The sequence below is a fragment of the Streptomyces sp. CA-250714 genome (genome assembly GCF_050936705.1).
Lineage (GTDB): Bacteria > Actinomycetota > Actinomycetes > Streptomycetales > Streptomycetaceae > Streptomyces.
The window spans coordinates 1-113,609 of sequence record NZ_JBNJMI010000001.1 but is presented as its reverse complement, the minus strand read 5'-3'; the positions used below and the strand labels follow the sequence as shown (position 1 = coordinate 113,609).

Genomic DNA, 113,609 nt, shown 5'->3' with positions numbered 1-113,609 from the left:
CGGGAACGTCGCGGTCCAGCCGCTCGGCGATCAGGGTGGCCAGCAGGTCCGCGGCGTTGCGGGCGAGTAAGTCGCCGATGTGCGGGGGATGGCTTCCCGCCCGGGTGACGAGCCGTGAGAGGAACTGGATGACCAGCGCCGCGGTTTCGGTATCGGCGTCCAAGGGCACTGCGGTGATGCGCCGCAGATCGGCCTCGCGAACGCCCAGCATCGACCGCGGTATCTGGAAGACGTGCATACGGAAGGGGGCGGGGTAGGTGACCGTGTAGGGGCCGGTGGTGTCGAAGAGGGTCAGGGCCCCGGGCCGGAGCAGTGTCTGGCCTCGTTTCTGGTCGATCACCAGGAGACCGCTCTCCTGCAGTAACACGTTGAGATAGTCCGAGCCCGGCCCGCCGACCACCCGTACGGTCTGGCGGACCCGTAAGGGGGCGGCTTCCGTCATGGCGACGGGCACGGAGCCGAGCAGGTCGGCCGTGATCGTGCCCCCGTAGGGCGCGTCCGTGGGCGTGGAGATGTCCAGCTGGACAGACGCCAGTTGGTCGTACGTCTGACTGATCACCTCGTACCAGTAGTCCAGCCGTTCCTTGGCAGGTATCGGCGCTGTGGACAGCACTGTGGGCGCCATGCCCCTCCCCCTACTTCCCCCGGATTCACGTTCTCCGTCCCCCGGCCGGTCAAGGGCCAATGGGGCGGGGACGCAGTGCGCTCTACGACGCACCTGGTGCACGGACAGGCAAATTCTCTCTGGTGCTTGAACCTAACGTGGCTGTGCGTGGTTCGGAGCTCCGGACCATGCGTTCGTCTGGAAATCGCCGCTGCGCGGCGCGGGGGCCGCTCAGGCTGCGGGTCCTGCTGGAATGCGCAGCGCGACATGAGACCGAGAAAAGGGAATTGAATGCGCAAGATGAACACGATCACCCGGCAAGCCGGTCTGGTCACCGCACTGGCCGCCCTGGCCGGCACCATGGTGGGCATGAGCGCGGGAACCGCGTCGGCCGCGATCCCCTCCTACGACTTACAAGTGTGTAACGCCACCAGCGATTCCGACGTGGAACTCACCCACAGTGACAGCTGGGCGTCGCGTCCCTTCGCTGAAGTCCCCCGAGGGAATCCCTGCACGAAGTTCAAGGTAAAGACAGGGGAGGGCGTCTATGTGAGGATCAATAACGACCCGCATGACGCCAATCCCAACGCCAAAAAAATCACGAAATTCGCCATGCCCAGAAGCAGCTTCAAGGTCTGGGTGGGCGGAAGCTTCGCCGCGCCGCGGTGGGATACGGTCGAGCTCTAGACCAGAAGATTGCTGGAAATGTAGGTTCTGGCCCCGCTCTGGGTGGAGCGGGGCCAGGCTTGTGTTCATGCAGGGGGAATGGGCTGGGGAGAGCGTCGGCGAGGACGTGTGGGAGACGTGCTGGGTGTCCGAGCTGGATGCCGAGACCGGGGAAGCCGAGATAGATGTCAGCGTCCGGGTGCTGAGGGAAAGCCTCTTCCACCGCCCCCGCGAGCTGGTCGGCGGCGGTGCAGGCGGCCTCAAGCTGGATGAGGAGGGCGAGCATCTGCTTGCCGAGCGCGTCCTCGACCAGCTCGGGCTTGTGGGCGTAGTCGCCCCGGAAGGCCTCACGGAGACGCTCGGCCTCGGCCGGGATGCTGCGCTGGCGGCCGGCCCGCTTGAGGGCGGCCTGGAGCTGGGTGCGGGACATCTGGGTGGCGCGGGTGGGGGTGGGGGCGGCCTTGAGCAGTTCGCGGGCCTCGGGGCGGCACAGGCCGTTGGTCCAGGTGGTGAAGGCGTCCAGGGCGGCGGGGTAGTACTCGCGCAACAGCGAACGGAGCTGGTTGGCGGTCTGCTGCCGGTTCCAGATCGCGTCCTGCTGGGCGCGGGCGAGCACGGCGACGGCGCGGGCCAGGTCCGTGTCCGCCGGGAGTGGGCGGTGGGCGTGCATGTCGTCGGTACGCAGGATGTTCGCCAACACGAGCGCGTCCCCGGGGTCGGACTTCTTGCGGCTTACGCTGTGGCGGTCGCGGTAGCGGGCGGCGGCCATCGGGTTGATCGCGAAGACCTTGCGCGCGCCGGTGCGCAGGACGGCCACCAGCAGGCCGCGGGAGGTCTCGATGGCGACCGGGATCGGCTCGGCCTCGGTGCCGCCGTACTCGGCGAGCAGGTCGAGCAGGAGCCGGTAGCCGGCCGCGTCGTCGGTGATGCGCCGCTTGACCAGTAACTGGCCGGTCTCGTCTACCAGGGCGATGTCATGGCTCTTCTCCGCCGAGTCGATACCGCAGTAGATCACGATGTGCACTCTCTTCATGATGGGGTTGTTTGCGTTGGTTACGAGCGCATGCGGCCACGCGAGCGACCTAATCCCAGACCTCGCCTCCGCTGGGCCGGGTCGACACCTCACCAGCCGTTCGTGGCACCAGCGCACCCCACGGGCCTCAGTCTCCGCGGGAGCTCAGGCGGCTCGGGCGTATCAAGAGGTCACCGCGAAGTGGGCTCGCACCACCAGCACCAACGAGTGATCAAGCTGACGGTTGTTGACGATGGTGACGGTCAGGCCAGCACCGAACGCTGCGCGCTCTACTACTAGGCATCCAGGCCCGGTGCGGGACAGGCATGTGCCCGGCGCCCACGCAACCGCCACCATCGTGAGCAGCGGGGCCGCGCGGCGATCTAGCGCGAGGCCTCCAGGGCCCAGCTGCCCCGAGGCGTCAGCCTCGCTACTCGAACAGCCAGCAGAAGCATTGGCCCCTTCGTAGGCGCGCGCCTCCCGCTGTTGCTTGCTCAGGACAGGTAAAGCGGCAGTCTACTCAATGGCTTGATCAATACCTTGCTCATGGCTTGTTCATACGCGCGCAACAGGCCACGAGCCTTGACTGCAAGGGCTCGGCGATGTGACATCCGGCGGCGCCAGAGGCTTGACGCCTACCAGCCAGTAAGTAACCATTCCGCTGCGGTCGACATTGTCGACCCCGGTTCGATTCACGGGCCGGAGCGAGAAAGGTTCACGCCATGCGTCTGCGCACCCGCCTCCAGCTTCTGACCGCTGCCACCGCCGCAGCGTGCCTCGGCCTCATGGGCCTCACCACCACGGCTCACGCCGACGTCACCGATATCCCCCCGGCGGGCGCCAACGACTGGTCGTGCAAGCCGAGCTCGGCGCACCCCGAGCCGGTCATCCTGGTCAACGGCACGTTCAAGACCATGGCCGAGAACTGGGCCACACTGTCACCGAAGCTCGCGGACGACGGCTACTGTGTGTTCGCCTTCAACTACGGGCATGCCGCCACCGACCCCATCCCCGACTCGGCGGCCGAGCTGCGTGACTTCGTGAACGCCGTACTCGGCTCGACGGGTGCGAAGAAGGTGGACCTCGTCGGGCACAGCCAGGGCGGGATGATGTCGCGGTACTACATCAAGTTCCTCGGCGGTACGACCAAGGTGGACGATCTCGTCGGCATCGTGCCGTCCAACCACGGCACCTCGAACCCGCTGGCCCTGGCGGCCGGAGCCACCGTCTGCCCGTCCTGCGCGGACCAGACCACCGGCTCCGACCTGCTCAAGAAGCTCAACGCCGATCCCGAAACACCCACGGGCCCGGAGTACACGCAGCTCGCCACCAAGTACGACGAGGTCGTGGTCCCCTACACGAGTTCGTTCCTGAGCGGCCCTGCGGACCATGTCTCCAACGTCCTCCTGCAGGACAAGTGCCCGCTCGACACCACTGAGCACGACCAGGCCACGAAGGACCCGGTCGTCGCGCAGTGGGTGGAGAACGCCCTGGGCCGAAAGGGCCCGGCCGACCCGCGCTTCCAGCCGCACTGCGTCGGATGAGACATCAGTCTCCAGCCCTCGAACAGCAGCGAAGGGTTGTCAGCGGGCCTCTGGTGCAGTGACTGCTCGGTCCAGATGGTCTTGCCGTCGCATACGTAGCGGGTGCCCCAGCGCTGGGTGAGCTGGGCGATGAGGACGAGTCCGCGGCGGGCCTGCCGGCACAGCTCCACCCGCCCCGGTCCGCGTCCGTCGGTGGGCCCCTTGACGGGTACCACATCACGGCAGCGGACAGCCGCAGCAGCCACGCGCCCGCAGGCGGGTCGCGTCCCGGCATCGAGCGCCAGATGAGCTCAAGCGATCGGCGGCTCGCCGGGTTTCGGGCAGTACCGTCGACGGTCGCTGGTTGGTCGCTGGCTGATCTTGACGGGGTCAGATATGGGCGGGCGGTCGTCCTCGGAATCCGCCGGCATGGGCGCCCATCGACCGCGGTTTCTGGGGCCCCGTCCGAAGTAGCGTCCCGGGGCCGTTGTCGGCCCAGGGCCGTATTCCGCGGCTGGTGGACGCGCCGTCCATCCCGGCGGCGTGCGCGTGGCGGCACACAACGTGCGGCGGCTCCGTGTGAGCCTCAATTCCCCGTAGCCGTAGGTTCGAGTCCTCGGCTCGGCACACCGCAGACGGGAACGAGTCGCAGCGAGGTGCGGAGCCCGCCACCGCAGCCGCCGCGACCAGAAGATCCACTCCGGCCGGACCCGGCGGGTAGGCTTGTCGGATCAGGTCGAACGCGGTGGTGACGTGGCGTGGGCAGGGGCGAGAAGGTGCAGGACGGTGAGGTTGCGCGGCCGACCTCACGGGATGTCGCCCGGCTTGCCGGGGTATCGCACACGGCCGTGTCGTTCGTGTTCAACGGACGTGCCCAGGGCAATCTCTCCGCCGAGACGCAGGAGAAGATCCGCAGGGCCGCCGCCCAGCTCGGCTACCGGCCCAACGCCGTGGCGCGGGGCCTGCGGCGGCGCCGTACGGCCGTGATCGGGCTGGTCACGGACGAGATCGCCACGTCACCGTTCGCCGGCCGGCTGCTGCGCGGCGCCATGGACACCGCGCGGAGCAGCGATCACCTGGTGCTCGCCGTCGACTCCGGGACGGACCCGGCGACGGAGGACGCGGCTGTCGCTGAACTGCTCGACCGTCGGGTCGACGGGATCATCTACGCGGCCATGTCCCTGCGCCGCCTCCGCGTTCCGGCCGGCCTGCATCACACGTTCGCCGTGCTGGCCAACTGCCTTTCCGAGGACGACTCCCTCCCGGCCGTCATCCCCGCCGAGCAGGACGGTGGCCGCTCGGCCGCGCGGCTCCTGCTGGAGGCCGGGCACCGGAGGCTTGCTCTGGTGGGCGGCTTGGACGACATCGCCTCGGCCGAGCGGCTGCGCGGGTTCCGGGACGCGCTGCGCGCGGCGGAGTCGTCCTCGGGCGAGGAGCGGATCGTGCGTACGGGAGGCGAGATCTCCTCCGGGTACGAGGGGGCCATGCGGCTGCTGCGCGGCGTGCCCGCCGACCGGCGGCCCACCGGGATCGTCTGCTACAACGACCGGGTGGCCGCCGGTGTCCTCCACGCCGCCGCCCGGCTCGGGCTCGACGTTCCCGCGGACCTTTCCGTCGTCGGCTACGACGATCAGGAGCACATGGCGGCCTTTCTCAGCCCGCCCCTCACCACTGTCGCCCTTCCGCACCGTGCGATGGGCGAGGCGGCGGCTCGGATGCTGCTGGACGCCATCGAGAGTGGCAGCGTACCGCCGGTCGTCGTACGGAAGTTGGAGTGCCCGGTGGTCAGGCGTGGGTCGGTGGGACCAGCTCCCAGCCTCTGACCTGTGCGTCTCCCTGGGAGACGACGAGTTCGGCCACGTCGTCGGGGCGTCGGTACACCCGCTCGGTTGCCGTTGCCCGGTCCTCGGCGAAGAGTTCGAGCAGTGAGCCGTCGACGAGGACACGTACGGTCAGTTCCGTGCGGGAGGGCGTGCGGAGCAGCAGGGGCCCGCAGCCATCAGGCCGGGAGCGCGGCCAGTTGGAGCGGTCCAGCGTGACCGTGCCGGCTGCCGGGTCCAGCCTGACCGTCAGCTCCGCTCCGGATGCGGACCGGAGCAGCCTCACGGTCGCGACCGAGCGTGCCGTGATCACGAGGTCGTAGGCGTCCGGCAGCGGTCCGGTCCCGAAGGGCTCTGCCGCGCGCAGGAGGTCGAGCTCCGGTGCGGGGGTGACCCGGAGTGTGCCGTCCTCGTGTACGTCCACGACGCGGGGTGCCGTCAGCACGCCCGCCCAGCCTGCCCGGTCCACCTCCTCCTGCGGACGCGTCTCCCAGGACCAGCCCCACAGCAGCGCCCGTCCCGCCTCGGTGTGCTGGAGGGCGGAGGGGGCGTAGAAGTCGCGGCCGTGGTCCAGCGGGCCGCCCGCGCGGGGCGAGAACCGTACGTTCCTTTCCCCGTCCGGTACCAGACGGCCCGTCAGGTATCGCGTGGTCAGCGGGTCGCCGTCCCACAGTGCCACTGCCAGGACCCAGTCACCGTCCGGTGTCTCCCACAGCTGGGGGCACTCCCATCCCCTCGCCGCGGGACCCGGGGGTCCGAACGCCTGGGCCGCCACCGGATCCCGTCCGTCCACCAGTACGCCGGCGAACCGCCAGGCGTACAGGTCTTCGCAGTCGTAGACCAGCACCGACGGCGTACCGTCCGCGTGTCCGGCGCCGACGAGTGCCCAGCGTCGGCCGCCGAAGCGGAAGACGAAGGGGTCGCGGAACATCGTCACGTCCGACCCGGGCGGCGGCCCGGTCAGCACCGGGACCGGCACCTGTTTCCATTCCAGGAGGTCGTCGTCGACGGCGACCGCCAGACAGATGTTGCTCAGCCCGGTGTGGTTCCGGTCGATCCCGGAGTACACGGCGGTCGGTACGCCGTCCTCGTTCACCACACATCCCGACCAGCACCCGGCCTCGTCGGGTCCTCCCGGGGTCGGGGTGAGGGCGACGGGGTGGTGGTCCCAGTGGGCGAGGTCGGGGCTCGAGACGTGGCCCCAGTGCACATTCGTGTGGACGGGCGCTTCGGGGTTGTGCTGGTAGAAGAGGTGATAGCGGCCTTCCCAGCGGAACGGCCCGTTGGGGTCGTTCATCCAGTTGGCCGGCGGGCGGACCCGGAAGCGTGGCGCGTGCGGATCGACCGGACCCGTGGGGGCGGTCGACTGGCGTATGCCGTTCAACGGTTGACTCCTGCGGAGGTGATGCCCTCGCGCAGAGGGCGCTGGCCGACGACGAACACGGCGACGGCGGGGATCATGGAGAGGACCACTCCGGCCAGTACCACGGAGATGGAGCCGGTGCCGAGGTTGCCCTGGAGGGTGACCAGGCCCAGCGGCAGCGTGAGGTTCTCGGTCGAGGTCTCCAGGATCAGCGGCCGGAAGAACTCGTTCCAGTGGTAGTTGAAGGCCAGGACGCCGACGATCGCGAGGCCGGGAGCCGCCAGCGGGGCGTAGACGGAGCGGAAGATCCGCCATGGGCCCGCACCGTCGATCAACGCTGCCTCACCGAGATCCTTGGGCATGCCCAGGAAGTACTGGCGCATCAGAAAAGTACCGAAGGCCGTCGGAAAGGCCGGGATGATCAGCCCCAGCAAGGTGTCGGTCAGACCCATGGCCTTCAGTTCCAGAAACACCGGGATGATCGTGACCTGCAAGGGCACCATCATCGTGGCCAGAACGAGGCCGAACAGCGGCCTCTTGAAGCGGAATTCGAGACGGGCGAAGGCATAGCCCGCAAGGCCAGCAGTGATCATCTGGCCGACCGCGATCAGCGCGGTCACCAGGGTGGAGTTGAGCGCGTACAGCCAGACGTCGATCTGCTCGAAGACGCCCAGGTACGCGTCGAGGCTGGGGTCGGTGGGGACGATCCTCGGCGGCAGGTCGGCGGATTCCGCCGGAGTGCGCAGGGACGTCGACACGGTCCAGATGACCGGGCCGAGCGTCAGCATCGCGCACAGTGCGATGCCACTGATCCGGGCCCAGGGCGTCAGGCCATGGCGCATACGGGACACAACAGGGTTCATGGCGGCGCTGCTCATCTGACTCACCCGGCTCACTGGTAGTGGACATATCGCCGGCTGAGCCGGAACTGGAGGGCGGTGACCACCATGATCAGAACGAAGAGCAGCACGCCGATCGCGGACGCCGCGCCGAAGCGGAGCTGTTCGAAGGCGGTCTCGTAAATGACCATCACGACCGTGCGGGTGGAGTCGCCAGGGCCGCCGGCGGTGAGGACGTACGGCTGCTCGAAGACCTGGAGGGCGTTGATGACACCGACGACCGAGGCAACCAGGAGCGTCGGGGAGAGCAGGGGCAGAGTGAGGGAGAGGTGCTTGCGCAGGCCGGTCGCACCATCCAGCGAGGCCGCCTCGTGCACCTCCTTCGGGATGTTGTTGAGGCCGCCGACGAAGAGCAGGAACGAGAAGCCGAACTGCTGCCAGACATAGGTCAGGATCACGGCCGCCATCGCCCCGTTCTCCGAGGTCAGCCAGGAGACCGGGGCGATACCGACCGTGCCCAGCAGCCAGTTGACAGGCCCGAAGCCCTCATTGAACAGGTACTTCATCACCACCGAGATGGATGCGGCGGACAGCATCAGCGGAAAGAAGAACACCGACCGGAACACCGAGCGCAGCCACGTCGGCATCCGGCCGTTGACCGTGATCGCCAGCACGAGCGCGACCAGCAGCTGCAGCGCGACCGCGAGCACCATGAAGACGAGTGTGTTGCGGAAGGACACCAGGACGGTCGAATCGGTGAAGACCTCTCGGTAGTTGGCCGCCCCCGCCCAGCGCGGGGACTCGATCACGTCCCACTGGAAGAGGCTGAGGACGACCGACCCGAGGATCGGCACGACCGTGAAGACGACGATGCCGACGACGGTCGGGGCGAGGAAGAGCGCGGCGAGGAGGCGGGTGCCCCGGGCCCGGGCGGCGGTGGTGGGCCCGGGGGTCTTCGGAGCACGCGGAGCTGCCGACTGTACGGGTCTGATCTCGGTGTCCGTCATATCTCACGCTCCATGGCCTTCTCCAGGTCCGCCTGCAGCCGGCGCAGCGCGGGGCGCACCCGGCCGGGACGCGCCAGGGCGGTGCCGGTGTGCTTGATCAGGAGTTGCTCGACCTCGTTGACCTGTGGCGGGGCCGGAATCGGGCCCGTGCTGGGGATCGTGTCGAGGGTGTCGTAGAAGACCTGCCAGTGCGCCGGGCCGGTCTTTCGGTAGCGGGCGCCGTTGGCCATGGAGCGGCGGGCCGGGGTGGTCTGGTTTGCCGCGAAGAGCCTGGTCAGGGCGTCCTTGCGGATGGCGTATTTGATGAACTCCCATGCCTCGTCCTGTTTCTTCGACGTACGCAGCAGGGCATAGCCCGCGGCGCCGAACTGGTGGCGCCGGGTGCGCCAACGCGGGAAGTACCGCACGTCGTAATCCGCCGGCTTCATCCCCGCGAGGTGCAGTCCGCCCGCCCAGAAACCACCCGCGGGCGTGGCCCCGACCCGGCCGGAGGAGAACAGGCCGACGAGGTTCCGGCCGTCGCCGCCCTCGGGGCGGGTGCACAGGCCGTCCTGTACCAGGGAGGCGAGGTACTCGTAGACCTCGGCGACGCGGTCGGAGTCGGCTTCCGGTGTGGTCCACCGGAAGCCGCCGCCCCGGCCGCGCCGCTCCACCTCGGGATAGAACGCCCGCCACAGCCAGTCGCCGCCGGGCGCCTTGGACTCCGCGAGGAGGTTGGTGCCGTTCGCGAACAGCCAGGGGACCACCCCTCCCCACAGCCGGTTGGCCCAGAGGTACGGGGTGAACCCCTCGCCGCTGGTGCGCCTCATGTCGCGGAGCAGGGCGGTGAATTCGTCGCGCGTCCAGTCGGCGGCGGGGAAATCGGCTCGCGCCCGCCGGAGGAGCTTCTTGTTGAGGTACATGTCGGCCGCGTTGAACTCGACCGGCAGCTGGTAGAGGCTCCCCTCGTACATCATCGACTCGACAAGCGAGGGGTGGACGTCGGCGAAGTACTCGCGCAGTTCGGCCGCATCCCGCCGCACCCACTTGTCCAGGGGCACACCGAGCCGCCGGGCGAAGAGTTGTACGCCCTCGGTGGCTACGTAGACCACATCGGGTGCCGTGCCCGCCGCGATCTGCGTGAGGATCTTGGAGAAGAACTCCGACCAGTCGTAAGCCTGGACGGCGTTGATGCGGATCCTGATGTCGGGATGGATCTTCCGAAAGCCGTCACGCAGGGCGCGCCGGGCCTCGGGGTCGAAGGCGGACCCGAGGGTGGCGATGACGAGCGAGCCGTCGTCACGCCCGGGGATGTCGGCCGCTGTGAGGCGGTCCCAGCCGGCCGCGACACCGGCGAGGGCCGCGGCTCCGGCGCCGTACGCGCTGTACCGCACGAGATCGCGGCGGGAGAGTAGAGGGTCGATCATCGGCGCGCCTAACTCGTATTAGCCGAAGTTGGTTCCCCGATGATGAGAACCCCGTTACATCGCTGTCAAGACACGCGAAGGCTTGACCTTTAACGAGTTAGGTCCCACAGTTCCGAACCACATGAGCCGCAGTCCTGACGGCGTGTCAGTGAAGGGAGCGCACCATGTGTGCCACATCGGGTACGTCCGGCAGTCCCGGAATCTCCAGGAGGTCGCTGTTCGCCGCCTCGGCAGTGGGCGTCGTCGGCGCTGTGCTGCCTGTCGTGGCGCGACCGGCGGCGGCGCGGTCCAGGGCTGCGGCGTGCACCGGCAGTTACCGCGCCGAGTACCACTTCACCGTCCCCGACCAGTGGAAGAACGACCCGCAGCGGCCGGTCTGGATCGACGGCGAGTACCACTACTACTACCTGTACAACCCCGACTACCTGACGGGCGGCACGACCGCGGGCACCAGTTGGCGGCTGGCCACCAGCACCGACCTGGTGAGCTTCACCGACCGCGGGATCGCCGTGCCGAAGGACACCACTCCCAACGGGGACGTCTGGTCCGGCTCGGCGGTGGTCGACACGGACAACACAGCCGGCTTCGGGGCCGGGGCCGTGATCGTCCTGGCCACGATGTCGCCGGACGACAACGCCAACACCCAGGCGCAGTACCTGTACTACTCGACGGACGGCGGACGTACGTTCACGAACCACGGCACCGATCCCGTTCTGCCCAACCCCGGCGTACGGGACTTCCGCGACCCCAAGGTGATCCGCGACCAGGAACGCGGCCGATGGGTCATGACGCTCGCCGAGAACGACAAGGTCGGCTTCTACCACTCACGGGACCTGAAGTCGTGGACCTACGTCAGCGGCTTCATCAGGGACGGAATCGGCGTCTTCGAGTGTCCGGACCTGTTCCGCATCAGGGCGCAGGACGGAACCTGGAAGTGGGTGCTGGGCGTGAGCGTCAACGGCAAAGGCGCCGGGCTGCCCACCACGTACGCGTACTGGCCGGGCTCCTTCGACGGGACCTCGTTCACCGCCGACGCCGAGGAGCCGGAATGGCTCGACCACGGCTGGGACTGGTACGCGGCCGTCACCTTCGAGAAACGGGATCCGGACGGCACGGTCGACCCCACCGCGCGCTACGCCATCGGCTGGCTCAACCACTGGGACTACGCCAACAACACCCCAACGATCGACTGCGACGGCTTCAACGGCACCGACTCGATCGTCCGCGAGGTCACGCTGAAGCGCACCTCAGGCGGCAGCTACTACCTCGCGTCCACGCCGGTCCCCGGCCTGGACGCCTACGTCTCCCGCACCGTGGACCTGGGCGACCTGGACGTGGACGGCACGCGGGTGCTGGACTACGAGGGCACCGCCTACGAGTTGAGCACCAGGGTCGAGTGGGACCAACTCACGGGCGCCGGAGTGCAGCTGCGCCGCTCCGGCGACGGCAGCCGGCACGTGGACGCGGGCGTCCACGGCGACTACAGCTTCGTCAACCGCGGCCAGACCGAGAACCCCGACACCTCCGGCAACTGGCAGGAGAGCCACGCCCCCTTCGACCCCGCCGCCCATACGGTCCGCCTGCGCATCCTCGTCGACCGCACCTCGGTGGAGATGTTCGTCGACGACGGCCGTTACACCCACTCCCACGAGGCATTCCCCGATCTCGCGGACACCGGTCTGGCGCTGTTCACCCTCGGTGGCAAGGCAGTCTTCAAGAACACGGTCATCAGAGAGTTCGCAGTCTGAGCCCCTGTGTTCCGGCGCCGACCCTCCTCAACTCGATTCGCCACCGTCCCCGAGAGAACCACGGGCAGCGTGACCTGAAGGGACGTACCGAGGGGGAAACCCGCACTGTGCCGGGCCATCCTGCCCTGACTCGCACCCTCCGCCAGCGCATCGAGAACGAACAACTGTCATAAGCCCCCGGCGACCGCGGTTTCCGCGTCCCGCTCTCCGGACCCGAGCAGGTAGGCGCCGACATCGCGGATGCGGTACGTGGGCGACAAGCCGGCGCACGTCCACGTCGCCGACACCTGGCGTCGTCCGGCGAGCGCTACATCCTCAATCCGCCGGGCACGCCGACGCGTATCCATCAGCACCCTCGACATCGGCCAGGGCGAGGTCGACTGGAACAGCTTCTTCGGTGCCCTGCGCGAGCTCAGCTTCGACGGGGTCCACCGCCTGTGTCTTCGCCTGGGAGGAGCGGGCAGGTGAGCCCTCGGCGCTGATGCTGGACCGCATCACCAAGGAGCCGGCCCCTTGAGAGGTTTGCGCTCCGGGAGGTAGCGCGGATGCCGACGGGAGGTAGAGGGCTGCGGGTGCCGCCCCTTACCTCCCGGGTTCACCCTTTACCTCCCGAGGCGGTGCGCCCCCTTATCTTCGGAAAGGTCTGTCGAATACTCCTGACGGCCTGGTGAGGAAGGCGCTGTCGGACCGAGCCTCTGAGCACAGAAGTAACTTCTATCCCTACAGTCACAGTTGCCTCAGGTGAGCACTGCCTGGAGGATGTGGCTGTGTCAACTTATGCCTCAAGAACTGCGCTTGGTGATCCCTGGCCGTATGTCCGTACGGCCTGGCCAGCACGTAGTGCCCCCCTCTACGGGCAGGATTTCGCCCGCGACCCGTTCTCGTACTACCAAAGTCTGCGCAAAACCTTCGGTCCTGTGGCGCCTGTCACACTGGAGGAGACCGGCGCCTTCCGCGGGTACCTCGTCCTGGACCACGCCTACCAGTTGGAGATTCTCCAGAACCGCGGCCATGTGTGGACGCGGGACTCCCGCTGGTACCGCGACTTCGCCGAAGGTGCGCTACCCGACCACCCGCTGATTCCCCAGATCGCCTACCGGCGCAGCCGCCTCTACGCCGAGGGCATGGAGCACTCACGCCTCTCCAGCCCGGGTAACAAGGCGCTGGCCAAGATCGACCTGCTGCGTACCCGCACCCTCATCGAAGACCTCGCGGAGCAGCTCATCGCCTCGTTCTTCCCCGCAGAAGGGCCCGGGGAATGGAACGAGGCCGACATCCTCGACCAGTACGCGCTCCAGCTGCCGCTGCTGGTCATGATGCGGCTGATGGGTATGGACGAGGCCAGCGCGCTGGCCACCGGCACCGCCATTCACGAGATGCTCAGCGGCGGTCCCGGGGCCCACCGTGCCGCCGCGGATCTCGATGTCCGGATGCGGGCCCTGGTTGAGGAGAAGCAGAGGGCCCCGGGGCCCGACCTCGTCTCCTGGATGCACCACTACAACCGGCAGATGGAGCAGCCGCTGGATGCTCACGAGCTGAGCGAGGACGTATGGCTGCAGATTGTCTGCGGGCGCGGCGGCAGCAACACCTGGATCTGCAACACCGTGTTGGAGTTGCTGACCAACCCCGAGCTCAACTCCGACGTCATCGCCGGGCGCTGTCAGATGGAAGAGGCGATGAACCGCGTCATGTGGGTCAACGCGCCCGTCCAGAACCTCATCGGCCGCTGGGCCACCCAGGACACCACGCTGGGCAGCTATCCGATCAACTGCGGGGACATGGCGATCATCTGCCTCGCTGCGACCGGAGGTGACCCGATGATGATGTCGACCAGCTTTGATGTCTCCCGCACCAACAGGTCGCATCTGGCCTGGGGCGCCGGTTCCCACGGCTGCCCGGTACCGGACCTGGCCACGCTCATCGTCCGTACGGGGCTCGAAGTACTGTGGAACAGGCTGCCGGGCATGCGGCTGGCCGTTCCCAAGGAGAGTCTCGCCTGGGACCTTCCGTATATGGCCAGGTCACCCACTGCGCTTCCCGTGATATTCCCTTATCCGCCGACTTCTCCAATGAACGGACAGCAGTGGACCGCACAGCACCGCTTTCTCTCGAACCCGCCCCGGCCGATCTCCACGGAACGGAAGGAGCAGCCCTCCGAGCCGCAGGGCCGGTTGCCACTGTGGCGCTCCCTGGTGGCGTGGTGGCCAAAGCGGTGACGACCCGGGAGGCGGGTGCCCTGGTGATGGGCGACCCCCGCTTTTCCAAGGACATCCAGCACTGGGGCGCGCACGCACGCGGGGAGATACCCGTGGACTGGCCGCTGCTGTTCATCGTGGAGGGCAAGGGCCTGCTCACCACCGACGGCGAGACCCACCGTCGGCTGCGGCTCCCCATCCAGCGCGCCATCTCGCCCCGCCGCGTAGAGGCGCTGCGTCCCGAGATCGAGGCGCTTACCGACCGCCTGCTGGCGGGGCTGGCCGCCGTTCCCGCCGGGGAGGAGACGGATCTGCTCGCCGGGTTCGCGCTGCCGCTGCCGCTGGATGTCATCTGCTCACTGCTCGGCGTACCTGAAGACGGCATGCTGCGCAAGGAGTTGCACGAGCTGTCGGCGGCGGCGTTGAACTCCGAGGCCGGCGCGGAAGAGGTGCAGCAGACGGTCTCCCACCGCTTCCCCGAGACGCTGCTTGCACTGATCGAGCAGAAGCGCGCCCGCGGCGACCGGGACGACCTCACCATGGACCTGGTCACCGCCATGGACGAGGGGGAGCTGAGCGAGGCGGAGGTCATCGGAAACCTCGTGTCCACCGTAATCGGCGGCCACGAGACGACGGCCACTCTGATCTGCCACGCCGTCAAAGGGCTGCTGACGCACCCCAAGACGCTCCAGGCCGCGAGAGCCCGGCAGGACGCGGGGGAGGACCCGTGGCCCGGCATCGTGGAAGAGGCGCTGCGCTGGGAGTCTCCCATTCGTCATTTGATGTTCCGTTACGCACTCGACGACGTGGACGTCGAGGGGGACATGATCCGCAAGGGGGAGGCCGTGCTGGTGCCGCTGTCGGCCATTCAGCGCTGCCCGCACGCCTTCCCGGACGGTGATCCGGAGGTCTTCGCTCCCGGCCGCGCCGACGCCTCCCGGCATCTCGCCTTCGGCTACGGCCCGCACCGTTGCCCCGGTGCATCGCTGGCCCGGCTGGAGGCCGAGATCGCCCTGCAGCGGCTCTTCGCTGCCTTCCCGGGACTGGCTCTCACGGGGCGGCCCGCCTCCCGGGTGCCGTCCCTGGGCATCAACGGCTACCAGGAACTGCCGGTCCAGCTGCGCTGAGACCGGCACTGCCGGTGGTCGGCCCTTCCCGTTGCTCCCGGGGGCTCCGCCCCGAAGGCCCCGGTCCTGCCGGACGGGCTGACTTCAGCCCGTCCGGCGTGGCAGGGACTTCACCTCAGCGCACCCCGCATCTCGCGCGTGCCGGAACCTGGCCTTCGGCCTGGTCACTGTCGGCGGCCCCATCACCCCTGCCGGCCCGCAGGGCCGGTATGGCACCGGCAACAGCGGCGGCAACCAGCGCAACGCCGCAGCCGATCAACAGACCGATGCGGAACCCGTCCTCCGAAGCAAGCCGGTGGCCCCCCAGGGTGACCGTCAGCTGCGCGAGCACCACCGCGGCCGATACCTACAGCGACGATGACCCCGAGTCCGCCAAGGCCACCGACCGGGCGAAGTCAGCCGGCGCGAAACGCGTCTCTGTCGCTGTCGGATCCAGGTCCGCCCTACTACTTCGCGACTGTGGACGACCTGTTGGTCGCCGCCCTGACCAGCGTCACGGATGAGTACACCCACCCGCATCCGTCAACTCATCACATCCGACGACAACCCACTCGACGGTCTCGCTCAACTCATCGCGGAATCCGGTGGCCCGGGCCGGGAGCGTGCACTCGCCGAACGGGAGCTGTCGACCCTGGCGGCTAGCAGACCCGCCCTACGACCAGTAGCACGACGCCGGCGCGACAACGTCGCGGAACTTGCCCGAACACAGACCGACGACCCCGATGCGGTTGAAGCCTTCGTCGCACTGTCCGACGGCCTGTGCGCAGCCATCCTCCTCGACGACGAGGCCGACCCGGACCACATCCGCGCTGTCTTCAGCGCCGGCTGTCCTCCCCGGAAGCCACGGCAGGATTACCGAGGCAGGGCCGGCGGACGTCTTGTTCTGCGCGATTGCCCGAATCGATCGGGGAGTTGGAGTGGTGGCTTCGAGCGTAGGTTCTTCGGAGGGTGCCGTCGGATGAGGGATGGTCTGGGCGGTCAGTTCCTGGGTCTCCGCCACCTGCTTGTCGATCATCTCGGTGACTTCGGTCGGAAGGCGCAGTCCGGTGGACCCGGCGAGCTCAGCACACCGGTCCAGGACCTCCGTGACGCCGGGCCGGTCATCCGGGCCTTTGGCAAGGCCCGCGGAGACCAGCGCGGCGAGCTCTGCGGGGAGGCCGGAGAGGTCGGGTTCGTCGTGGACGACGCAGTAGATGACGGCTTCGGTCGGGCCGTCTCCGAAGGGGCCTCGCCCGGTGGCGGCGTAGGCCAGGACCGCGGCGAGGCAGAAGGTGTCGCTGGCCGGCCCGATCTCCCGACCTCGGATCTGCTCGGGAGACATGAAGCCCGGAGTGCCTATCACTCCCGTCTGCGTGAGGTGCGAGCCGCCATCGAGCGCACCGGCGATTCCGAAGTCGATTATGCGGGGCCCGTCCCCGGCGAGGATCACGTTCCCGGGCTTCAGATCACGGTGCACCACATCGCAGGCGTGAATCGCCTTCAGCCCCTCGGCGAGGCCCGCTCCCAGTGCCGCGACGACATCGGGGCGCAGCGGGCCGCATTTTACGATCGCTTCACGCAGCGTCGGACCAGAAATATAGGAGGTGACCAGCCACGGAGGGATGGCTTCGGTGTCCGCGTCCACCACCTGCGCAGTGTAGAAACCCCCGACGCGTCGAGCGGCTTGTACCTCCCGGGCAAACCGTTGGCGGAACTGCACATGCTCCGCGAGTTCCGGTCGCACCAGCTTCACTGCGACAACCCGTCCACCACGAGAACGCCCCAGGAACACTTGGCCTATCCCTCCACCACCCAGGCGGGCCAGCAGACGGTACGGCCCAACCATGCGTGGGTCGGCAGGCAGGAGCTCTCTCATCAGATCGCAGGGAAGCGGAATGCCCTGCCACTGCCCGTACAGATAGCGACCCTCCATGGGGTCGAGTCGACTCGTACCGTGGTGGCATGGGCAGGGATGGGTCGCCCCGGCTGCGGCTGGCCGTGATCACGGATGACAGTTCCCACGGCTTCGCCCGCGCCACCCCGCACTTCCGAATCAATGCGTCTCGGAGTGATCCAACCACCTCGGAGATCATTTCGTTAGGAGTTCTTAGAGCGCGTCATACATGGCCGGTTGGCCGTTGTGCTGGTCGTGGGGGGTGGACGGTGGGGGTGGGTCTTCCGGATGGCTTGTGGGAGTTGGCGAGGCCGTTGCTGCCGCCTGCGCGGGTGCGACCGCAGGGCAGCGGGGTCGCGAACATTGACGATGAGGCGGAGTTCGCCGCTGTCATCGACGTGCTGGTCAACCGCTTGTCCGGGACTACCTGTCTCCCTCACGCTCGTGGCGCCCCGTCCTGTGGTGTGTCCTTCCCCGGTCCCAGCGGGAGGCAGCTGGTGTTTCCGCGTTCCGGGTGCCCGGGACCTCGGCGGCGGGGTCGCCATCCGGTGGCCACAGGCGGAGGACCTCTACACGCTCCAGTGTGAGGCGGGTCAGGTGATGACGGTTTGGGGGTTGCTGCCGTAGACGCCGACCGATTCCCGGTAGCGGAGATCTGCGGTCTCTCCGTCGGCCACCGGCCGCTGTAGGCGGGGTCCTCGGGCTGGAAGCGGCAGGTAGGGCGGTAGACGTCCCCAGCTGCCGAGGTGTCCTGACCAGGCGCACCTGACCAGGAGCTCGTCTCCGGCTGCGCGTCCTACTCGACACTCTCTCGCCGACTGCCTGAACGGTCCAGAAGCTGTTGCATGCCCGCGGCGTCATCGGTGATCCGGGCTCTGGCCAGCAATGTTCCCTCGTGGTCGACCAGGGCAACATCGTGGTGGTCGCTGGCCCAGTCGCTCCCGCAGCTTACGGTCATCGTGTCGCTGTCGTCCTCTCGGTCAGGGTGTGTTGCTGCTGGTCGCAGCTGTGCGGGGCACGCGTCTCGCTAATGGAAGGGCTCGATGGCCCAGCATCCGATTAGCCGTTCGTGACCCCAGCGACCCGTGGGGCCCTCGGTCTGCTCGGGAGCTCGGCTGGCTCCAGGCTTGATGAGAGGTGATCCCCGCGAGCGGCTCGGACCACGGACTTCAACGATCGATCGTCGGACTGGATGCGGTAGCTGCGTTCGGCCTCGTGGTGGTGAACGGTGCCGGGGCCGGTGCTTGTCAAACGGCTCAAGGGCCCGGGCGTACTCTGCGGCTTTCCCGGCACCGACCGCCACCACGAGGAACGGTGCTTGCTGAAGCGGGGCCCGCAGTCTCTTTCAGGGCCTCGACGGGCCGGGGTGGGCCTGGCGGTGCCCCGCTTCATGGGACGACCGGACGGGTCTGGAAGAACAACTCGCTGGCCCTGACCTTTACTGGGTCTCGATCGCCCCGTCAGTGCAGGGCCCGCAGGCCCTCGTGGCTGATGACGTACCCCCTGGGCGACCAGGAAGTCGGCCAGCTTGGCCAGGCTCCAAGTCGAGAACGGAAGGCCGTGCTCGGCCGGCTTGGACTTGGCGATCTTCTTGATCTCCCGGCGCTCGGGCAGGGTGAAGGTCCTCGGCCGCCCGCCCGCGTACTTCGGATGGAGCGAGTCGCAGCCGTCAGCGTTGAAGTTGTGGATCACATCCCGGCGGTCCGCGCGTCACCTCGAGGATCTTCGCCACGGGCATGCTCTGCGCGGATAACAGCACCATCTGCGCCCGGCACCAGGTCACCACCGACCCGGTGCCCCTGCGGATGATCCGCAGCAGCCGCCTGCCCTCGTCGTCATCGATCTCACGGACCCGCACGCGCTCTGCCACACCGGCACAGCTTGCCGGACGCGCGCCGCCGACGTGGAATCCGGACGGCGAGTCACCTCACCACAGCACATGGGCCGCTGATGCGGCGCTAGCCGAGATTCAGAACCTCATCGTCCGCGTGCGTGCCGAACTCGGCGACGCGCACCTCCGCGATGTGCTCGTACCGGCTGATCCGGTCGGTCCACTCCGCGTCGACGCCGAACGCCACCTGCGCGAAGCCCACCTGCCTGACGGCCTCGGCCAGGCCCGAATCGCCAGCGGCCAGCAGCCGCACTGGCGCGTCAAGCGCCACGGTGTGCGGCGGCACGAAGTACTCGTCCGGCAAAACGGTGTGCGCATGGACGAGCGCGCCGACAGCGACAACCGAGCCGGCCCCCAACCGTGCGCATTGCAGGACCGTCGCCGAGGTCGCCACATAGACGCACCTGCCGACCTCGCAGCCCAGCAGCGTGGCATGCGGCCCCACGAAGACGTGATCGTCGACAAGCACCGGCTGATCGCCGGCGACCGCAGACCCGCGCAACACCGCGTTCTCGCAGATCACTGCCGCCTCCCCGACTTCGATCCGAGACCCCTCGGCATCGAGCACCGCACCGTACATCACCCGCGCCCTCGGCCCCACGCGGACATCACCAACGAGCGTGGCCGTCGGGGCAACGTAGGCGGTGGGATGGACCTGCGGTTCATACCCGCGGTGCCGGATGCGGATTCCCTGCGCTTCAGCGATCATGAGCGGATTCTCGCCCGACCGACCGCGAGCATGCTCGCGGATTTCAGACGTCGCGTTCGCCGAGACATGTGCCATCCGCGAGCTGAGGCACTACAGGGCGAACGTGGGCTGATTCGGCACTAGTGTCCTGAGTCGGAGATTCGTCGGCAGTATGCGGCGACCTTGCCGAGGATCTCGTCGGCGGTCTTGGTCCAGATGAACGGTCGTGGGTGTGCGTTCCAGTCGGCGAGCCAGTTGCGGATGTCGCGTTCGAGGGCCTGGACGGAGCGGTGGACGCCACGGCGGAGCTTCTTCGTGGTGAGCTCGGCGAACCACCGCTCCACCAGGTTGAGCCAGGACGATCCGGCTACCGGCACCTCTGGGTGTCCACAGCGCACGATCAAGGCCGGGCGAACATTGCCTGTTGTGGCACTAGATCGGCGAGGTAGGTGACGGTCTCCTCCCATACGGGCACGTGGACGTCGATGGCGGTTGCGCAGGTGGTGCTGTGCAGGCGGTCGAGCGGGTCCAGGGACAGGCCGGTGAACTCGCCTACCTGCACCTGCCGCGGGGAGAGCGCGTTCAGGGCGCCGCGCACCGGGGGTCACGCCAGTCATCCGGCTCCTGCTGTGAGAGCGCCCAATCCCAGCAGTGTGCCCCCCCGGGCCTCCTCCGCGTCACCGAAGTGGAGTGCGGGCTCGCCCTCCGGCTCTGCCCGGCTGGGGATGGAGTCTCCAGCTTGTGCAGCCGTTTGATGACCGCATCCCGCGAGATGCCCGGCTCCCGGCCGGCAGCTGCCACGGCGCCGTGCTTGTCGACGCCACCGTGGGCGTTCACCAGCTCGGCCAGAGAATCCAGTTAGACCTCCATCCAGCTTCGGCCGGCCTCCTTGCGTGCCTCGGAGGCGGCACGAAGCCGCCGTGCCGGATCGGTGATGGCCCGCACCTGGCCTCGGTCTCGGACATATGTACCCCTTCATAAAGCGGCAGCAGGGGTAAGGACGGGCACAGACAGGGAGCCCGGCACTCGCACTGCCGGGCTCGAACCCCGCTACGCCCGGGCTCCCGCGAGGTCCCAGCCCTGGCAGTAGGCGGCGATCTCCTCGGCGGTGGGCTCGGGGGCAGGGAAGTCCGCGGCGGTGACATGGATTATGTCCACCGTTTCAGGCCGAGGCGCCACGCTCAGCATGCTCCCGCCCGTGCGGTCGGCATAACCCCAATGCGGCACAAGCGGACGATTTCGTTGTGATGGCCAATGGCCGCGAAAAAGCGACGCGGAGAACCTGAGGACATCGCCGAAGTGATCAGACCGCTCGGCTTATGCTGTCACCGGTCAAGACCCGCGTGGTTCACATGGTGGACGGCTCCGACTTGGGGTTCCACATCTAGTGGCGCCGCAAGCGTGGAAAAAGCACATGGCACGTCCACACCTTCATCGCTGACCGGACCGTTCGGCAGTTGAAGGAGCGTATCCGGACCCTGACGGACAAAATTCGCAGCAGAAAGCCCTGGAGCATTTCGTATGGCGCAGGGGTCGTCAAATGGTGGCGCACGTTGCACCGCTGGAGTGGGACGGAGGTCCGAAAACGACGACTTCCCCGAGTACTGGACCCACCACCTCGCCCGCGAACACGAACGCCTCAACCCCGCCCCCGACCAGGCCGAATACGACCTGACCACCTGAATTCGACCGTCACTCGGGAGAGCCGCACACATCGCGCAAGGACGCACCGGTGCCGGTGCTACGGTCCCAGTATGTCCAAGGCCGAGATCGACGGCGTCGCCGCCGAGTTCTTCAGTGCGTTCGACAACAGGGGCGGCAAGGCCGCAGATGTGGATCGGGTCCGCCGACTGGTAGTGCCTGGGGGCGTCCTCATCAAGGCAGGGCCGGAGTTCACGGTGTACACCGTGGAGGAATTCATCGAGCCACGCCAACAACTGCTGGCCGAGGGCCGACTGGTGAACTTCAACGAGTGGGAGACTGCAGAGCGCACCGAGACCGTCGGCGCCATCGCATCGCGGTTCAGCGAGTACCGGAAATCCGGGATCCTCGACGGCGTGCCCTTCGAAGGCGACGGGACGAAGACGATGCAGTTCGTACTCACCCCCGATGGCTGGCGGATCGCTGCGGTCTCCTGGTGCGACCGGCCCTGAGGTCAAAAGCCGCACCGCCGCACGATCTGGAGTACCCCTTCAGGGTCAGCCCGAAGGTGGCAGCCGCAGTTGCATCCAGACCGAGCTGATGTAACCGCCGTTCTTCGTGGCGTACTCCTCGAAGGTGCCCACGTCGGTGAAGCCGAACTTACGGTGCAGAGCCACCGAAGCATCATTGGGAAGTGCGATCCCCGCCAGCGCGACATGGACCGGCTGCGAGCGCAGCGTTTCGATGAGGGCGCGGTACAGTGCCGAACCAATCCCAGCGGCCCGCGCATCGGGATCCACGTAGACGCCCAGTTCAACCGTTTGATCGAAGGCCGGATGCGTCCGGTAGGGACTACTTGAGGCGCACCCGAGTACCCGATCGCCGGTAGTGGCCACAAACAGCTGGTGCGGGCCCGTGTCGGAGAATCTTTCGAACCACTGCAAGCGGCTCTCTACCGTGACCGGTTGGGTATCGAAAGTGATGATCGAGTGGGTGACGTAGTGGTTGTAGATCCGCACCAGCTCAGGAAGATCATCCTTGCGTCCGGTGCGTACTACCAGCCCGTCGACGGCACGACGCCCGGCCTCGCGGTCTCTTCCTACCATTGGGCCGCATCATGCCATGGTCGTTCTCCCAGATCAGCCCGTCCCTGCAGACGAGCTACACCCATTGACGATGTTGGGATTGGGGGCTGCATAGGGCCTTGCGGAAGATGCGCCGGGACTTCAGTGCGGCGATCTTCTCAACCGCGGCCTGGCGCACGGCCTCGCGTAGCGGTTCTGCGTCGTCCCCGGTGTTGCGGCCGGCTCGGCGTCTCGCTCGAAGAATGTCCGCTGGAGCTTGATCAGGTGCGCGTGCTCAGGTCTTTCGGGGTCAATGGCGCCGGGTCATCTCCATCACCCATGTGACGAGGCTTGAAGGGGGGACCTCCTACGGTTCGACGATGTGCCGCAGATAGGTGTGCGGGTCGGCGAGGTAGCGGCGCCAGTGATCCACGACGCCGAGCTCCCGCCAGGCGACCCTCCGCATACCGTGCTCACCGACCTCGATGATGTCCGCGCCCGGCAGTGCGGTCAGCATCGGGGAGTGCGTGGCACAGATGACCTGGCCGCCCTCCTTGGCCAATCGGTCGATGTGCCCGATCAGCTCGAGGCACGAAGAGAAGGAGAGCGCTGCCTCCGGCTCGTCGAGGACATAGAGCCCGGCGTGAAGGAACTTCCCGCGGAACGCCGCGAGAAAGCCCTCACCATGGCTGACATAGTCCGGCGAGAACCCCTCCCTGCCCAGGGCGTCCAGCGCGGTCTCGGCACGTAGGAAGAAGCCCTTGCGGGCTGACCAGCTGGTGACCATACGGCGCCCACGCCCCGAGGCGGCGTCGAATTTCATACGCTCGCCGAGGGGCGACTTGCCGCGCGGGGAAGCGTAGCGCCAGTCGTGGGAGCCGCCGTAGGAGTCCAGTCCGAACCCCTCCGCCAGCGCCTCGACCAGGGTCGACTTCCCCGAGCCGTTCTCACCGACCAGAAAGGTCACTGGGGCGGTGAACCGCAGTCCTTCGCTGAGCAGCTGTCGGACGCAGGGCACCGTCCAAGGCCAGGCTTCCTCGTCGTACGAGGGGAGATGGACATACGCGCGTTCGATAATCACGCAACCAGTGTCTCCTGGACTCGGAAAGCGTATGTGCGCATAACCTGCGTCACTCCTGCCGACGACGAAGAGCCACAACCTTCTGACCAGGGCAGTCCGGCACCTCCACCGCCCCTGGCCGGAGCCTGCCTCACCCTGGGGAAGCGACCGACAAAGCCGCGGCGGGCTGTGACCGGTCGCCCTTCATGCCGGCTGGTAGGCGTCATGCTCGGCGTAGTGAGTCACCGCCTCGCACCGCTCCTGCGCACTGGGGGAGGCGCCATCGCGCCATGCCGACCAGACCTCCAGTACGTCGCGGGCGGGCTCCACTTCCAGGAGATATGCCAGCCCGCCGGGCGGCGCGTCCCAGCTCGCGACCACCACCGTGGAATCTGCCCTCCAGGGTGTGGCCGCGTAGATGACAGAGCCGGTGGGCTGCTCCTCGAGGGCCATCAGCACCTCGTTCAACGACGGCATGGGGGCCGGTCTTGAGAGGCGGATGAGCCCCGGCAGTCTTCAGTTCCGCAGCACGCGCTGATCTTTCGTACGGCACCGGTACCGGTCATCGGGCCAGGGAGTGGGCGCGCCCGGGCCGACGGGGTGGATCTCGAGCCCGCTATCAGCGTTGAGGACAGGGTGGCAGTCCGGAATGTGCGTTGTGCGGTGTCCAGGTCGCGGGCGTCGAAGTCGCCGGTGAAGACGAGAACACCATGGAGGAGCCCATCTTCTGGGTGCCGGTCGGCCAGCGGCGCAGCATCGATTCCGGAGTCATCGGCTCGGTTGCCGGTGGCATGTCCGGTCCGGTCACCAGCACCCCTTACGACTCGCAAGCAGGGCCTTCGACGGATGAGCATGCGCGACGAAGGGGCGGCCGGGCCCGGCTGCGGCTGCACAGGGCCCGGCCGCCGGGCGGTGTGCGCGGTCACGTGTCCACGCATGCGGCGTGGAGCCGGTCAGGCAGTGGCCGGCTGGGGCATCTTGAGGGCGTCGGCCATCTTGCGCGCCATCGCGGCCCGCGAGCGCGCACCGCCGCGCGCTGCGAGCACACCGGCATGGCGCCTCGAACGATCAACGTCTTCGAGAACTTCCGCGTCGTGGCCACGAGATACGACCGGCACCCTCATCCTCGCCGCCATCCGCCTCTGGCTCCGGTCGTGAGCTGACCCAGTAGAGGGGTGCGACGGGAGCCTCCCGCAATGAGGCTCCCGTCACCGGGTCGTGCCGACCATGAACGGAGAGTACGGCCAGGCGCGATGGAAACCCCCCCGGAATGAGGCTCCCATTCAGACCGTGTCCACGATGAAAGGAAACACGGCCATGACTCATGCTCGCCCGATCACGAGCGATTTCTGTGGTGGCGCAGCAGCCCCGGCGAAGCCATTGCCCGACCAGCTGAACCATCGCCGCCACGACCCCACACAACAAGATCCGCCGGACAGGCACTAGTGATGTGATCGCAGAACCTCGCGGGTTGGAGCGGTCGGCAGGGCGGTGACGTTCGTTCCGGCCGTGCTCGCCGCGCCTGTGCGGGTGCACAGGCTGACGAGTCAGGAAGGGGCTCGTCAGGAAGGGTGAAGTTGTGACGACGCGTGCAGACAGGCCGCTATGACCGGTGTGGGTCCGACTGGAACTCGCCCTCGTGCGTGAGGCCGTTCTCAGCAATCACTAACGTGCTTCTGCAATTGCTCGAACACACGCGAGGCGCGCTGCTTCTCGCCGAGGTCCCTAAGAGCCCCAGCGAACTTGAAGCCGATGTTGTCGGCCTGCGGATCGTCGAGGCAACTCTGCACCCAGGACAGTGTGAACTGCGTGGCCCCGCCCTCGCGAACGGCGAGCACCGCGCGCAGGTCCATGCCCTCACCGTCGATGACGCACCGAACGCCTTGACAGGTGTCGGCCAGTAGCTCAGCGAGATAGACCGAGTACGCCAAACACTTGACCGCCCGCAGTGACGCCCCTTCTTCGGTGTCCTGCGACATCGATTCGAGGACTCCTTGAACAAACCAGACACTCTCGTCAGTGCCGTCGAGATGCGCGCCATGTTCTCGTGCCCAGTCCAGGAACCGATGTGCTTCGGCAAAGAGTTGATCACTCATCGGCTCAGGGTAGCCCCTTGGCAGAGCATCGCCGCTTCCGGTTGTGCCGGAAGACCCAGGCCGAAGCGGTCATCGACAAGATCCGCGTAGCAGGCCCCGGGCCGGGACGACCCCGCATCCGCCCCGAGCGAGCGGTCGCCGACATCTTCGCGCTGAGCCAGATCGCGGCGTACACGGCGCCGGAGGGCTCCGGCTTTCGGTGAGGGCACCTCGCACGGTGTGCTCTACCGCATCGTGCATGCCGAGCCTGAGCTGGAGGGGATTCCGGACGAGCTGCGGGAGTTGGTCACCCACTGTCCGGTCAAGGCGTCGGAGGACCGGCCCGGGCTCGACGGCATCCTGTGGATGTGCCGGACGGCCTCCGGTGACACCCAACTGCGTCGGCCGGGGGACTGGCTGCCGTGCGCCGTGTCCGCGGACATCTCCCACCGCCGCGGCAGCGCCCGCCCCGTCACAGACCCCGCCGCCCACCCAGGTTGACACCGCACAGAATCCGACCCGGACGCTCGGCCCCGGCCACCCGGCCACCCGGCCCCGGCCCCGGGTCCAGTCGCCGGTTCGGGCACGGCCCCCCCGCAGACCCAGGCGCCGCCCTGGCCAGCCGGGCCGCAGACCCCGCCTCCGGCTCCGCCGCTCGCCGCGCGCCCACCATGGCTGCCCGGCCGGTGGCCCCCAGCCGTGACGCCGGATGGGATAGCGACGACTTCGAGCGGGAGCAGTGAGACGTGATCCCGATCCGCCGCACTGCTTAAAGGGCGGCGCTCCCATGCTCGGAGCCACACCCCCAGAGCTCAGCAAGACTGCTGGAGAGGCAGGCCACGATCGTGAGCAGGCGCGCCCGTCCGAGGCCATTGCACCAGTCATCCCGCGCGGTTGTGCGTATCGGCCGTCCACCGGTGGGCGCAGGTTTCTGGTGCGGAAGGCACCGGGGGAGGATGACGAGGGGCAACCCGGGCCCCGGCACTGCCCGCGTTCGAGTATACGCGTACAGATACGATGTTCGATCATGACTGCACCCCCGCCCCCGCCTCCGCAGCAGCCGCCAGGTGTTCCGCCCATACCGCCTCACGGCGGTGGTCCCTACAGCCCACCCGCACCCCAGTCCCCGCATACGGGATACCCGGCCCACCCCTCCTATCCCGGGCGGCCGGGCGGTGGATGGGGCGCGCCTCCGCCGCCTCCGCCGAGCCGGGGTGGCTGGAAGGCTGTCGGCATCGTGGTGGCCCTCCTCGTCGTCGGCTCGGTCTACGCGGGCCTTGGCCAGCAGCGGACGTCGAAAGCCCGCTCAGGGGGGAGCGCGGATGGGGGGAGCGGTGGACGCAGTTACCACATCTCGCTGCCCAAGACCGTGGACGGCGGGCGGCTGGCGCTCGATGAGGATCTGAGTGACAAGCGCGAGTACCAGAACCCCGACCTTCGCCCGGGCGATACTCAGTACGTGGCCTGGTACGCCTCGGACTCCGCCGACGAGCGCTACCTCTACATCGGCTTCAACTCCGGCGCCGCCGAAGACGGCAGCTCCGCGGACCAGATGCTCGACGGTCAGGTGGATGCTTCCGACACCTCCAGCCCGCCCAAGCGGCACCACATCACCCCAGCCGGGGCTGAAGAACCCCTGACCTGCGTAGTCGTACCGGACTCAGGCTCGGGCCGTCGTGTAGTCACTGCTACGTGTGCCTGGGATGACACCGGCTCGGCCGCCTCCGTCAGCGACCCGGGCGATACCGCCTCAGCGGTCAAAAGCCCGAAGGACTACGACATCGAGGCTTTCGCACAGAAGGTCGACCGCATCCGACAGGACGTACGCAAGCCAGCCCGATGACCCCCCGCACCAGGCGATGCGGGCGCCGGGCAGCGGAGAAGGGAAGCGCGGGAGTGCGTGTCCCGTGCCGGCGCAGTGGCTCTCGAAGCCGGGCGGAAGCCATCTTGACTGAGGAGCCGGAGAGTGACGGGTGAAGTCTCTGCATGTGAGGACAGCCGCCTGGTTCACTGCCTTCGGACGAGGGGCGTCGCGAAGTGCCCAGAACGCAGGGGAGGTTGCCGATGGCGTCGCCGGAGCCCGGAGTGATACCGGAATGGTGGAGGGGGAAACCGGAGTGGCTGAGGAAGCTGGTCTCGCGGGCCGCGCTGTGGAGCATCCCGGCAGCGTTCCTTATCGGCGCGGTCGCCGCAGTGCTGACCGGTATCCACGTGGAGGATTCAACGATCCTCCCGCCGGAGGCGTGCGGCTCCGTCATCTCCCCCGAAGATGCAGGCCGCGACGATCTGGTGTGTGAGTCCGCACGGAGCGCCCGGCTCGGCTGGGCCGTGATGCTCCTGGTGGGGGGAATCGGCACTGCCGTCCCCGCCACGATCACCCAGGTACGCCGAGGTGCAGAGTCTGACGAAAGCTGGTAGGGGGCCCCTCCAGTGAAGCGCAGTGGCTCCTCCACCAATCACGCCACGACCTCACACCGGAGCGGCCCTGCGCTGTCCGGTGGAGCCACGGCCCGACAAACCGGCGCCGACCTGCCGGTCAAGGCTCCACACCTCCCACCGGAGGACCGTCGTGCCACGGTGTACGCGGGCGAGAGGCAAGTGGGGGGAGGCAACGTGTCAGTACAAGGTCGACGGGCGAAGACTGCTCTGCGCGCGTTCGGAGAGTTGGAGTGGCTCAGGTTCGCGCCTCCCACCCATTCTCTGTACGGGTATTGGCAGGTGCCCCTGATGGGCTGGCGGTTCGCGAATCCCACGGACGACCTGCCGGCGCTGTTTCGCCGTATCGCCGCGGTCGCACCAGAGCATCTCGAGTGGGTCTTCGACTGCTCCCGAAGGAACTGGCTTCTCATCCCCGCACGCCTCTCCCGCCAGCAGCTGGAAACTTCCGGCGTGGACTTCCCGGAGATGCGCGACGTCCTTCGGAGAACGGATCAGGAGTACTGCCGTACCGCGAACACCGACATGGAACGGATCGTCGACTGCCTGGAGGGGCACGACTTGGTTTCCGCGATGTTCAGGCGTCTGGCTCGTCGACGGTGACCAGTATGAGCGGATGGGCCACCTCAGGATCTACACCATCTCCTGACCGCGGAAGGAGATGGCTGGGCAGCGGCTGCCGGTCGCCCCGGCTGGAGAAGGGATGGCCGGGCGGCTGTGGCTGCACGTGGCCCGGCCACCAGCCAGTGTGCCCGGTCCCATCTGCTCACGTATGCGCGGCGTGGAGCCGAGCTAAGTCAATGTACCCCGTCGCGGTGGTCCTTCCCTCCAAGGCCCTTGTGAGGCAGCCTGCTGCAAAGCTACCTCTGATCACTCCAGCTCCAGCGGGCGGAGACCGGTGGAGCAGCGCCTGGTCCGCAGCCGTGTCGCGGGTCTCCTCCCCGCGCCCGCGCGTCCCCCTGGGGCGTAGACCATCTCCCAGGTTTAGTTGGCCCGTGTCACGGCCGTGCTGAGCTCCCGCACGCCCATGGTGTGCGGGTGTCCCTCGGCGAGTTCGTGGACGATGCTGCGGATTGTGGGCCGGTCGCGGACTTCTCGGGGGCTGGCGGGGTAGGCGTCCAGCAGGGCGCGGGCGGTCTGCTCGGGCCGGTTCCAGGCGCTTTTGTCGAACAAGGCGCGGGCGGTGGCCGGGCGGGCATCCAGCGGGCCGGTGCCGGTAGGGGCCGGGGGTATCGGCCAGGGCGTCGTCCAGTCCGGTCAACAGGGCGGCCGGTCCCGGCACTGAGACGGTCCTTCGGCTGCGGATTTTCTCAGTTCAGGAGCTGGCCTACCTGCACCACGGTGGCATCCTGCCGTACGGGTCGTGCGCCGCACCTTCGCCTCCTGAGCTTGCCGATGGGTCGTGTGGTGACCGGTCCGGCTGCCACGGAGCCCGCGCCGTGGCCGGTCAGGAAGGGGCATCGGCCATGGCCGATGCCACCAGATCATGGCCCAGGTCGAAGCGGATTCCGTCCGGGTTGGTCAGCCCCTGGTCGGCGTACCAGGTGGCGTCGGCTTCCGGGTGAGGCCCGACGACGGCGACCTGTCCCTGTCCGAAGGGCGCAAGAAGCGCGGCCGGTAGACCGTTGTCGTACGTGGCGATCACCGAAGCTGCGGCCTTGTCGGCCAACCGGAAGTACGGCCCGTCCTGGAAGTACATGTGCCGCCGTCGGCCACGCCAGCGGATGGGGACGACCGTGTCGGCCGAGGTGTGTACCGAGGCCCCCCGGGAGGCGATGTACGCGTCGGTGTCACCGGGCAGCAGCCCGAAGCCGGGACTGCGGCCGGCCAAGTAGCCGCCCATACAGAAGCCGAGGTAGCGGCCTCCACCCCGCACCCAGTGGCGGAGCGGGCCGGCGAAGGGGCGCACCTCCCGCCAGGCGGCCTTCACGTCGTCACCACCGCCCGGTTGGGCATAGACATCTGCCTCCGCCAGTGCCGACGCCGTGAGCGGCACATCTTCGCCAGGACCGCAGTACTGCACACGCGGCCGTGACCGCGCTGTGCGCAGCAGCGCCGCCACCGCTTCCGAGCAGCCCTCGCAAGCCGCCGGACCCCGGTAGACGAGGGCGCGCGGCCGCGCTTGAGGACGCGGACGACCGCACGCGGCCTGAACGGCCGTCAAGCCAACCGCCGGGAGAGCGAGCGAAAGCAGCCGGCGTCGGTCCATGCCGCGAACCTGACGGTGAGCGACGCGGTTGTCAAACTCCCGGTTGCGAAACGGAAGGTGAAGACCACTTCTGAGGGGGTTCCTGCTCCGGACGGACGGGTGCCCGGCAGGTACCGCCCGGCGGAGCAGTCCCCTGTCATACACGGGTCTCAGCGGGCAAGGACGACCGCAGCTTCCCGGTGACACGGTGATCCGCCTGGGCGAGCTGCGCCGGTTCGGCCGTCTTCCCCACTTCCGTCTCGGCGATCAGCAGCCGGGCCATGGGGCGAGCGGCCAGAGGGGAGACGGATGCTGAGCGGGCAGGCGAGCAGCAGTACGGCGATGAGGACGAGAGGGCCGAGCCGGACCATGGTGTCCACCGGCAGGGTGGAGGCGCCGACGGTCCGTACGGCGCATTCGCCCAGCGCCACGCGCCAGATGGGGGAGAAGCGCTTCTCGGCGCGGGTGAAGGCTGCTGCGGAAGATGCTGTCCGGAGGCCAGTTGCTCCCAAGCGTCATAACCGGCCGGGGTTGTTCGTTGACGAGGAAGGACGGACGGCTTGAGACCTGGGGTCATCATTGGCCTCCTGCCACCGAGAGCAGCACGCCGATGCCGATCACGCTGCTGGTATCGCTGTCCTTCGCGAGCGTCAGCCGCGGATCACCGGAGCCGGTCGATGGTGGCATCGTGTCCGGGACCCGGGCCTTCTCCAGGCGAGGCGACGACCCGGGTCAGGCCCAGCCCTCGGCCTGCCTGCTGCACGCCGCTCCGGCCAACACCTGCCTCATGCCGAGCGAAGCGAGCAACCAGGCCACGGGCGGGCCTTCGCTCCGTCATCTCCCGCTGCGGGTCCGCTCGGGGCGGCTCATCGAAGTTTTCGCCGCTGGAACGGCTTCCACCCCCCCGGAAGGCTCCTGCCAGGCCGGGCCGGGCCGGGCCAGGCCACTGGCGACGGCCTGTGTGACGAAGTCGTCTCCCAACTCGACTACAGAGGACACCGTTGTCGCCATGTCGTCGGCCCACAGACCTGCCAGCAGGCCGTGGAGACCGAACCGGTCCTCGCTGGGTGAATTGCCTTGGTTGTGACCGTCGATGGCCTGTTGTGCCTTGCCCGGTTCCTTCCAGGGCACCGCCTCTACTGCGATGTACCGCTCTCTATTTGCAGCACAGCATTCACCGGGGGCCTCGGGCCCGTACGCGGAGGCGTAGAGAGCCAGGTCCGAACGGAGCTGCGCGTCACTGACCTCGTGGCCGCGGTACTTCCTGTCCCAGGAACGCCATGTGTCGGGTGCGCGCGGTTCTGTGGCTGCCCAAAGACGGTAGAAAGCCCGCTGCTGGACGCTCTTCACACAGAGCGAGCAGCGGCTGCGATTCTGGTCGCACGGGCCGTACCCGCCGAGCGCGGCTTCTTTGCCTTCTGCCTGCCCATCTCAGTGCCCGTCCGTCCTGATCACGCCCAGTTCAACGATGGGTCTGAGAGCCGGCAATCGACTGATTGGGATGGCATGCGGCCAGCGGCCTACCTTGCCCGAGACGCCTGAACCGCACACACGGACGTGGGGTCGGTCGGTAACCCGAGGTCAGAGTCGCTTCAGTCGCTGACGGCCCGCCATGTGTGCTCATGAACTTCACGCCGGCCGAACGCCCCCACCCGGCGGGCCCGGAACTGATCGGTCACCTGACCGGCTGAGTACGCCGACGGGGTCAGTCGACGAAGAAGTTCCAGAACGCGCCGACCTCCGTGTCCGAGACCGCCAGGATGCCGAAGTCCGTGATGAGACCGTCCCGCTGCGCGTCCACTCCCGCGAAGCAGGAGAGCGAGAAGCCGTCGCGGTACCAGTGGGGGTCTGTGCCACCGCTGAGGTCCTCGGCGTTGGTGGCGTACTCCGCGTCGGGGCCGAACCGGGCCAGGAGGGTGCGGGCTGCCGACCACAGTTGGCGCCGCCGCACCGGGTCGGACGCGCCGGGCGGCTCGGCGCCGCCGTAGGGTGTGGCGGCCCAGTGCAGCGCGGTCAGTTCCACCACCGCCTCGTGGGTCAGCAGTTCCAGATGGTGGTCGAGGTGATGCGGCTCCAGCCGGTCGAAGGGGTAGTACGGGGAGTGCCTGGTGCGCTCCGCCCAATTGGTAAGGGCGTCCGGCAGCCAGCCGCGCGGATCGCGGGTGCGGAACTGGAGCACCGCCGCGGCGTCCACCAGCCAGTCGTCGTGCCGTCGGGGCCCCACAGCGGCCAACTGGCAGCCCAAGGTGACCAGCGCCTGCTGCCATTCCTGCCGCTCGGCGGCGGGGGACGACCCGGGACAGTGCGGAAGCATGACGGCACCCTAACGGCGTGCCGGCAGCCCCGGTTCGAGGGCTGGCGGGGACTTCGCCCCGGAAGGCCGCCGGGGCACTCAGCCCTGCCACTGGCCCGTGCGGCTGCCGACCGGGAACGAGTGGGGGGCTGCGGCCCTGCGGGGCGAGCACGTCCACGATCTCGGCGAGGCTGCCGGCGCGCCGACTCTGCCCCGCCCCGCACAGTCACCGGAGTGACCAGCGGCTACCGCTGGATCCCGTTCCAATACTCCATCTGCCGTGTCGCGATGGACACCGGGACACCGATGGAAGCTCGACAGGAAACTCTCCTTGCGGCGCTTACTGTGAGCGAATGGGACCCTTGGAAGCGCTGACTGCTGTCGGAACCCTTGCGCTGGCCATCACCGCCGCGGGCATCGCACTTTGGCAACACATCGCCCAGGAGTCCGTCAGACGGGGAGAGCGGGAAGAGAAGGCCACTCTGGTGGCGATCATTGATCGCACCAAAGATTCTGTGACCATCCACAACCTGGGCTCGACGCCGATCAGCCGGGTCGTGGTCGGGGCAACGTGCACTGTGGTCCACAGGGCTGCGGCCGGGGGCGTTACTGAGGTTGAACTCGTGGTGTCGCGGGGGCTGACGGCTGGCCGTCGGCCGCGGTATCACCGGAGGCACGCGGTATCCACCATGGGGCGGGCTGACCGCCGAACGTCAGCAGGTCTTGATCCCCAGATCGGCGGCAACCGACCTGATCGTTGCCCTGAGCCGCGACTGGTACAGCGACTCTCCGCCCTGCCCGAACACCGAAAATCGCGTCGGCCGCCCGACAACAGTTCCCCCTCAACGACTCCTCTTCGCCCCAACCAAGGCAGCGAGGTCAGATCGCTGATGAGGCGTCTGGCCGACTGCGCCTAGGGGTGCGTGTCCGTGATCGCGATGACCTTGTCGAGGTGGTCCAGGGTGGCCTGCAGGTCGTCGATCTTGGCCTGGATGCGTTCGCGCTCGGCGCGCAGCATGGCTCGTTGCTCGGCGTCGGTGTGCCCGGCGTCCCAGCACGGCATGAGTTCGGTGATCCTTCGGCTGGTGAGTCCGGCGGCGTACATCTGCTGGAAGAAGCGGACCCGGGCGATGGCGTCCTGCCGGTACAGGCGCTGGCCGGACGGGCTGCGCTCCGCGATGAGCAGCCCTTGCTGCTCGTAGTAGCGCACGGCGCGCACTGAGACGCCGGCACCTCGTGCCACCTCGCCGATGCGGATCAATCGCTCGGCTGCGGCCCCTGTGACAGTCACGGTGATTCCTCTCACCCTTGGCCCTGACGATCAGCACTTGCCTCTGACGCTAGCGTCAGGTTTTAGCGTACCGGCCATGGATATCAACAACTCCGTCGCTCTTGTCACCGGAGCCAACCGCGGCCTGGGCCGCGCCTTCGCCCAGCGCCTGCTCGAACGGGGCGCCCGCAAGGTCTACGCGACGGCCCGCCGACCGGAGACCGTGGACCTGCCCGGGGTCGAGGTGCTGCCCCTCGACATCACCGATCCCGCCTCCGTGAGGGCCGCCGTCGAGGCCGCCCCGGACGTCTCGCTCCTCATCAACAACGCGGGAATCAGCACGGGGACCGACCTGGTGACCGGTTCACTGGACACGGTGCGGCACGAGCTGGAGACCAACATGTTCGGCCACCTGGGAATGATCCGGGAGTTCGCGCCGGCGCTCGCCAGCAACGGCGGGGGCGCGATCGTCAACATCCTCTCCGCCATGTCGTGGTTCGGGGGCAAGGGCGCCAGTGCCTACCACCTGACCAAGGCCGCCGCCTGGGCCATGACCAACGGCGTCCGCCTGGAACTCGCCGAGCAGGGCACGCTCGTCACAGCGGTACACCTCGGCCTGGCCGACACCGACATGGCGGCGGGCTGGCCAGTGGACAAGATCGCTCCGCCGGACCTGGCCGACGCGGCGCTCGACGGTGTCGAGGCGGGCTCCGCCGAGGTTCTCGCCGACCAGTGGAGCCGGGACGTCAAGTCCCGACTGCCGCTGACGCCGGAGGAGTTCAACGCCGCGATGGACCGCGCCCTGGCGGCGCTGATGGCGGCCTGAGGGCCCCTCGGGCCGCACGGTCTTCGGCCGGCTGCTTCTCCATCGGCCTCTCGAACTCCTCTACTTGAGGTTGAACTCGTGGTGTCGTGTCGCTGATCAGGTGGGTCCGATGGTCAGGCCGGTCTCGGCGAGGCAGCCGTCCATGAGGTGACTGCGGTAATGGATGAGGCGTAAGCGCGTCGGATGCGCTCGTCGAGGTGTTCGGGGGTACTGAAGACGATGCTGGAGAGCCATCCGCGTCGCAGGAGAGACCAGATGCCTTCGACGAGGTTGAGGTCGGGTGCGTAGGGCGGCAGGTAGGAGATGGTCAGCCACTCCCGGCTGCCGCCCCGCTGCCGCAGGTCGGCGGCTTTGTGGACGTTGAGGTTGTCCCAGACCAGGACATGTTGAGCATCTTCCTCAACGGCGCTCACCTGGCCCGGTGGCGCGGCAACGTGCTGGCTCTGCTGGGCCGCCGAGCTGCTGGTGGGCGGCGATCAGCACGTCCCGGTAGTCGCGCCAGGAGAAGCTTTGCGCCCGTCGCGTCGGCCGGCGTCTCTGCGTGGCCGGTAGATCAGCCTTGAGCGGTGGCCGGGGGTGTAGCAGGTCAGTGCGGCAATGGAGATCCGTCTGCGGGAACGGCCGCGGACCCGCACCACCGGTGTGTGTCCGCGTTGTGACCAGGTGTTCGCCCGCGGCGGCGTCATGGAGAATCCGGCTTCGTCCTCGAAGACGAGCCAGGCTCCACGAGCCGCCGCGAGTCTTCCGCGCAGTGCCACCCCTCCTTGACCCACCGGCGACCGCGTCATCGTCCCGCTCGACAGCGCGTCGGGTGGGAACCTGGCAAGACCAGCCGTTGCGGACCAGGAGTTTCCGCACGCCCTGGATCGTGTAGGTCAGGTGGAAGCGCTGGCCGATCACCGTTTTGACCCGGGCCAGCGTCCACCGCTGATCCTCCCAGCCATGCGCGGCCGTACCCTTGGCCGGCTCCGCTTCCAACTGCGCGAACTGCTTTTCGCTCAGCCTCGGAAACGATGTCGGCCCCTGCGACCGCAGCGCCCGTGGACCGTCCTCGTCCAACGTCCGCCGACACCGCTGCACCGAACGGACGCTCACCCGCAGGTCCTCGGCGATCACCGAGCTCGCCTCACCCCGAGCGAACCGCTCCGCCGCCTGGAGCCGTAACTCCTCACGAAACTACTGCCGTTCGACGGTCGGCCCGCTTCCTTGGCGCTGCAATACGGCAGCGCCCGAGGCGCGGGTGCACCGTTGGCCAGCGGGGGAGGTCGCGCCACCGAGCGCGACGGTTACCCGTGATCACGCGGAATCGCTCGGAACGGTGCCCATGAGCCCGCGGGAATGCCCGTGAAACAGGGGAACCTAGGCCTGGGCGGGTGTGGCATGCGTGCCTTCCTGGAGGTCGTGGGGTTCCTCGAAGAGGCCGTAGCAGTGGCGCAGTTCATCGTGGGTCCCGGTCTGAACGATGCGGCCGTGGTCCAGGACGAGGATGCGGTTGGTGATGGATCCGTTGGCGAGACGGTGGGTGGAACAAGCGGTGCTGTCTCGAACCCCGTGCTGACGCGCAAGCCGGCACCGGACGCCAACGAGTGGCACCACGTGCTCTGGGAGCGCGCGGTGTGCGGCGGTCTGGTCACTGAGGTTGATGAATGTCGAGGTCGGGCCTGACCTCAGCAGACGGCGTCTTGGCTGTCCGGTGCGGTTGTCGGCCGGCAGGTCGCGGAGGTGCGGTACAGCTCACGGGCGGTATCCGAGGTAGTCGACGCTGTGTGGGTACGGGTCTGCCAGTGCGGCGATGCGCTCTTGGTAGTCGCGGCTGAGGGTAGTGAGGGTGCGGGTCTTGACCAACGAGACCCATTCCAGCCCGAGTTGGTTGTCGTCTTCGTTGAGGCCGCCGGTCGGCGCTGGGCTTCCGGTCAGTGTGCACAAGAACGTGATCTCGACCCTGTGGATCGGTTCTCCGTCTTCGTGGCCGTCGGGCCGACTCCCGTACCCACAGCAGGCGGTCGGCGACCACGGTCAGGCCGGTCTCTTCGAAGACTTCCCGCTGTGCTGCGGTGGGCAGGCGCTCGCGGAATCCGTCGAATGACGGGCCCAGTTGGTGGAGCGTGGAGCCAAGTTGGGCGGCGGTGAGGGTGGTGCGGGGAGAGGGGAGGAGAGGAGACGTGGAGGGCGTCGAGAAAGAGGGCGAGGGGGCGGCGCCAGTCGTCGGGAGCGGCGGCGGTCAGCGAGGGAACGGCGCGGCCGCGGGCGCCCCCGGACCCCGCCGGACCGAGTGCGGGCCGACAAGGCGTACTCGTCCCGAGCGATCCGCGCCCACGCACGGCGACGGGGCATCGCGGCCACGATCCCCGAACCGGCCGACCAAGCTGACCATCGGCTCCGGCGCGGCGCCCGCGGCGGATGACCACCGGGCTTTGACGCGGCCGATTACCGCCAGCTCCACGCCGTCGAGTGCGGGATCAACCGGCTCAAACGCCATCGGGCACTCGCCAGCAGGTTCGGCAAGCTCGCCGTCCGCTACGAGGCCACCGTCTACATCGCCGCCATCAACGAATGGCTTTGATCAACTTTGAAAAGGCCCTAGAAGGGTCCCTTTTGTGCTTTCTGTAGTTTCATGCGGAGCCAGTCCGGAATGTTCTTCTCGTCACGAGGAAATCGCTTCAGGTCCTCGACGAAGCTCGCGGGAGTAATCCCGATAGGGAAGTTCGGTTCGGATTCATAGTCGAAATGCGTCTCGCACTTCAGGGAACTGTGAACCGTGAAGGTTGCTGTGAACCGCGTTCCCGCGCCTTCTCGATACATGCCACGGCGCAGTCTCATCAACGCACGCACACTGGTCAGCGGGACATCGTGCACCTGCGTGCTCGTGTCATCCACCATCGTGACGCCGAGCTCGTAACTGCTCGTGCCACCGGCCGCCACATACGTGAACTCGGCTTTGGACCAACTTCCTGGGAGCCGCTGCACAATTCCTTGCGTGACTTCGTTCACGTACTTTGACTGCTCGTCGATTCCTATCTGGGGGCCTGCCACTGCCAGCCTTCTTACCGAGGATTCGCCAGGACCCGTCGGAGCCTAACAGCGCGGGGACCCGTGACTGCCGGTCAGCGCCGAGCCACATTCCTTCAGGTCCAACAGCGACCAGGCACTTCCCGTCAGACCAGCCAGGTGTGCAGCTTTCGGGGATCCCGTTGAACACCAAGTGACCACCACACCCCGCAGATGACCTGGATCTCCTGGTCTCCGCTGCGCAAGGCCTTCTTGATCGATGAACCTCTACCCAAGACCTCGCCACTTCCTGATCAAGACACGCCGCTCAGCTCACTGTGAGACACGCCCTAGGTGTTTCGTTTCGGATCAGCCCGGGTCCGCGACGCCCGGCACGAGAGCACGCTGGCACCTCCGAGTGCAGACGGGTCTTTCGTCCGCTACAGGTGCCGGAATCCGGCCGGGTGTGACACTCCACCTGAAGGTTCTTATGATTTGCCCGCCAAGGTCCAGGTGACGGCCCTGTCCAGATGGTTCGCCGGCACCGGCCGGGCCCTGTCCAGGATCGGTTTCGACATCCTCGGACGCCTCGCCCTCGACGAGTGCGAGATCCGGGTGGAGACCATCCGGCCCGGCCGCACCATCGAACTGGTCGAAGTCATCGCCCTCTTCGCCGACCGCCCCGCCGTACGAGCCCGCGCCTGGCTCCTCGCCGTCGGCGACACCAGAGCCGTCGCCGTCGGCGGCGACCAGCTGCCCCTCCCGAGACGCTTGCCTCCTGGCCACTGACCTCCGTGTGGCCCGGGGATCGATCGCCTCACTGGACGTCCGCCCTCTCGCACCCCCGCAACCGGGCCGTACGACCGCCTGGTCTCCACCGACCTCGACCTCGTGGCCGGGCAGGCCACCAGCCTCCTCGGGTCCTACACCGCGCTCGTCGACACTGCCAACTGCATCGCCGTACGCCAGCCGCCCACCGCGTGGATGTTCTTCCACGTCGGCCTCACCCTCCACCTCCACCGCCGGCCTCGAGGCCACTGGACCGGCTGGACACCACGGTGACCTTCGGGCTCACCGGCCAGGGCGTCTCCAGCATCGTCCTGCACGACGTCACCGGCCCAGTCGGACACGCACAGCAGATCCTCACCGTCCGCCCCTTGCCGACCGCCGACAGCCCGTGACACAGCGCGGAAGATGATCACCTCAGCACCGGGGCCGCCACGACGACCAGGACTACTGCCTTGCCGTAGCCCCGTGGCCTCCTCCCCGCCGGCGCGGGGTCGATACCGAGGGCACGGCGCCCGACCGGCCGGCCGCGGGGTTGTGCCATCCTGCCCGTTGTGACTACCGCTGAGTACGCCGAGCTTGAGCCGCTGGCCGAGGTCCACAGCTCCGACGGGGAGCGCTTCCCGCTGCACGGGCTGCGCTTCGGCGGAGAGTCGGAGCGGCCCGTCGTGCTGATCGCCTCCGCCATGGGCACGCCGGGTGGCTTCTACCGTCGGCTCATACGGGAGTTGCACGGCGCCGGGGTGACCGCCGCCGTGTATGACTTCCGATGGCAGGGGGAACGGGCGCCGGACGGGCGGTCGTGCGGGTACCGGGAACTGGTGGACGACCTGCGGGCCGCGCTCGCCGCTGTACGGAAGGAGTTCCCCACCTCGCCTGTCGTCGTGCTCGGGCACAGCCTGGGCGGGCAACTCGCGTTGCTCCAGGCCGCGGAGTCGGCAGCGGCCGGGGATCGGGGGCCGGACGCTGTCGCGCTGGTCGCGTCCGCGTCCGTGTATCACCGCGCGTTCGGGCTCCGCTCGCCCGGCATGCTGGCGTTCGGGACCTTCATGGTGGCGTACGCGACGGTACGGGGGCGCTGGCCCGGATTCATGTTCGGCGGGGTCCAGCCGCCGGGCGTCATCAGGGACTGGGCATTCCAGTCGCGGACCGGCCGCTACCGCCTGCCCCCGCACGGGGAAAGCGTCGAGGAGCGGCTGCGTGAGCTGCGGCTGCCGGTGCTCTCGGTGAGCGTGGAGGGCGACTCCTTCGCCCCGCCCCGCGCCCAGGCACACCTGTGCGCCAAGGTGCCGGGAGCCGAGCTGGAGCACTGGCACTACACCGCCGAGCTCGCGGGCACCGACCGGCTCGACCATTTCCGCTGGGCCCGGCACGGCGGGGCGCTGGCCCGGCGGGTGACGGAGTGGGCGGGACGGGTGACGGCCGCTTGAAGCACGAGTTCGGAAGCCTGGGACGGGTGCGCACGAACGGGGACGGCGGATGAGTTGACGGAGATGCTCGTTGAACTCCGACGTCGACGGCCGGACGCTTCTCGAGCAGCCATGGGACGTCGTGATCGTCGCAACCGGCGGCACCCCTGCGCCACCCCGCATTCCCGGGGCCGGCCTGGTCCATGACACCTGGGACGTACTCGCCGGGGCGCGACGGCTCCAGGGGCGTGTGATGGTCTACGACGACCACGGCGGCAACCAGGCACTCGACGCGGTGGAGGCCCTCGTCCGGGGAGGCTCCACCGTCGAAGTCGTCACGCCTGAGCGAATGCTCTCACCCGATGCCGGCTCACTCACGGCGTCCGGCTACTTCAGCTCCTTCGCGGAGAATGGTGTCGCGGTCACCGTCCTTCGTCGGATGCGTGCCGTTGCCAGGACCCCCGAGGGCCTGGAAGTGGAACCCGGCGTGGACGGCTCCGGGTTCCGGGAGCACCGCGCATTCGATGCCGTCGTCGCCGAGATGGGCACCGATCCGGTCCAGGAGCTCTACGACGAAGTGCGCGATTCCTCGACCAACCTGGGCGCCGTCGACTTCGCGGAACTGCTGTCGCGCAAGCCCAGTCGGTGATGCGCAACGAAAACAGTTCGTTCCAGCTGTTCCGCGTAGGAGACGCGGTGGCAAGCAGGAACGTCCATGCCGCAATTCTGGATGCAGCCCGCCTCTGCCGCACGATCTGAAACTCACCGTGGAGCCGTGAGCAGGCGTTGCATCCGCACTGCCTCCCTGGTCCTCACTGTCGAGGTTCGGCCGTCGGGGACCACGGAGTCCAGGACAGCGCCTCGCGCCATCCCGGCCGGTCGCGGGCCCAGTCCTTCAGTACGACGGCCACGGTCCCGTGCCCGGACATCTCGAACGGGCCCGGCACCAAGGCCTGGAAGTGCTGGTCCGGGCCGCCCTCGCGGTACTCGACCTGGCAGCTCATGTCGTCGTTGAGGTAGACCTGCATGTAGTGCTGGCCGGCCGGCTCCTTGTCGAGGCGCTCCACGATCACGAACCGGTGCCTCAGGTTCATCTCGCTCAGCAGATCGAAGAGGTCATCCTCCAAGGGGTTCTCGAAGGTGTCCCCGCTCCAGGTCTTCGCTCGCAGCACAGGTTCCACCACGCGCCGACCCTACCGAAGACCGACCATCCGGCTCCCGGAGCCGCCGTCAATGTCGGTGGAGCAGGGCGGCATGGGCGGCAGCGAGGCGCTGGCGTCCGGGACGTTCGCAGGTGTCGCCGCAGACCTCGTCGGCCCATGCGGGCAGGCCGCGCAGCTGGGGATCGGCCGCGGCCGTGGTGATGCGTGGGCCGCCGAGGATGACGTAGCCGCCGGTTCCGTCGATGGTGATGAGCGCTCCCTCGCCTGTCGTGCGCCCACCGGCTCATACGGAGGCGTCGGCGACGGTGAGGCCCTGGAGACCCGCGACGGCTGGCTTGCCCATCGCTGGTGCGACGACTGCCCCGTGGTCGGCTCGGCCCGGGCGGTGACGACTCCGGCGGCGGCAGGATGCCGTGCATGTCGAGCGGCGAGGTTTCCGGGCGTACCAGGATGACCGGTCCTGCCGGTTCGACCCCGTGGATCGGAGCCGGAGCGGCAGCCACAACGCCGCCGCCATCGCCGATCAGGGCCATGTCCGGCGTCATGACCTCCATCAGCTCCTGCAACTGCCCGGTTCGCAACGCGACGAGGTCGGCTGCCGGCTGACAACTCGGGTTGCCCATATCAACCAGCCCGTCGCGTTTCCATCCGCCAACCTGAATGGAGTACAGCGCCGAGGAGCCGTCTCACGACGAAAGGCACCAGAGGGCTTCAAAAACCCCCGGCAACCGATGCACTTCAGCGGCTTTTCGCCTGGGCTTTCTCAATCGCTTGAATACAGGTCATCCCCCTCGCCGCGGCCTGCGGTTCCGGGGGCGGCGACACAGAGCCGGAAGAGACCCGGACCTCGAAGAAAGCGAGAAGCCGAAGGGTCCGAATCGCCTTCCGGCGCCGACACCGTCACCTTCAAGGTGTGGGGGAGACGTGCCGTCCGGCGTTGACATCACTTACGGCAGCGACACCGACAACCGCAGTGGGGAAGGGCTGCCGATGGAGAGTGCTGCAACTGATCAGTCCGGTCCAGGTTGCGGAGCCCGGCTGCAGTGGGACGCTGAGTTGAGCGATCGACATGCCCGATCCAAGGGGCTCTTTTGGGAGGCTTCATGTACAGCAAGGCCACGGTCGCCGGTCACCCCGTTCATCCCATGCTGGTCGGCTTCCCGGTCGCTTGCTACACCGGAACTCTCGTGGGGTTTGCCGTGTATGCGGCCAGCGGGGATCAGTTCTGGCTCAATCTGGCAATCGCGCTGAACGTCGCGGGCGTGGGCAGCGCACTGCTCGCCGCGCTCCCCGGATTCGTCGACTGGGCCTTCGGAATTCCGCGCAGCTCGGCGGCCAAAACCGTCGGCCTGGCTCACGCCTCCCTCAACGTCATCGCTCTCGCGCTGTTCGCCGTCAGCCTGGGGACCTACGTCACTCACTGGAACGGCCCGGCCACCGGGGTCACTCTCGGCCTGGCGTTCACGTCGGCCGGTGTCGCCTGCACTCTCGCCGCTGGATTCCTCGGCTGGATGCTGGTTCAGGACTATCACGTCGGCGTCCGTCTCACCCCCACGCAGGAACGCGACGAACTCGCGGTGCAGAACGTGCATCGGATCGGTGACCACCGCCGGCACGCGGCTTGATCCGCTGGGCGCCGGCAGGGCTTTTCGGTGAGCCTCTCTGAGTACGTAAAGGGAGGCGAGGCCGCAGTCGCTGAGCGAGGTGACCCTGGGGGTGATGCTCGGCCTCCGCTTGCCGGGTCTGCCTTCACTCGGTACCGCACGGGCCGGGGGGAGTATCCAGGCGGGGCTTCGCGGGCCCGTCCTGGACCGGTCTGTGCCGCTCCCCCCACCCGCAAGGAGCCGTTTGACCGCCGCGCCACCGCCGACGCATTCCTCCGGACGGCAGCGACGCGGCCCGTACGCGGGTGGAGATCTTGGACGGTCGCGACGCAGGAGCTTCGGCGGCAGGGAGCAGCTCTTCACGGCGGTGCTGGAACGGGCCTGCGCGGTCATCGGGCAGCAGGGAAAGGTGCTCGGCATCGGGCACCTGGCCCCGGGGACCCGGTGCCGCGAAGACCAGGGCCCTGCCCGGCGGATCAGACCTTGGTCCGCCGGGCAGGGCCTGGCTGCGGAACCGGCCCGGGCCCGCCGGGGAGCCGCTATTTCGCCGCTGCTCCTCGCCCGAACACCTCGAACAGCCGAGTCAGGCTGTCCTCCTCGTAGCCCTCGGCCGCTCCACGCCGGAATGTCTCCAGCACCGCGGCGGGCAGTGTCGGGTCCACGCCGGAGTCCCGCGTCGTATGCACGACGTGGTCCAGGCTCGCCACGGCCATCGAGATCCGTTCGACGTCTCCGGAGTGCTGCCCTGCTTCGATACGCGGCGTGTAGAAGTCGAGGAACTGGCTCATCCCGCCCAGTGTCTCGGCCGCGTACGGCTTGATCTCCGAGACGCTGATGCCGTTCGCGTTCGCCAGCGCGAGCGTGTGCAGCCAGGCGGTCAGTGTGGTCCAGAAGAGGTCCATCTGGAGCTGGTAGTAGAGCGCGGCCAGACCTGGGTCCTCGCCCCGGTAGTCCGTGTCGGTGATCACCTTCAGGAAGTCCTGATACTTGTCGAAGAGGTCTCGGGGTCCGCTGTAGAAGGTGCTGAACTCCCTCGAGCCGATGCCGGACGGCGGCGTCTGCACTCCGCCGGTGAGGTGGCGCGCCCCGTGCTCTGCCGCCCAGGCGGCACCCTCGCGGGCCTTCTCGGGGGTGTCCGAGCTGAGGTTGACCAGGACGCGGCCCGCGAGCGCCGAGGCGGCGGGCCCGAGGATGCTGTACATCGCGGCGTAGTCGGTGAGGCTCAGCACGACCACCTCGTTGGCCGCCAGTGCCTCCTCGACGGTGGCGGCGCGCACCGCGCCTCTGGTCACCAGGTCGTCGGCGCGGCTTGCGGTGCGGTTCCAGACGGTGACCTCATAGCCGGCGTCCAGGTAGGCACCGGCCATCGCGTGGCCCATGGGGCCGAGGCCGATGACCGTCACGGACGCGGTGTTCACAGCAGACGTGCTCACAGAAATCTCCCCGAGAATGACTAGAACGAACGCTCTATCCAGCGAGGAACTTAGCACAGCTCTAGAACGAACGCTCTAGTTCGGTAGTGTGGCGGTGTGAAGACCAAGGCCCCGCATGACCCTGAGACCGCCGGTACCCGTGAGCGGATCGTCCGTACGACCTCACGCCTGATGCAGCGCCAGGGCTACGAAGGCACCGGCATCAAGCAGATCTCCCGCGAGGCCGGGGCGACGCTCGGCTCCGTGTACCACTTCTTCCCCGGCGGCAAGCAGGAACTCGGCACGGCCGCCGTGCGGCTCGGCGACGAGGAGTTCACCGAGTTGCTGCGCGAGGCGCTCGACGCGGAGCCGGAGCCCGAAAAGGCCCTCGTCACCCTCACCGCGTCCCTCGCCCAGGGGCTGCGCGACTCCGACTGGCTCGACGGCTGCCCGGTCACCTCCACCGTCGTGGGTACGGCCACCGGTGCCCCCGGCATCCAGCAAGCGGCGGCCGAGGCATTCGCGCACTGGCGGGCGGTGGTCACCCAGAAGCTGGGCGACGCGGGGTTCTCCGAGGACGACGCCGAGGAGCTGGCGCACACGGTGATCGCCACGCTGGAGGGCGCCGAACTGGCGGCCCAGGTCACCCGCAGCGAGGTGCCGCTGGAGGTCGCGGGACGGCATCTGGCGCGCCTTGTCGCCTCGTACAGATGACTCCCGTGTGGAAGTGGAAGACGTAGGCGCGTGTCCACCGGTCGGCCGCTTCCGAGCTGCGAAGCCGGGGCTTGGTCCAGCCGAGGGTCTGCTTGAACAGGCGGAATGTGTGCTCGATGTCGAAGCGGCGGAGGAAGGAATGCCAGCAACGGTCGACGCCCGCCTCGGTGGCACCGGTGCGCGACCACCACAGCCAGACCGGCTTATTGACTCCGCCGCTGGGCAGCTTCTCCACGACCAGGCGGATGACGGTGCCCTCGATGATGGGCAGCGGCCCGTCGTGGTCGAGCCATGCGGCCCGATGGGTCAGCCGCAGGTGCAGCCGGTACCACGCCTGCACGGTCGCCTTTCCCGTAGAGCCGGGTCTCCGTGACCGTCATGGCCTGCTCGGTGCCCCAGGTTGTTGGGTCGCCGAAGACAAACTCACCGCCGTGCTTGGGCGGTCGGCCGCCCTTGGGGTTGGCCAGATGGAACTCTTCTCGGGAGGGTTTCGGACGCCGCATCACCCGATCGGAACGGAGCCGGCCAAGGACCTCGACGGGCAAGTCACCCAGCAGGTGGGCGATGCGCGGGGCGTCGTATCCGGCGTCCAGCACGACCAGGACCTCCGGGTCACCCGGCCGCCACTGGCCGGCGGCGACCAGCCGCTCGACAACCTCACGGATCTGCACGGTGGTCACCGCGGCGACATCGGCGCCGGGCTCCAGGCGAACCGCGTCCAGCACCCGCCGTCCAGGACGTGCGGCCGGTCTCCAGCGCGGCCACCATCGAGTACGGCCAGCTGGGTACCATCTGATGCTTGCCCTCACCCTGCCCGAAGGTGTGGCAAAAAGCCCGGTCAGCATATGTGTCGGCGTCCGGCCGCAGCCACGGCGAGACATCCACCGCCGGCACGAGTCGACCGTCCGCCGTCCGCGGCAACGGCACCCCGGCCAGGGCACGACGCAGCCGGGCGACGTCGATCCTGCCCTGGTTGAGCCCGCCGTGCAGAGCTCCGTGACCACGGCGGTGTCCGGGCGCGAGCGCGAGATCGACCAACGTCCGCACCGGCCCGGCCGTACCCAGCAGCGCGTCGCATAACTCGAACAAGGCGTCGCCCCGCACGGTCAGACACGCGTACAGCTCCGACCGGAAGTGTGACACTTCCTCGAACGCATCCTGCGGCACATCCTGATGTACCAAACTCACGACCACGGCCTTCGCGCTGATCCACTCTGTGACGAAGCACAGGAGCAGACGAAGGCCGCCTTCACGTCCGCCGAACTGCGAAAACGCTGATCAAGTCCGAGCCGCGTTCGACGCCGGTCGTTAAATGACAAGCTCAACGTGCCTGCACGCCTGTGGCGGTGGCCACCCGTAGGCGTCCGTGCAGGACGCGGAGCACTCCGTCCAGGAGATGGCCCGGAGAGGGGTGGAGGGGGAGGGAGACCGGGCGGTGGGTCAGGGAAGCGCCGCGGTGTTCCACGGTGTTCATCACCTGGTGCTGGAAGATCAGGCCGGGACGGTACAGCAGCTGGCACTCCGGGCTCTGGGAGGCGAGTGCCTTCTCCGCTTCTGCCAGGGCAGTGCGGGCCTTGCGGCAGGCGTGAGCGAGCAGGGCCCGCACCGCGGGGGTGTCGCATCCGGACTCCAGGTCGGTGCGGGTGACGCCGAAGTGGGCCAGGTCCGTCAGGGGCAGGGTGAGTTTGCCGCTGTGCCGCAGGTCTTTGGCGAGGTCGGCGAGGTCGTCCGTGCGCTGGATGGCTTCGGCATGTGCCCGGGCGGCAAAGGCGGGTGGCTGGGGGATTCCGGGCAGGACGGCTCCGTGGATGAGGCGGGTGAACGGCATGTTGATGCGTTCGATGTAGTTGCCGTAGTCCCCTTCGGTCGGGTACTCGGTGTACGCCAACTGTTGGGCCTGGCCGACCAGGAGGACGTGCACGTCGGAGTGGGACAGCCCGCGTGCGGCAACGGTGTGCAGGAAGGCACGCAGGAACGGCTGGTCAGCCTGGCCGGTGCGCAGCCCCTGCCGGATCTGCTCGTTCCAGGCGTGCAACGGTGCGGGGTCACGCTGGTGGGCCGGTGCGTCGGCCAGGCTGTCGCCGTGGAGCCCGAAGGCGATGACGGCGAGCAGGTACGGCTGCGACGCAGCGGGCATGAACAGCCGGGCGGGCACGTACCACAGGGGAAACCGGCGGAACGCCATACCGGCCGCCTCCGTGTAGTCGGCCCGGAGCCGGGCGCCGCGCAGGCCGGCGGAGTTCAGCGCGTGGCCCCAGGGAGTGAGTCCTTGGGGTGGGGTGATCCAGGACAGCGGGTTCCAGGGCGGTGGCATGGCAGGGCTTCCTCCCGACGCCGCGCGTCACACACGCGAGTGTCTCTCCAGAACGGGTGGAGCACGCACCACCCGGGCTGTGTCACTTTATAGAGTCAATCAACTACTTTCTGTGCGCCAGGAGGATGGATGCCCACAAAGGCCCCTCGGCATGTGGCCTGCATCATGGACGGCAACGGCCGCTGGGCCCAGCAGCGCGGACTGGAACGCCCACACGGAGACGTGGCCTCCGGGAATGCCTTCAGGGCGATGGTGAAAACCGCCGGCGAGGAGGACGTCGAGTGGCTGACGCTCTTGGCCTTCACCGAGAACCGGTGCCCTGAGGAGGCCGGCTTCCCGGTGCACTTCGTCGCACAGCATTTGCTGGGCCGCGACCTGGAGCGCCTGCACGGTGAGGGCGTACGGGTCCGCCTGCTGGCGACCACCGACCCTCCCCTCCCTGAGAAGGCTCTGCACCGCCTGCGGGAGGCGGAGGACGTCACCCGCGACAACACCCGGCGAAACCTGACAATCGCCTTCGATCACGGTGGCCGGCGGGACGTCCTGGACGCGGCACGCGAGCTGATCACCCGCCATGTCCCGGCCGACAGGGTGACGGAGGCTGCGTTCCCCCAGTACATGCGGTGCCCCGAGCTGCCCGACGTCGACCTGCTCATCCGCACCGGGGGCGAGCACCGGATCTCGGACTTCCTGCTGTGGCACTGCGCTTACGCCGAACTCGTATTCCTCGAAATCCTCTGGCCGGACTTCCGCGCTGAACACCTGCGGTACGCCCTGGACCTCTACCGGCAACGCCAACGCCGCTTCGGCCACACCCCGGCCGACTCCGCTCCCCCCAAGACCCCCGTCATTCCCACCCCCCGCTCCGACCTCGCCGTCCCGGCCACCCCCGGTCGCCCCGCCGGTGCAGGCCTACTGCCCAGGCTGCTCCGGCTGCCCAGCGCCCTCGCCACCCACCTGGGCCTCATCCTTGTGGACGGACTCCAGGAGACCGCCAGCTACGCCAACTCCCAGCCGAAAGGACAGTCTCCCAGCCCCAACGGCGGACCGCCCACTCCCCTCACTCCGCCCCGCCCCTGAGGGCCAGCCGCCAGCAGACCCTCACAGGCCACGCCGCCGCACCGGCGGCGGGACGGTACCAGCCCCCAACAAATGGCGACTGCCCCATGCCAGCCGTGAAATCCCGCACCAACAACATCGGTGCCGTTCAACTCGGTCTCTCCTGTGCGGAGGTGGCCGGAATGACGGTGGGCCGGGTAGCCCGAACCCGCCGGTCACGCCCTCCCTACGCAACCCGGGGGAACTGGCCGCGAGTATTCCGAGCGCCCGCCGGTAATGTCGCAGCGCCTACGTGAGGATCACCGGCACGATGCGACGCTTCCTCAGTTTTCGTCGACTGGGGCTGGGGCCTCGCTCTCAGCCGATGGCGCGCATGGTCCCATGAGTCAGCCCCCGGCAGGACGTCTGATCAGGTCACGCTATTTGGTGCCGTCGAAGGGGAAGTAGAGGAATCCATTCCAGCGGAAAAACGAGTTCGGCTTGGGGTTTGTGTATGTGACGGTGCGCACCGTATCGTTGCCGTTGTGCAAGCGGATGTCGACCTGGATCTTCCTGAGTTCCCAAGTGAAATCCCTTCTCGGATTATTCCAGTCCACCAGGAAGTGCGTGGCTTTCGCGGCGTCGGAGCACTTGAAGTTTCCTACTTTTGAATATTTCTGGTGAGCGCTGAAATTGTCCCTGGGTGTCTTGGAAGATCGCAGGCCATCATTCGTCGCGTGGTAGTTGACGAGTGCGGCCTGCAGCGCGCCCGTAGGTGCGACCCTCTCTGATGTGAACTCCCAGTCGGCGTAGCACTTGGCGTCGTCGGCGACCGCTGAAGCGGCCGGCAGTGCGGCTGCCATCACGATCGCGGCCATGGCGGCGGGTACGGTCCTCTGAATGGACATGTACATGTGGGCCCTCCTTTGGGGTGTGCCGATCCGTGTGTGCAGTGCGCCCGTCTCGGTTGCTCCGAGGTGGCCGGGTGCCCGGGATGGCACGGCAGTCGGCTGCGAATTCATGTGCATGTCCTGCCGCCGCGCCATTGGTGCTCTTTCTCGACCGAGGTGAAAGCGTCGCGATAAACCCTGCCCGGCAGTGATCACATTCTTAGCAGCGATCCGAAAGATTCACCGAGTAGTGACTGTTCTTCGGTCTGAACGAGCGACACCGCCCTGCCAATCGAGGGACAGCAGCGTCACGGCTGTTTCTTCCCTGCGCGAAATTTTGCTGCGCGCCGGCCCGGGGGCCCGGCCTGCCCTGGAGCGGAGCACATGGCTAGCACCATCGCGGTTCTCAGCTTGTTTTTTAAGCAGTGCGTCGTGGTTTGGTGCCCTTCTTGTGGTGGGTGGGGCGGCTGTAAGCCTGGCCGGTGGTGAGGGTTCGCCCCACGACATGACGCTGGGCTGGACGCTGGTTTCTCGAACCAGGTGGACGGCCGGGGCCGGGGCGGGTTGGTTTCGGTGCACTGGCTGGGGAGCCTGCTTTCGTGCGCAGGTTCCGGAACCCGCGCCTGACCCTGGCGGGGGTCAGCTTTTTCGGCGGGGACGGCTTCTCCCACGGTCGGCGAAGGTCAGTTGCCAGGGGCCGCGCGAGTCTCAGCTGGGTGTGGGCGGCGATCACCGGCCAGGTCCAGCGGTCGGCCGCAGCCGAGCTACGAAGCCGCGGACGGGTCCAGCCCAACGTTTGCTTGAGCATGCGAAAGGTGTGCTCCAGGTCGAACCGTCGCAGGAAGGACTGCCAGCAGCGGTCGACGTCCTCCGTCGTAGCGCCGGTGGCGGACCACCACAGCCAGACCGGCTTGTTCACCCCGCCGGACGGCAGCTTCTCGACGGCCAGGCGGATGACAGTCCCTTCGATGATGGGCAGCGGCCCGTCGTGGTCGAGCCAGGCGGCCCGGTGGGTCAGCCGCGGGTGCAGCCGGTCCCAGGCTTGCGCTGTCGCCTTCCCGTAGAGACGGGTGTCGGTGGTGGTGACGGCCTGTTCGAGACCCCAGGTTGCCGAGTCACCGAAGACGAACTCGCCGCCGTGCTTGGGTGGCCGGCCGCCCTTCGGGTCATAGACCCGCGGCGGTGCCGGCCGCCGCATCACGCGGTCGGAACGGAGCCGTCCGAGAACCTGAACCGGCAGGCCGGACAAGAGGTGGGCGATGCGGGGTGCGTCGTAGCCAGAATCCAGGACGAACAGGATCTCGGGGTCGCCCTCACGCCACTGACCAGCCGCGATCAGCCGCTCGACCACATCGCGGACCTGAGCGGTGGTGACGGCGGCAAGATCGGCGCCGGGTTGAAGGCGAACAGCGTCGAGAACCGCCGTCCACGAGGTGCGGCCCGCCTCCAGCGCCGCGACGATCGAGTACGGCCAGCCGGGCATCATCTGGTGCTTTGCATCGCCACGGCCGTAGGTGTGGCAGAACGACCGGTCGGGCACGGTTCCGGCATCAGGCCGCAGCCAGGGCGAGACGTCCACGGCCAGCACCAGCCGTCCGTCTGCCGCCCGCGGCAGCGGCACCTCGGCAAGAGCCCTGCGGAGTCGACTCACATCGATCCGACCGCAGTTGAGCCCGCCGTAGAGGGCCCCGTGACCGCGGCGGTGTTCGGGCGCGAGCGAGAGGCCGACCAAAGACCGCACCGGCCCATCAGTGCACAGCATCGCGTCGGCCAGCTCGAACAATGCGTCAGCCCGCGCGGTCAGCGACGCGTACAACTCCGTCCGGAAGCGTGACACTTCCGCGAACGCATACCGCAGGACACCCTGATGCACCAGACTCACGACCACGGCCTTCGCGCTGATCCTCTACCTCTGTGACGGAGCACAGGATCGAGCGAAGGCCGTCTCCGCGTCCGATGAACTGCGGAAACCGTGATCAAGTTCGAACTGCGTTCGACGTCCGACCTTAAAGAACAAGCTGAGTAGCTGTGCCATATCCCTTGATCGGTGACGTCCTGTGAGGTCGGCTGCCTGTGGGAAGGATGCCCGGGGGAGGCTGGCGGGGCGCGACGAGGACCCGGCCTGCCCGCGACTTCAGCGGAGAGACGGAGGTACGGCAATGAGCTGGCAGGACATGGCGGCGACCACGCTGGAGAACGAGTACGTCCGGCTGCGGCCCATCGCCCGGGACGACCATGCGTCATTGCACGCCGTCGCGATGGACCCCGAGATCTGGCGCTACACCGTCTACCAGATCGAGACCGACACCGACTTCGACGTCTTCTTCAACGGCGTACTCTCCGAACACCTGGCGGGACGGCGCGCGGTCTTCCACGTCACAGACAAGCGCAGCGGCCGTGCCGCGGGCAGCAGGAGCTTCTGCAACATGACCGAGGCCGAGGGCCGTCTGGAGATCGGCAAGGCCTGGCTCGGCCGCGAATTCCAGGGGCGAGGCGTCAACCGCTGGGTGGACTACCTCATGATGGAGCACGCCTTCGAGCGCATGGAGGCCGAGCGCGTGGAGTTCAAGACGCATGTGCTGAACCAGCAGGCCCGCCGCGCCCTGCGCAACATCGGCGCCACCGAGGAGGGCATCCTGCGCAGCTACGACCCCATGCCCGACGGCGGCCGCCGCGACGTCGTCTTCTTCAGCGTCCTGCGGACCGAGTGGCCCATGGTGAAGCAGCAGCTTGCGCGCGGCTCTGGGCGATCGGGTACCTGAGCAGCTGTCCCGGGCCGAAGCGCCGGCACCTTGCCGAACAAGGGGGCTCCTGCCCGTGAAGCGCAGACTCCGCCGCATCCCCCATGGTCACCAGAGCCGACCGAAAGCTCTCCCATCCACGCACGGAACATCTCACCCGTGCCCGGACCCAACCCCGCCCTGACCCCAAAGCGATTGAACCTGCCCAGTCGTCACAGGACGTCACCGGTCACAGGGGTCTGGCACAGCTACTTACCTTTCTAAAGGGTGGCATGTTCTTTGAGGCTCGCGGCGCTGGGGAAGGCTCAACGCGCCGGGCGCATCTATGAGTTGGGGCGTGTGGCTGGGGGCGGGGGCGGGGGCGGGGGCGGGGGGCTGTTTCCGTTTCCGTGGGTGCATCGGTATCGACTGGGAGAAGGAGCGTTCTCATGCCGAATATCATTGCCGCCGGCAGCACGACGCCTGGGCAGGGCTGGCAGCCGTGTTGACCGCAGGTCGATCTGCATCGGCGTGGACACCAGCTCCGCCCGGTTCCTTGCCGCGTTCGATACCCCTATTTACACCAGCGCCCTGACCGGCAGCAATAGGATGTTCCAGGCGCTCGGCGCCGCCGCCATCTACCAGCCTTCCACCACCGGCTTCCGGGCCTACCTGTACATGGCCGATGAGGCTCTGTCCGTCGCTGACGCGCAGAGCCGCGACTGGGCCATCAACTGGCACGGCGTTCAGAACTTCTGAGCAGCCGGCAGCCTGACTACAGGCTGACGAACTCAGCATCCCCCGGGCGCGACGGCGGCCTGGTCGGCTATGCCACCCTCATCCGCGACGCCAAACCCTCCCGCGTCTCCGGCACCTGGCTACGCCGCGTCTTCTGGCTCGCCCCCCACGACCGCGACCAGGACCCCGACGGCCTCTACGCCACCGGCGCCCCTTCCGAAGCCGTCGACCCCCGCACCCTGGCCCCCACCGCCAAGGGCTACAAGACCGAACGCTCCGAAGGCGGCCCCGCCTCCGTCGCCATGCGCGAGATGGGCATAGCATAGAGCTCCCCAAAGTCTGATCAGTTGCGGCAACCCCGATCCCGAAGGCGAGTCGCTCAGTCGCTCTGCGGTGGGCTCCGCCTCCGCGCGAGGAACGGACATGCCGGTAACAACGGCGCTATCCGATCCCACGCCGCATCCGTCAACTCACCACGACCAACCACCAGATCAATTATCAGACACGGCCTAGTACTGCAACGGTGCTTGCCGTGTCGGATGGACGGGTCGGTCGTTGGTGTGCTTGTGGGTGGGGGCCTTGCTGGTGTCAGGTTGTGGGCGCGTGAACTGGATGCGGTGCATGGGCGGTTCGTGCACTGTTTCAGCAGGTCGGAGTCGCGTGAGTCGGCCCTTGCTTATATGCGGGGCCTGATTGCTCCGCTGCGACGGAAGAACGGCTGGACGCTGGCGGAGGAAGCGGGCCATGCGGGCCCGGGCCGTATCCACCGGATGCTGAACCGGATCGGGTGGGTCGCCGATGAGGTACTCGACGACGTGCGTCAGTACGTGGTCGACCACCTCGGCGACCCCGACGCCGTCCTGGTCGTGGACGACACGGGCTTTCTGAAGAAGGGGACGCGGTCGGCCGGGGTGCAGCGGCAGTACTCCGGCACTGCCGGGCGACGGAGAACTGCCAGGTCGGCGTCTTCCTCGCCTATGCCACCGACCGCGGGCGGACACTCATCGACCGGCGTCTGTATCTGCCCACGTCCTGGACCGACGACCGCGGATGGTGCCGCCGGGCCGGCATCGAGGACGAGGTCGCCTTCGAGACCAAGGTGGCCATGGCCAAGGCGATGGTCCGCCGCGCCATCACGGACAAGATCCCGTTTCGCTGGGTGACCGCGGATGCCGCCTACGGGTTCAGCAAAGGCTGGCGGTCGGAGTTGGAGCGGGCGGACGTTTTCCACGTCATGGCCACCCACCACCCGGCACGACACCGTGGTCACCCGCTGGGCGGTCGACCATCCCGTCCACGACCTGTTCGACGGTCTCGCCCGGCAGAAATGGAAGCGCCGTTCCTGCGGCACCGGGGCTCATGGCCTGCGGATCTACGACTGGGCACGTGTCGAAGTGCGGCCCTGGCACCGGCCCGACCGCCGCCACTGGGTGCTGGCCCGCCGCAGCCTCAGCCGCCCCGAGGAGATCTCCTACTACATCGCCTACTGCCCCGTCGACACCACCCTGGACGAACTGCTCCGCGTCGCCGGCAGCCGGTGGGCGATCGAGGAATGCTTCCAGAGCGCGAAGCGGGAATGCGGCCTGGACGACTACCAGGTCCGCCGCTACCCCGGCTGGCACCGCCACATGACCCTGGCCATGGCCGCCCACGCCTGCCTGACCGTCCTGCGGGCCAGACAGCGGGATGCGGAGAAAGAAGAAACGGATCCTCCCAGCTCATCCACTACAGCCTCGCGGAGATCAGACGCATGATCACTCGCCTCACCGACCGCCGGCCCGCACCCGTCGACCACATCGTGCACTGGTCGACCTGGCGCCGACGACGACAACACCAAGCCCGCCTCGGTCACTGCAAACGGCGCGGACACAGCCCCTGACCCGGCCATCCGTCACGGCAAGCACCGTTGCAGTATTAGGCCCCCGCCAGCGCGCTCCAGGAACGTGCTGCGCAGGCCGAGGAAGAACGGGACGGCGCGTACCGCGAACGCGCCCAGCTCCTCGCGTGGCGCGCCACCCTAGTCCCCGCCGTCATCGCCCCTGCCGTCGACGTGAGCGGCCCAGACTGGCAGCTCCTCTACCTCGCCAGCCCGGCCGGGCAACTGTCGTGGCACATCCACCCGCGCGACGCCGAGCTGTTCAACCCACGTCGAGCACGTGCCGGCCGACGACCCGCGCCGGGCCGCGTGATTGCCGGCTCCTCGGGCCACCCACAATCAGCCCGTGCTCGACACCGCATAACGAGTGATCCGGGCAACGCCGCGCGGGTGAACGTCCGACGATCCGGGTGAGTCCGCCGAGTGCCATGGGGCGTCCAGGCGGAACATCCGCTTACCATCCGGCCCAAGTGGCGAGTCGTCAGGAGATGTGATGAACACTTTCACGAAGAGTCTCAGATGTCTGGCGGGAGTGGGTGCGGTAAGTGCCACCCTGCTGTTCGGCGGCGCTGGCCACGCTTCCGCTGATGGGCCAGCAGCCGCGACGATGACGGCTATCGCGTTGGCCGAAAGCGCCGGTCGGCCTGTCGGGACCCTCATTCCTCGGGCTGGCAAAATCTTCCGGACTCCGACCGTCCCAGCCGCGACGATGACAGCGATCGCATTGGCGGAAAGCGGCGGTCGGCCTGCTTGAACTCTGAGTGATCCCAACGTGCGATGAAGCCCCGCCGACCGGCGGGGGCTTCATCGCTCGGATCAGTTCGGGGTGCGGTCGACCTCCGTCACGCGGACGTTCTTGATGTCCGTCATCGTGCCGTTCTCGATCTCTTCCTTCACCGGCGCCGTGTCCGCAGTCCTTGACTTCCCGGGGCCGAGCTTGTCCGCCGTCACCCCGGTCGAGCCGAGCACGTCACCGTACTTGTCCAGGAACTCGAACTGGGCGAAGTAGTCGGCCGGCCCGTCGCCGTTGTTGGTGATCATGTAGCGCACCACGTAGGCGTTCGGCTTCCACACGTCGTGGTTCTCCACCCCGGACTTGGTTATCTTCACGTCTGTCGGCGTACTAGTCGAAGTGCATAGCCGCGTACGTTTGAACGGGCTCTGTCGCTGATCTTGTGATGCGGGCATGGGCTGATCGTTTTGCTCAGGTGTGCAGTTCAGGTGGTTTGCAGCGGCTGCTGCCGCATCTGTCGGAGGTCGTGGTCGAGTCTGTGCAGCGGTGTACGGATGCGATCGTGCCACTTCGGCCTCGCCCACGGCATCAACGGCGGCGGCAGCGACCTCTACCTGCCCAAGATCGGGGCCGCGATCGTGCTCGACAACTTCTTCCCTCACCTGACCACGAAGAAGGACACCCGGGTCGGTGACTGGGCCGTGGCCAACAACATCGGGTTCGCCTGCACGCCGACCAACAGTTCATGGCTGAACCGCATCGAGGCTCAGTTCACCGCCCTGCGTTACTTCGCACTGGACGGCACCGACCATCCCAGCTGCAAGGAACAAGGCAGCATGATCCGCCGCTACATCATCTGGCGGAACAAGCACGCCGCCGAGGAACGGCTACGCGCAGTGGTCAACAGGGCGAACGTTGCCTGATACGGCACTAGATCTCGTGTGCGCTTTCCGTTGGTCTGACCTCGATGTAGGCCACTGCGCGGCGCTCGGACGCGCCGAGTGGGTCAAGGAACTGCTCAACCGCTCGTGCCCGCTTCAGAGCCCCAACCAGGAACGGCTCCACCAGATAGCGCATACCGGCACGGTACGGCCAACTCGGTCCCGCTCGAGGGCGTTGTGGTGTACCACCGCCCGGCTCACCGGTGGGCCGCATCCCTGCTTACGCGCCCCTCAACGACGTCGCTACTTCGGCCCTGGTGGAACGCCACCCACCTGCGAGGCCTTCGGTGGGTGAGTGGCCGAGGATTGCGTCGCTGGCGTCGCGGGTCAGGTGCAGGGTGGTTTGGGCGGCTGTCGGGAAGGGGCGTGCGCCGGGCGTAGTCGCAGGCGCAGCCACGTGGCGTGGGCCGGTATCGGCGGGTCGGGGGGTACCGGCGTGCGCTTACACCATTGGGTCATTGCGGACATACTTCAACAAGGTTGTGGAAGTACCTATTTGAGCCGAGCCGGTCACGAGGTTGGTCGGGGTACGTCAGCCTGGCATCGCCCGGGAGCGGTTCATTCCCCTCGGGGGCGCTCTGGCTGCGGGTCGCGGTACACGGACTTCTGCTGCAAGGGACCGTCGTCATGCCTGCTAAGGATCACCGGACTTGGCTCAACGGCTGTGCAGAAGCCTTCAGCGGTGAAGCGGGAGCGGTGCGCAGGCGGTGCGGGTGGGCTGTGTGCGAAGGGGCACCGGAGGTGGGGGGGACGAGGATGGGGCACAGGATCCGTTTGCGGCGGGACCCTCTCGCCTACATCGAGGAGCTCAGCCGCGGCAGCACGGCGAAGGTGATGCGGCTTCCCTGGGGTGGCTGGTGTGTCCGCGATACTGAGCTGGCGCAGAAACTGCTGCGGGATCCGGAGTACCACAGGGGCGGGTCGGTCTTCTTCGGCGAGCTGCTGCCCGCTCGCGGTGCGCAGGCGGAGCTGGGGCGCGCGGTCCGCAGCCTTCTGCGAGCCGGCGTGCCTCGCTACCGTGCCGCGTTGCCCGAGGCGGTGGCTGCTCTGCCAACGGCCAGCCGGTGGCCTGACACGGGCACGCGGCTGGTCTACCGCTGCCTGGCGGACGTGCTGCTGCACCCCGGCACACCGGGCGGCGGCCGTGAGCTGATGCGCCAGGCCGCCCACGAGGGCGTGGCGGTGCGCTCGCCGCACGTGTGGCAGCGGGCCCGGGCGGAGCTGGTGCGGGCCAGGCTGGTGACCGCCGTGACCGAGGAGGCGCACCGCCGCCGCCGGCAGCCTGCCGACGAACCGCAGGACATGCTGGACGCGGTGCTCACGGTGTGCCCGGAAGCGGAGATGCCTGACCGGACAGTAGCCGACCTGCACCTGATGATGTTCCGGGCGATCATGGCCCCCGTCAGCGCCTCGCTGGCATGGTCGGTACTGCTGGCCTGCCTGCACCACACCAGGGCCACACCGTGGCCCTGGCCGGTCGAACACGTCGTGCGTGAGGCGCTGAGGCACCGCCCGGCACCCTGGATGCTCGGGCGCACCCTCCCGCGCGCTGTGGACCTCGGCGGCACCGTTCTCCCGGCCGGTGAGCTGCTTTCCGTCTGCCCGTACCTGCTGCACCATGACGAACGCCACTGGGATTCCCCTGACGCCTTCCAGCCTGAACGCTGGGCCGACAGCAGCGGGCACGGCCCCTACATCCCCTTCGGTACGGGGCCTTTCGGCTGCGCCGGCGCGGCCGTGGCACACACGCTGCTTACCGAGTCGCTGACCGCCCTCACCGACCACGCCTGCCTGGCTGTCACCGACGGTGATACACGCGCCGTCATGTCGGAGGGCAACGTTCCGCGACCGTTCATTCTGCACCGCACCCCAGACCACCCGCCCGACACGACACGAGAAGGAGGTGATCAGCCATGGCCGCCACGATGCGACGCGTCTTCACCAACAAGCCAGCCCGACGCTGGTACTGGTACTGACGACTAGGGCACCACCGGCCCGGACGCCTCCGGCGTCCGGGCCTTCTCCTCCAGGGCCCGAGGCGGGGCCGGTCACGCTGGCCAACCCGCCGTGACCAGCCCACCTCGTTCACCGGCCGCGACCACCCGCCAGGCGCTTTCCGCCTTCACCTTCACCACGGCCGCCGTCCGGCAACGCCGCCGGTGTTCCGCTGGCAGCGCCGCCATTCACCGAACCCCCTCGGAGAAGTGGATGCTGGTCATCTTCCGGGTAGCTGGCCGTGTGTGCGGCCTCCACGGTCCCCGGCTCCGGCGAGGTCCTGGCAGGCTACACGCCCATGGCGCTGCGGGCCTCCGCCAGCGTCCTCGTGGCCGAGGTGCATGCAGGATCCGAGGCGAGCTGTCGGCGCGTGCGTTGATCCAGTCTCGCTTGTCTCAACGCCCGGGGCGGTACCCGGGTGGGATCCAGTCCCTTGACCAGTCCTGCGTCGCCGATCCGTGGCAGCGGGTCACCGACCGGGTTGGATCCCGGCGTCTGCGGATCCGCCGCTGGGACCAGATCGTGGATATCTGGGCGGCCGGGGACGCCGAAGCCCTGGCCGACGCGTGGGATGACCAGGTTATCGACCTCGGTAGCCAGGGGGGCCAGTACGAGTACGCAATCTCGGTCGGTTTCTCAGCCTGAGCGACGGACCCTCAGTACTTGTGTCCGATCCTCCCACGGAGAACCGACAGGCCATGGCGGTGAGGCAATGAGTGTGGTGCATCGGGCTCGTGGCTGGGGGCAGCGTGAGGGGTGGCCGGACGATGTCCAGGACGTCTGGCAGACTGCGCGGCATGGACTTGAACGGAGCGCTGCGCTGTCTCGCAGAGGCGGAGGGGGACCGGCGTCGGCCCGAGTTGTGCGGAGGCCGCTACCTTGCGGGCATACGGAGAGGGTCTCGAACTGGACGTCTCGCACCTCCGCGCCCGAGGGGTTGAGGAGTTTGCGGCCATTGGTAGCGCCGCGTCACTCTACGAAGCGCTGGATCTGCTGGTCGACGACTTCTTGGCGGCGACCGGCGACACTGCGGGGGAGCTGCTTGACCGGCTGGACGATGCCGGGCCGGTGAAAGACGACTGGCCGCTGCTCGCCGCCATCTTATCGCCGCGACGCCGCCTCCTCGCGTTGATTCTGCTTGGCTTCGGCGGTCCCATGGATGTCGTCACCGACCGGTTCGAGGAGGAGTTCTACCTTGGCGGTGCCCTGGCCGACCTCCCCGGCGCTCGCTTTGTCCTTCTCGCGAGCGCGGATCCGCCGAACCAGGACTTCACTCTCAGCGTGCTGGAACTCGGGGTCCGCGGGGCCCACTGACCGTCAACGCATGCGTGACCAGAGACCATCAGCACGTGGCAGACACGTTGGACCGTGACATCCCAGTACCAATGCCTTTGATGGCAGCACCGACCGCGCCTGAGCCGCACGGAGCAGCATGCCTGCCCGAGCTACCTCGCCGCCCCTACTCCTTGGCTCAGGGCGCTGATGGTGCGGCAGCGGTAGGCTGGGCCTGGTCGGAGGGCCGGTCCAGTTGCTGCTGACGGCGGCGCTGGGGGATCCCCGCACGCGCGGGGTGGTCCCAGCTGCACTGAGTAGGTGCTTCGAACCCGAGGTGACTGGGTGATCCCGAGTTCTTTTGAGCCCACGGTGCTGGGTTCGGACACCGGGGCCGCGGTGGCGAGGCCGAGGCGGACGCGCACTGCGGCGCGACGCTGATGAGGATCTCCGAAACTGCACCGCGGCTCGGTTGATCCACCAGACTTGCACTTGTTTCCCAACGGTGAAGGGACGGCAAGCGTGGCGAACAGCGCACTTCTGGTGATGGACGTCCAACGGGACGTCGTGGCCATCGCCGACGACGGTTCCGGATATCTGCCGCGCTTGCGCAGGGCGATCGACGGTGCCAGGGCTGCCGGAATCCCCGTGATCTACGTGGTGATGGGGCTACGGCCGAACGATCCGGAAGTCAGCCCTCGCAACAAGGTGATGACAAATGTGATGCGGGCCGGCCTGTTCACCGAGGGTGCCCATGGCACCGAGATTCATGACGACGTCGCGCCCCAGCAGGGCGACGTGGTGGTTACCAAGCGACGGGGGAGCGTTCTCGGGCAGCGACCTCGACTTGGTACTCAGAGCGCGCGATATCGACAGCCTTGTTCTCACCGGCATCGCCACCAGCGCTGTAGTGCTGTCCACCCTGTGGCACGCCATCGACTTGGACTTCGGCCTCACCGTCCTGACGGATGCCTGACTCGACACCGACCCCGAGGTGCACCGGATACTCACCGAAAAGCTGTTCCCGCAGTGGGCAGATGTCGTCGCCGTCGAGGACTGGCTCAAAGCCATCGGACCGCAATAGCGCCGCTGTGGCGCCATCGGCGAGGTCGACGCCTTGCTTGTGCAGCCAGCGGGCCAGGCGCATCCACTCGCGGCCGTTCTCGAGCATTTCGGTGGCCGAGCTGCGGGTCGGTGCGGAGACACCACGACGTTTGAGGAAGGTGGGCCGTAGCTGTCCATTGGCCATGTCCAGGTGGGCAGTTTCAGCGTGCGAGCAAGGGTGCGGGACAGTTCTGCCAATGGAGGGCTTCCATCTCCTTGGAGGGATTTGTCGATGAGCGGTGCCAGGAGCCAGACGAGGTCTCGGTATCGGGCCTGGGGTGCGTGTTGTCGGGCCTGATCCACTCAGGCAGCACCACGAGCGTGTCTGTGCTGGAGCAGCGGCAGCACGTACGAATCGTTCTCGGCCGGGGCGGTGGTCACCGGGCGAGCTCTCCGTTTAGCTGCGCGGCCCCTTGAGGCGGCACGCCTAGGCGCTGTCCCGCAATTGATCTCTGGCTCGCGACGGGCAGGTTCGGCCGGAGGCGGTCGAGTGCACCTACCCAGCGAGGGTGAGGTTGTGGAGGCGTGCGATGCCGTGCACGGCGTGGTGGACGCCGTCGCCTTTCAGGCGGCAGTCGCGAAGGATCTTCCAGGTCTTCATGCGGGCGAAGGTGTGCTCGACGCGGGCCCGGACCTGCTTGTGGGACTTGTTGTGCGCCTGCTTCCAGGCGGGCAGCTCCTCGTCCTTGGAGCGGCGGCGGTACGGGATGACCAGGCCGGTGCCGCGATAGCCGCCGTCGGCGATCGTGGTCGTGGAGCCGACGGCGTCCTGTGTGCCGGATTCGCTCCAGGCCCGGCAGTCGTTGCGGTTGCCCGGCAGCGGCCGACCGACGACCACGACCAGCCGGGTGTCGGCGTCGATGACGACCTGGTGGTTGGTGGAGTAACGGTAGTTCTTCGACTGTTCGGCAACCCTGTGGTCGCAGGTGGGGACAAGGGTGCCGTCGACGATGAGCACGGCGTCCTTTCGAAACCGCTTGCGCGGCTGGAGTGCCAGAAGCGGGCCCAGATGAGCGATGATCCGGTCCGCCGCCGACTTCGACACCCCGAAAAGTGGGGCGAGTTGGCGCAGCGTCAGGTTAGTGCCGCCAGTAGGTCACGACCAGCATTACCCGGTCCTCCAGCGGCAGGCTCCACGGCCGTCTGGCCAGGGCGTCTGTCAGAGGCCCCGCCAAGGCGACTTCAACTGGCCCCAGCAGGAGGGGCATTCGGGGGCACTGAGGGGTGGTGGCGAGGCGAAGTGGCCCCACCCTGGCTCATGCGGTGGAACGGTGGATGTGGTCCGCCGAGGGGGGTGGGTGCTGTGGATGTCCTTGTCCAAGCAGGAGTTGTTCGACCGGATCCGCCGGGACAGCTGGCAACAGCAGCTGTCGATCCGGGCCTTGTCGCGGAAGGACGGCGTGCACCGGCGTTTGGTGCGGGAGGCTCTGGCCTCGCCGGTGCCCAAGCCCCGCAAGCAGCCGGCGCGGGTCTCGCCGCGGATGGAGCCGTACAAGAAGACGGTCGACGAGTGGCTGAGGGCAGACCTGGAGGCGCCGCGCAAGCAGCGGCACACCGCGAAGCGGATCGGTACGCGGCTGGAGGAGGAGTTCGGGGTCACGCTCCCCTACACCACGGTGCGCGACTTCGTCACCGCCCGCCGCCGAGCGATCGCCGAAGAGGGCGGGGTGCCGGCTGAGGGCTTTCTGATCCGGCACAACGCTCCCGGGGCGGACGCCGAGGTGGACTTCGGAGAGGTGTGGGTCGACCTGGCCGGGCAGCGGGTGAAGTGCTATCTGTTCGCGTTCCGTCTGGCCTATTCGGGCCGGGCGGTGCACCGGATCTCCCGCTCGTGTGGGCAGCAGGCGTTCTTCGAAGGGCACGTGCACGCCCTGTCCGTGCTGGGCGGGGTGCCGGCCGGGCAGGTCCGCTACGACAACCTCACCCCGGCCGTTGGCAAGGTCATCTTCCGCAGCCGGCTGCGGGAGGAGAACCCGAAGTGGACCGCACTGCGCGAGTTCTACGGGTTCAGTCCGTTCTATTGCGAGCCGGGACTGCGCGACGCCCACGAGAAGGGCGGGGTTGAGGGCCAGGTCGGCTACTTCCGGCGCAACTACCTCACCCCGGTCCCGCGAGTGGCGACGCTGGAGGATCTCAACCAGCAGATCACCGTGTTCGAGGAACGCGAGCTGAACCGCCGGATCGGCTCGCGGATCCGCACGATCGGCCAGGACTTCGCCCGGGAGGCGCCGCACCTGCTGCGGCTGCCGCCGGAGCCGTTCGAGACGGCGATGACCTTCCAGCCGAGGGTCGATCGCTACAGCCGGATCACCGTCAAGATGTGCTCGTATTCCGTCCCTGTCCGCTTCATCGACCGCAAGGTCACCGTCCACTTGACCGGCGACACGCTCGTCGTGGTTTGAGGGCCGCCGGGAGATCGCCCGGCATGCCCGGCTCGCTGGCCGCGGTCTGGAACACCTGGTCCTGGACCACTATCTGGAGGTGCTGCTGCGCAAACCTGGCGCTCTGGACCGCTCCGAGGTGCTGCATCAGGCCCGCGCCGAGGGCACCTTCACCGTCGAGCACGAGGCGTTCTGGGCCATGGCCCAGCAGCAGCTCGGTGAGACCGAAGGAACGAAAGCCCTGGTCAGGATCCTGCTCCTGCATCGCCACCAGCAGCACGCCGACGTGCTAGCGGGCCTGCGGGCCGCCGTCGAGCTGGGCACCTGCAGCGACGACGTGGTCGCCCTGGAGGCCCGCAAAGCCGCCCAGATGGCCGGCCGGGCCCCCACCGTCACCGCCACACCGGCGCCGCCCGATCAGCCGGGGCCGCTTGACCCGCAGCTGCCGCAGGTCAGCCACCTCACTCCGCGCCGCCTGGCCAGGCCCCTGCCCGAAGACGCCCGCCCGCTGCCCCGCCTGGAGCAGTGGGACGAACTGCTCCAGCTTCGCCGGAAGGATTCGCCATGACTGCCGTCCATCACGCGCTGACCGCCCAGGCGTCCGACGCCGCGATCGACACCGCCTGCCGGATGCTGCGGCTGCCCACCATGCGGGCGCAGGCCGCCGACACCATCGCCCGCGCCGAACGCGAAGGGCTCTCCTACGCGGGCTTCCTTGCCGAACTGCTGATGGCCGAGTGTGAGGACCGCGACCGGCGCCGCGCCGAACGCCGCATCCGGGCCGCCCACTTCCCCCGCGAGAAGTCCCTGCGGGAGTTCGACTACGCCGCCAACCCCAACGTCGACCCGGCCGTCATCCACAACCTCGCCACCTGCGACTGGATCACCAAAGGCTACCCGCTGTGTCTGATCGGCGACTCCGGCACCGGCAAGTCTCACCTACTGATCGCGCTGGTGCACCGCGGCCGCCATGGCCGGCCACCGTGTCCGCTACACCACCACCGCGGCCCTGGTGAACGAGCTCGTCGAGGCGGCCGACGACAAGCAGCTCGGCAAGACCATCGCCCGCTACGGACGCGTCGACCTGCTGGAAATCGACGAGTTCGGCTACCTCGAACTCGACCGCCGCGGAGCCGAGATGCTCTTCCAGGTCCTCACCGAACGTGAGGAGAAGAACAGCATCGCGATCGCCTCCAACGAGGCGTTCACCGGCTGGAGCAAGACCTTTACCGATCCGCGGCTCTGCGCGGCGATCGTGGACCGGCTCACCTTTAACGCCACCCTCATCGAGACCGGCACCGAGTCTTACCGCCTCGCCCGTACCAAAGCCCGCCGGGGCAAGCCAGGCACCCACCCGTCACATTGATGAGGCTCTCGGCAATAAACCGGGACAGCCCGGGGGATCACCCCGGCTAGGCTACGTGCCGTGCATTCCCACCGGATCATCTGCCCGCCGCCCCGCTCCTGAGCGGGGTGCTGCCCGGGTCCGGCCGATACCTGCGGCCGCGGCCCCAGTTTGGCGCGGTCTGATCCGCCGGTGATCCACTGACGCCCCGCTCCGACGTTGCCCTTCAACCACGTCGAAGCCGGAGCCCTTCCATGCCCACAAGCTCATCACTCGCCGCTGCCCGCGTCCCGCGGTCCGGCACCGCCCTGCTGATCCTCGCCGGACTCCTTTGGGGCACCGGCGGCCTCGCCGGCTCACTCCTCGCCTCCCGCGCCGGGCTTCAGCCAGTCGCCGTCGCCGCCTACCGACTGCTCGTCGGCGGCGCACTCATCACCGCCTACGCCGCGGCCGCAGGCCGGCTCAAGGCCGTGCCGCGCACGCGCGCGGCGGCGGCCCGGGTAGCTGCCTCCGGCCTGCTGCTGGCCGTATTCCAGGCCGCCTACTTCGCGGCGGTGGCGGCCACGTCGGTCGGCTTGGCGACTCTGACCACGATGGTCGCCATCCCCGTCCTGGTCACCATCGGCTCGGCCGCCCTCGACCGACGCCCGCCCACACGCCATGCGGCCGGATCGGTCGTGATCGCTGTCGGTGGGCTGGTGCTGTTGCTCGGTTCCCCGACCAGCACGGGTGGCGACCGTGCTGCGGGCGCGGGCTTGGCGCTGATCGCCGCTCTGGGATTCGCCGTGCTTACTCTGGACCGCCGGGCGCCGCTGCCCGGCCTGGAGCGAACCGCCGCGACCGGGCTGGGATTCCTGGCGGGGGGCGTGCTGCTGTTGCCCGTCGGCCTGGTGGCCGGGATGGAACTGCCGGCGCGGGTGGACGTGGCTGGCGCCTTGGTATTCCTCGGGCTGGTGCCCACGGCCGTCGCCTACACCAGCTACTTCGCGGGCTTGCACCGCGCCGGTGCAGCCGCCGGGGTCGTCGCAGTCCTCTTGGAACCTCTCACCGCCACGCTGCTCGCGGTGCTCCTTGGCCATGAGCGCCTGGACGGGGCCCAGATCTTCGGCGCCTTCCTCGTCTTGGCCTCGATCGGGATCCAGCAGGTTCCGGCCAGGACGACCTCCGCATCGTGAACACCGCCGGTTTGTCTGCGGTTGCCTCTCCTGCGAGGCGCTGAGTGGGGTGCTCGGGCGAGCCTGGCCTGTCCGTCGCCCGAGCACCCTGCGGTGAGGAATTCAACGAGCCCTATCAACGGAGCGGTCCCCATTCAAGCCGCCCCCCAGAGCCATCACAGCACGCCCGATCTTCACTAATCGTCCACGAAATGGGGCCAGTTGGAGTCGCCTCCATGGGGCCACTGGACGTCGCCCTAGCCACTGTGGGGCGCCGTCGCGGCGGCACACCAGCGCGTCAGGGTCCCAGAACGGTGCCTGGAGGCTGTACCCGTCGGGGCAGGAAGGGCCTGGCTCGCCGCGCTCGCCTCGGGGGCCAGCGGCCCCGGGCGGTCCCTGGGCGCCGTCCTGCCCGTCCTTGCCCGGCTCGCCGGGCGGTCCAGTGACCGTGGCTCCAGGCTCCCCCTTCTCTCCTTTCTCGCCGTCGGCGCCGTCCTGCCCTGCCCTTCCCGGCTGCCCGTCGTCGCCAGGACTGCCGGGCTTCCCCGAGGACCCAGGCCGGCCGGGCTTCCCCGGCTCGCCGTCGGGTCCGGGGATCGGTACGGGAACCTCGGCGCGATCCGGCAGACCTTTCACAGCCTTGCCCGGATCGGGAGCCTTCGGCTTGCCGCCCTTCGCCTGAATCTGCGCGCGCAGCACCCGCACGTCGCTCGCGAGGGTGGTGACCGCGTCGCCTCGGCGGTCCGCTTCGGCGGCCAGCTGCTCGGCGCGGCCTGCCTCGCGGTCGATGCGGGCCCAGATGACGACCACAGCGCCGGAGAGCGCGACGAGGATGCACGCCAGCAGCACGGGCCGCCAGCGGCGGGCGAGTACGCGCTGGGTGCGGGTCACGACGGGTCCCCTCCAAGCGTGGTGATGATGCCGCGCAGGCGGAGAGGACGGCCGGACAGTGGCCACTGCGTGCAGCGGTGACGGACCACCTCCGCGCGGGCGAAGAGAACTTCGACAGGGACACAGCGGTCCGCGCCACGTCCGGACCACCTCCGCGCGGGCGGAGACGACCCGGTACCACGGCGGCGCCCCGCGCGGGGTGGCGGACCAACCTCCGCGCGGGCGGGGAGAACTGTCGCCCCGTACCCGCACACTGCGCACCGATCGGACCACCGCGGAGAGAACTGCCTGCGCCAAGGGCTCACGCTTGCCAGGGACGGATCACCTCCGCGCGGCGGAGACAACGTGCGCGGCCTTCTGCTTTCCGTGCTGACCACCGGACACCTCCGCGCAAGCGGAGAGGACACGATGAAGTGTTCGACCAGGCCGCTGGGTTCCGGACCACCTCCACGCGGGCGGAGAGGACGAGAGACCCATCATGACCGAACCCCTTTCGACCGGACCACCTCCGCGCAGGCGGAGAGGACGACACGGGGGTCCCGCTGCAGCCCACCCCGGACGGACCACCTCCGCGCGGGCGGAGAGGACCACGAGCTGCCGAACGCCGACGGGTCGGGCCACGGACCACCTCCGCGCGAGCGGAGAGAACTGGACGTGCATGTAGTCGCCTGGGGCGTAGAACGGACCACCTCCGCGCAGGCGGAGAGAACCCCGGTCTTGGTGGTGTCGACCGACCCGCAGGCGGACCACATCCGCGCAGGCGGAGGGAGTAACGCAGCCGTCCTCCTGTGCGACCTCGACGGCGGATCACCTCCGCGGACGGAGAGAACGGAAGCCGCTCTCGCGCCGCTGCCTGACCCGCCGGACCACCTCCGCGCAGGCGGAGAGAACCCGGGCTCCCGGGGGCGCGGTCCGCCGATAGCCGGACCACCTCCGCGCGGGCGGAGAGAACGAAGTTGAGTGTCCTGTCCGGCATTCCCTCATCGGACCACCTCCGCGCGGGCGGAGAGAACGGCTCCGAGGTGTACGCCGACGCAGACGGCATCGGACCACCTCCGCGCGGGCGGAGAGAACGGCACGATCCTCGTCCTCAGCGCGTTGCACGGCGGACCACCTCCGCGCGGGCGGAGAGAACACCTTCACCGCCGAGTTCTCCTACACCGGCACCGGACCACCTCCGCGCGGGCGGAGAGAACTGACGCGCCGTAAGAGTCGCGTCCTCGTTCATCGGACCACCTCCGCGCGGGCGGAGAGAACCCGCCCGGAGTGACGGAGTCGGGCGAGGTGTCCGGACCACCTCCGCGCGGGCGGAGAGAACAGGGCCCCATGCGCGAGCAAGCGGCCCGCGACCGGACCACCTCCGCGCGGGCGGAGAGAACAAAGCCGCCTCCAGCGCCTTGCCCCGCATCCACGGACCACCTCCGCGCGGGCGGAGAGAACTCGCCGACCTCGCGTTCCGTGGCGGCTTCGACCGGACCACCTCCGCGCGGGCGGAGAGAACATCGTGGCAACGGCGACCTGCCGGGACTCTGCCGGACCACCTCCGCGCGGGCGGAGAGAACGTGAGGTGCGGGATCGAATCCCGCCCGGGGCGCGGACCACCTCCGCGCGGGCGGAGAGAACCCCTCCACTGCGGTCTCGTCGCAGCGCCAGCACGGACCACCTCCGCGCGGGCGGAGAGAACGCCCGGCCGGGACTGGCGAGGCCCTGGCGCAGCGGACCACCTCCGCGCGGGCGGAGAGAACGCCGGGCCCCTGGCTCTGGGAGGCACCGCAGTCTGGACCACCTCCGCGCGGGCGGAGAGAACCACTTCCACGCCCAGGGCTACCGGCTCCACGGCGGACCACCTCCGCGCGGGCGGAGAGAACGGGTCTGGGGATGTCTCTCAGCCCGCAGGGTTCGGACCACCTCCGCGCGGGCGGAGAGAACTGTCGGGCTTCCGGCGGGGGCCCGCCCGGTCGCGGACCACCTCCGCGCGGGCGGAGAGAACACTTCCTGACCTGCAGCTTACTGGGAGCTTTGCCGGTTGTTGACTGTTGGGTTGGTCGGCTGTCGGGAGGTAGGGCGAGTCCTCAGCACTGTCATCTGTGCCCTCGTTGTCAGTGGGTCCTGTTTAGGTAGTGGTAGGGGAGTTGACGCTACAGGGGAGGGCTTGTGTTGGGGTGTGGTGGTCCGGGGGATCGGTCGCCGTGGGGGAAGGCGTTGGAGCGGCGTGGTGTGGTGTATCCGCTGTTTTTCCATCTGCTGGACAGTGCGGCGATTGCTGCTGGGCTGTGGGATCGGTTCCTGTCTTCGAATCAGCGGGTGTGGATTGCCCGGGGGCTGGGTGTTCCGCAGGGGGTGGCTAGGGGGTTGGTGGCTTTTTGGGCTGGGTTGCATGACCTGGGGAAGTTGACGCCTGGTTTTCAGCAGTGTGCCCCGGGCGCGTTTAGGACGGTGAGTCCTGCGCTGCGTGCGGATGTGGGGGATGTCGAGCGGGTGGGGCATGCGCGGGCGTCCATGTTCACGGCGTTCGGGCCGTTGGTGGAGTTGGGGTACGGAGCCGATGAGCTTGAGGGGGTGGCGGCGGGTGTCGCGGGGATCCTCGGCGGTCATCATGGGCGTTTCCAGCAGGCGGACCCGTTGGTCCTTGCGTCGGCCGACTGTGTGGCGGGGCTGGGTGGCGCCAGCTGGGATCGTCTTCGGCGGGAGTATGTCGCCTTCGTGCACGAGCAGGTGGGCGGACCGAGGGTGCCGGCGCAGGTGCCTGCTGCGGTGGGGGTGCTGGTGACGGGGCTGGTGATCCTTGCGGACTGGTTGGCGAGTCAGGAGGACTACTGGCTGGCCAAGGACGTGTCCGAGAAGGCCACGGCCGGGTCGCATTTCCGGGAGGCGGTGCGCAGTGCGGGAGAGGTGATCGAGCAGGCGGGTCTGGCCAGGGCGGATCTGGAGCGGCTGCCGTTTGCGGAGCTGCACCAGGTCCAGGAGCCCAATCCGCTTCAGCGCTCGGTGATGGAGGAGTTGCCAGCTGCGGTGCAGGGCGCGGGCATTCTGGTGGTGACCGCTGCTCCGGGGGACGGTAAGACCGAGACGGCGCTGGAGGCGGAGCGGGTCCTGTCCCAGGCGGCGGGGACGCGTGGTCTGTGTTTTGTGCTGCCGACGATGGCGACGAGCGATGAGATGTACAAGCGGGTTGCCACGGCGGTCGCCCGCCAGTCTGCGGGGGGCGTCTCGGCGGTCACGTTGACGCACAGCATGGCGTGGCTGAACGAGGCGTACGGGGATGCGGAACTGGCCTCTGGCAGTCGGGTGGTCAGCCATGAGGAGCCGGAAGGCGCCTCGGCGGCTGCGGAGTGGGAGCGGGCCAGGCCGGGGGCGTGGCTGCGCGGGTCGAAGAGGGCGCTGCTGGCGCAGTATGCGGTGGGGACGTTCGACCAGGCGCTGTTGTCTGTCCTTCCGGTGCGGCACAACAGTCTGCGGCTGTTGGGGCTGACGGGGAAGACGTTTGTGGTTGATGAGGCTCATGCGTATGAGCCCTACGAGCGGGAGCTGTTGCAGCGGCTGTTGTCGTGGCTGGGGCGGTTCGGCTGCCCGGTGGTGTTGTTGTCGGCGACACTGCCCAGCACGGCGGGGGACCAGTTGGTGCGCGCCTATCTGCGAGGCGCGGGCTGGAAGAAGCGGCAGTTGAAGGGCCGGTCGTTTCAGTCGGCTTACCCCGGGTGGCTGTTCGTGGGTGCGCAGACGGCCGAAGCGACGCCGATGTCGTCCGGGCGCCAAGAGCAGCACCAGGAGCATCGGGCCGCCCGTCTCTCGGTGTGTGTGGAGCCGGTCAGCCACCGTTTGCCCCAGGATGCGGGGCGCCTGGCAGCGATCGGGCGGGAGTTGGCTCCTTTGGCAGAGGGCCAGGGGTCTGCTGCGGTGGTGTGCTCCACGGTGGCGGACGCGCAGGCTACCTACCTGCACCTGCGGGACCATGCGGATTTGCAGCCGGGTGATGAGCTCATCTTGCTGCACGCGCAGTTGCCCGGCGAGGTGCGGGAGGCGCGGGCGCGGCAGATCACCTCGCGGCTGGGCCGGAGGGGGCGTGTTCCGGGCCGGACGGTGGTGGTGGCGACCCAGGTGATCGAGCAGTCACTCGATCTGGATGTCGATCTGCTCATCAGCGATCTGGCACCCCTGTCGCAGCTGTTGCAGCGCGCGGGACGCTGCTGGCGGCATGAGGACTTCTGGCAGCGCTCCGGCTGCCCCGACCGCTACCGGACCCGGCCGGAGTGGGCGGGCGGGCCCAGGCTGGTCGTGCTCAACTCCCTGGATGGGGAGCAGGAGCCGCCCAAGCACTGGGGCAGCGTCTATCCCGCCTACCTGCTCTCGGCCACTGTCGAGGCCCTGGAGGAGCAGCCCGGTGGGTGGGTCGATATCCCCGGTGAGGTTCAGCGTCTGGTCGAACGGGTGCATGTGAAGGTGCCGGCCGGGGTGGAGGAGAAGCGCTACGAGCAGTATCTGCGCCTCCAGGGCGATCTCATGGCGCAGGAGCATGTGGGGCGGTGTGCGGCGGTGCCCGGCCCCAGGGCGCTGCAGGGGCTGCACGAGATGCACCGGGAGGCGCTGGATGAGGTGCAGGCGGCGACCCGGCTGGGAGCCGACTCGGTTCGCGTCCTGTGCTGCTTCCGCCAGGAAGACGGGTGCATCACGCTCGACCGGGCCGGCGAGCAGCCGCTTCCTGACCCCGGGAGAGGCGGGCGCCTGGCACCTGCGGACGTTCGCACAGTGATGCGGCGCACCATCCCCGTACGCGCAAGCTACCTCGCACAGCGCGGTGACCAGCAGTCGCCGCCGCAAGCGTGGGAGGAGCAGCCTCTTTTGAGTGATCTGGTGCTGCTGGTGAACGAGGAGCCGGGAGCTGTCGATGCGGCGGTGCACGTGGGGTCGGTGCGTTTCCGCTTGGACGACGAGCTGGGTCTCGTACGTCAATAAACCAGTTCGTCCTACTGAATCAGGAAAGACCCCCTAGTATGCAGGGCTCGGGCGTCGGCTGGGGGGCGGCGGTGGGCCGGTCTGCTCCGCACTGGAAGCAGGCGCGGCGTCGCGCCGTGCGTTGTTGCGGGTGTGGGTGCGGCGCTTCGGTTCTGCCTGGCCAGGGGAGGAGTAGCGAGTGGTGGACAGCCCGTTTTGGGATGTGCGCGAGGAGCCGTGGGTCCTGGTGCGCACGGCTGACGGGACGCAGATGGTGGGGCTGCGGGAGTTGTTCGTGCGGGCCCACGAGATCGTGGAGCTCGCCATCCCGGTTCCGCCTGCCGCTTCGGGTCTGTTGCGGATCCTGGTGGTGATGGCGGCGCGGATTGCGGGCCTGGCCGATCCGGAGGAGGACCGCGAGGCGGTCGAGTGGCTCAAGGACCGCAACGCTGCCCTGGCAGCGGAAGCCTTCGATCAGGAGGCGGTCAACGGCTACTTCGAACGCGAGGATCTGGCTGACCGGTTCTTCGTCTTCGGCGGACAGCGGCCTTTTCTGCAGGACGCGTTGCTGGCGCAGCAGTGCGCGAAGACGTCGGGGACCAACAAGATCGTTTTCGGGCGTGCGGCGGGCAACAACCCGGTGTGGTGGGGCCCGTCCTCTGATGTGGCGTCTTCTGCGCTGTCGGTGCCGGAGGCGTTGTGGCATGTGATCGCCCAGCACTACTACGGGCCGTCGGGGCGGTGCACGGCGCGCACCGTAGCGGGCAAGTCGGACGCGAACACGACGGCGGGCCCACTGCGGAAGACGGTCTCGTTCCATCCGGTGGGGCGGAACCTGTTCGAGACGCTGCTGCTGGGCATCCCCAGACCGCGCGATACCGATGAGGAAGTGCCGGATGCGGCCCCATGGGAGGAGGCCCAGGCGCCGGATCCGCAGCGCGGGCTGCCGCCGGTGACGTGGCCGGGGCGGCTGCTGGCGGGCCGTTCGCGGCACGCGATGCTGCTGGTGCCCTCCGAGGACGGGCAGGGCGTGCGGGACGCGTATCAGACGTGGGCGAGCCGGCAGGCGCCGCTGGAGACAGTCGACCCTTACGTGATCACGGATACCTCGCAGCAGGGGAGCCGGTACGCGCGGGAGGCGAGGGCGGATAGGGCGCTGTGGCGGGATCTGGATGCGCTGCTGCTCAAGAGCGACCGTACGGCGGGGACATCGCGTCCGCTGATCTGTGACGACCTGGCTGTCGTCCCGGCCAGGCTGCGGCCTCATGTGCGGGTGCGCGCCTACGGGTTCGTGCAGGACGGGCAGCAGGTGGACAGAGCCTGGTTCTCCGCCACCAGCCCGCCGCTGCTGGACTGGCTGGAAGAGCAGGACCTCTCCAAGGCTCGCCGGATCGCTGCCTGCAGGGAATGTGTGGAGAGGCACAGCAGGCTGCTGGAGTTCGCCGCCATGCTGGCCTGGGCCGAGTCGGTCTCTCCGCCGCCGGAGGAGGGCAAGCAGGTCAAGATCGACCGGAAGAACCCGGGCCCGTGGCGGCAGCTTGCACTGACCGAGTACTGGCCGCGGGCCGAGACGGCGTTCTGGGATCTGCTGCGGACCGAGAAGGACCCGCGAGGCGTCTTCGTGCAGGTGGCGGCCGAGGCGCTGCGCGCTGCGGTGGGCGGTGCCGAACGCGGCTGGAAGCAGGCCCGGGCCATCAGCCACGCCCTGGCCGTCCTGCACAAGCAGAGCAAGGAGACCCTGTGACATCCCCTTCCCTCACGCGGCCGAGTGAGAAGCGGTGGCAGCGCTTGGACCAGTTCGTCGCAGACATGGACGCCTTGTGCCGCTCGGACACCGGTGCCAGGGCGGCCTTGAGGAGCGGCGTGCGGCAGCCGGTCACCAAGTGCGGGCGCATGCACCGCTACCTGGCCCGCCATGTCTCCGAGAAATGGTCTTATGCGCGGCAGCAGCCCTACTACACCGTCGCCGCGCTGATCGCCGACAGCTCGCGGCAGCCCACCGCTGCTGACGAGGACCCCGTGGCCGACGAAGAGGACACCAGCCCGGATTCGGAAGCCGAAGCCGCCGACGCCACATCCACCGGACAAGGCCGGGAATCCGCAGCCGCACCGGATGGTGACCAGGTCTGGTGGGACAGGTGCCGGAAGGCGAATCTGGGCGCAGCGCTGGCACGCGGCGTGCGGCTGCCGGGCAAGCAGGCCCTCAATCAGGACACCACCGAGAAGCGCCTGCACCTTCTGACCCGCTCCAGCAGCTACACCCTCCACACTCGCCTGCCGGAGCTGACCCGCTACCTGCGCAGCCGCGGTATCGCGGTGGACTGGGCGGTGCTCCTGGATGACCTGGCCGCATGGGAGTGGTCGCGGGATGAGGTCGCCACGCGCTGGCTGCAGACCTTCTACCGCACTCTGCATCCCTCTGCCGACGAAGCCTGATCTGCCGCCGCGCTACACCCCTCTTCCTCTTCCGAGAATGAAAGTGAGCTCTTCTGATGGCCCGTTACCTGGATCTGCACGTGCTGCAGTCCATTCCGTTCGCCAACCTCAACCGTGACGAGCTGGGCATCCCCAAGACCGTGCGTTATGGAGATGCCGACCGCACCCGGGCGTCCAGCCAGGCGTGGAAGCGGGAGATCCGCCACGAGGTCGAGGAGCAGCTGGGGGAGTACGCCAAGCGCACCCGTCTGGTGCCGGCGAAGGTCACCGAGGCCCTGACCGCGGAAGGCTGGCCACAGGAGCTGGCGGCCTTCGCCGGTGAGCAGGTGGCCCGCTCGGCGGGCAAGGAAGGGCTGAAGGTGGAGGACGGGCAGACGGCTGTCCTGCTCTACGTGCCGCAGGCCGCGATCGGCGAGCTGGCGGCCGTCTGCCGTGAGCACCGCGAGGCTCTGGAGACGGCTCTCGAAGCAGCAGGGAAGGCCAAGCAGGGCAAGAAGAAGCCTGATGCGGTGCTGCCCACCGCGCGTATCGCGGAGCTGCTCAAGGGCCGCACGGCGAGCATCGACTTGTTCGGCCGGATGCTGGCGGAGCTGCCCGGCGGGAGGGTGGACGGGGCGGTGCAGGTCGCCCACGCGTTCACCACCAGCGGCACCGACCCGCAGCCGGACTTCTTCACCGCCGTCGACGACTGGCTGCCCGAAGAGCAGACCGGCAGCGGCCATATGCAGACCGCCGAGTACAGCGCGGGCACCTTCTACCGGTTCGCCACCGTCAACGTCGAAGACCTCCTGACCAACCTCGACGGGGATCTGGAGCGCGGCAGGCACCTGCTGGGCCTGTTCGTTGAGGCGTTTGTGATGTCGCTGCCGCAGGCGAAGAAGAACAGCACCGCCCCGCACACCATCCCCGACCTCCTCTACGGCGCGGTCCGCTCCCGCCGGCCGATCTCCCTGGCCCCCGCGTTCGAGAAGCCCGTCCGCGGCGGCGCCCAGGGCCTGGGTGCCCCCTCCCGTCAGGCGCTGTCCGCCTACGCCGGAGACGTCGAGCGCCTGACCGCAGGCAAGCGGCGGCTCGCGCACGGCCACGCCGGCGTGGATACCGAGGAACTCGCCAACCTGGGGCCGCGTCATGACAGCTTCCCGGACCTCATCGATGCCCTGGTGACCGCTGCGCTCACGCCGAAGGGTGCGGCGTGACCAGCATGCTCCTGCGCCTGGCCGGGCCCTTGCAGTCCTGGGGGGAACGCTCGGTCTTCGGCAACCGCGACACCCTGCCCTTCCCCACCCGCTCCGGACTGATCGGCATGTTCGCCGCCGCCCAAGGACGGCGCCGCGACGAGAACCTGGACCCCTACGGTCCGTTGGGGTTCACGGTCCGCATCGACCGTCCCGGCCGCCTGATCGAGGACTTCCACACCGTGGGAGGCGGACTGCCCGCCTCCCACGGTCTGCCCACCAGCGAGGGCAAACGCCGCGACACCGCCCTCGTCTCACGCCGGCACTACCTCTCCGACGCCGTCTTCGTCGTCGCCGTCACCGGCCCCGACCGGCTCATCGCCCAGATCACCGACGCGCTGGAGACCCCGGTATGGGCCCCCGGCCTCGGCCGCCGCGCCTGCGTGCCCGACGAACCCCTGCTGCTACGCACCGATGTCGAGGATCCCGTCCGCGAGCTGACCGAGCGAGTTCCGCTCAGTTCGAGCCACCAGCCCGCACCGGGACGCAAAACCGTGCCGGTCGACTTCATCTGGGACACCCCGCCCGAAGGCATGGCCACCGCGCAGCGATACGAGACCACCGACGTACCGCTCAGCTTCACCCCAGGCGACCGCCGCTTCAGCAGCCGCCCCCTGTGGCGCACCACCGAAGAGCTCCCCGCCACCTTGTACGCGCCCCGTCCCTCTTCCCGGGCGCTGATCGACTACGCCCTGGCAGCCTGCGCGAAGGAGGAACCGGCGTGACGCCCACCGCCTACCTCACCCGCATCCACCTCAACCCCCGCAACGGCCGGGTGCGACGCGACCTCGCCGACGCCGGCCAGCTCCACAAGACCCTCATGCGGCTGATGCCCGACCACCTGGGGGACAGCGCCCGCGCCGACAGCGGGCTCCTCTTCCGCCTGGATGAGACCGACACCGGACCCGTCGTGCTGGCCCAGTCCCGCACCACCCCCGACCCAGGTCGCCTCCCCGACGGCTACGGACAGGCCCAGGTCCGCGACCTGACCCCGATGTTCCACGCGTTGAGCGAGGGCATGCAGGTGCGCTACCGCATCGCCGCCAACACCTGCAAACGGCTGCGCCCCACACCCGAAGAAGCCGCCAAAGGACGCACACGCGGCAAACTCAAAGCACTCAGCGGACAGGAGGCAGCCGACTGGTGGCACCGCCGCGCCGAAACCGCCGGGCTGAACCTGCTGACCATCCAGCCCACCCACCTGTCCACCCTCCGCAGCCGTGCCGAGCCCGGCATGGCACACGCCGTCAACCGCTTCGACGGACAAGCCACCGTCACCGACCTGCAAGCGGTGATCACCGCAGTCCTCGCCGGCATCGGCAAAGGCCGCTCCTACGGCGCCGGACTCCTCAGCCTCGCCCCCGCACCACGCTCATGACGCCCGCCCCGTCCTCCTCCGCGAACGGGGCGGCGCGGCTGGCACGGCCGACCCTCACCATGCTGCCCGCCGTCGCCGACTCCCTGTCCTTCCTCTACGTGGACATCGCCCGCATCGTCCAGGACGACACCGGCGTGTGCGCCCAGATCGACACCACCCGCGGCACCGACACCGTCTACATCCCCACCGCCTCCCTCTCCTGCCTCCTGCTGGGACCCGGCACCTCCATCACCGCCCGGGCACTGGCCACCCTGGCCCGGCACGGCACCACCGTCGTCATCAGCGGAGCCGGAGCCGTCCGCGCCTACGCCGGCATCCTGCCCGACTCCCTGACCACCACCTGGCTCGAACACCAAACCCGCGCCTGGGCCAACGAACAACGCCGCCTGGAAGTGGCCACACGCATGTACCAGATGCGCTTCGGCCAGGACGTCCCACCAGGCACCACCCTCCAGCAGCTACGCGGCCTGGAAGGCCAGCGCATGAAAGCGCTCTACAAAATCTTCGCCGACCAGCACCGCATCGGCCGCTTCCGCCGCAACTACGACCCCCGCAACTGGCACGACCAAGACCCCGTCAACCAGGCCCTCTCCGCCGCCAACACCAGCCTCTACGGCGTCGTCCACGCCGCCGTCCTCGCCATGGGCTGCTCACCAGCCCTCGGCTTCGTCCACACCGGCAAACAGCACTCCTTCGTCTACGACATCGCCGACCTCTACAAAGCCCGCACCACCATCCCCCTCGCCTTCTCCCTCCACGCCAGCACCAACCCCGAAAGCGACGCCCGCAGACAACTGCGCGATCAGATGCGGCTGATCAAACTCCTGCCGAACATCGTCAAAGACGTCCAAGCCCTTCTCGACCCCGAGTCCGAATGGGACGAGGAGGGCACTGAACGCACCGACGTACCGCTCGTCGACCTGTGGGACCCCAAGACGGGCACCGTGCCCGCCGGAACCAACTACGCAGGAGCGGACTGACATGCCCGCCATGACCGTCCTGGCCACCACCGCAGTCCCCGACTCCCTCCGCGGCGCCCTCAGCCGCTGGACCATCGAAGTCGTCCCTGGCATCTTCGTCGGCACCGTCTCCGCCCGCGTACGCGACCAACTATGGGAAGCAGCCTCCGCCGTCGTCGGCGACGGCGCAGCCGTCCTCATCCACCCCGCACCCAACGAACAAGGCTTCACCCTCCGCACCGCAGGCCAACGCCGCCGCATCCCACAAGACTTCGACGGCCTTACCCTCATCCGCATGCAAGCCACCAACCCACCAAGCCCGGCGGTAAAGAACCAGCAAACCGCCCCCCTGAACCCCAGGTCGGGAAGCGTGCTCTCCGCCCGCGCGGAGGTGATCCGACGCCTACCGGCTCGCCCTTGCCGCCGAGCGCGTGCTCTCCGCCCGCGCGGAGGTGATCCGCCACGGGACACTGCCCCGCACGGCGGAGAACCGTGCTCTCCGCCCGCGCGGAGGTGATCCGCGGACCTGCCCCGGCTGTTGAAGTTCCGGGCAGTGCTCTCCGCCCGCGAGGAGGTGATCCGTGCAGCAACGCCAGCTCGGCCCCCTGCTCGTGGTGCTCTCCGCCCGCGCGGAGGTGATCCGGTCCTTCGGGGCCCGCGCACCCTGTCGGTATGGTGCTCTCCGCCCGCGCGGAGGTGATCCGACGATGCCCACGTTCCTACGCGGGCGGCGAACACCTCACCTTCGTCTACAGCCCGCTGGACAGATCCGTCCGCCTGCAGTGGACCAACAGCACAGGAGCGACAGTCCTCGACCTGTTCCGCGAGAGCGCCACCGAACTGATCATCCGGGCCGCCCCGGAGAGAAAGTGCCTGGTCACCCGTTTTGGCATGGGTGAATGCAGCGGAGAACTGCGCGTACAGACCCACCCCACAGTCACGGTCACCGATCGCCTGTTGTTCTGACACCGCAACCGGGCACCCCGCACAGCTCGGGCCCCCGGGGCCTACAGCGGGTCGGGGCCGCAGATGGCACAGCGCCTGGTGCGGCAGCCCTTCGGCCGCAGCTCCTCCGCGGTGTACAGCTCCGGCAGCCGCGGATGGAAGATGAACCGCCCCAGATCGCGTACCTCCGACAACCCAGCGGTGCAACCGGGTCCCGCTTCGGCCCTTGGCATAGGTGGCACCGGCCTCCCGCTGTGCCTTCCAGCGGGCCACGTCCTGGCGACAGGCGCGCCTCAGCACGGTCAGCCTCATCGCACGGCTGGCACCGGCCGGGCATGTACTGGCACGAGCACTCGATGCACCCCTCACACGGCACACGGGGGTGGGGAGGGCGAATGACAAGGTCGTGAGGGACGGAAGCCGTCACGGGTCTCTGTGTTTCGGGCAGCCCCGAAACACCTTCCGGTGGCGCGTGAGGGCGAGGAGCATCACCCCCGGCAGCATTGCAGGGCTCCGCAGCACCGAGCTATGCGTACTCCCGCTGCCCGGACGGGACGACAGCGGACGGGGGATTTCGATGGGAAAGAACCGCGCGGCCACAATCGGCTTCGCCTCGCTGCTTCTAGCGGCAGGCGTACTGGCCGCAACCGGCGGCTCCGCTACCGGGCAGCCTGCGGCGCCCGAGCCGCGAAATAGCTGCGATGACGAAGGCTTCGACTGGGGCAGCGACAAGCTCTATCCCGATGAGAAGAAGTACAACCCGGAAGTCGAGGACTCCAAGCTGCAGATGTGGCAGCAGCACTACCTGCGGGAGGACACCTACGGCGTCCTGACCGCCGGTGGACCCCATGTGAAGTTCTACATCGAGGACAAGAAGAGCGGCCAGAAGTGCTGGGGTAAGAAGGAATCCGAAGAGTGGGGCGAGGAGATCGAGACCGGGGTCCTGGACAACCGCAACACCTCCATCCGGGGCTGCATCGTGGACCCCGACGAACGGAAGTGCGGGGCGTGGCTCCGCGAGGACGCCGGCGGCCACCGGCAGAACGGTACCGGCCTGGGCAAGATCGACAACTACCCTGACCTCCACCTCAAAGCCAAGGCCAGTTACGACGACCACGAATACCCCGGCGCCGGACCCGATGTCCCCGGAACCACCGTCAAGGTCGGCAACCACACCAAGGCGGTCATGCGCATCCGCATAGACGAAGGCGAGGCCATCAAGACCTTCGGATTCGTCCGCACCTCCCGCAAGGACACGGAAATCGCGCTGGTCAGCGACAAGTACGGGTTCGCCGACTGGATGAAGGTCTACGCGACGTCGGACGGCGACTACGCGGCACGCACCGGCATCCTCTACAACAAGCACGACCAACTCATGGTCTGCGTCCGCCGGATCTCCAACCCCTCGCCCACGCACTGCGGGAACTGGAACCGCGCCTGACCTTGCGCAACCAACGACTTGTGCTGTGCCTCGCGGTGGCGCTGCTTCGCACCGTCATTGATCTTCACGAAGCGGTCCCAGTTCGGGCCGTCATGCTGGGGCCGACTGACGGCTCTGGCTCAACTTCCGTGAAGCGCACACGCTGAGTGACGGCTTATGCCCGCGACAGCCTCCGAGAAGTAGGCCCCGACAGGTGATGACGTCGGGGCCGGGCCGAGGCTCTATTGAGGGGTTCGGCAGGTCTGCAGATATGCGGTGGTCATTGTCACGATCTGGTTGGTCAGGTGGGCGGTGTCGAGGTGGTGGCTGCGGCTGGTGAAGCGGTGGGTCAGTGACTCGACGGTGGCCAGCACCATGCGGGCGGCCAGCTCTGGCCGGTCGAGGTGCACCTCGGGGTCGGAGCGCAGCAGCGCGGCGGCGGCTTCCACTGCGTCCTGCTCCACCTGCCGGAAGCGGGCCAGCAGTTGGGGCGGCCGAGGGGCTTCCTCGAACAGCACTTGGTGCAGCCGTGGGTTCTCGGCATGCAGCCGGACCACTGCAGAGGTCAGTTCCGGCAGCCACTCCTGCGCCGGCCGGGGTTGGCTCAGGCTCGCTCGTACCGCCTCGGCGGTCTGCTCAAGGTGCGCCTGGGCGAGCACCACGAGGATGGCGTCCTTGTTGGGGAAGTACTGGTAGAGCGATCCGACCGACAGCCCGGCCACCGCGGCGATCCGGTCCGTGGTTCCGGCGGCGTAGCCGTGCTCGGCGAAAACGCGAGCCGCACCGGCCAGGATCCGCTCCCTGGTGCGCCAGGCACGCTGCTGGACCGGTGTCTTCCTGGGCCGATACCCAGATGACGAGCGGGACATCGGGGCCTCCGAAGGCGAGTACCGAAAGCGAGGGATCCCTCATATTCTAGCGGACACCCGAGAACCCCCCGGAGGTATCTACGTGGCCACCCCGCTCACCCGCCCCGCAGCCGACCTGCGCCCCACGCCTTGGCTAGCCGCTGCGCCGTTCCTGCTGCCCTACCTGGTCTACGTACTGCACACCCTTGAGGAGCTACAGGGGTTCGCTGCATGGGCTTCGGAGCACTTCGGTCCGGAGACCACCGGCATGTTCGCCGCGTACCACATCCCGCTGATGCTGCTGGTGCTCATCGTCTCCTGGCGGGCCGCGCTGGCCGGCCGGCACGGCGCCTGGGTGGTGCTGGCCGCCGCCTTCCAGTGGCAGTTCGCCGTCAACGCCCTCTTCCACCTGGCCGCCTGGATCGCGCTGGGCGACTACTCTCCCGGGGCAGTCACCGGCGCAGTGGTGTCGATCCCGGCCGCGGTGTTCTTCTTCTTCTGGATACGGCGCCAGCGTCGGGCCACCGCGTCCGAGCTCACTCTCGCGGCGGTCATCGGCACGCTCATCGCCGCCCTCGCCATCGGATTCTTGTTCCTCTAGCGCAACGCGGACAGGGGCGCCGAACGGGACGGCAACGCGGGCGACGTCTGCAGATTCCCCATGCGGCGGACTGGTCCGTACGCGGTGGCGGCCGGGCTGGTTGGTTCGAACTCCTTCGGAAACGAGTCCTCGTGCCGTGACGGAAGGTGACGGCATCACGGAAGTTGAGCCAGAACCCCTTCTCGCGTACAGAGCCCCAGCGGCTTCAGAGCTGTCTGCGCTACGCGTGCAGGCAGGAAGTGCGTTGCCTGGATGTTGCCAGTTTCCCGGCAACGGTTTTGCTGTTACTTGCGCTGTTGGCCGGTCTCGCCGCCGCGGTACTGACGGTCTGGGCGGGGAGCGGTGCGCCGCAGAGCGTGCTGTGCGGCTTCGGCAGCGCGGGGCTGGGGCGGCTTCTTCAACCGGCTCGTCGCCCCTGAACAGCCCCCTTCGGCGTCTGGGAACGGCCCGGAAGGCAGTGCCCCTGGGTGACCTCAAGCCCATATCCAACCAGTTGCCGCGAGAGACCCGGGAACTGGCGGAAGCGCTGCGGGAACTCTTCGACGGTCTGGCCGTCTCCGTCCGCCGCTGCGCCGCCCGCCGCGCGAGGGACGCCGGTACCTTCTCCCGCTATCTGAATAGCACCCGCGTACCGCCCTGGGAGGTCATCAACGACCTGTTCACCGACCGCGGCGCTGCCGCCACGACCCGAGACCATGGAACTGCTGCGCACACTCCACCACCGAGCCGTCCGCGCAACCCCCTCACCGAAACATGGGGTGGCGGTGCTGGAGAGCCAGCTGGCCAGGCCGACCGCGAATCCCGCGTCTCAAGAAGCCACAAGAATGTCCTGGGTGAGGCCCATGCTGGGCCGTCAGCACCGCACGCCGACCTGGAGGTACGCCTCAACCAGCTCGAAGCCGACTGGGGAGCCGAACGCGCACGCGCCAACGCCCTGGGCGAAGCCGCGCCCGACCTCGAGGGTCTCCTGCGCGAACGTGACGAACTGCGGGAGGAAGTCCGCAGACTCCAATCGGAGGTACGCGAGACCGAGCTGCGTCGCGCGCAGGCCGAGGAGCGGTGCGGGCTGCTGGAGCGGCAGCTGCGCAGCCTGGAGGAGTCACGGAAGCCGAAGAACAAGGAGGGGAGGGGGGCGGGGGAGGGGCTCTTCCCGTCTGTTGTCGGCCCAGGGCATGAGGCCAGACGGATGCCGCGGGTACTGCTCGTGGACAACGACGAGAACAACCGTATGGCGATGAAGGCGTTCCTCGACTCCCTCGACCAGGAGATCGTGGCGGTCTCCTCCGGACGGGAGGCGCTCAAGGCGCTGCTGGACCACGACGACTTCGCCGTGATCCTGCTGGATGTGCAGATGCCCGGCATGGACGGCTACGAGATCGCCGCCCACATCAAACGCCGCAGCCGTACCCGTGACATCCCCATCATCTTCCTGACCGCTATGGGCACCGGCGACTTCGCACGCGGCTACGCGGCCGGCGCCGTGGACTACCTCGCCAAGCCCTTCGACCCCTGGGTCCTGCGCGCAAAGGTCGCCGTCTTCACCGGCATCCACCTCGAACGACACGAACGCAGTCGCTGATGTGCGCTCCGAGCCGCTCTTCGCCGGTACGCAATGGCCGACCGCCTGTGTCCATCCGGTCGACATCGCCGTTGTACGCGGTAGCGCGGCAGGTGGCCGCGCCACCGCTGCGGCGACCTGCCGCGCGGTCGAACCGGTCGGCGGCCGGCTCGGACACCCCGGACAGCTATGGCACAGGGTCAGGTTCGTCCGCCAGTAGGCGGCAACCAGAAGCACGCGGACTTCCAGCGGCAGGCTCCCTGGCTGCACTCTCGCGTCGCAGCGCGGTGACCAGCTTGCCGAAGTGACGCGGTCTCAGCTCGGTAAACGGGGACGCCCAAGAGAGCTCCGACGCCGTGATCAACCCGTACGGCACCTTCCGTCTCGGCATGAGCAAGCGGCTCGACCTGCTGATTCCGACCGTGCCCGGATCGAGACGCTCGCCCTGGATCACCGTTCGTCGTCCCGATGTGCACAGCGGGGCCCGGGATCACCGGAGCGGGTAGACCGGTGGTGCAGCGAAAGCCGTCTGCTGGCGTGGCTCGTTCATATGTCGATTGTCAACTGTCTCGTGCGGCTATGGCTATTGCCACGCCAGATTTGGATCTTGCCTGGTCAACCACAGTGCGAGCGTGGCAATCAATGCGCAGCCGGTCATGCCGAGGAAGAGCGGCATGACGGTGTGGCCGCCCGCGATGCCCATCAGGGGAGCGACGGCCGCGCCCAGGACGCTTTGCAGTGTGCCGAGCACTGCCGAACCGGTACCGGCCGCGTGCGGCACGCGTTCGAGGGCGAGTGCGGTGGCGGTGGCGAAGACCTGCCCGAGGCCGAGGAAGCCGATGCCGACCAAGCCCAGGGCCCACACCCGACTGAGATTTCCGGTGGCGGTGACGAGCAGGGCGACGGCGCTCGACACCAGCAGCACGGCCAGTCCGATGTTCAGCAGGAGCCGAGAGCCGTAGCGGCTCACGAGACGGGTCGCGGCGGCGCTGGAGGCGGTGGCGGTGAGGGCGCCGACGGTAAAGGCCATGGATGCCTCGCCGACGCTGAGGTCCAGAACGTTTTGCAGCAGGAAGGGGGAAGCGGCGATGTAGCAGAACAGGGTGGCACTGGCGAAGCAGAAGGCAAGTGTGTAGCCGAGGTAAAAGCGGTCGGTCAGGACCGAGACGGCGACCTTGAGCGTTGCGCCGATGCCGCCGGCGTGTCGGCGTTCGGCAGGCAGACTCTCCGGAACGAGGAGCAACGCGGCCAGGAACATGAGCGCGGACGCGCCAGCCAGTACCCAGAAGACCGTGCGCCATCCGCCGGAGCCGTTCACTATTGCCCCGCCGGCCAGCGGCGCCACGATGGGGGCGATGCCGCCCAGGGCCATCAGCATGCCGAAGATCCTCGCGGCGGCCGTGCCGGACGCGACGTCTGAGACCACGGCCCGGCCGACGACTACACCTGCAGCCCCGCTGAATCCCATAAGGAACCGCAGGCCGGTCAGGAGCTCGAGCGAGGGGGCGACGGCGCACAGCACCGTGACCAATGTGCAGATACCGGTTCCTACGAGGATCGGCTTCCGACGTCCGTACCGGTCGGAGAGGGGACCGAGTACTAGCTGGCCGGCGGCGAGCCCGAAGAGGAAGGCGGTGAGGGTGAGTTGGACGCCAGAGGCGTCCGTGGACAGGTCCCGGGCCATGGCCGGAAAACCGGGAAGGTACATGTCGGTGGACAGTGGGATCACGAAGGACAGCAGAGCGAGGGCCGCGGTGAGGCGGCCCGGCGGGGACGGGGGTGCTGGCTTCGGCACCGACCGGCCGACGTGGGCAGGGGCATGGGAGGTCATGGTCGCTCCGGGGAATGAAGGGACAGCAGGCGGATTGACTATAGCTATATAGCTATAGCAAAAGCTAGAATGGGAAGGTGACAAAGCGCGATGCCGAACTCGACGAACAGGCGCTGCTGCGCGAAGCCAGGCAGCTGACCCCCGCGATCTATGCCCTCGCGCGAGTCCTGCGGCTGCGAGGGGTCGATGAGGCGGGACTGCTTCCGCTACCGCCGTCGGACCTGGAGGTCCTGCGCTATGTGTTGGATTCCCCGGGCACAGGAACGGGCGCCCTTGCGCGCGAACTCGGGCTGCATGGGAGCAATGCCAGTACAACCGTGCGAGGCCTGGTCGCCCAGGGCTTGATCCGCCGCGAGACCGACCCGGAGGACCGCCGGGCCGTGCGGCTGTACCCGACGCTGGATGCCCAGCATGGAATGGCGCGGATTGAAAATGCCTGGGCCGCCCTGTTCGCCGACGCCCTGGCCACACTGCCCGCCGACGACCGTGCCGCACTCGCCTCCGCGACGCCGGCGCTGCGTGCACTGGGCTCCGCTTTGCGGGACCTCCGCAACCCCGTGCGCGATTGACAGTGCTCTGGGCGCCCAGTGTCGGCAAACGACGCCGAGCTCAAGCGGTCAGCGCTTGATCAATCCGCAGGTGGGCACTGTCGACGACGACATCACCATTGCGGCGACGTCGCTGACGAACGCGTCCTCGGCCAACGACCAGCAGGCGGTAGGGGCTGCGCGAAGCTACGACCACCACCCGCCCGACATCACCCTCCCAACCCTGCGCTACGCCCGCGCCAACGGCCCGACCTTCTCCGACAGGAAGACTCCGAGCGTGCTCCTTCCGTGTCGTCCTCTCTAGTGCCACGTCAGAGAACCTTTGCCCTGTAGTTGGAGTGACGCGCCCCCGCAGTCAACAACGTTGAGCTCGCCTACACGCCGACCAACAGTTCCTGGCCGAACCGCACCGAGGCGCAGTTCATCGTCCCGCGCTACTTCGCGCAGGACGGCACCGACCACGCCCGCATTTCATGCGGTTTCCCTCCGTTCCTGGTGGACCGCGACTCCGGTGATGACCAGGGCGATGCCGACGGCTTCGAGCCAGGAGGGGATCTGAGCGAGAACGATGATGCCGATGATCGCCGCGGTGGCGGGGAGCAGGGACAGCATGAGTGCGAAGGCCGCCCGGGAGATGCGGGCCATGGCGAGCTGATCGCAGACGTAGGGGATGACCGACGAGCAGATCCCCACGCCGAACGCGGCCGCCAGGAGGACCGGTGTGGTGACGGTGACGGCGGCGTCGGTGATCCCGACGGGGGCGACCACGATCATCGCGATCAGCATCGAGGCGCCGAGACGGTCGATGCCCGACGCACCGCCGTTCTCGGCGAGACGGTGGCCGAGGATCACGTAGAACGTGAAGAGCACACAGTTGCCGAAGGCGAGTGCCAGGCCGAGCGGTTCATCGACGAGGTGCACATCGGTGAGCAGATAGACCCCGGTGACCGCCAGGAGTAGCGCGAGCACGTTGCGGCGGGAGCGGACGCCGACGGCCGCCAGGAGAACGGGGCCGAGGAACTCGATGGCTCCGACCGTGCCGAGCGGCAGCCGATCCAAAGCGAGGTAGAACACACTGTTCATCACCCCGAGTACGGTGCCAAGGGCCAGCAGCAGCCGACGCTGCCGCCAGGTAGAGGAGCCCCACACTCGCCACGGGCGCCGCCAGGCGGCGAAGACGACCGCAGCCGATGCTATTCGCAGCCAGGCCACGCCCAGCACGTCGATACGGGCGAAGAGGAGGACCGCGCAGGCGGGGCCGAGGTAATGGAAGACCGCGCTCGTCACGAAGAACGCCGACGACGGGACGCGATCGGCAGCAGCGGTCAAGCGTGACGGTGAGGTACCGGGACGGAAGTGCGAGAGCGAGTTGACCACAGGGAAGATGATCGCAAGCAAGCACCATCGGGACCATCCCGAAGCAGCAAGCAGATCAGTCAAATACTTTACGATTGATGGTGCAAGTCGGCTCTCGATAGTGCGAAGGTGAAGATGTGGATGCCGTGGACCGAGCCATCCTGGCCGAGCTCGACGCAGACCCCCGGCTGGCCACAGCGGAGCTGGCCCGTCGTGTCGAGGTCTCGGTGCCCACCGCCCGGGACCGGGTACGGCGGCTGCGTGAGACCCAGGTGATCCGTGGCTACCGCCTCGACGTGGACCCGGCGGCGCTGGGCTATCCCGTGGCCGCCTTCGTCCGGGTCCGCCCCGGCCCGGGGCAGTTGCCGAAGATTGCCGAGCTTGCGCGAAGCCTGCCGCAGGTTAGTGAGTGTCATCGCATCACCGGTGAAGACTGCTTCCTGATCAAGGTCCATGCAACCGACCTCAACACGTTCGAGGAGGTCCTCGACCGGTTCCTCCTCCACGGGCAGACCACTACCTCCATCATCCAGTCCACCCCCGTGCCACCGCGTACGCCGGGGTTGTGACGTGGATGGTCTGGGAACTGTCCGCGAGCCGGGTGGCGTCGGGGACGTCCGGTCACGCCGCTTGGCGGCTGTTCTGGCCCGTCAGCCGAGGGCGGCCGCCGGTTCCGGCGGTACCGACGACGAAGCCGCCGCCCACGGGCCGGATGCCCGGCCGACCGTTTCGGCTCGGCCGTCGAATCGGAGCAACACTGGGCATAGGCCCGGTCGTACCCGCCCGCGCGGGCCCCGAGTAAGCGATCTGCTCCGTCACAAGGGCATCGTCACCACTGTCCATGACCCGGCTCCTGATGGCGCATCAGGCAACGTTCGCCCTGTCCACCACGGCTTGTAGGCGTTGATCGTCGGCGTGGCGGTTTCGCCAGATGATGTAGCGGCGGATCATGCTGCCCTGCTCTTTGTGGCTGGCATGGTCGGTGCCATCGAGGGTGAAGTAGCGCAGGGCGGTGAACTGGGCTTCTATGCGGTTCAGCCAGGAGCTGTTGGTCGGGGTGTAGGCGATCTCGACGTTGTTTGACGCCGCCCAGGCGTCAACGCGCTGGCACTTCTTCGTCGTCAGGTGCGGGGAGAAGTTGTCACAGGTGATCGCGATACAGACCTCGGGCGGGTAGAGGCTGCGCAGATATCGGCAGAACTCCAGGAACTGGGTGCGTTTCTTGATCGGCTTGATGTGGCCGTAGAGCTTGTCCTTGGCCAGGTCCAAGGCGGCGAACAGGTGTCGGACCCCGTGCGGGCGGGTGTAGGTCGCCCGTCGCCGCGGACGGGGCCCGCGATCGGGATCCTTGTGCTTGCCGCCGCGTTCGGCCCACTGCCGGCCCGGGTTCGGCTGGAGGTTTAGCGGGCTGAACTCATCCAGGCAGAAAACCACGTCCGGCTCGCCTTCCTCGGGGATGACCTCGCCGTCGGCGATCGCGTACAAGTGTTCCACCCGCGCCTTCTTGGCTGCGTAGTCCGGATCGCGGGAGCTCTTCCAGGTCTTTATGCGTTGAAAGGAGACGCCTTCCTCGCGCAGGACGCGCAACGGCACCTGATGGTGATCTTCATCGTGAACCCGTGCCGACCAGGCGCTTCATGCAACGCTCAGTGCCGGGCTCTGGAAGCCCAGATCAACGTCCTGCTGGAGGCTCACCCTCTTCGCCCGGTCCTGACGCCGATACCCGGCGTCGGCGTCAGGACCGCTGCGTCCTGCTGGTCACCGTCGGCGACGGTGACCAGCCTCCCACCGCCGCCCAGCTCGCCTCCTACGCTGGCCTCGCCCCGACCAAGAGGTCGTCGGGGCCTCCATCCACGGCGAACACGGACCCCGAGGCTGCAACCGGCAGCTCAAACAGGCGATGTTCCTTTCCATCTTCACCTGTATGAACACCAATCCGGCCTTCCGCGCCTACTACGACAAGCAACGCGCCCGCCTAAACCCACATCCAGGCCCTCCTCCGCCTCGCCCGCCAACGCATCAGCGGCCTGTTCGCCATGCTCCGAGCACCCCCCGGGCTGAGCGGGGGGAGGGAGGACGTACGAACTCCGGCTCCCTCAGAGTTTGCCTTCCATGAGAACCGTGCGATGCCCCCCGAGCGCGCGGGAGAGACCTTCGATGAACCCGGGGCTGAAGTCGGGCCAGTCCCAGAACTCGAAACCGAGATACCCGAAGGCGAAGTAGTCATCCGACCAGGTCCACGCAGTCAGGTCACCAGGGCGCCGACAATGCGGGCAGGCGACTGCCGCGCTGCCTGTGTCGCTCCAGACGCTGATGGCCTCACCGAAGGGTTCCCACGCACCCTCGATCTCCTCCAGCCGGTCGGTGTAGAAATCCGCCCGCCCGGCACAATGGGGGCACACCGCGAACCTGGGTTCGCCCTGACCGCAGTTGAATACGGTGCGGCTGGTCTCGATCCTGAGTCCGTCGCTGGGCTCCCAGTCCTCCTGACCGACCGCCTTGGCCCAGGAGGGACCGGGCGGATGCCCCAACGGCGCCCCGAGAACACAGTCGGTGAGCTCGGCCCGAACGATCCCCTCCCTGACCAGCCAGTCGAGTCCGCTGTCTGCCAGGGTGCGGGCGTCCGCATACGTGGCGTCGAGGTCGACGACGGTCTGAAAATAGTTCCCCATGAGGCAACAGTAGAAGCAGCCACCGACAGCGCGGCACTGAGCCCCTTGCCAACCTCAGCTTGAGGCTGCCAGGTAGAGGGTGAGGATGGCTTTGACCAGGTCGGTGATTCGGGTGGTGCTGCACCGCAGCTTCCGCAGCAGCCGCCAGGACTTGAGGGTGGCGACGGCCTGTTCGCCGAGTGCTCGTATCCGTGCGTGGGAGCGGTTGTGGGCTTGCTGGCCGGTGGAAAGCGTCCCCCACCGACCTCGGTAGGGGACGCGGATCGTCCCGCCGGCGCCCTGATATGCCTTGTCCGCCCAGCACGGGATGTCCTCGGTGGTCAGGGCATCGATGATGCCGTGGGTGCGGGCGGCTTTGATGTCGTGGACCGCGCCGGGCAGTGCGGGTGAGGCCCACAGCAGTCGGCCCAGGGGATCGGCGATGACCTGTACGTTCATGCCGTGACGGTGGTGCTTGCCGGAGTAGTACGGCCGGTCGGCGGCGATCCGGTCGATGAGTAGGAGCGTCCCGTCGAGGATGACGAACGCCTTCCACTTCGCCGCGTGGGATGCCGCCGTGAGATCCGGGGCGAGGGCGGCCAGGATCTCAACGGCTTCGACGATGTAACGGTAGACGGTGGTGGTGCCAACTCCGAAGCCCGCCGCGAGCTGCGTGTAGGTGTGACCGCACCGCAGGTGGGCCAGGACCAGCAGCGCCTGCCGGCCAACCGGGAGCCTGCGCCACCGGGTCCCTACCTCCACGCGGCGGACGGCCAGCAGACCGGCCAGGTGTCGCAGGGCTGAGCTGGACAGATCGATCCCGGATGGGTCGACAAGCACGACGAAGCTCCTGGTACAGCGAGTGATCTTGGTCGTGAACTCGTCTACCAGAAGCTTCATCACGTCGCGCGACCGGGGCACTCACCAACCAACACTGCTCGTCCGCAGGTTGGAAAGGGCTCACTGGCTCCCGGGCACCCGAGGCGAGTGCTCCCCGCACCCGCACAGCACCGCCGATGCCTGCGCGTCCTCGTCCCCGAAGCACCTGAGCCCGAGCCCCAGGCCCCATCGGAAGAGGTGTCCGACTCGCCGTGGCCGCGAGGGCACAGGTTCGCCGAGCACACCCGCACCACGCACGCCACCGTCCAGGCGCTGCTGCAGGCAGGCCACAGCCGCCGTGCGATCCAGCGGCAGCTCCGGATGGCCCACCACACCGTCAAGAAGTATGCCGACGCCGCCAGGCCGGAAGACCTCTTCACCGGCCAGTGGCAGAACCGGGGCTCCGTCCTGGACGAGTACAAGACCTACCTCGATGACCGCTGGAACGAAGGCTGCACCAACGCCTGGAAGCTCTGGGGAGAGATCGTCCCGCTCGGCTACAAGGGCAGCTACCAGCGCGTTCGCGACTACTTGCGTAATAAGCGCACCTCACCGCGACCCGTGACCGCACGGCCTCCCTCGCCCCGGGGCGTCGCCGGGTGGATCCTCCGCCGCCCGGAAACCCTCGGCGAAACCGAACAGCTCCAGCTGAAGACCGTCCGGGCCCATTGCCCCGAACTGGACGCCCTCACCCGGCACGTCCGCTCCTTCGCGACCATGCTCACCGAGCCCCAGGGCGAAGCGCCTGCCGGACTGGCTCACCGCCGTTCGGCAGGACGACCTGCCCAGCCTCCACACATTCGCCGCCGGCATCGACCGTGACCGCGACGCCGTCACCGCCGGCCTCACCCTGCCCTGGAGCTCAGGTGTAGTTCGAAGGACATGTCAACCCGGATCAAGATGTTCAAGCGCCAGATGTTCGGCCGCGCAGGATTCGTTCTCCTGCGCAAGCGCGTACTCCTGGTATGACCCAACGGCTCACGAAGGCCTGGCAACAGGGGCTGATCCCGAGCCTATCGCGTGGGCTTCTCAGCCGTCTGTGGCCAGGCCGCTTTCCCAGGCCCAGGCTGCGATCTCCACGCGGTTTCGGGTCTTCAGCTTGGCCTTGATGCTGGCCAAGTGGGTCCTGAGCGCCGCAGTGGAGATTGACAGCTTGTGAGCGATCTCCGCGTCAGGGCTCCCGGCAGCAAGCGCTCGAACAACCTTCTGCTCGTCCTCAGTGAGCGGCTCAGAGGGCTCGCGCACGGAGCCGGCAGATTTGGGCGCCCTCTCGCGCAGCAACCGCACAGTCATCGTCGGCGAGACCAGGGAGTCGCCGACGGCAGCGGAACGCACCCCTTCCACGAGCAATGTAGGGCTGGCGTCCTTGAGGAGAAAGCCGTCAGCGCCGCTGAGCAGCGCGGCATGCACGTATTCATCCAGATCGAAGGTGGTGACCATGACGATGTGCGGCTTGTGGTCGTACACGGGGTGGGCGGCGGCACGCTCGGCCAAGCGGCGGGTCACCTCCAGCCCATCTAGTTTGGGCATCCGGATGTCCAGGAGCAGGACGTCGGGGCGAAGACGCTCGACGGCATCAAGCGCGGCAGCGCCGTCAACGACATCGTCAAGCACTTCGACGTCACTCTGGCCCTCCAGGACCATCCGGAACCCCGGCCGGACCATTTCCTGTTCATCTGCGATGACCACGCTGATCGTCACGTGTGAGCGTTCCTCTTTCCTTGACATGCAGCTCTCCCACCCCTGGCCCGAGCGTCCTGCAGTCCCTGGGCGTTCAGGTCATACCACGCGATTCGCTGGCGCAGGAGCCAAAGTGGCCCCGACGCATAACCAGACACCTCAATGGATGCACCCCGGATGTGTCACACAGTTACCTTCCACACAAGCTGAGCCAGAGCCCGAGTTGGTCAGCTTCTGTGATGCAGCCATGCTGAGTGACCGGGTCGGCTCGGGAGTGACCAATCCCGGTGGCGAGAACGAACCGCTCGCCTTGGCGCTCGGTGAGTGTGGTCGCGAATGTCTGGGTGTGCTTGGTGAGTGCATCGGTCTCGGGGTAGTTGGCCCGGACGTTCTTCAGGTGGAGGTGTTCGGTTTCGGTGAGGGTTTCCGGGCGGCGAAGGATCCATCTGGCGACGACCCGGGGCGAGGGCGGCCGCGCCATCACGGGCCGCAGCGAGGTGCGCTTCTGGCGGAGGTAGGCGCGAACGCGCTGGTAGCTGCCCTGATAGCCGAGCGGGACGATCTCTTCCCACAGTTTCCAGGCATTCGTGCCACCCTCATTCCAGCGGTCATCGAGGGAGGTCTTGTACTCGTCGAGGACCGAGGCTCGGGCCTGCCGCTGACCGGTGAAGAGGTCTTCCGGCTTGGCGGCGTCCGCGTAGCGTTTGACTGTTCGGCTCGTCACTCCAGAAGAGCCGCACCCAACTCCTTTCCTTCCGCACCTTGCTCATTGGCGATCCAACCCGCGCGCAGTTCGTGGGCCACACGGTCGCCGGGTACCGGCGAAAGGCGGGAGCACGTGATCCGGCAGGATGGCCGCATGCCCCACACCCCGATACGCCCCGCACAGCCCTTCGACGAGAAGTGGATCACCCAGGCCCTCAACGGTTTCATCGAAGGTGCCGGACACTGGATGCCCGGCACGCTCGCCGCGTTCACCGAGGTCGGCCGCTACTTGACTGGGAGCGGCGAGGAGGCGCCCGCGCGGTACCGGGGTTGGAACTGGTACCGGTTCATCGGCCGGTGCGGCGCCGTGGCCCTGCGGGCGAGCTCCTTCCACGTGCAGGACCATCTGCGCGCGGTCCAGCTGGCGATGCTGGACGTATGGGCAGAAACTCCCTTTGCCGACCCGGAGGTTCGCGCCCGGATGCGTACGGGCGTCCTCGAACTCGCCGACAAGGACACGCATGCCGCTCGGACCCACGACGGTGCGGTGGTCGCTCTGCACGGGATCGGCGCCGGCCGGGACGGGCAGCGTTTCGTCGAGTTGCGCACCGGCTCCGCGCAGCCGCCAGCACCCGGTCGGATCACGGCCACCGAGCCGGTGCCTGCAGCCGGTTGGGACACACCTGACCGGCTGCGGCGCCTGGTGCACCTCGTACGAGAGAAGGGGCCCGCGCCCTGGGACCGCGTGGCGGCCGCGGTGCTCGCCGAGCGGACCGGGCTGAGCCGGGCCGGTGCCGCGCTGCTGCTCGCCGGAATGCCCGGTGTGAAGTACGGGTACCGGGGCCTCAATGCCGAGGCGCGCAAGGTGATGGGGCTCAAGCAGTCCGAAGCCGAGGCCGGTGAGCGGGAGTTGGGGAGCCTGCGGGTGGCCGAGCGCCTCGATCTGCTGGCCGACGTGCTGCCCGCGGACCCCGGGCGGCTGTGGCAGGAGGGCGGGCAGCTGGCGCTCGCCGAGCGGGTCGCCGAAGCCTGGCGCAGGCAGCAGGGCGTACGCCCCGCCGTGCCGGAGTCGACGCTCGCCGTCGCCGCCGAGCACATCGATGTGCGGATGGCCCCGGCAGCCGTGTGCGCCGTGTTCGCCGATCCCGCGCGCGAGCCGCGGCTGACCCGCGACCCGGACACCCGGCTGCGGGTGAACAGCATCAGCGGCGGCGGCTGGGAGGGCGACGAGGGTTTCCTTTTCAGGGAGCTGCTCGCCGTGGTCTGCGACGCCGTCGACTGGGTGTACGCCGAGCTTCCCGAAGGAGATCCCGTACGCCAAGGTGTCCCCGAGACCGTACGGCTGCTGCGGGAACGCCTGGCCCACCCGGGGTTGCTGCTCTCCGCCCGCGGCCGCAGCCTGCGCGGCCGCACCGTGGCGGAACTGCTGCCGGACTTCCCCGGCGCCCTGCCCTACTTGGGTGCCGCAGAGCCGCTTGACCATCCCACACTCGACGACGGCCTGGTCGTCGTGTCCGAGGCAGGGTTCGACCGGCGCGGTGAGCGCGAGGCGCCCCGTGTGTACTTCCGGCCCGGCCGCTACGGGGCCGACGAGCGCTCGCGGCGGTTGGAGGCCGTGGTCGACGAGGAGGACTCGCATCTGGCGCTGGTCCGCCGACTGCGCGGTCCCGAGTTCGATCGGATCGTGCAGCGCATCACCGAGGGGTCGCTGCCGCCGGGCGGCTACGAGACCGATCCGCGGCTGTCCCGCACCAAAGGTGCTCGAGGAGGCGGTCGCCGCCACTGGTCTGGATACGGACGCCGCCACGTTGTATCTGCAGCTGCTGGCCCTGCCCGTGCCCACCGACCGCCGTATCCGCCGCTTCAACCAGTGGACTCTCGGGCACCACAAGGCCGTTGCGGCCGGACTCGTCGAGGCCGGTCTGGTGGTCGCCGACCGCAGGCCCCGGGCCGGGCGGGGGGTGTTCCTGCCCGGCGACTGGGCGGGCGGGGACAAGTTCTACCCTCCGATGGAGACCTGGAAGGCCGGGCTGCTCGGGGTCCGGGTCATCGGGCGCAAGGTCTACTCCCGGCCCGTCGCCGGGCCCCTTCCCGAACTCTTCGCCCGGGCCTGGCGGACACGTCCCCACTGAGCGTGGCGGCACGTTCCGCAGGTTGCGCCGGGTTCTGGATCAGTTTCTGTGGTCGATCACGCTCTGTGCTCGCATCACGCCAGAAGCACGCGTTTCCGGAGGAGCGCGAAACCAGCTCGCCCGTACATCTGACGCTTGATCATTTTAAACGTTACGTGGGATCTGCCGGGGTGAGCATGTCTCCCTGGTGTAGCTACGAACTTGGGAGATGGCTTGAGCGGCACGACGGTGCTCACGGAGAAGTGGCCGGTGCTCGGCCGGCACGAGCAGGCGGCGTCCTGGCTGACGGTCTGGACGGATCTCGGACGTGAGCCACGCACGATCGATGCCTACGGCAGGGGACTGGGCCGAGTACCTGCTGATGTGCGAGGGGGAGAGCGTCGACCCGGTCGCCGCGAACCGCGCCGATATCGCCGTCTACGTAAGGGAGTTGAGCTCGCTCGTCTGCGTCCGCTTCTCACAGTGCCCAGGGGTGGTCGACGATGTGGTAGGTGGTGAAGTCCGGGTCGATGGCGTCACACGGTCCGGCGGCGGCGGGAATGTGACTTGGGGTGCCGGGGACGCGCATGGCGTCCACGAGCCGGGACGAGATCCGGTTGACCTCGTCCTCTGCCTGGCGCACTGGGCGCACCTCGGGTGTGTATCCGAGGGTCTTGCGTACCTTCGACCCTTCGACGGCTTGGCGACGCGTCCGGGGCCAGTGTTGGACATGATCGAGCATCCCCTTAGCGGAATCAGGGTCAGCAGGGTGGCTGCGACGACCGTCGTGCTGGATGCCGCCCTGGGCTTAGAGCTTGTCTGATGGGTCGAGGGTGTTGAGGGTTTCTGCTGCGCCTGGTGGTGTCAGATGCCGCGTTCGATCATGTCGATGACGTGCTGGCCTGCTTCGTGGGCCTGGGTGGGGTGGAGGCCGCGGAGGGGGCCGTCAATGAGTAGGGCGGCGAGTCCGTGAACGGCGGACCAGGCGAGGAACTCGGCCCCGGGGCGGCGGTCTTCGGGCAGCAGGCCATGCTCCATGAGGCCGTCGAGGGCTTCGCCGAGCAGCTCGAAGGGGTCTTGCCGGTGCCGCCTGCGGCGGTGTCGGCGGCGGCGTGGGTCATGTCGCCGGGGATGTGGAAGGCCGTGCGGAACAGGCCGGGTTCCTCCTGGGCGAAGCGGAGGTAGCCGGTGCCGACGGCACGGAAGCGGGCCCGGGCGGCGGCCATCGGGTCTCCGGCGGGCGGCAGGGCGTCCTGTTCGGCCTCCATGGTGCGGGCGACCTGGGCCATGGCCGCCTGGGAGACGGCGTGCAGCAGCGCGTCGCGGTCGGCGAAGTGGCGGTAGGCGGCGTTGGGGACGACCCCGGCCTGCCGGGTGGCGGCGCGCAGTACGACGGCCTCCGGGCCGCCCTGGCGGGCGAGTTCGAGGGCGGCCTCGATCAGTGCGTTGCGCAGGTCGCCGTGGCGGTAGGTGTCCCGCTTGGGCTTTGCGTTCCTGGTTGCCGCCATGGCCGCCGCCTCCAATGTGGACAGCATCCACTTAGGTCGTCTAGGCTCTCGCATATCACTCGGGGGTGCGGATCACCGCACCCTCCGGATGTGGACATCGTACACAAGGGCGGTCGACGGCCGTCCCGGCACCTGTCGCCAAGGGGGACCCGCTACTCATGGGCAAGATCACGCACTTCGTGCACCAGTCGCTGGACGGCTTCATCGAGGGCCCGAACGGCGAGTTCGACTGGCCCCGCATGGACGGCGAACTGTCCGCCTACTCGCAGGCCCTCACCGACAGCGCCGACATCTTCCTGTACGGCCGCGTGGTGTGGGACATGATGTCCGGGTTCTGGCCCCGCGCCGAGGAGTTCTCCACACACGAGCATGACCTCGCGTTCGCACCCGTCTGGCGCAAGGCTTCCAAGGTGGTCGTCTCCTCGACGCTGACCGAGGCGGACTGGAACACCCGCGTCATCAACACCAACGTCGTCGAGCAGCTGACCGCCCTCAAGGACAGCGGAGCGCACCTGCTGCTGTTCGGCGGTTCCACGCTGGCCGGCTTCCTGACCGAGCACCAGCTGATCGACGAGTATCAGATCTTCGTCCACCCCGTCGTGCTCGGCGGCGGCAAGCCCGTCTTCACCACCCCGCAGCAGCGCATGGACCTGACCCTGGCCGAGACCAGGACCTTCGACTCCCGGGTCGTCCTGCTCCGTCACGAACGGACCAGCTAGGCCGGTTCACGCAAGCAGCCCGGCGGGCGGCGACCGATGATTTCCCCCGCGCTCAGCAGTCAGAGAACACAGTTGGTGCACCGCAGAACCGAGCATGACCGAAGCGGGCACCGACTCGACCCCTTCGTACCCAGGCACGAGATACCGAGGAACCTCAAGATGCGTACCCTCATCAGCACCGCGTTCATCTCACTCGACGGCGTCGTGGAGAGCCCCGGCGGCGAGCCCGGATACCGCAACTCCGGCTGGACCTTCAAGGACGTCGAGTTCCTCCCCGAGGCGTTCGACATCAAGAGCCGGGAACAGCAGGAAGCTACCGCCATGCTGCTGGGCCGGACCAGCTACCAGGCGTTCAGCCCGGTGTGGCCGGACATGGCGGACTTCGCCGACTACAAGGTGATGCCGAAGTACGTCGTCTCCACCACCCTCACCGAGGACGCCCTGGTGTCCAACTGGGGCGAGACCACCATCCTGCGCTCGCTCGACGAGGTCGCCGCGCTGAAGGAGACCGAGGGCGGCCCGATCATCGTCCACGGCAGCGCCTCCCTCAACCAGGCCCTCTCGGACGCCGACCTGATCGACCGCTACCACCTGCTCGTCTTCCCGCTCCTTCTCGGCGCCGGCAAGCGCCTGTTCAGCGCCACGGACAAGGACACCCAGAAGCTGAAGCTGGTCGAGCACGAGGTCTACGCCAACGGCCTGCAGAAGAACGTCTTCGACGTCGTCCGCTGACAAGGCTCCCGCACTTGAAGTACGTCACCGGCAGCACACTGACAGAAGGACAGAACCCCGACATGACCACCGCAGTCAAAGGTCCTGCCAGCTACTTCCCCTCCATCGAGAAGAAGTACGGCCGCCCGATCGCCGAATGGAAGGACCTCATCCGCACCTCGCCCCTGACCAAGCACATGGAGCTGGTGGGCTGGCTCAAGACGGAACACGGCCTGGGCCACGGCCACGCCAACGCCCTGGTCGCCCACACCCTCGCCGAGGCAAGCGGCAAGTGAACCTCCCCCGCTGAACCCGGAAAGAAGCCCGCGGTGGTCAGCTCCGGAGCCGGAGCCGGAGCCGGAGCCGGAGCCGGAGCCGGAGCCGGATCACGGCGACGGTGACCGTGCCGTGAAAGACATACGCCCGCTTTCTCATATCGGGCGACCACGGCCCGGAGCTCCTTGAGCGCCAAGATCGTCGTACGCTCAACTTCGTTCCTGCGACGGTAGGCTGGCCGGTCAAACCCGCAGGGCCGGCCACCCGCGCTGCCGCGGCGCAGACGGTTGGCCCGCTGGTTCTTCGGCTCGGGGTTGGTGTGCTTGATCTGCCGCCGGCGCAGGTAGCGGCGGTTACGGCGTGAGCTGTAGGCCCGGTCCACGCACACGCGGTCCGGCCGAGTACGCGGACGGCCACCGCCCGGGCGAGGAACGCAGATACGCTCCACGACCTCGACCATCTGCGGGGCATCACCCCACTGCCCAGGAGTGAGGACGAGCGCCAGGGGACGCCGCTCGTCCTCGCTCACCAGGTGAAGCTTGCGGGAGAAGCAGCCCCTTGGAGCGCCCCAGCGCCTCGTCCGGGCGGTGCTGATCCGGTGGGCGGCGTCCGGCCGGGGAAGCGTGGGGCACACTTGCGGGCCCCAGCCGCATGCTGATGAGCCCGGCACACGGTGGAGTCCACGCTCACCAGGGACCAGTCGATCCGTCCCTCCGCGTCCGCGACGGCCTGGACGGCGCGCAAGATCTTCTCCCAGGTGCCGTCCGCCGCCCACCTGCGATGGCGGGAGTTGACCGTCTGCCATTTCCCGAACCGAGTTGGCAGATCCCGCCACGGGACACCGGTCCGCAAACGGAACAGAATCCCGTTGATCACGCGGCGGTGACACTTCCACCGCCCGCCCCGGCCCACGTTCTTGGGCAAGTGCGTCTCCAGCCGAGCCCACTCATCGTCTCTCAGGTCACCCCGCGTCACATTTCCCAGAACGGCCTACTCTCCCTGACCATCGCTGACCCATCAGACAGGGTCTGGACAACACGACGCCTGGCAGCCCGGTCCAGGTGCCCTCGCCCCCTGCTGATGGCGGCCGCGGGTGTCACCGACGCCGGACTGGAGCTCCTGGCCGCATCGGACGATTCCGGCCGGCTCGAACTGCTGGAACAGGTCCGCAAGGACGGGAACCACGACCCGAACGAAGTCCTCGACGATGCACTCGCCACCATCCTGGCCGGCGCCTGCCCCACCCTCCGAGAAGCGACCGACACCCCGGATCCCAGCCAGGCGGCAGAACACTGTCCAACAGCCTCCCGGCGCTTCGCCCAGACCGTGCCCTCGCAGGCATCGGCACCGGCCCTGAGCCCGCCTGACGCGGACTGTCGCACCTGAGGTGGGCCGCCGGCGACTTCGCGGGGCGCACAAGGAACCGGCCGGCGGGTCACGCGTGGCTGAGGATCTCCATCAGGGCCGCGCACTCCGCGAGGACCTGGGTGGCGAGCGCCGCCTGCCGCACCCGTGGGACGGGCGCGGCCAGGGCGATGAGACAGGCAACAGCGCCGAGGCCGAGGCCCCAGGTGAACAGCCAAGCGGGCAGCCCCGGCGCGCACTGCTCCCCGTATGTCAGGCAGCGCGACGCTCGCTCGGAAGCCAGGGTCAGCACACCGGCCGCCACGGCCGCCGGCGCGAAGAGGGCGGCGCACAGAACGGACCAGAAACGGGAGCGGTCCCTGCGCGCAGCCACCCGGGCCGGGGGTGCTGGAGAGCGGGCTGTTGCGTTCATGCCTCGATCCAACGCCGCCCAGCCGGCCCGGCACACTGCACCGGGTACTCAACCGCGGGTGCGCACGGTACTCAGACGGCGCCCCTGGACGCCGTCACGAGCCTGGATGTGGCTGCGGGCTTTCCGCACCGAGCCGGCGGCAGAGCGGCCCTCCTTGCCCCGCCGAGCTGAAGCCGTACGGGCGGCGACGATTGCCACGACGGGAGTGCCGGCCAGGGCTCGTCCGGCGGATCATGGGCCGGGCCAGGGCCGGACCGAGGCGAGGGCCGGCCAGTGTCCTGATCGTGTTGACCGCCCCGGCAGGCAGTGCTGGAGTCGGCACGTGAACAGCATCTCCGCCAACCGGCGCCTCTGGAACCGGATCAGCCGCGCCTACCAGCACGAGCACGACCCGCAAATCGGCGCCACACCCCGGCTGTGGGGCATGTACTCCATCCCCGACGCGCGCCTGCACGCCCTGGGCGACGTCACCGGCAAGCGCGTCCTCGAACTCGGCTGCGGCGCCGGCCAGTGGTCCAGGGCGCTCGCCGCCGAGGGTGCCACCGTGGTGGGGCTCGACCTGTCCGAAGCCCAGCTCGCCGCAGCGGCCCGCGCGATGGGAGCGGCCCGCTACCCGCTGGTGCAAGGCGCCGCCGAACAACTCCCCTTCGCCGCCGACAGCTTCGACCTGGTGTTCTGCGACTTCGGTGGGCTCAGCTGGGCGCCCCCGCACCTGGCCGTCCCGCAGGCCGTACGCGTCTTGGACCGAGGCGGGCGCCTGGTGTTCAACGTCGCCAGCCCATGGTTCGAAGCGTGCTACGACGAAGCCGCCAGCCGCGTGACCACGACGCTGCAGCAGGACTACTTCGGGCTGAACACCATCGCCGAAGACGACGGCGCGACCAGCTATCAGCTCACCTACGGCGACTGGGTCAAGGTCCTGCGCGGCGCGGGTCTCGTCATCGACGACCTCATTGAGCCGCGGCCCGAACCCGGAACACCCAACGGCTACAACGAAACCGACCCACCCGAGTGGGCACACCGCTGGCCGGCGGAACTGCTCTGGGTAACCCACAAACCGTAAGTTCCGCCGCACCGAGACGTGCCGGCATCCCCGCGCCGGACAGACCCCGCAGGTCCAGATACTTCAACTCCTGCTCGGCCTCCGCGTCCAGAGCCCACCGGCCGTGCCGCACGCACGCCCGCTCCCGCCGCTGCGCGTACCGCACCACCCGGGCCGGTCCGCCCGCACGCCGCGCAGTGCACAGCCGGCACCCGAACGCCACGGGCCCCACCACTGCACCCCCGACCCGCCACAGCCCCGCCCCCGGCCGTCCTCTGCCTGGTCGAGCTCGGGGCCTCCCGCCCCAGGACGGCGCGGTGGGGGTGAGCGTCGTGACGGTGGTGGCGAGGTGTCTGTGTGAGGGTGGCCGACGCCCCAAAGCCGGTGGCGATCAACCTCGCCGGACCCCAGGGCCTCGACTTGTCCGGGCCTACGGCGCGTCTTTTCTGCGCGCTGCCGTCATGACCCGGGCGGGTGAGAGTGGTCTACAGGCCCCTCTCACCCGCACGACTCGCGTCTGCGCTCTGCGTCGCTGCCCAGTTGCGGATCGCGGCGATGAACTCCTCGGGCGCGTCGGACTCCACGTAGGTGCCGGCGCCCTCGACGATCACGGTCTCGTGGTCGGTGAAGGTCGCCTCCAGGCGTTCGCGCTCCTGGGGACGGAAGGCGATGTCGGCGTCGCCCCACACGATCAGTGTCGGCAGGTGGACGAGGCCGGCGAGGCCGGCCTCGACCTCGGCGAAGAAGGCCCGGCTGGCGAGAACCCGGCCGGGGAGCACGGCGGAGGCCTGGCGCCGCTCGGGGGTGTCCAGCGCCCGGCGGTAGTGGGTCATCTCGGCTGCGGTCGGCTTCCGCCTTCGGTGGGCTGTGGGGATGAACGCGTTGACGAGGAGGTTGAGCCGCCGGACCAGGAAGCGGATCGGGGGTCCGCCAACCGGGAAACTCACCCGGTCCCTCAACCACACCGGCGGGGCGCCGGGGTGACGGAGTGTTTCGGTGGGCCGGACCGGCCCACCAAAACGCTCACACACGATCGGCTCCGTCAGCTACGGAAGAGCGTGTCCAGGTGGTGCTGGAAGGTGGCGCGGGCTTCGTCCGGAGTGCGCTGGCCGACCATGACGGTGGTGCCGAGGCCGTGGTTGAGTGCGATCAGAACGTCTGCCTGGCGCACTGGGTCGAGGTCGGCGGGGAGGCTCCCGTCGGCCTGGCCTTGCCGGAGGGCGTCTTCGAGGTGCTTTCCGAGGTGGTTGAGTCCGGCCACGAAGGGCTGATCGGCCAGTTCGGGGTCGGTCATGGCAAGGACCGCGTAGGAGGCGCCGACGAGGTGGAAGGTGCGGCTGACCTCGTCAGTGGGCAGCGCTTCTTCGAAAAACGCTTCCCAGGTATGCCCGCGCGGAGACGGGTTGGGGAAGCGCAGCCAAGCGTGCCGCCCAGCGTTGATTGCTCTGCTCCTCCAGGTGTTGCAGTCCGGCGTGGACGAGTTCGGTCTTGGTGCCGAAGTAGTACTGCACCAGGCTCAGTGAGAACCCGGTCTCGGCGGCCACGGCGCGCATCGTGACCGCGTGCAGCCCCTGCCGGCCTGCGAGCCGCACCGCGGCGTCGGCCATCTGCGTGCGGCGCATTCCGTGATCCACGGTTTTCGGCATCGCCCGACTCCTTTACTGTACAGACGTACACCATACAGTCGTACAGTAAAGGTGGGGGCTATGGCACACGGAGGCGCCGTAGGTGCGCGGACACGGGCGCCCGGTCGGCCGCCGGGGATGGAACGCGCGGTCCTGGCGCTGGCGTGTGCGGTGCAGTTGATGGTGGTGCTGGACGTTTCCGTGATCAACGTGGCGCTGCCGTCGATCCGCTCTGCGCTGGGCTTCAGCGACTCGGGGCTGTCGTGGGTCTCGAATGCCTATCTGCTGGCCTTCGGTGGTTTCCTGCTGCTGGGCGGGCGGCTGGCCGATGCTTACGGCCGTCGGCGGGTCTTCCTTGCCGGGCTGGCGCTGTTCACCGCGGCCAGCCTGCTGGGCGGCGCGGCCACCAGCCCGGGACTGCTGGTGGCCGCCCCGTGCGGGGCAGGGGCTGGGGGCCGCGGTGCTGGCGCCGGCCACCCTGACGCTGGTGACCACCACGTTCACCGAAGGGCCGCGCCGCACCCGGGCGTTGGCGAGCTGGACGGCGGTGAGCGTGGCCGGGGCGGCGGTGGGCAACCTGGTCGGAGGCGTTCTCACGCAGGGCCTCTCCTGGCGCTGGACCCTGCTGATCAACGTGCCCATCGGGGCGCTCACCCTGCTCGCCGCCACCCGCATCCTGCCCGCAGATCCTGCGGCGCGACGGGAGGGGAAGCGGCTGGATGTGCCGGGCGCGGTGCTGGCGACCGTCGGGCTGGCGGCGCTGCTGTATGGGATCACCGGGGGGCAGGAGAACGGTCTCGCCGCCCCTGCCACCTTCGGGCCGCTGCTGGCCGGTGTTCTGGCCCTGGTGGCGTTCGCGCTGGTGGAGACCCGCCTCGCACCGGCTCCGCTGGTGCCGCCGGGGCTGTTCCGACTGCGGGCGATCGTCGCGGGCAATGCGGTGATGCTGCTGGCGGGTGCCTGTTTCCAGGCGCCGATGTGGTACTTCCTGACCTTCTTCATGCAGCGCGAGCTGCACTACACCCCGCTCCAGACCGGGCTGGGCTTCCTCCCCCACACCCTGATCACCATCGCGGTCGGGTGGCGGCTGACTCCGCTGCTGATGCGCCGCATCCCCGCCCGCACGCTGATCGTCCTCGGGGCTGCTCTGGCTGCGGTCGGGTTCGTGTGGCAGAGCCGTATGACGGCCGAGAGCGGCTATCTGCTGGGGATTCTCTCTCCTGCAGTGGTCTTCACTCTCGGCGGCGGGCTGTTCAATACGCCGCTGACCACCACGGTCACCTCCGGCGTCGTCACCGCTGATGCCGGGGCCGCGTCCGGGTTGATGAACACGACCAAGCAGCTCGGCGGCGCTCTCGGCCTGGCGGTCCTGGTCGGTGCCGCCACGCGCCCGCACGGGGAGGTGGATTACGGCCTCGCCTTCCTGGCCAGCGCCGGCGTTCTCCTCCTGGCCGCGCTGGTGGCCCTGGCACTGCCCGCCCACAAGGACGCGCCGGCGTAAACGCCGTTCCGTGGTTGGAGGACTGCACACGGGTTCGCGGGGCACACTGCCGCTGTCGGTGAGCGAGGGGCGCCGACCGGTGCCCACGAAGAGGGGGAACTCCATGCCCGATGCCGCATCGTCCGATGCCGCCCACGCTGACGCCGAGACGGGGCTGACGGTGTTCGGCACCTGGCGGGTGGGCGCTGCCGCACGTCAACGAGCGGCCGTGGACGCCCTGGCCGCCGCTTGGAGCGCCCGCCCGTGGCCCACCCGAGACCTGCGTGCCTACGACGTGCTGGCGAGCATCGACGGTGCCACGCTGCTGCACCGCTCCCAGTGGGCCGTCCAGGATGCGCAACGTGCCGTGCTGCCGGACCGGAGCTGGAAGGACGAGGTGGACCGTGCCGTCCCGGGCATCGAGCGCGCCGGGGTGATCGGCGGTCAGCTCCATCGCAGCCGTACCACCGAAGACACCCCGCGCGCCGCTGGCTGCATCGTCCTGGTCACCCGCACCTTCGACGGATCGGACCCGGCCCGCGCCCGAGCGCGGACCGACGCCCTCTTCGAGGCCACCGCAGATACACCGGCGCCCGCCGGGCTGCTCTCGGCGCGCTTCTATCTCAGCCCCGACGGGCGGCATGTCCTCAACTACGCCGAGTGGACCGACGCCGAGGCCCACCAGGCGGCCATCACCCAGCCGCCGCCCGAAACCGTCGATCGCGCCCAGTGGCGGCAGGTCCATGACTGGCCCGGCCTGACACACACGACCTTCGACCGCTTCCATCCAGGCCGGCAGATCACGGGAGCGAACGCTCGCCGGTAAAAGGCGGCGGCATGGAGGACTACCGCAGCTACACGACAGCCGCGCGCGAGAAGGCTCGCCGCTCTCCGCCGCTGGCCGGTGATCAGGCTGGCTTCCGGACCTTATGTGCTGCTCGATGGCCTTGCGCAGTAACCTGCTTGTCGTCGAAGGGGCGGATCACGCCCGCGATGTCCTGGCCCTGCTCGTGGCCCTTGCCGAGGACGAGGACGGCGTCCCCCGGCTCGGCGCGTGTCGGCGTACACGTGAACGTGGCCCTGGCAAGATTTTCGTGAAGCGGGGGTGTGACAACCGTGCGCCGGTGACGCTCCGTCACGGGTAGCGGCGTCGGAGGTGGGCCATGAGGATGACGCGCTGGCGGAGGAGCGGAACCCCGGCGCGACCGGCCGTGATCCTTTTCTGGAGTTTCAGGTCCGTGATCCGGCCTTCGTTGACACCGGAGTTGAACGGGGTGGTGATGCCCTGCACGACGGCGTGCTGGTCCTCGCGGATGGCTTTGGCCAGGCTGGCCATTGCCGGCAGGCGGGAGGCCGTGAGTTGGTCGAGCCAGTCAGGCAGCGGGACGGCATCGCGGGAGTCGAGCATGGCAGCGAACTGCCGTACCAGGGTGTGAGTTTGGTCCAGCTCCGGGCAGTGCGAGAGGAGTCGCCGGAGTGCCTCGGCGGCGTGCGGGCCGCGCCGGGACGGTGTGGTGGTGATCCACCGCGTGACCTGGCGGGGCGAGGGTGGCCTCTCGCGCGGGGTGTCGATTGGCAGACCGCGACGCAGCGGCGCGATGGCCATTTTGACCCGCTGATAGTGGCCCAGGTAGCCCTTGGCAACGATCTCTTGGTGCAGCACCGTTGCGGTGTGCTCGCCTTCCTCCCAGCGTTGCCGCAGATACTCCAGATACGGATCGAGACTCGTGGATCGCCGGGGCGGAGTACGCCGTACGCACTCCTGCCAGGAGGCAGCGCGTGCATACTTGGCCACCGTGCGGCGGTTCAGTCCCAGCTCACGGGCTATGGCGCTGAGCGAGCGGCCGGTGCCGGAGACGGTGTGCACCGCCTCGAACAGGCACTTGGCGTGGCGGCGAGCGGGAGTGTCGGCCGCCGCGGACGGTTCCGGCTCCGGTGGTGGTGCGGCCGGTTCGGACTCGGGCACTGCGGCGGACAGGCAGCCGCGGTGGGCGGCGGCGATGTCCGAGACCCGTTTCGACAGCCCTTGCCAGAGGTGGAACCGGTCGCTGACCTGCACCGCGTCCGGAGCCCCGTCGGTGATGCCCTGCCGGTAGACCCAGCGAGCCGTCCCTGCACACCACGTTGACGCCGGGGCGCGTGCGCAGCCAGGCGGCCAGCTGTTCGGCGTCGCGCCCGGCCCACAACGTGATCGGCAGCCGGGTGTCGGCGTCCACCAGGAGCGTGCCGTAGACGTCCGCGTACAGTGCGAAGTCATCCACGCCCAGCACCCGCGGTGTCGTGACCGGCGGCAGGCGCATGCGCATCAGGTGCAACAGCACGCTCGTCCGTGACAGCGGCGCCTTCAAGATGTGCAGGAGCCGGGCGCCGCCACGGCCGGCCAGCAACACCCCGGCCATCTCCACCAGATGCTGCAGCAGCGGACTGCGACGTTGGTAGCGCACCGTCAGCCCCTCCACCTGCTCGACAAACGTCCGCCGGCCACAGCTCGGACTGTCACAGAACAACCGCCGCACCGACAGGCCGATCAGCACCGGGCGACCACCGACAGCGACGTCGGACAGCGTGCGGATATATCGGCTGTGGACCCGCGACGACACGTGACCGCAGTCCGGACACGCCACCCTCAACTCACGGGTACGGGCAGCGATACGGACCACGCCGCCCACCGACCACAACCCGTTCCACTCGCACCACATCCAGATGCGGAGCCACAGTTCGTACGAGGTCGTCACACTCGCCGACACTGCCGCTACCCGTGACGGAGCGTCACCGGCGCACGGTGTCACACCCCCGCTTCACGAAAATCTTGCCAGGGCCAGTTAAGACCGTACGCCGACAGCTGGTCTCGTCCTGCCTTCTGCGGCTTCTTCTCCGGAGGGGGCGGCGGGGTGTCCTGGCCGGGGGGCGTGGCCTGCTGGGAGGGGAGGGCGAGCTTGTCGCCGGGGTGAATCACGTTCGGGTCGGAAACCACATCGCGGTTGTCCTCCGCGATCTGCCGCCACTTGGTCGGATCTCCGAGCTGGCTGTCGGCAACGCCCCACAACGTGTCCCCGGACTCGACCGTGTACGTCTCGGGCTTCTCGCCCGCGGCCTCCCCTTGCCCGCGGGGCTTCGACGTCTGCGCCTTCAGCGCCGGGGTGTCCGATGGCATCTTCAGCACCGTGCCCTCGGGCAGCTCCTCGCCCTGCTCCAGTCCGGGGTTGAGGGCCTGGATGTCTTTCCACCGTGAACCATCGCCCAGCCGCTCCTTGGCGATGCCCCACAGGGTGGGGTTGTCCGTCGTGACCCGGTGCACCGGCTCACTGTCCTCGCGCGCTGCTGTATCAGCCGCCTGCGACGACGAGTTATCCGGATGGCTGGCTCCGTCGGAGTGCGGCACAGCCGCAACGGCTGCTGCGGCCGGGGTGGCCGCGCTGGCAGCCACTGGGGAGGCTGCCAGCAGCGCCCCCACCAGGTAGGAGGCCAACCGCTGTGGAGTGGCCAGGCCCGGCAGGCGGGGGGCAACCCGGCGGGTGAGCAGCGCGCCGGTCTCCACCAGCAGCGGCAGGGCCAGCCACGCCCACAGCAGCCAACCCGCCACGGTCAGCACGCTGACGAGCAAGGAGCCGTCGTCCGGCTGCATCAGTACCGCGCCCCACTCGGCGGGTGACGTCCACCGCTGAGGGAGCTGCCCGAACTCCCATAGCGCGACTGGGATGCCCACCAAGAGGATCGCCATACCGGCCAGGGCAACCAGGGCCTTGACGAAGCGGAGCCCGCGGGAGGGGACGGCGTGGTGCGAGGGCATGAGTGTCAGCCTCCGGGCCGGTGGATCAGCGTGGCGGTGCCGTCACCGTCGACACGGATCGATCCCGCGCCGATCAGTGAGGTGAAGACGGCATCGTAGGTCTCGGTCACGTGCACGGTCAGCGTCTGTCCGTCATCGCCCACCCGCACGCTGCCCGAGACGCCCTGAGCGTCGAGATAGGAGGTGGCCGCCTGGCGGGCGGCCTCCGGGTCGACCACGATGGCATCTCCCGGGATGGCCTGGCTGGCGTCGATCTCCTGCGCGCCGGCCCGGGCGGCTTCCTGGGCGACGTAGTCGGCATGGGACTTGGCATCCAACGCGCCCCCGCCATCGACCACCAGACCGATGATCAGGAAGCCGACCAGCGCCATCCCCGCATACAGCAGCTCCAGCCCGCCACGGTCCCCCATGCGGGAACGCAGCACCTTGAGGTAGCGGGAAGTCTCGTGGTGCATCAGCCGCTCCGGCCGCGGTAGCGGTCCACGACGCTGGTCATCGTCGCCTCCAAGTTCTTGGAGCCGGGCAGGCCAGGAAGGGCGACGTCGTCCAGTCGCGCGGCGCAGATGACGGTGGCCTCCACCGTGGAGGTCTGCCCCACCGGCGTATCCAGCCCCGCGGTGTCGATGCTCACCGAGAGGCTGGCGCAGCGCACCCCGGAGTCTTGCAGGCTCGTCAACGCCGCAGAGCGCGCCTTGGTCTCTGCCTCGGCGGGGGACCGCTCCAGGGATGCGGTGCGTGCCGCCGCGCGGGCGGCGGCCTCGGCCGCGCCTTTGGCGAGGACGATGCGTCCGCCGGCCACGGCCAGGCCCAGCAGCATGAACACCACCGGCACGCAGATCGCCGTACTCAACGCGGCACTGCCCCGGTCCCACGCCCGCCGGTTGCCCCGCCACCGCAGCCTGCGGAGTCGGGTGGCACGCGGCCATGGACGGGCCCTCATTCGGTCCACTCCTCGACCGGTGCCTGCACCCGTTGCTCGACGTGGAGCGGCACTCCCGGCACCAGGCTGGAGATTTCGCCGCGTACCGTGACGGCGATCTGCCCGCCGTGGGTCTCGACCGATACGGAGTGGGATTGCAGGCTGCCGCCCATCTTGGCGACGAACCGCTCGGCGGCCTCGGCCGCGTCTCCGCGCTGTGCGGTGTAGGAGCGTCCGGCATCGGCGCCCTGCTGGGCGGCGTGCTGGGCTACGGAGCGGCCGTGCAGCCACAGCCCGCCCTGGATCAGCAAGAACAGCAGCATCAGCGCGATGATGGCGGCGACGCTGACTTCGATGTTCCCCTGGTCCTGCCGCCACCAGCGACCGGTCAGCTGCCCTTGATGACGTTGATCTTTTCCAGGACCTTCGTGTTGATGGCGGCGTAGATCAGCGCGGCGACCGTGGCACCGGCGGCAGTGATGAACACCCATTCCATGACGCTGTATCCGGCATCCGACAGACGCCCCCGCACTGCCTGGATACGGGTCCGGGCAGCCTGACTGATCCGGTTCCACCACGTTGTCACAACGTCCTCCTCGTGCATTGTTCTTCGAAGTCAACATGCGGTCACACCTGCAGGATCCGGACGAAGGCCGGTCCGCCGAACGAACAGCACCATCACGAAGGCCACAGCCAGAACCGGCAGCACCATCCGCTCGCTGGCCTGGTTCGCTTCCGCCTTGCGGGCGGACTGCAACGACGCCCACTGCAGAGGCGTACGGCTCGGTGTAGACGGTGTTGAGCATGCACACCGTCACCACCAGCAGCGTGAACAGCGACACCCACCGCGCGTTGCCCCGCACCTTGGCCCGGTCCGCGTCGACCGCCCGGAAGTCTTCGCCTGAGCCCCGGCGCTCTGCGCGGCCGCGCTCAGTGCCGCCGACAAAGCCGGGTTCCGCGCCCTTCAGCGTGCTCCATCAGCAGCAGCGCCACTTCATCTCCGGCCGTATCACCAAGGTCATCGGCCAGGAGCGCATACACCTCCCGTGGTGTCACGCCCTGTTGCAGACGTACCGCTGCGGCGCGGCGACCGGCTCGCGCAGAACCGTGGGTGCTCGGCCGACCGAGGCGGCGATCGTCTGCTCCAGCGAGGTGCCGGCGATGTGGATACTCGCAAGCTGGTGCAGCCACTGCGCCCAGCGCGTCCAGCCGTGCGATGCGCCGCTGTGCCGAGCCGCCCGGGTGCAGCAGGAACGGCAGCCCCGCCAAGGCCCCGGCGGTCATCAGCCCGTGGATGGGCCACCCGGTCCACACCCACATACCCACCCCGGCCACCGCCGCGGCAACCAGCAGATAGCGGTAATTGTCCCGCCAGCGCGGCGGCAACTCATCCATCGCGCGCTGCCCGCGGTGCCGCAGCCCCCTGCCGCGCAGTGCCGGGCTCCAGCCACGCCCTACGGCGATAGCGCCGCACACTCCCAGGACGACGAGGGCAGCGCCCAGGCCGGCCAGCATGCTCCAGGTGCTCATCGCAGCACCACCAGCTTCAGCTCGGGCCAGGTCCCGGCCGCGTACTTCTCCACCCAGCGCTTGTCGAACCTGCCCTCGCTCAGCAGCCGCAGCCAGCGCCGCTCGGTCAGCCCGTTCGCCCAACGTGCCCGCGGATCTTCCCCTTGGGGGCGAAGACGGTGCCGGTGGCCACGCCGCTGCCCTCGCCGCGGCCGGTCACCTCCGTCACGTGCGAAACAAACCGGTGCAGCCGGCCAGGGTTGCCCTGCTGGTCGACCTTGTCGCGCTCATCGATGCCGTCCACGTACACCACCAGGTCGATGGCGCTGGCGATCAGCCGGTAAGCGGCGGTGTCACTCAGCCCCGCCCGGGTGACCGGCACCATCAGCCGCTCGATCACCTCATCCGGGCTCACCGCGTGGATCGTGCACATCGACCCGGCACCGCCGGAGACCATCGCCTCCAGCATGGGCACAGCTTCGGTGGAGCGGACCTCACCGACCATGAGCCGGTCGGCGCGGTAGCGCAGCGCCATCGGCACCATGTCCGCGATAGTGACCTCACCGATCAGGTTGCCGTTGCTGTCCCGCTCGCCGTTGGACTGCCGCGATTGGAAACTGAGCGCGTGGGGCCCGTCGGTGAACTGGTCCAGCCGCAGCTCCAGCACATCCTCCAGAGTGGCAACACGCTCCCGGGCCGGGATGAAGCGGACAGTGCCCGCATCAGCGTCGTCTTCCCCCGGCCCATGTCACCGGCGACCAGGATGTTGAACCGTGCCTTGACCGCGGCAGCCAGGAAGTTGGCCAGGACCCCATCGAGCGTGCCCCAGTCCACCAGCTCCCGCAGGCTCGCCTTCTCCACCCGGTGCCGGCGCAGCGCCACCGTTGCGGCGTTCGGCGACAGCAGCGTCGCAGAACCGCGAGATCCGTCCGGCAGATCGAAGTCGACCATCGGCCGGGACGGCGACAGCTGCCCGGCCCGGTGCCCGGAGCGGGCACACATCTGGTTCACCCAGTCGATCTTCGCTTCCTCGTCCGTGAACGGGCTGGTGAACTCCTGACGCGGCCGGTCAGTGAAGTCGACCACCATCCGGCGGTCGATCACGACGTCCTCCACCCCCGGCCACTCCAGCACCTGCTGAATCGGCCCGGCCAGGAACAACGCATCCAGCACCGCCTTACGCAGGGCCTTCACCTGCTCCGGCGTCCACGGCTCACGCCCTGGCTGCGCCACATGCTCGGCCGCAGCCGCAGCAACCCGCTCATGCACCGCCGCCTGGGCGGCCTGCCGCTCATCCGCAGCGCTCAACGCAGAGCTTTTCGCGGCCTGGTGCTTCTTCTTGATGTCCTCCAGGTCATCGGAGACCTGCTCCCGCAGCCGCTGCACCACTTCCCAGGCCACCGGCCAGCGCACCAGGCATCTCCCCCAGCGGCTTCGCAGCCTCAGCCACACCGGCGCCGCCCTCCCCGCCGCTCGGCCCGGCAGGGCGGGGAAGGGGAGCGACGGGCGGCTCGGGATGGCCGGCGCCCTGGGCGGCGAGCATCTCTCCCAGCCGCGTATGCCGCTGCGCAGGCGTATGGCCGTTGACCCGGGTCTCAGCCATGGGAGCGCACCCCGCACCACGCTGCGCCGCCACCCGCTGGGCCACCGACGCCACCTGCGGCGACATCGCCTGCGCCGCGCCCATACGGATGTGCAGGCGACGGCGGTGCGCGTGCTCGCGCACCTGGTCACCGTAGGAACGGGCCGCCCGCATCAGCTTCGAGCGGATGAAGCCACGCGGCGGATGCCCCCCGGCCGTCACATAGTCGGCCTCACGCGGCTCGAACGGCAGCACCGCCCGCAGCGCAACCCCCAGCGCGTCGGCAACCTCCTGGCCGGATAGGTGCCGTCCTCGATCACCAGCAGCCCCAAAGCCGCGTCATCCCCGGCGGTCAGCTCCTGTCGCAGCACCTGCACCGCAGGATGAGCCAGAGCCACGGACGCCTCGGTGGTGCGGGACCACCAGCAGCACCACATCGGCCTGCTGAAGCACCTGGACAGGGTTGAGCTCCGCATGCAGGCGACCGCGGTCGACCACAAGCCGCCCGCAGTCGGCGAGCACATCGAAGCCGTGCTGCTGGTCGGACAGCTGCATCACGTTGATCAGCTCCGGCCACGTGTGGGCCAGGGACGGCGCCTGCGCAGGGCTGGTCAGCCCCGGCAAGACCACACGGCTGTCCGACCCGTCCAGCGGCCACAAATTCTCATCCACCGCAGGCGCAAGAGACTCACTCTCCCCCCGGCCCAGTCCGCGCGGGGAAGACGGTGCAGTCCGATCCGCCCATCCAGCACCCGCCCTCACCGGAAGGAGCATGACGCAGCAGACCATGCCGCAACGTTCCGCCACTCAAATCCAACTCGGCCAGCAGCACGGGGCGCGAGCTGGCCAAGGCCATAGCGGTGGCCGACGTCGTCACGCCGTCGCTCTTGGCGGACACCAGTGCAGTCAGCATCGCTCAGCTCCTCGGCTCACGCACGAGCGCCAGCTGCTTGGCGGCGGCCTTCGCCGCAACCCCTGGCCCCTCCGACGGGTCCACGGCCACGTTGACCGTCATCGCCCCCGAAGCGTCCGGAGGGCCGACCGAGACAACCTGCGCCTCCACACTCTCGGGATCCTTGGCCGTCTCACCGGAGGAGACATCCTCGCCCTGCGCGGGAATCGTCACCGCCAGCACCCTGTCGCCGGGCTTCAACGCGTTCCGCGGCGCCTGGCCCCGCTTCACCTCCACCCCGACCAACTGCTGGTCATCTCCCAACCCACCGCCCGGGGTCAGCTGAGCATCAGACAGCAGGCTGCCCTTGCGCAGATCGACCGCCACCCGCTTGCCCACCACCGAAGCCCGCTGTGAGGAGTCGAGCGTGGCCACAGCCGGATCCTTGGCAATGGAGGCCACCTGCACATCCGATCCGGTCAGCCGCTCACCAGCCGGCACATCCTTGGACACCACCAGAACACTGACCCGGTCACCGGCGCGGGAGACAGCCACCACCACGACCAGCGCCCCGACCACAGCCAGCAGCACACACAGCGCCAGCCCCGACCACCGGATCGGCGTCTTCCGCCGGCCACCCGTACTCGGCGCCAACTCAGCCGGAGGCTGGCGAGGAGGGGAGGGAAGCTGCGTCGTCGAACTCACAGAAAACAACCTCTCGTGCTGCTCATGCGGTGCTAGTTGACGGCCTGCGACTCACGGAACGTCGCCTCGGCCTGGGCCGTACGGGTCTGGTCCAGCTCACCGGACTCATCGCTGCCCTCGACCTGCCAGTCCACGTCCCAGTACGCGGTCGCCGTCACCTTGTAGGTGCCGCGCCCATTGGTGGCGTTGTCCGGCAAGGAGCGGTAGCGGTAACCGCAGGCCGACTCCCGCATCCCGTACGACTTCTTGTACGGCTTCATCTGCCCGGCCGTGCAAGTCCGTGTGGCGCCGTCACCCAGCTTCCACACGACACGGGACACTTTGGCCTTCGCCGTCACGGTGACGCCGCCAGCCGAAGCAGTGGCGGATGTCGGGCCGAACGAGGACTTCGAACTCTCATCGACAGCCAGCCACACCGGCATGCCCACCAGCCCCTCGCCATCCGGCTTCGGACTCATCGTGTGGGACGCATGCCCGGCATGAGTCAGCCGCGCCGGCGGGTCTAGGGCGGTGACCACGATGACCTGTACCCGTATGCCCGCCCGGCCGCTCCTACCGCGAGTTGGTGGGCGGTCCGCTCGATGGGCTGTTGCTCAATGTCACCGGCCAGAGTGAGGCAGAGTTGGCGACGGCGCGGGCCTGATAACCGAGATCGGCCGGTTCGGACCCGGCGGCCGAGCCCTCTACAGCCCCCGCCCCACCATTTCCTTAAGTGGGACTGGGAAGGCGACACCCCCTGAAAAATTCCACGCCTGACAGAACATTTCCTGAGACAAAATCAGGAACTTTTTCCCCGGCCGATTTCCAGACCCGACAGACCGATTCCCGGGCACGCAAGGGTGGTGTCCCGTGGTCCCAATTCCGGCCCCTTCGTGCCTACTTGACTCGGTGCCAGGGAGTGCTCTCGATGGGTATGGG

102 protein-coding genes, 28 pseudogenes and 2 CRISPR repeat arrays (1 of these 132 running past the window's edge) are annotated in these 113,609 nt (G+C 68.5%); of the genes and pseudogenes, 62 read left to right on the top strand and 68 right to left on the bottom strand.

The annotated features are described in order from the left end of the window. Nucleotides 1-625 carry the 5' portion of a helix-turn-helix domain-containing protein gene (locus ACQEU8_RS00650; RefSeq protein WP_433095705.1) on the bottom strand. 374 nt of this gene lie to the left of the window's left edge, so the window shows 625 of its 999 coding nt (coding positions 1-625); the start codon lies at nt 623-625; the stop codon falls past the left edge of the window. A gap of 270 nt (nt 626-895) precedes the next feature. Between ACQEU8_RS00650 and ACQEU8_RS00645 the strand changes: the two genes are divergently transcribed. Then, the gene (locus tag ACQEU8_RS00645; RefSeq protein WP_433095704.1) at nt 896-1,291 is read left to right on the top strand and encodes a hypothetical protein; all 396 of its coding nucleotides are present in this window, start codon (nt 896-898) and stop codon (nt 1,289-1,291) included. A gap of 127 nt (nt 1,292-1,418) precedes the next feature. Here the strand turns inward: ACQEU8_RS00645 and ACQEU8_RS00640 are convergent. Continuing rightward, a pseudogene (locus ACQEU8_RS00640) lies at nt 1,419-2,303 on the bottom strand (IS110 family transposase); the annotation flags it as partial. Between the two features lie 701 nt (nt 2,304-3,004). Here ACQEU8_RS00640 and ACQEU8_RS00635 point away from each other — a divergent pair. Next, complete coding sequence (locus ACQEU8_RS00635; RefSeq protein ID WP_433095703.1) at nt 3,005-3,826, top strand: alpha/beta fold hydrolase; 822 nt, start codon at nt 3,005-3,007, stop codon at nt 3,824-3,826. A 737-nt stretch (nt 3,827-4,563) separates the two neighbouring features. Next, nucleotides 4,564-5,628, top strand: a complete 1,065-nt coding sequence (locus ACQEU8_RS00630) for a LacI family DNA-binding transcriptional regulator (RefSeq protein ID WP_433095702.1) — start codon at nt 4,564-4,566, stop codon at nt 5,626-5,628. Here ACQEU8_RS00630 and ACQEU8_RS00625 read toward each other — a convergent pair. Genes ACQEU8_RS00625 through ACQEU8_RS00610 form a run of 4 tightly spaced genes read right to left on the bottom strand, consistent with a single transcriptional unit; the run spans nt 5,591 to nt 10,240 of the window. Then, nucleotides 5,591-7,009 carry a glycoside hydrolase family 32 protein gene (locus ACQEU8_RS00625; protein ID WP_433095701.1) on the bottom strand — a complete coding sequence of 473 codons (1,419 nt, stop codon included), beginning with the start codon at nt 7,007-7,009 and terminating at the stop codon, nt 5,591-5,593. The two genes, ACQEU8_RS00630 and ACQEU8_RS00625, sit on opposite strands and share 38 nt — an antisense overlap. Next, nucleotides 7,006-7,851 carry a carbohydrate ABC transporter permease gene (locus tag ACQEU8_RS00620; protein WP_433095700.1) on the bottom strand — a complete coding sequence of 282 codons (846 nt, stop codon included), beginning with the start codon at nt 7,849-7,851 and terminating at the stop codon, nt 7,006-7,008. Before ACQEU8_RS00620 ends, ACQEU8_RS00625 begins: the two co-directional genes overlap by 4 nt. A 29-nt stretch (nt 7,852-7,880) precedes the next feature. After that, the gene (locus ACQEU8_RS00615; protein WP_433095699.1) at nt 7,881-8,834 is read right to left on the bottom strand and encodes a carbohydrate ABC transporter permease; all 954 of its coding nucleotides are present in this window, start codon (nt 8,832-8,834) and stop codon (nt 7,881-7,883) included. Next, entirely contained in the window at nt 8,831-10,240 is a 1,410-nt protein-coding gene (locus ACQEU8_RS00610; protein WP_433095698.1) for an extracellular solute-binding protein, read from the bottom strand. The genes ACQEU8_RS00615 and ACQEU8_RS00610 overlap by 4 nt, the downstream gene beginning before the upstream one ends. Before the next feature lie 164 nt (nt 10,241-10,404). On the opposite strand from ACQEU8_RS00610, the gene ACQEU8_RS00605 reads away from it, so the two are divergent. From ACQEU8_RS00605 to ACQEU8_RS00590, 4 genes and pseudogenes are all read left to right on the top strand, one after another. Next, nucleotides 10,405-11,988 carry a glycoside hydrolase family 32 protein gene (locus ACQEU8_RS00605; protein ID WP_433095697.1) on the top strand — a complete coding sequence of 528 codons (1,584 nt, stop codon included), beginning with the start codon at nt 10,405-10,407 and terminating at the stop codon, nt 11,986-11,988. Nucleotides 11,989-12,228: 240 nt separating this feature from the next. Continuing rightward, nucleotides 12,229-12,505, top strand: a pseudogene (locus ACQEU8_RS00600) (TIM barrel protein); the annotation flags it as partial. Between the two features lie 400 nt (nt 12,506-12,905). After that, on the top strand, nt 12,906-14,204 hold the full coding sequence (locus ACQEU8_RS00595; RefSeq protein WP_433095696.1) for a cytochrome P450: 1,299 nt from the start codon (nt 12,906-12,908) through the stop codon (nt 14,202-14,204). Beyond that, complete coding sequence (locus ACQEU8_RS00590) at nt 14,201-15,310, top strand: cytochrome P450 (protein ID WP_433095695.1); 1,110 nt, start codon at nt 14,201-14,203, stop codon at nt 15,308-15,310. Before ACQEU8_RS00595 ends, ACQEU8_RS00590 begins: the two co-directional genes overlap by 4 nt. 115 nt (nt 15,311-15,425) lie before the next feature. Here the strand turns inward: ACQEU8_RS00590 and ACQEU8_RS00585 are convergent, their stop codons facing one another. Further along, a complete protein-coding gene (locus tag ACQEU8_RS00585) occupies nt 15,426-15,644 on the bottom strand; it encodes a hypothetical protein (protein WP_433095694.1) in 219 nt (72 codons plus the stop codon). A 165-nt stretch (nt 15,645-15,809) separates the two neighbouring features. Between ACQEU8_RS00585 and ACQEU8_RS00580 the strand changes: the two are divergent. Beyond that, nucleotides 15,810-16,067, top strand: a pseudogene (locus ACQEU8_RS00580) (TetR family transcriptional regulator); the annotation flags it as partial. Here ACQEU8_RS00580 and ACQEU8_RS00575 read toward each other — a convergent pair. The 6 genes and pseudogenes from ACQEU8_RS00575 to ACQEU8_RS00550 form a co-directional block, all read right to left on the bottom strand. Beyond that, nucleotides 15,963-17,135, bottom strand: coding sequence for a serine/threonine-protein kinase (locus ACQEU8_RS00575; protein WP_433102073.1), 1,173 nt, complete (start codon nt 17,133-17,135; stop codon nt 15,963-15,965). The pseudogene ACQEU8_RS00580 and the gene ACQEU8_RS00575 sit on opposite strands and share 105 nt — an antisense overlap. Nucleotides 17,136-17,982: 847 nt before the next feature. Further along, a pseudogene (locus ACQEU8_RS00570) lies at nt 17,983-18,141 on the bottom strand (IS110 family transposase); the annotation flags it as partial. 508 nt (nt 18,142-18,649) lie between these two features. Next, nucleotides 18,650-19,053, bottom strand: a pseudogene (locus ACQEU8_RS00565) (helix-turn-helix domain-containing protein); the annotation flags it as partial. Between the two features lie 88 nt (nt 19,054-19,141). Further along, nucleotides 19,142-19,783 (bottom strand): gamma carbonic anhydrase family protein, encoded by a 642-nt coding sequence (locus ACQEU8_RS00560; RefSeq protein WP_433095693.1) that lies wholly within the window; start codon nt 19,781-19,783, stop codon nt 19,142-19,144. 119 nt (nt 19,784-19,902) lie between these two features. Further along, nucleotides 19,903-20,151: pseudogene (locus tag ACQEU8_RS00555) on the bottom strand (IS630 family transposase); the annotation flags it as partial. An 11-nt stretch (nt 20,152-20,162) separates the two neighbouring features. Continuing rightward, a complete protein-coding gene (locus ACQEU8_RS00550; RefSeq protein ID WP_433095692.1) occupies nt 20,163-20,360 on the bottom strand; it encodes a hypothetical protein in 198 nt (65 codons plus the stop codon). A gap of 1,156 nt (nt 20,361-21,516) precedes the next feature. Between ACQEU8_RS00550 and ACQEU8_RS00545 the strand changes: the two genes are divergently transcribed. Next, complete coding sequence (locus tag ACQEU8_RS00545; RefSeq protein ID WP_433095691.1) at nt 21,517-21,915, top strand: DUF4440 domain-containing protein; 399 nt, start codon at nt 21,517-21,519, stop codon at nt 21,913-21,915. A gap of 45 nt (nt 21,916-21,960) precedes the next feature. Here ACQEU8_RS00545 and ACQEU8_RS00540 read toward each other — a convergent pair whose 3' ends face one another. The 4 genes from ACQEU8_RS00540 to ACQEU8_RS00525 form a co-directional block, all read right to left on the bottom strand. After that, nucleotides 21,961-22,509: an N-acetyltransferase family protein gene (locus ACQEU8_RS00540; RefSeq protein ID WP_433095690.1), complete on the bottom strand. Its 549-nt coding sequence runs from the start codon at nt 22,507-22,509 to the stop codon at nt 21,961-21,963. 325 nt (nt 22,510-22,834) lie between these two features. After that, nucleotides 22,835-23,548, bottom strand: a complete 714-nt coding sequence (locus ACQEU8_RS00535) for an AAA family ATPase (protein WP_433095689.1) — start codon at nt 23,546-23,548, stop codon at nt 22,835-22,837. 183 nt (nt 23,549-23,731) lie between these two features. Beyond that, entirely contained in the window at nt 23,732-24,004 is a 273-nt protein-coding gene (locus tag ACQEU8_RS00530) for a hypothetical protein (protein WP_433095688.1), read from the bottom strand. A gap of 1,178 nt (nt 24,005-25,182) precedes the next feature. After that, nucleotides 25,183-25,623, bottom strand: a complete 441-nt coding sequence (locus tag ACQEU8_RS00525) for a hypothetical protein (protein WP_433095687.1) — start codon at nt 25,621-25,623, stop codon at nt 25,183-25,185. 17 nt (nt 25,624-25,640) lie between these two features. Between ACQEU8_RS00525 and ACQEU8_RS00520 the strand changes: the two genes are divergently transcribed. The 5 genes from ACQEU8_RS00520 to ACQEU8_RS00500 all read left to right on the top strand — a co-directional run bounded on the left by ACQEU8_RS00520 (nt 25,641) and on the right by ACQEU8_RS00500 (nt 28,641). Continuing rightward, entirely contained in the window at nt 25,641-25,826 is a 186-nt protein-coding gene (locus ACQEU8_RS00520) for a hypothetical protein (RefSeq protein ID WP_433095686.1), read from the top strand. A 16-nt stretch (nt 25,827-25,842) separates the two neighbouring features. Then, entirely contained in the window at nt 25,843-26,103 is a 261-nt protein-coding gene (locus ACQEU8_RS00515; protein WP_433095685.1) for a hypothetical protein, read from the top strand. Nucleotides 26,104-26,839: 736 nt separating this feature from the next. Further along, complete coding sequence (locus ACQEU8_RS00510; protein WP_433095684.1) at nt 26,840-27,445, top strand: hypothetical protein; 606 nt, start codon at nt 26,840-26,842, stop codon at nt 27,443-27,445. Between the two features lie 221 nt (nt 27,446-27,666). After that, a complete protein-coding gene (locus ACQEU8_RS00505) occupies nt 27,667-28,020 on the top strand; it encodes a hypothetical protein (RefSeq protein ID WP_433095683.1) in 354 nt (117 codons plus the stop codon). 309 nt (nt 28,021-28,329) lie between these two features. Further along, nucleotides 28,330-28,641 (top strand): hypothetical protein, encoded by a 312-nt coding sequence (locus ACQEU8_RS00500; protein WP_433095682.1) that lies wholly within the window; start codon nt 28,330-28,332, stop codon nt 28,639-28,641. Nucleotides 28,642-29,022: 381 nt separating this feature from the next. On the opposite strand, the gene ACQEU8_RS00495 is transcribed toward ACQEU8_RS00500, so the two are convergent. From ACQEU8_RS00495 to ACQEU8_RS00475, 5 genes are all read right to left on the bottom strand, one after another. Continuing rightward, nucleotides 29,023-29,211, bottom strand: coding sequence for a hypothetical protein (locus tag ACQEU8_RS00495; RefSeq protein ID WP_433095681.1), 189 nt, complete (start codon nt 29,209-29,211; stop codon nt 29,023-29,025). Nucleotides 29,212-29,485: 274 nt separating this feature from the next. Continuing rightward, the gene (locus ACQEU8_RS00490) at nt 29,486-30,034 is read right to left on the bottom strand and encodes a BPL-N domain-containing protein (protein ID WP_433095680.1); all 549 of its coding nucleotides are present in this window, start codon (nt 30,032-30,034) and stop codon (nt 29,486-29,488) included. Between the two features lie 1,026 nt (nt 30,035-31,060). After that, nucleotides 31,061-31,357, bottom strand: coding sequence for a hypothetical protein (locus tag ACQEU8_RS00485; RefSeq protein ID WP_433095679.1), 297 nt, complete (start codon nt 31,355-31,357; stop codon nt 31,061-31,063). Nucleotides 31,358-31,931: 574 nt separating this feature from the next. Further along, the gene (locus ACQEU8_RS00480; RefSeq protein ID WP_433095678.1) at nt 31,932-32,540 is read right to left on the bottom strand and encodes a hypothetical protein; all 609 of its coding nucleotides are present in this window, start codon (nt 32,538-32,540) and stop codon (nt 31,932-31,934) included. Nucleotides 32,541-33,432: 892 nt separating this feature from the next. Beyond that, nucleotides 33,433-33,810, bottom strand: a complete 378-nt coding sequence (locus tag ACQEU8_RS00475; RefSeq protein WP_433095677.1) for a MerR family transcriptional regulator — start codon at nt 33,808-33,810, stop codon at nt 33,433-33,435. A 76-nt stretch (nt 33,811-33,886) separates the two neighbouring features. Between ACQEU8_RS00475 and ACQEU8_RS00470 the strand changes: the two genes are divergently transcribed. Further along, nucleotides 33,887-34,615 (top strand): SDR family oxidoreductase, encoded by a 729-nt coding sequence (locus ACQEU8_RS00470; RefSeq protein WP_433095676.1) that lies wholly within the window; start codon nt 33,887-33,889, stop codon nt 34,613-34,615. A 96-nt stretch (nt 34,616-34,711) separates the two neighbouring features. Here ACQEU8_RS00470 and ACQEU8_RS00465 read toward each other — a convergent pair. Then, nucleotides 34,712-35,833: pseudogene (locus ACQEU8_RS00465) on the bottom strand (transposase). A 162-nt stretch (nt 35,834-35,995) separates the two neighbouring features. Between ACQEU8_RS00465 and ACQEU8_RS00460 the strand changes: the two are divergent. Then, nucleotides 35,996-36,280 carry a hypothetical protein gene (locus tag ACQEU8_RS00460; RefSeq protein ID WP_433095675.1) on the top strand — a complete coding sequence of 95 codons (285 nt, stop codon included), beginning with the start codon at nt 35,996-35,998 and terminating at the stop codon, nt 36,278-36,280. Here the strand turns inward: ACQEU8_RS00460 and ACQEU8_RS00455 are convergent. Continuing rightward, nucleotides 36,246-36,629 carry a hypothetical protein gene (locus ACQEU8_RS00455; RefSeq protein WP_433095674.1) on the bottom strand — a complete coding sequence of 128 codons (384 nt, stop codon included), beginning with the start codon at nt 36,627-36,629 and terminating at the stop codon, nt 36,246-36,248. The two genes, ACQEU8_RS00460 and ACQEU8_RS00455, sit on opposite strands and share 35 nt — an antisense overlap. A 219-nt stretch (nt 36,630-36,848) precedes the next feature. On the opposite strand from ACQEU8_RS00455, the pseudogene ACQEU8_RS00450 reads away from it, so the two are divergent. Then, nucleotides 36,849-37,178 (top strand): annotated as a pseudogene (locus ACQEU8_RS00450) (IS5 family transposase); the annotation flags it as partial. A gap of 17 nt (nt 37,179-37,195) precedes the next feature. On the opposite strand, the gene ACQEU8_RS00445 reads toward ACQEU8_RS00450, so the two are convergent. Further along, nucleotides 37,196-37,648, bottom strand: a complete 453-nt coding sequence (locus tag ACQEU8_RS00445; RefSeq protein WP_433095673.1) for a hypothetical protein — start codon at nt 37,646-37,648, stop codon at nt 37,196-37,198. Between the two features lie 360 nt (nt 37,649-38,008). Between ACQEU8_RS00445 and ACQEU8_RS00440 the strand changes: the two are divergent. The 3 genes and pseudogenes from ACQEU8_RS00440 (at nt 38,009) to ACQEU8_RS00430 (ending at nt 40,447) form a co-directional block, all read left to right on the top strand. Continuing rightward, nucleotides 38,009-38,784: pseudogene (locus ACQEU8_RS00440) on the top strand (acyl-CoA thioesterase domain-containing protein). Nucleotides 38,785-38,943: 159 nt separating this feature from the next. Next, a complete protein-coding gene (locus tag ACQEU8_RS00435) occupies nt 38,944-39,819 on the top strand; it encodes an alpha/beta hydrolase family protein (protein ID WP_433095672.1) in 876 nt (291 codons plus the stop codon). Between the two features lie 70 nt (nt 39,820-39,889). Continuing rightward, complete coding sequence (locus tag ACQEU8_RS00430) at nt 39,890-40,447, top strand: FAD-dependent oxidoreductase (protein ID WP_433095671.1); 558 nt, start codon at nt 39,890-39,892, stop codon at nt 40,445-40,447. A 163-nt stretch (nt 40,448-40,610) separates the two neighbouring features. Here the strand turns inward: ACQEU8_RS00430 and ACQEU8_RS00425 are convergent, their stop codons facing one another. Then, nucleotides 40,611-40,982, bottom strand: a complete 372-nt coding sequence (locus tag ACQEU8_RS00425) for a hypothetical protein (protein ID WP_433095670.1) — start codon at nt 40,980-40,982, stop codon at nt 40,611-40,613. A gap of 1,082 nt (nt 40,983-42,064) precedes the next feature. On the opposite strand from ACQEU8_RS00425, the gene ACQEU8_RS00420 reads away from it, so the two are divergent. Further along, nucleotides 42,065-42,586 (top strand): DUF2231 domain-containing protein, encoded by a 522-nt coding sequence (locus tag ACQEU8_RS00420; RefSeq protein WP_433095669.1) that lies wholly within the window; start codon nt 42,065-42,067, stop codon nt 42,584-42,586. Between the two features lie 518 nt (nt 42,587-43,104). Here ACQEU8_RS00420 and ACQEU8_RS00415 read toward each other — a convergent pair. Further along, complete coding sequence (locus ACQEU8_RS00415) at nt 43,105-43,998, bottom strand: NAD(P)-dependent oxidoreductase (protein ID WP_433095668.1); 894 nt, start codon at nt 43,996-43,998, stop codon at nt 43,105-43,107. A 96-nt stretch (nt 43,999-44,094) separates the two neighbouring features. Here ACQEU8_RS00415 and ACQEU8_RS00410 point away from each other — a divergent pair, with 96 nt between their 5' ends. Further along, nucleotides 44,095-44,691 carry a TetR/AcrR family transcriptional regulator gene (locus ACQEU8_RS00410; protein ID WP_433095667.1) on the top strand — a complete coding sequence of 199 codons (597 nt, stop codon included), beginning with the start codon at nt 44,095-44,097 and terminating at the stop codon, nt 44,689-44,691. Here ACQEU8_RS00410 and ACQEU8_RS00405 read toward each other — a convergent pair. From ACQEU8_RS00405 to ACQEU8_RS00395, 3 genes and pseudogenes are all read right to left on the bottom strand, one after another. Next, the gene (locus ACQEU8_RS00405; protein ID WP_433102515.1) at nt 44,621-45,031 is read right to left on the bottom strand and encodes a hypothetical protein; all 411 of its coding nucleotides are present in this window, start codon (nt 45,029-45,031) and stop codon (nt 44,621-44,623) included. The genes ACQEU8_RS00410 and ACQEU8_RS00405 overlap by 71 nt on opposite strands. Before the next feature lie 94 nt (nt 45,032-45,125). Continuing rightward, nucleotides 45,126-45,795: pseudogene (locus tag ACQEU8_RS00400) on the bottom strand (transposase); the annotation flags it as partial. Between the two features lie 217 nt (nt 45,796-46,012). Next, entirely contained in the window at nt 46,013-47,005 is a 993-nt protein-coding gene (locus ACQEU8_RS00395) for a squalene/phytoene synthase family protein (protein WP_433095666.1), read from the bottom strand. 129 nt (nt 47,006-47,134) lie between these two features. Between ACQEU8_RS00395 and uppS the strand changes: the two genes are divergently transcribed. Beyond that, nucleotides 47,135-48,085, top strand: a complete 951-nt coding sequence (gene uppS / locus ACQEU8_RS00390; RefSeq protein ID WP_433095665.1) for a polyprenyl diphosphate synthase — start codon at nt 47,135-47,137, stop codon at nt 48,083-48,085. Nucleotides 48,086-48,483: 398 nt separating this feature from the next. Here the strand turns inward: uppS and ACQEU8_RS00385 are convergent, their stop codons facing one another. Both ACQEU8_RS00385 and ACQEU8_RS00380 read right to left on the bottom strand, forming a co-directional pair. Then, nucleotides 48,484-48,957 (bottom strand): hypothetical protein, encoded by a 474-nt coding sequence (locus ACQEU8_RS00385; RefSeq protein ID WP_433095664.1) that lies wholly within the window; start codon nt 48,955-48,957, stop codon nt 48,484-48,486. Between the two features lie 394 nt (nt 48,958-49,351). Beyond that, nucleotides 49,352-50,815 (bottom strand): NF041680 family putative transposase, encoded by a 1,464-nt coding sequence (locus tag ACQEU8_RS00380; RefSeq protein WP_433102071.1) that lies wholly within the window; start codon nt 50,813-50,815, stop codon nt 49,352-49,354. A gap of 277 nt (nt 50,816-51,092) precedes the next feature. Between ACQEU8_RS00380 and ACQEU8_RS00375 the strand changes: the two genes are divergently transcribed. The 5 genes and pseudogenes from ACQEU8_RS00375 (at nt 51,093) to ACQEU8_RS00355 (ending at nt 54,145) form a co-directional block, all read left to right on the top strand. Then, nucleotides 51,093-51,695: a GNAT family N-acetyltransferase gene (locus ACQEU8_RS00375; RefSeq protein WP_433095663.1), complete on the top strand. Its 603-nt coding sequence runs from the start codon at nt 51,093-51,095 to the stop codon at nt 51,693-51,695. A gap of 489 nt (nt 51,696-52,184) precedes the next feature. Further along, nucleotides 52,185-52,412 (top strand): hypothetical protein, encoded by a 228-nt coding sequence (locus ACQEU8_RS00370; RefSeq protein WP_433095662.1) that lies wholly within the window; start codon nt 52,185-52,187, stop codon nt 52,410-52,412. Between the two features lie 47 nt (nt 52,413-52,459). Continuing rightward, nucleotides 52,460-52,717, top strand: a pseudogene (locus tag ACQEU8_RS00365) (DUF6009 family protein); the annotation flags it as partial. 213 nt (nt 52,718-52,930) lie between these two features. Then, nucleotides 52,931-53,697: pseudogene (locus ACQEU8_RS00360) on the top strand (IS701 family transposase); the annotation flags it as partial. Beyond that, nucleotides 53,654-54,145 carry an IS701 family transposase gene (locus tag ACQEU8_RS00355; RefSeq protein WP_433095661.1) on the top strand — a complete coding sequence of 164 codons (492 nt, stop codon included), beginning with the start codon at nt 53,654-53,656 and terminating at the stop codon, nt 54,143-54,145. The pseudogene ACQEU8_RS00360 and the gene ACQEU8_RS00355, both read left to right, overlap by 44 nt. 938 nt (nt 54,146-55,083) lie before the next feature. On the opposite strand, the gene ACQEU8_RS00350 is transcribed toward ACQEU8_RS00355, so the two are convergent. Beyond that, nucleotides 55,084-55,377: an FxLYD domain-containing protein gene (locus ACQEU8_RS00350; protein ID WP_433095660.1), complete on the bottom strand. Its 294-nt coding sequence runs from the start codon at nt 55,375-55,377 to the stop codon at nt 55,084-55,086. Between the two features lie 252 nt (nt 55,378-55,629). On the opposite strand from ACQEU8_RS00350, the pseudogene ACQEU8_RS00345 reads away from it, so the two are divergent. The 4 genes and pseudogenes from ACQEU8_RS00345 to ACQEU8_RS00330 form a co-directional block, all read left to right on the top strand. Beyond that, nucleotides 55,630-55,923: pseudogene (locus ACQEU8_RS00345) on the top strand (IS630 family transposase); the annotation flags it as partial. A 774-nt stretch (nt 55,924-56,697) separates the two neighbouring features. Beyond that, a complete protein-coding gene (locus ACQEU8_RS00340; protein ID WP_433095659.1) occupies nt 56,698-57,924 on the top strand; it encodes a cytochrome P450 in 1,227 nt (408 codons plus the stop codon). 891 nt (nt 57,925-58,815) lie between these two features. Then, the gene (locus ACQEU8_RS00335; RefSeq protein WP_433095658.1) at nt 58,816-59,250 is read left to right on the top strand and encodes a hypothetical protein; all 435 of its coding nucleotides are present in this window, start codon (nt 58,816-58,818) and stop codon (nt 59,248-59,250) included. Nucleotides 59,251-59,730: 480 nt separating this feature from the next. After that, nucleotides 59,731-60,292, top strand: a pseudogene (locus ACQEU8_RS00330) (cysteine hydrolase family protein). A gap of 516 nt (nt 60,293-60,808) precedes the next feature. Here the strand turns inward: ACQEU8_RS00330 and ACQEU8_RS00325 are convergent. Continuing rightward, nucleotides 60,809-61,498, bottom strand: a pseudogene (locus ACQEU8_RS00325) (transposase). 121 nt (nt 61,499-61,619) lie between these two features. Here ACQEU8_RS00325 and istA point away from each other — a divergent pair. The 11 genes and pseudogenes from istA to cas2e all read left to right on the top strand — a co-directional run. After that, nucleotides 61,620-63,261, top strand: a pseudogene (gene istA / locus ACQEU8_RS00320) (IS21 family transposase). Further along, nucleotides 63,258-64,059 (top strand): annotated as a pseudogene (gene istB / locus ACQEU8_RS00315) (IS21-like element helper ATPase IstB). Before istA ends, istB begins: the two co-directional pseudogenes overlap by 4 nt. Before the next feature lie 233 nt (nt 64,060-64,292). After that, a complete protein-coding gene (locus ACQEU8_RS00310; RefSeq protein WP_433095657.1) occupies nt 64,293-65,213 on the top strand; it encodes a DMT family transporter in 921 nt (306 codons plus the stop codon). Nucleotides 65,214-66,944: 1,731 nt separating this feature from the next. After that, nucleotides 66,945-68,073: direct repeats of the CRISPR family, unit length 29 nt; unit sequence CGGACCACCTCCGCGCGGGCGGAGAGAAC. 164 nt (nt 68,074-68,237) lie between these two features. After that, nucleotides 68,238-71,036 (top strand): CRISPR-associated helicase Cas3', encoded by a 2,799-nt coding sequence (cas3, locus tag ACQEU8_RS00305; RefSeq protein ID WP_433095656.1) that lies wholly within the window; start codon nt 68,238-68,240, stop codon nt 71,034-71,036. A gap of 181 nt (nt 71,037-71,217) precedes the next feature. Next, nucleotides 71,218-72,759: a type I-E CRISPR-associated protein Cse1/CasA gene (gene casA / locus ACQEU8_RS00300; protein ID WP_433095655.1), complete on the top strand. Its 1,542-nt coding sequence runs from the start codon at nt 71,218-71,220 to the stop codon at nt 72,757-72,759. Beyond that, nucleotides 72,756-73,451, top strand: coding sequence for a type I-E CRISPR-associated protein Cse2/CasB (gene casB, locus ACQEU8_RS00295; RefSeq protein ID WP_433095654.1), 696 nt, complete (start codon nt 72,756-72,758; stop codon nt 73,449-73,451). Before casA ends, casB begins: the two co-directional genes overlap by 4 nt. A 56-nt stretch (nt 73,452-73,507) precedes the next feature. After that, nucleotides 73,508-74,647, top strand: a complete 1,140-nt coding sequence (gene cas7e / locus ACQEU8_RS00290) for a type I-E CRISPR-associated protein Cas7/Cse4/CasC (protein WP_433095653.1) — start codon at nt 73,508-73,510, stop codon at nt 74,645-74,647. A 5-nt stretch (nt 74,648-74,652) separates the two neighbouring features. Next, complete coding sequence (cas5e, locus tag ACQEU8_RS00285) at nt 74,653-75,411, top strand: type I-E CRISPR-associated protein Cas5/CasD (RefSeq protein ID WP_433102070.1); 759 nt, start codon at nt 74,653-74,655, stop codon at nt 75,409-75,411. Then, entirely contained in the window at nt 75,408-76,064 is a 657-nt protein-coding gene (cas6e, locus tag ACQEU8_RS00280; protein WP_433095652.1) for a type I-E CRISPR-associated protein Cas6/Cse3/CasE, read from the top strand. Before cas5e ends, cas6e begins: the two co-directional genes overlap by 4 nt. Nucleotides 76,065-76,123: 59 nt before the next feature. After that, nucleotides 76,124-77,044 (top strand): type I-E CRISPR-associated endonuclease Cas1e, encoded by a 921-nt coding sequence (cas1e, locus tag ACQEU8_RS00275; protein ID WP_433102068.1) that lies wholly within the window; start codon nt 76,124-76,126, stop codon nt 77,042-77,044. A gap of 1 nt (nt 77,045) precedes the next feature. Next, nucleotides 77,046-77,330 (top strand): annotated as a pseudogene (gene cas2e, locus ACQEU8_RS00270) (type I-E CRISPR-associated endoribonuclease Cas2e); the annotation flags it as partial. A 61-nt stretch (nt 77,331-77,391) separates the two neighbouring features. Continuing rightward, a CRISPR array of direct repeats spans nt 77,392-77,727; the repeat unit is 31 nt; unit sequence GCGTGCTCTCCGCCCGCGCGGAGGTGATCCG. 303 nt (nt 77,728-78,030) lie between these two features. On the opposite strand, the gene ACQEU8_RS00265 reads toward cas2e, so the two are convergent. Next, the gene (locus tag ACQEU8_RS00265) at nt 78,031-78,162 is read right to left on the bottom strand and encodes a hypothetical protein (RefSeq protein ID WP_433095651.1); all 132 of its coding nucleotides are present in this window, start codon (nt 78,160-78,162) and stop codon (nt 78,031-78,033) included. Between the two features lie 383 nt (nt 78,163-78,545). Between ACQEU8_RS00265 and ACQEU8_RS00260 the strand changes: the two genes are divergently transcribed. Continuing rightward, a complete protein-coding gene (locus ACQEU8_RS00260; protein WP_433095650.1) occupies nt 78,546-79,409 on the top strand; it encodes a hypothetical protein in 864 nt (287 codons plus the stop codon). A 221-nt stretch (nt 79,410-79,630) separates the two neighbouring features. Here ACQEU8_RS00260 and ACQEU8_RS00255 read toward each other — a convergent pair whose 3' ends face one another. Continuing rightward, nucleotides 79,631-80,257 carry a TetR/AcrR family transcriptional regulator gene (locus tag ACQEU8_RS00255; protein WP_433095649.1) on the bottom strand — a complete coding sequence of 209 codons (627 nt, stop codon included), beginning with the start codon at nt 80,255-80,257 and terminating at the stop codon, nt 79,631-79,633. 82 nt (nt 80,258-80,339) lie between these two features. On the opposite strand from ACQEU8_RS00255, the gene ACQEU8_RS00250 reads away from it, so the two are divergent. Both ACQEU8_RS00250 and ACQEU8_RS00245 read left to right on the top strand, forming a co-directional pair. Then, the gene (locus ACQEU8_RS00250; RefSeq protein WP_433095648.1) at nt 80,340-80,837 is read left to right on the top strand and encodes an HXXEE domain-containing protein; all 498 of its coding nucleotides are present in this window, start codon (nt 80,340-80,342) and stop codon (nt 80,835-80,837) included. Between the two features lie 463 nt (nt 80,838-81,300). Next, nucleotides 81,301-82,416: pseudogene (locus tag ACQEU8_RS00245) on the top strand (response regulator). A gap of 159 nt (nt 82,417-82,575) precedes the next feature. Here ACQEU8_RS00245 and ACQEU8_RS00240 read toward each other — a convergent pair. Continuing rightward, nucleotides 82,576-82,786: pseudogene (locus tag ACQEU8_RS00240) on the bottom strand (hypothetical protein); the annotation flags it as partial. 192 nt (nt 82,787-82,978) lie between these two features. Continuing rightward, complete coding sequence (locus ACQEU8_RS00235; protein WP_433095647.1) at nt 82,979-84,226, bottom strand: multidrug effflux MFS transporter; 1,248 nt, start codon at nt 84,224-84,226, stop codon at nt 82,979-82,981. Between the two features lie 77 nt (nt 84,227-84,303). Here ACQEU8_RS00235 and ACQEU8_RS00230 point away from each other — a divergent pair, with 77 nt between their 5' ends. The 3 genes and pseudogenes from ACQEU8_RS00230 to ACQEU8_RS00220 all read left to right on the top strand — a co-directional run. Further along, on the top strand, nt 84,304-84,795 hold the full coding sequence (locus ACQEU8_RS00230) for a MarR family winged helix-turn-helix transcriptional regulator (protein WP_433095646.1): 492 nt from the start codon (nt 84,304-84,306) through the stop codon (nt 84,793-84,795). 55 nt (nt 84,796-84,850) lie between these two features. Further along, entirely contained in the window at nt 84,851-85,078 is a 228-nt protein-coding gene (locus tag ACQEU8_RS00225; RefSeq protein ID WP_433095645.1) for a hypothetical protein, read from the top strand. 47 nt (nt 85,079-85,125) lie between these two features. Continuing rightward, a pseudogene (locus tag ACQEU8_RS00220) lies at nt 85,126-85,239 on the top strand (IS630 family transposase); the annotation flags it as partial. A gap of 6 nt (nt 85,240-85,245) precedes the next feature. Here ACQEU8_RS00220 and ACQEU8_RS00215 read toward each other — a convergent pair. Further along, entirely contained in the window at nt 85,246-86,103 is an 858-nt protein-coding gene (locus tag ACQEU8_RS00215) for an EamA family transporter (RefSeq protein ID WP_433095644.1), read from the bottom strand. Nucleotides 86,104-86,276: 173 nt separating this feature from the next. Between ACQEU8_RS00215 and ACQEU8_RS00210 the strand changes: the two genes are divergently transcribed. Further along, on the top strand, nt 86,277-86,699 hold the full coding sequence (locus ACQEU8_RS00210; protein ID WP_433095643.1) for an Lrp/AsnC family transcriptional regulator: 423 nt from the start codon (nt 86,277-86,279) through the stop codon (nt 86,697-86,699). Between the two features lie 295 nt (nt 86,700-86,994). Here the strand turns inward: ACQEU8_RS00210 and ACQEU8_RS00205 are convergent. Continuing rightward, nucleotides 86,995-87,711, bottom strand: a pseudogene (locus ACQEU8_RS00205) (transposase); the annotation flags it as partial. A gap of 66 nt (nt 87,712-87,777) precedes the next feature. Between ACQEU8_RS00205 and ACQEU8_RS00200 the strand changes: the two are divergent. Next, a pseudogene (locus ACQEU8_RS00200) lies at nt 87,778-88,238 on the top strand (transposase); the annotation flags it as partial. Here the strand turns inward: ACQEU8_RS00200 and ACQEU8_RS00195 are convergent. Next, a complete protein-coding gene (locus ACQEU8_RS00195; protein WP_433095642.1) occupies nt 88,227-88,802 on the bottom strand; it encodes a hypothetical protein in 576 nt (191 codons plus the stop codon). The pseudogene ACQEU8_RS00200 and the gene ACQEU8_RS00195 overlap by 12 nt on opposite strands. Nucleotides 88,803-88,856: 54 nt before the next feature. Beyond that, nucleotides 88,857-89,621, bottom strand: coding sequence for a transposase family protein (locus tag ACQEU8_RS00190; protein WP_433095641.1), 765 nt, complete (start codon nt 89,619-89,621; stop codon nt 88,857-88,859). Between the two features lie 237 nt (nt 89,622-89,858). Here ACQEU8_RS00190 and ACQEU8_RS00185 point away from each other — a divergent pair, with 237 nt between their 5' ends. Then, nucleotides 89,859-90,482: a hypothetical protein gene (locus ACQEU8_RS00185; protein ID WP_433095640.1), complete on the top strand. Its 624-nt coding sequence runs from the start codon at nt 89,859-89,861 to the stop codon at nt 90,480-90,482. A 207-nt stretch (nt 90,483-90,689) separates the two neighbouring features. On the opposite strand, the gene ACQEU8_RS00180 is transcribed toward ACQEU8_RS00185, so the two are convergent. From ACQEU8_RS00180 to ACQEU8_RS00170, 3 genes are all read right to left on the bottom strand, one after another. After that, complete coding sequence (locus tag ACQEU8_RS00180) at nt 90,690-91,361, bottom strand: response regulator (RefSeq protein WP_433095639.1); 672 nt, start codon at nt 91,359-91,361, stop codon at nt 90,690-90,692. A 169-nt stretch (nt 91,362-91,530) separates the two neighbouring features. Continuing rightward, nucleotides 91,531-92,064: a hypothetical protein gene (locus ACQEU8_RS00175; RefSeq protein ID WP_433095638.1), complete on the bottom strand. Its 534-nt coding sequence runs from the start codon at nt 92,062-92,064 to the stop codon at nt 91,531-91,533. Nucleotides 92,065-92,106: 42 nt separating this feature from the next. Beyond that, nucleotides 92,107-93,684 (bottom strand): hypothetical protein, encoded by a 1,578-nt coding sequence (locus ACQEU8_RS00170; protein WP_433095637.1) that lies wholly within the window; start codon nt 93,682-93,684, stop codon nt 92,107-92,109. Between the two features lie 118 nt (nt 93,685-93,802). Here ACQEU8_RS00170 and ACQEU8_RS00165 point away from each other — a divergent pair, with 118 nt between their 5' ends. After that, nucleotides 93,803-94,177 carry a hypothetical protein gene (locus ACQEU8_RS00165; protein ID WP_433095636.1) on the top strand — a complete coding sequence of 125 codons (375 nt, stop codon included), beginning with the start codon at nt 93,803-93,805 and terminating at the stop codon, nt 94,175-94,177. 457 nt (nt 94,178-94,634) lie between these two features. Here ACQEU8_RS00165 and ACQEU8_RS00160 read toward each other — a convergent pair whose 3' ends face one another. The 3 genes and pseudogenes from ACQEU8_RS00160 to ACQEU8_RS00150 form a co-directional block, all read right to left on the bottom strand. After that, complete coding sequence (locus ACQEU8_RS00160) at nt 94,635-94,799, bottom strand: hypothetical protein (protein ID WP_433095635.1); 165 nt, start codon at nt 94,797-94,799, stop codon at nt 94,635-94,637. Between the two features lie 221 nt (nt 94,800-95,020). Beyond that, nucleotides 95,021-95,230, bottom strand: a pseudogene (locus ACQEU8_RS00155) (TetR-like C-terminal domain-containing protein); the annotation flags it as partial. 287 nt (nt 95,231-95,517) lie between these two features. Continuing rightward, nucleotides 95,518-95,664: pseudogene (locus tag ACQEU8_RS00150) on the bottom strand (TetR/AcrR family transcriptional regulator); the annotation flags it as partial. A gap of 158 nt (nt 95,665-95,822) precedes the next feature. Here ACQEU8_RS00150 and ACQEU8_RS00145 point away from each other — a divergent pair. The 3 genes from ACQEU8_RS00145 to ACQEU8_RS00135 all read left to right on the top strand — a co-directional run bounded on the left by ACQEU8_RS00145 (nt 95,823) and on the right by ACQEU8_RS00135 (nt 97,390). Next, nucleotides 95,823-96,383, top strand: coding sequence for a dihydrofolate reductase family protein (locus ACQEU8_RS00145; RefSeq protein WP_433095634.1), 561 nt, complete (start codon nt 95,823-95,825; stop codon nt 96,381-96,383). A 159-nt stretch (nt 96,384-96,542) separates the two neighbouring features. Further along, nucleotides 96,543-97,115, top strand: coding sequence for a dihydrofolate reductase family protein (locus ACQEU8_RS00140; RefSeq protein WP_433095633.1), 573 nt, complete (start codon nt 96,543-96,545; stop codon nt 97,113-97,115). A gap of 62 nt (nt 97,116-97,177) precedes the next feature. Continuing rightward, a complete protein-coding gene (locus ACQEU8_RS00135; protein ID WP_433095632.1) occupies nt 97,178-97,390 on the top strand; it encodes a DUF4287 domain-containing protein in 213 nt (70 codons plus the stop codon). Between the two features lie 37 nt (nt 97,391-97,427). Here ACQEU8_RS00135 and ACQEU8_RS00130 read toward each other — a convergent pair. Beyond that, nucleotides 97,428-98,345 (bottom strand): annotated as a pseudogene (locus tag ACQEU8_RS00130) (IS5 family transposase). 105 nt (nt 98,346-98,450) lie between these two features. Between ACQEU8_RS00130 and ACQEU8_RS00125 the strand changes: the two are divergent. Beyond that, nucleotides 98,451-98,756 carry a hypothetical protein gene (locus ACQEU8_RS00125; RefSeq protein ID WP_433095631.1) on the top strand — a complete coding sequence of 102 codons (306 nt, stop codon included), beginning with the start codon at nt 98,451-98,453 and terminating at the stop codon, nt 98,754-98,756. A 49-nt stretch (nt 98,757-98,805) separates the two neighbouring features. Here ACQEU8_RS00125 and ACQEU8_RS00120 read toward each other — a convergent pair whose 3' ends face one another. Continuing rightward, complete coding sequence (locus ACQEU8_RS00120; RefSeq protein WP_433095630.1) at nt 98,806-99,147, bottom strand: hypothetical protein; 342 nt, start codon at nt 99,145-99,147, stop codon at nt 98,806-98,808. A 322-nt stretch (nt 99,148-99,469) separates the two neighbouring features. Here ACQEU8_RS00120 and ACQEU8_RS00115 point away from each other — a divergent pair, with 322 nt between their 5' ends. Then, nucleotides 99,470-100,210, top strand: coding sequence for a class I SAM-dependent methyltransferase (locus ACQEU8_RS00115; RefSeq protein ID WP_433095629.1), 741 nt, complete (start codon nt 99,470-99,472; stop codon nt 100,208-100,210). A gap of 464 nt (nt 100,211-100,674) precedes the next feature. On the opposite strand, the gene ACQEU8_RS00110 is transcribed toward ACQEU8_RS00115, so the two are convergent. The 3 genes from ACQEU8_RS00110 to ACQEU8_RS00100 form a co-directional block, all read right to left on the bottom strand. Then, nucleotides 100,675-101,136 (bottom strand): hypothetical protein, encoded by a 462-nt coding sequence (locus ACQEU8_RS00110; RefSeq protein WP_433095628.1) that lies wholly within the window; start codon nt 101,134-101,136, stop codon nt 100,675-100,677. Between the two features lie 95 nt (nt 101,137-101,231). Next, the gene (locus ACQEU8_RS00105; protein ID WP_433102066.1) at nt 101,232-101,546 is read right to left on the bottom strand and encodes a TetR family transcriptional regulator C-terminal domain-containing protein; all 315 of its coding nucleotides are present in this window, start codon (nt 101,544-101,546) and stop codon (nt 101,232-101,234) included. Further along, nucleotides 101,536-101,835: a TetR/AcrR family transcriptional regulator gene (locus tag ACQEU8_RS00100; RefSeq protein WP_433095627.1), complete on the bottom strand. Its 300-nt coding sequence runs from the start codon at nt 101,833-101,835 to the stop codon at nt 101,536-101,538. Before ACQEU8_RS00100 ends, ACQEU8_RS00105 begins: the two co-directional genes overlap by 11 nt. Before the next feature lie 60 nt (nt 101,836-101,895). Here ACQEU8_RS00100 and ACQEU8_RS00095 point away from each other — a divergent pair. The 3 genes and pseudogenes from ACQEU8_RS00095 to ACQEU8_RS00085 all read left to right on the top strand — a co-directional run. Then, nucleotides 101,896-102,210 (top strand): annotated as a pseudogene (locus tag ACQEU8_RS00095) (MFS transporter); the annotation flags it as partial. A gap of 91 nt (nt 102,211-102,301) precedes the next feature. Beyond that, entirely contained in the window at nt 102,302-103,315 is a 1,014-nt protein-coding gene (locus tag ACQEU8_RS00090) for an MFS transporter (protein ID WP_433095626.1), read from the top strand. Nucleotides 103,316-103,418: 103 nt separating this feature from the next. Continuing rightward, nucleotides 103,419-104,120 (top strand): antibiotic biosynthesis monooxygenase, encoded by a 702-nt coding sequence (locus tag ACQEU8_RS00085; RefSeq protein WP_433095625.1) that lies wholly within the window; start codon nt 103,419-103,421, stop codon nt 104,118-104,120. A gap of 309 nt (nt 104,121-104,429) precedes the next feature. Here the strand turns inward: ACQEU8_RS00085 and ACQEU8_RS00080 are convergent, their stop codons facing one another. The 15 genes from ACQEU8_RS00080 to ACQEU8_RS00010 all read right to left on the bottom strand — a co-directional run bounded on the left by ACQEU8_RS00080 (nt 104,430) and on the right by ACQEU8_RS00010 (nt 113,149). Further along, the gene (locus ACQEU8_RS00080) at nt 104,430-105,089 is read right to left on the bottom strand and encodes a transposase (protein ID WP_433095624.1); all 660 of its coding nucleotides are present in this window, start codon (nt 105,087-105,089) and stop codon (nt 104,430-104,432) included. Between the two features lie 22 nt (nt 105,090-105,111). After that, entirely contained in the window at nt 105,112-106,029 is a 918-nt protein-coding gene (locus tag ACQEU8_RS00075) for a transposase family protein (RefSeq protein WP_433095623.1), read from the bottom strand. Between the two features lie 50 nt (nt 106,030-106,079). Beyond that, nucleotides 106,080-107,084, bottom strand: a complete 1,005-nt coding sequence (locus tag ACQEU8_RS00070) for a LysM peptidoglycan-binding domain-containing protein (RefSeq protein WP_433095622.1) — start codon at nt 107,082-107,084, stop codon at nt 106,080-106,082. A 5-nt stretch (nt 107,085-107,089) separates the two neighbouring features. After that, nucleotides 107,090-107,539, bottom strand: a complete 450-nt coding sequence (locus tag ACQEU8_RS00065) for a TadE/TadG family type IV pilus assembly protein (protein WP_433095621.1) — start codon at nt 107,537-107,539, stop codon at nt 107,090-107,092. Then, complete coding sequence (locus tag ACQEU8_RS00060) at nt 107,539-108,024, bottom strand: TadE/TadG family type IV pilus assembly protein (protein WP_433095620.1); 486 nt, start codon at nt 108,022-108,024, stop codon at nt 107,539-107,541. Before ACQEU8_RS00060 ends, ACQEU8_RS00065 begins: the two co-directional genes overlap by 1 nt. Next, the gene (locus tag ACQEU8_RS00055; protein ID WP_433102064.1) at nt 108,021-108,359 is read right to left on the bottom strand and encodes a TadE/TadG family type IV pilus assembly protein; all 339 of its coding nucleotides are present in this window, start codon (nt 108,357-108,359) and stop codon (nt 108,021-108,023) included. The genes ACQEU8_RS00060 and ACQEU8_RS00055 overlap by 4 nt, the downstream gene beginning before the upstream one ends. Nucleotides 108,360-108,391: 32 nt before the next feature. Then, nucleotides 108,392-108,589 (bottom strand): hypothetical protein, encoded by a 198-nt coding sequence (locus ACQEU8_RS00050; RefSeq protein WP_433095619.1) that lies wholly within the window; start codon nt 108,587-108,589, stop codon nt 108,392-108,394. A gap of 344 nt (nt 108,590-108,933) precedes the next feature. After that, complete coding sequence (locus tag ACQEU8_RS00045) at nt 108,934-109,533, bottom strand: hypothetical protein (protein ID WP_433095618.1); 600 nt, start codon at nt 109,531-109,533, stop codon at nt 108,934-108,936. 106 nt (nt 109,534-109,639) lie between these two features. Continuing rightward, a complete protein-coding gene (locus tag ACQEU8_RS00040; protein ID WP_433095617.1) occupies nt 109,640-110,179 on the bottom strand; it encodes an ATPase, T2SS/T4P/T4SS family in 540 nt (179 codons plus the stop codon). Next, on the bottom strand, nt 110,080-110,925 hold the full coding sequence (locus tag ACQEU8_RS00035) for a hypothetical protein (RefSeq protein WP_433095616.1): 846 nt from the start codon (nt 110,923-110,925) through the stop codon (nt 110,080-110,082). The genes ACQEU8_RS00040 and ACQEU8_RS00035 overlap by 100 nt, the downstream gene beginning before the upstream one ends. After that, nucleotides 110,867-111,349: a hypothetical protein gene (locus ACQEU8_RS00030; protein WP_433095615.1), complete on the bottom strand. Its 483-nt coding sequence runs from the start codon at nt 111,347-111,349 to the stop codon at nt 110,867-110,869. Before ACQEU8_RS00030 ends, ACQEU8_RS00035 begins: the two co-directional genes overlap by 59 nt. An 84-nt stretch (nt 111,350-111,433) precedes the next feature. Further along, entirely contained in the window at nt 111,434-111,766 is a 333-nt protein-coding gene (locus tag ACQEU8_RS00025) for a hypothetical protein (protein ID WP_433095614.1), read from the bottom strand. A gap of 16 nt (nt 111,767-111,782) precedes the next feature. Beyond that, nucleotides 111,783-112,007, bottom strand: coding sequence for a hypothetical protein (locus ACQEU8_RS00020; protein WP_433095613.1), 225 nt, complete (start codon nt 112,005-112,007; stop codon nt 111,783-111,785). 3 nt (nt 112,008-112,010) lie between these two features. After that, nucleotides 112,011-112,640: an SAF domain-containing protein gene (locus ACQEU8_RS00015; RefSeq protein WP_433095612.1), complete on the bottom strand. Its 630-nt coding sequence runs from the start codon at nt 112,638-112,640 to the stop codon at nt 112,011-112,013. 83 nt (nt 112,641-112,723) lie between these two features. Further along, entirely contained in the window at nt 112,724-113,149 is a 426-nt protein-coding gene (locus ACQEU8_RS00010; RefSeq protein WP_433095611.1) for an ATP/GTP-binding protein, read from the bottom strand. Between the two features lie 66 nt (nt 113,150-113,215). Between ACQEU8_RS00010 and ACQEU8_RS00005 the strand changes: the two are divergent. Further along, nucleotides 113,216-113,431, top strand: a pseudogene (locus ACQEU8_RS00005) (hypothetical protein). The last annotated feature ends 178 nt before the right edge of the window (nt 113,432-113,609 follow it).

Coding starts and splice junctions, on each gene's coding strand:
- ACQEU8_RS00395 (WP_433095666.1), bottom strand. CDS start 47,005: ATGCCACCGCCCTGGAACCCGCTGTCCTGGATCACCCCACCCCAAGGA.
- ACQEU8_RS00620 (WP_433095700.1), bottom strand. CDS start 7,851: ATGAACCCTGTTGTGTCCCGTATGCGCCATGGCCTGACGCCCTGGGCC.
- cas1e (WP_433102068.1), top strand. CDS start 76,124: ATGCTGCCCGCCGTCGCCGACTCCCTGTCCTTCCTCTACGTGGACATC.
- ACQEU8_RS00480 (WP_433095678.1), bottom strand. CDS start 32,540: ATGCTTCCGCACTGTCCCGGGTCGTCCCCCGCCGCCGAGCGGCAGGAA.
- ACQEU8_RS00420 (WP_433095669.1), top strand. CDS start 42,065: ATGTACAGCAAGGCCACGGTCGCCGGTCACCCCGTTCATCCCATGCTG.
- ACQEU8_RS00470 (WP_433095676.1), top strand. CDS start 33,887: ATGGATATCAACAACTCCGTCGCTCTTGTCACCGGAGCCAACCGCGGC.
- ACQEU8_RS00545 (WP_433095691.1), top strand. CDS start 21,517: ATGTCCAAGGCCGAGATCGACGGCGTCGCCGCCGAGTTCTTCAGTGCG.
- ACQEU8_RS00540 (WP_433095690.1), bottom strand. CDS start 22,509: ATGGTAGGAAGAGACCGCGAGGCCGGGCGTCGTGCCGTCGACGGGCTG.
- ACQEU8_RS00635 (WP_433095703.1), top strand. CDS start 3,005: ATGCGTCTGCGCACCCGCCTCCAGCTTCTGACCGCTGCCACCGCCGCA.
- ACQEU8_RS00045 (WP_433095618.1), bottom strand. CDS start 109,533: ATGAGCACCTGGAGCATGCTGGCCGGCCTGGGCGCTGCCCTCGTCGTC.
- ACQEU8_RS00195 (WP_433095642.1), bottom strand. CDS start 88,802: ATGGGGAACTATTTTCAGACCGTCGTCGACCTCGACGCCACGTATGCG.
- ACQEU8_RS00060 (WP_433095620.1), bottom strand. CDS start 108,024: ATGAGGGCCCGTCCATGGCCGCGTGCCACCCGACTCCGCAGGCTGCGG.
- ACQEU8_RS00260 (WP_433095650.1), top strand. CDS start 78,546: ATGGGAAAGAACCGCGCGGCCACAATCGGCTTCGCCTCGCTGCTTCTA.
- ACQEU8_RS00375 (WP_433095663.1), top strand. CDS start 51,093: ATGAGCTGGCAGGACATGGCGGCGACCACGCTGGAGAACGAGTACGTC.
- ACQEU8_RS00070 (WP_433095622.1), bottom strand. CDS start 107,084: ATGCCCTCGCACCACGCCGTCCCCTCCCGCGGGCTCCGCTTCGTCAAG.
- cas5e (WP_433102070.1), top strand. CDS start 74,653: ATGCTCCTGCGCCTGGCCGGGCCCTTGCAGTCCTGGGGGGAACGCTCG.
- ACQEU8_RS00645 (WP_433095704.1), top strand. CDS start 896: ATGCGCAAGATGAACACGATCACCCGGCAAGCCGGTCTGGTCACCGCA.
- ACQEU8_RS00120 (WP_433095630.1), bottom strand. CDS start 99,147: ATGAACGCAACAGCCCGCTCTCCAGCACCCCCGGCCCGGGTGGCTGCG.
- ACQEU8_RS00020 (WP_433095613.1), bottom strand. CDS start 112,007: ATGCTGACTGCACTGGTGTCCGCCAAGAGCGACGGCGTGACGACGTCG.
- ACQEU8_RS00010 (WP_433095611.1), bottom strand. CDS start 113,149: ATGAGTCCGAAGCCGGATGGCGAGGGGCTGGTGGGCATGCCGGTGTGG.
- ACQEU8_RS00615 (WP_433095699.1), bottom strand. CDS start 8,834: ATGACGGACACCGAGATCAGACCCGTACAGTCGGCAGCTCCGCGTGCT.
- ACQEU8_RS00525 (WP_433095687.1), bottom strand. CDS start 25,623: ATGAGTGATCAACTCTTTGCCGAAGCACATCGGTTCCTGGACTGGGCA.
- ACQEU8_RS00170 (WP_433095637.1), bottom strand. CDS start 93,684: ATGCGAGTCCTCCTCGTCGACCACGGCCTCCAACCGCCGCGAGCGCTC.
- ACQEU8_RS00235 (WP_433095647.1), bottom strand. CDS start 84,226: ATGACCTCCCATGCCCCTGCCCACGTCGGCCGGTCGGTGCCGAAGCCA.
- ACQEU8_RS00385 (WP_433095664.1), bottom strand. CDS start 48,957: ATGTACATGTCCATTCAGAGGACCGTACCCGCCGCCATGGCCGCGATC.
- cas7e (WP_433095653.1), top strand. CDS start 73,508: ATGGCCCGTTACCTGGATCTGCACGTGCTGCAGTCCATTCCGTTCGCC.
- ACQEU8_RS00255 (WP_433095649.1), bottom strand. CDS start 80,257: ATGTCCCGCTCGTCATCTGGGTATCGGCCCAGGAAGACACCGGTCCAG.
- ACQEU8_RS00125 (WP_433095631.1), top strand. CDS start 98,451: ATGGCGGCCGCGGGTGTCACCGACGCCGGACTGGAGCTCCTGGCCGCA.
- ACQEU8_RS00145 (WP_433095634.1), top strand. CDS start 95,823: ATGGGCAAGATCACGCACTTCGTGCACCAGTCGCTGGACGGCTTCATC.
- ACQEU8_RS00340 (WP_433095659.1), top strand. CDS start 56,698: ATGGGGCACAGGATCCGTTTGCGGCGGGACCCTCTCGCCTACATCGAG.
- ACQEU8_RS00605 (WP_433095697.1), top strand. CDS start 10,405: ATGTGTGCCACATCGGGTACGTCCGGCAGTCCCGGAATCTCCAGGAGG.
- ACQEU8_RS00530 (WP_433095688.1), bottom strand. CDS start 24,004: ATGCCGTCGTTGAACGAGGTGCTGATGGCCCTCGAGGAGCAGCCCACC.
- ACQEU8_RS00140 (WP_433095633.1), top strand. CDS start 96,543: ATGCGTACCCTCATCAGCACCGCGTTCATCTCACTCGACGGCGTCGTG.
- ACQEU8_RS00085 (WP_433095625.1), top strand. CDS start 103,419: ATGCCCGATGCCGCATCGTCCGATGCCGCCCACGCTGACGCCGAGACG.
- ACQEU8_RS00135 (WP_433095632.1), top strand. CDS start 97,178: ATGACCACCGCAGTCAAAGGTCCTGCCAGCTACTTCCCCTCCATCGAG.
- ACQEU8_RS00460 (WP_433095675.1), top strand. CDS start 35,996: ATGCGTGCCTTCCTGGAGGTCGTGGGGTTCCTCGAAGAGGCCGTAGCA.
- uppS (WP_433095665.1), top strand. CDS start 47,135: ATGCCCACAAAGGCCCCTCGGCATGTGGCCTGCATCATGGACGGCAAC.
- ACQEU8_RS00065 (WP_433095621.1), bottom strand. CDS start 107,539: ATGCACCACGAGACTTCCCGCTACCTCAAGGTGCTGCGTTCCCGCATG.
- ACQEU8_RS00610 (WP_433095698.1), bottom strand. CDS start 10,240: ATGATCGACCCTCTACTCTCCCGCCGCGATCTCGTGCGGTACAGCGCG.
- ACQEU8_RS00100 (WP_433095627.1), bottom strand. CDS start 101,835: ATGCCGAAAACCGTGGATCACGGAATGCGCCGCACGCAGATGGCCGAC.
- ACQEU8_RS00560 (WP_433095693.1), bottom strand. CDS start 19,783: ATGATCGCTGAAGCGCAGGGAATCCGCATCCGGCACCGCGGGTATGAA.
- ACQEU8_RS00310 (WP_433095657.1), top strand. CDS start 64,293: ATGCCCACAAGCTCATCACTCGCCGCTGCCCGCGTCCCGCGGTCCGGC.
- ACQEU8_RS00575 (WP_433102073.1), bottom strand. CDS start 17,135: ATGGTTGGGCCGTACCGTCTGCTGGCCCGCCTGGGTGGTGGAGGGATA.
- ACQEU8_RS00505 (WP_433095683.1), top strand. CDS start 27,667: ATGGCGTCGCCGGAGCCCGGAGTGATACCGGAATGGTGGAGGGGGAAA.
- ACQEU8_RS00500 (WP_433095682.1), top strand. CDS start 28,330: ATGGGCTGGCGGTTCGCGAATCCCACGGACGACCTGCCGGCGCTGTTT.